Below are 113,912 nucleotides of genomic sequence, written 5' to 3' on the forward strand. Positions count from 1 at the left end.
ATCCTGAGTTCTACCCCTCAAGGCATGTTCGTCGCCAACTTGGATGGGGATATTACCTACATGAACCCGGCACTGCTCAAGATGTTGGGTATTGAAGCCGGTGCCCAGCCAAGCGATTGGCTCAAGCAGGTTCACCCTGATGACCGCCCGGGTGCCGTGGACATGTGGCGGCATAGTTTGAGAAGCGGGAGTGAATTTCTGCGTCAGCTACGCTTTCATCGCAGTGATAATGAAATGTTGTGGTTGGAAGTGCATGCCCGAGCTGTGTTGTTGACCCAGGGAGGGCATTCATTGGGGTTGGTGGGAATGGTCAAGGATATTACCGAGCGCCGTCAGCAAGAAGCCATTCAGCGCTGGGAAGCCGAGCATGACCCCCTGACTGGTCTGTTGAACCGGCGTGGCTTTGAGCGCCGCCTGGAAGAAGCGTTCGCCGATTTCCAGAAAACCAACACCCCTTCGGCGTTGATCTTGTTCGATCTCGACCACTTCAAGCCGATCAATGATGAAGGTGGCCATGCCTTGGGGGATGAAATGTTACGGCGAATTGCACAGGTTGTCGCCTGGGAAGTGCGTCGCAGTGATCATGTGGCCCGCCAGGGCGGGGACGAGTTTGGTGTGTTGCTGCCTAGCTGTACGCTGCACCAAGCGAAGATCATTGCCGATTCCTTGCGCAAGGCGGTGGCTGAAATTTCCGTTATCCAAGAAAGTAAGGACGGTACGGCAAGTAAAGAATATAAAGTCACTCTAAGCCTGGGGGTGACGACTTTTTCAGAAGATGACACCGCCATTGACGTTGCCATGGAGCGCGCCGATTCCGCCAGTTATGAAGCCAAGAACCTTGGGCGTAACAGTGTGGTGGTCAAGGTGGCAAATGCCACTGGCAACCATGAAGATCTGATCACTCTATTTGATTGAGCGCTTTGTTTGAATAAGTCACCCAGCTTCAGGTCCGACGGGAAAATAATGGCGTGTCTTGTTGGCGATACGCACCAGAGCCAACATCAGCGGCACTTCGACTAATACCCCCACTACGGTAGCCAGTGCCGCACCGGATTGTAGCCCGAACAGGGCAATGGCAGCGGCAACGGCCAACTCGAAGAAGTTGCTGGCGCCGATCATCGCCCCGGGAGCCGCCACGTTATGAGGTACTTTCCAGGCTTTGGCCCAGCCGTAGGCGATAAAAAAAGATCAGAAACGTCTGAATAATCAGCGGTATTGCGATCAGGACAATATGCAGGGGATTATTGAGGATGACATCTCCCTGGAAAGCGAATAGCAGAACCAAGGTGATGATCAGGCCGGTAGGGGTGATGGGCCCAATGCGCTTCATGAAAATATTGTCGTACCACTGCGTGCCATGCCGAGCGATCAATGTGCGCCGGGTCAGGTAGCCGGCAACCAACGGAATCACGATATACAGCACCACCGATAAGGCCACGGTGTCCCAAGGCACCTGAATATTCGATACCCCCAGCAGGAATACCACGATAGGCGCGAAAGCAAATAACATAATAAGATCATTGAGGGCCACCTGTACCAAGGTATAGGCGGCATCGCCGCGCGTCAGGTAACTCCATACAAATACCATGGCGGTGCAGGGCGCGGCGCCCAGTAAGATGGCGCCGGCCAGGTATTGGCTGGCTAATTCTTCTGGAATGAACGGTCGAAACACCACCATCAGGAAAAACCAGGCGATGATGAACATGCTGAATGGCTTAATCAGCCAGTTCACTGTGGTGGTAACGATCAACCCCTTGGGCTGACGACGCACACCGAGCACCGCGGTAAAGTCAATTTGTGCCATCATTGGAAAGATCATCGCCCAGATCAAGATCGCCACTGGAATCGATACCTGAGCAACCTCGAAGCGTGATAGTGCCTCGGGTATGGCGGGCGCCAGCTGACCGAGCAAAATACCAACAACGATAGCCAGTGCCACCCAGACGGAAAGAAAACGTTCGAACCTGCCCATTCCTTGGGTAGCGTTGGGAGCATCCTGTTGGGTCATAAGGCAATATCCTTGTTAGCGGGGTCGGTGTGCCATGAATATATGGATTTTCATATATTAATAAGGTGATGCCAAGGGCTTTCTCAAGGGCGTCTCAAGCGCTAGCCATCAGGTAAAAAAATACCGGGCATAAGCCCGGCATGAAAAAAGATGATTTGCTCGGTCTTATTGTCGCCGAGCAATCTGCTGGGCTTCGACCAGTTGAGCGTAATCCAGCAGGACTTGTGCTGCTTCGAGTACTTGGGCGCGATCTACCGGGGTATTTTCTTCTTCCTCGATGTCTTCATCGCGGGCATCGATCCATTCTTCCAGCGGATCCATGCCTAGAGCGCGACGCCGTTGATTTTCCAGTGCGAGCTGTTCGGCCTCTTGCGCCTGCATTTCACGCTGGCGTTGCTCGCGATTCAAGCTGACACTGGTGTGTTGTTCTCGCAGCTTACGTGCCAGTTCCGACTGGCGCTCCAGGTAATGGAAGTTAGGCTCTTCCTGGGCGCGTGTCTGATGGCGGCTGAGCAAGGATTCCATGAAATTCTCAGGCTCGCCATAGCGACGGTACTGCACATTCTGGACCGTATCCCAAGGCAGGGCGTTATCCAGGCTGCTTTCTCCGATTCGCTCCGGGTCGAACAGGCTGGGGAAGATAATGTCCGGTTCGACACCACGGTTCTGAGTGCTTTCACCGGAGATCCGGTAGAACTTGGCGCGGGTCAGTTTGATTTGGCCATGGCTGAGTTCGCTCATGGTTTGTACCGTGCCTTTGCCGAAGGTCGAGCTGCCCAAGACCACCCCACGACCGTAATCCTGGATAGCACCGGCAAATATCTCCGAGGCTGAAGCGGACAGGCGATTGACCAATACGCCGATTGGACCGTCGTACAGGGCACCGCTCTCGCTGTCGCCATAGAGGTTGATGCGTCCGCGAGCATCCCGCACCTGAACGGTGGGGCCTCGGTCAATAAATAGTCCGATCAAGGCGTTGGCTTCCTGCAGCGCGCCACCACCATTGTTGCGCAGGTCGAGTACGATACCTTCCACTCCCTCCTGCTTGAGGCGTTCTACTTCCTGGGCCACATCGCGGGTGGTGCTGCGATATTCCTCTTCGCCGGCCTGCCAAGCGTCGAAATCCACATAAAATGTGGGAATCTTGATGACCCCGAGGCGATGGGCGCGGCCCTCACGTTCGATCTCGATGACTTCACCCTGAGCGGCCTGGTCTTCCAGATCGACAGTGTCCCGGGTGATATTGATGACCTGCGAGCGAGTCATGTCCACGGCCTGGGCGGGGACCACATCCAGGCGCACGACCGATCCTTTGGGGCCGCGAATCAAATCAACCACGTTATCCAGGCGCATGCCCACTACATTGACCATTTCGCCGTCTTCCTGACCCACGGCCACGATACGGTCAGCGGGCTCGAGAGCACCGGCGCGCTCGGCGGGACCGCCCGGGACCAAGCTGGATACCTTGACGTACTCTCCATCGGATTGAAGCAGGGCGCCGATGCCTTCCAGTGAAAGGCTCATCTGGATATCGAAGGATTCACCTTGGCGCGGAGAAAGGTAGCCGGTATGAGGGTCGATGGTGCCAGTGATGGCGGCCATGAAGAGCCCAAAGACATCTTCCGGCTCGGTCTGGCGTACGCGGGAAAGCTGGCCTTCATAGCGCTGGCGTAGAGTGGTCTCGACCTGCTCATCGTCCTGGTCCGAGAGTGACATGGTCAGGGCGGCATTCTTCAAGCGCTTGTGCCAAAGTTCGTCAAGTTCCCTTTCACGGATGGCAAAGGGCACGTCTTCACGCTCCAGTTCCAGGCGCATGTCGCTGTCAAAGCTGAAATCAAGCCCGTCGCCGAGCTCGGCCAGCAGCCACTCCAGGCGATTTTCCATACGTTCGTTCAAGCGCTGGTGAAGGGCGAAGATTCGATCGAGATCGCCATCGAAAATGACTTGATCCAGGCGGGTTTCCAGATCACGGAATTCATCGATATCGCTGCGTAGCAGGTAGGCATGCTGACCATCCAGAATATCCAGATAACGCTCAAATGCTGCTTTCGACCATTCTTCGTCGAATTCTACCTCGGCGTAATGGCCGTAGCGGAGTGAATCCGCGATCTCTGTCGCTACATGACGCTGGGCGTCCGTCGGCTGTAACTGGGCCGATGCCACTGGGCTGGCCATCACCAGTACCAAGGCAAGCGCAGTCGCGCGCGAAAGCGTTGCAAACAGGCTCATCAATCAAGCTCTCCCGGATTTGTGTACACTCTGGTTCCTAGACCCGCATCTTTCTAGACCTGCAAGCGGCCCATGAGTTGCATGATGACGCAACTTATGCCGAGGAAAGGCCATTGTAGCAGTTCATCTGCCGGGCCGAGACGCATTCATTACAGTTATGAGGAATTTCATGTCCAAGTCTGCTAGCGCCGACGGGCTGGCGCGGTTATGTGATTTTTTAGGGCAATCCCCCACCCCCTGGCATGCCACGCAATGCATGGCTCAGCGCCTGGAAGCGGCAGGGTTTCGTCGTTTGGAAGAAACCGCCGCCTGGCAGCTATCGCCTGGCGAGCGCTTTTATGTCACCCGTAACGACTCCTCGATCATCGCCGTTCAGCTTCCTCAAGGGGAGCTTCAATCGTTGCGTATGCTGGGTGCCCATACCGACAGTCCGGGGTTGCGGCTCAAGCCCAACGCCGTCCAGCATGCCGCTGGTTGGCTGCAGCTGGGGGTGGAAGTGTACGGCGGCGTGTTGTTCAACCCCTGGTTTGATCGTGATTTGGGGCTTGCCGGCCGGGTGCATGTGCGCCACACCGACGGGCACCTGGAAAGCGTATTGCTGAATGTCGACAAGCCCATCGCGATTATTCCCAGCCTGGCGATTCATCTGGATCGTGATGTCAACAACGGCCGAGCAGTCAATCCTCAGACGCAAATGGCGCCGGTGGTCATGCAAAGTGAGCAAACCGAGCTTGCACCGCTGCTCGAGGGCTGGCTGTACGAGCAGCATGGCTTGGAAAACATCCAGGTAATGGATTTCGAGTTGGCCTTCTACGATTTGCAACCGGCGGCCCTGGTGGGCTTGAAACAGGAATTGCTCGCCAGTGCGCGGCTGGATAACCTGCTTTCGTGTTTCATCGGCCTGGAAGCGTTGCTGGAAAGTGACGGCAGCCAAGCGGCGCTGTTGGTCGCCAATGACCATGAAGAAGTCGGCAGCGCCAGTGCTTGCGGTGCACAAGGGCCATTTCTCGGCGATGTGCTCAAACGTATCAATGGCCAGGTCGGTGAAGGGAGCGAAGAGGCGTTGATTCGCTTGATACAGTCGTCGTGCATGATCTCCTGCGACAACGCCCATGCCTTGCATCCCAATTTTTCCGACAAGCATGATGCGGCGCATGGCCCGCGGATCAACGCTGGGCCGGTGATCAAGGTCAATGCCAATCAGCGCTACGCCACAAACAGCGCGACGAGCGCCTTGTTTCGTGATTTGTGCCAAGAGGTAAAGGTGCCGGTGCAGACATTCGTTACCCGGGCCGACATGGGATGCGGCAGCACGATAGGGCCGATCACGGCCACGGAAATCGGTGTGCCGACGCTGGATGTGGGCGTTGCGCAATGGGCAATGCACTCGATTCGCGAAACCGCCGGCACCCAGGATGTCGGCTACTTGATCCGGGTGCTCACCGCCTTTCTCAATCGCAAGCAGCTGAGTTGATCGAACTCTTGCATGCGAGTCCATACAAACCTTGCATACAAAAAGCCCGCTGACGGAATCAGCGGGCTTTTGGCAATCTTGGTGGCTACGCCCTGATTTGAACAGGGGACCCCATCATTATGAGTGATGTGCTCTAACCAGCTGAGCTACGTAGCCTTTCAACGGGGGCGGATACTACTCAGCAACGCACCGCCCGTCAAGCGTTCATTGCGCAAGGGCACAGGCCATCAGCCATCCTCTAATGGTAACCACTCGATCGCAGCACTTATCACGTCCTGGTAGTTGCGGATTCGCTGTACATAGTGCACCGGTTCGTAGCCTCGCGCGTAGCCATAGCGGGTCTGGGGGTAGTAGCGCTTGTCAGCCTTGAGCGGTAGCACCTCTTTCATGTCATCCCAGGAGTGCGGGTCCTTGCCCAGCTCGCGGGCCAGCTTTTGAGCGTCTAGCACGTGACCACGGCCAATGTTGTAGCTTGCCAGAGCCAGGTAGGTTCGATCCGGTTCAGGGAGGGTGTCGGGTAGGCGCTGATGGCGGTCGGCGAGGTAGCGAGCGCCACCGTCGATAGCCGCTGCTGGGTTCAAGCGATTATCGACGCCGAGGGATTCAGCGGTGTTCTGAGTTAGCATCATGATGCCACGTACGCCGGTGGGAGAAACGGCCTGGGGATCCCAGTGCGACTCTTGGTAGGCCAAGGCCGCGAGAAGATCGGCGGGCATCCCGGTTTCTTCTTCGGCTTTTATAAAGAGGTCGAGGAAGTGAGGTAGACGCTCGCCGATACGTTGGTTGAGTGCGCGCAAGTCGACGAAGTCGAACTCGCCGATATAGGCGTAGTAGCGGTCCTCCATCGCCGCGATGCGCTTTTGACCCTCGGTGCTCTCTCTCCATTGATCGGCCATCTCGGCCAGTGCCTGGTGTTCCGGGGGAAGGTACCAGCCCAGCCAATCGCCGCTGGTGAGGTTCATGGCAATCTCCAGGTGCGGGAAGTGGCGGCGCACTATTTGCACGATATTGGAGTCGGCCAAGGTGCAGTCAATGCGCTTTTCGGCCACCTCGGCCAGCAGCATCTCGGTGGTGCGAGGATCCTCCTCGAAGACGATGCCGGTGTGCTGGTTGACCAGACTCTGGAGCTTTTCCGCGTAGCTGGAATCCGCCGTGACGCGGATATCGATCTCGGCCATTTCCTCTATTTGGCGTGGCAAGGGCCGCATATCGCGATGGCAAACTAGCTGCTCAACGATGTCGGTATGGGTGGGTCCGCGGTGGAAGTGTTCATCACGCGAGGGAAGGTGGGTTAGACCGGCCGCGGCCAGCTGTACTTTGCCCTCTTTTAGGGCCTGAAGCACCGCCGAGGTAGACTCGAACAGCATCCATTCAACCTGCCAGTCGTGGGCATCGGCGAATGACTCGACCAGGTCGTGCTCCGGTCCGGCCGGTGTCTCGTCACGATCAAGGTAGTAGGTGGTGGCGCTGTTCCGAGTGGCCACCTTGAGTATCCCGCCCGGTTCGGGCGGGTCAAGCTGCGTGACGGGTGGTGATTCGCTCGGGGGTTCGCCCTGTTCGCAGCCCGGGAGCACGAGCAGCGACAGTAGCAAGATGACGATTAACTGGCGGGGACACATTTCCCGATCATGGGGTGGGCGAAATAAAGACATTTATCAAGACTAGCAGGCTTTCGCGCTGCCAGAAAGGCAGCGCTAACCGGCCCTAGGCACGCCTAATGCTCGTCAAGGCCCATCGCTGACCTCATGAAGTGAATGTCCTGCTGGCTACACATTGAACCGGAAGTGAATCACGTCGCCATCCTGGACGATGTACTCCTTGCCTTCCAGGCGCCATTTGCCTGCATCCTTGGCGCCTTGTTCGCCGCCTAGCGAAACGAAGTCGTCATAGGCGATCACTTCGGCGCGAATGAAGCCTTTCTGGAAGTCGGAGTGGATAACGCCTGCGGCTTCCGGGGCGGTTGCTCCTTGCTTGACGGTCCAGGCGCGCACTTCCTTCACTCCGGCGGTGAAGTAAGTCTGTAGACCAAGCAGGGCGTAACCGGCACGAATCACGCGGTCCAGACCCGGCTCGGACATGCCCATTTCATCCAGGAACATGGAGCGTTCCTCGTCGTCAAGTTCCGCGATTTCGGCTTCGATCTGGTTGCACACCGGTACCACCACGGCACCTTCCTCGGCGGCAATTTCATTAACCACATCAAGGTAAGCGTTATTTTCAAAGCCATCTTCATTGACGTTGGCGATGTACATGGTGGGTTTTAGTGTCAAGAAACCGAAGCTCTTGAGTTGGCGCTGATCCTCTTCATCCAGGCCGAAACTTCTCAAAGGATAGCCTTCAGCCAGATGGGGCTGAATGCGCTCGAGAATCGCCTTGGTGGCGATGGCCTCCTTGTCGCCGCCCTTGGCGACGCGTACCAGGCGTTGAATGGCACGCTCTACGGTATCCAGGTCGGCCAGCGCCAGCTCCATGTTGATAATTTCGATATCCGCACGAGGGTCGATCTGATTGGCCACATGGATAACGTTATCGTTGTCGAAACAACGCACCACATGCGCGATGGCCTCGGTCTCGCGAATGTTGGCCAGAAACTTGTTGCCCAGCCCTTCGCCTTTTGAAGCACCCGCCACCAGGCCTGCGATATCCACGAATTCCATGGTGGTAGGCAGCACTTTTTGCGGTTTGACGATCTCGGCGAGCTTGTCAAGGCGGGGGTCGGGCATGGGAACGATGCCCACGTTGGGTTCTATGGTGCAAAATGGGAAGTTTTCTGCATCGATCCCGGATTTGGTCAAGGCATTGAAAAGGGTGGATTTGCCGACGTTTGGCAAGCCAACGATGCCGCAATTGAAGCCCATGATGTATTCCTGAAAGTCTGTACTTGAAAAAATGCAGCTGCGCGAACTTAAAAACTGAATGCTTAAAATAATACCGCCGCGCAACGCCAGGGCGCGTCACTCTAAGGCTTGACGCTGTGTAGCCTGTTCATGGCTTTGGCCCAATCTCCCACCACGACATACGGCAAGGTGGCAAGGCACTCAGATAGGGCATCCTCAATGGCGGCCTGTTCCGATTTTCCGGGTCGGCCAAGCACGTAATTGGTGACTTGGCGTGCATCCCCGGGATGACCGATGCCGATGCGAGCGCGATGAAACTGCTTCTGATTACCCAGCGCATTGATGATGTCGCGTAGCCCATTGTGTCCGCCATGTCCGCCGCCGGTCTTGTAGCGAGCCTGGCCGGGGGGGAGGTCGAGCTCATCATGGGCCACCAGCAAGTTTTCCGGAGCCAGCTTGAAAAACTGGCACAGGGCGGCCACGGCAGCTCCGCTGCGATTCATGAAGGTGGTCGGGTTGAGCAGGTGCAGTTCATGATCGTCGAGCCGTACCTTGGCGTATAGCCCCAGAAACTTCTTTTCCGGACGCAGTTCGCTATGCGCTTGTCTGGCCAGGGCATCGACCAACCAGGCGCCGGCATTGTGGCGTGTGGCGGCATATTCGGCCCCAGGATTACCCAGTCCGATGATGGCTGTCACCTGACTCATACTCTCACCTCCAAAAAAAAGATCAAGCGCCGGAGCGCTTGATCAATATCACGAGGGCCATGCGAAGATGGCCCTGGCAAGCGCTTACTCTGCGCTGGTGCCGCTTTCTTCACCGCCTTCTTCGTCTTCCTCGGTACCGCGTACCTTGGGCTTGACGATGCTGAGCACGGCGTTGTCATGATCTTCGCCATGGGTCAAGGCGACGATGGTGACACCGGCAGGCACCGTCAGGTCGGACAAGTGCAGGGTGGTACCCAGAGCAAGCTCGGAAATGTCGACTTCTAGGAAGTCTGGCAGGTCCTTGGGCAAGCAGCTGATTTCGACTTCGTTGGCCAGGACGTGCAATTCACCGCCATCGTCCTTGATGCCTGTGCTGTTTTCTTCACCCACAACATGCAGCGGCACGCGCAGGGTGATTTCGTGAGTGGCATCGACACGCAGGAAGTCGGCATGAATCAGCAGCGGCTTGAACGGGTGACGCTGCAGGTCACGCACCACCACTTGCTCTTTCTTACCGTCAACTACCAAGGTAAGCACGGAAGAGAAGAAAGTCTCGTCTTCAATGGCCTTGTAGAAAGCGGTTTTTTCCACGGAAATGGATTGTGGAACAGCTTCACCACCGTAGATCACGGCGGGAACCTGTTGGTTCGCACGACGCAGGCGGCGGCTCGCACCTTTCCCCAGGTCGTTACGAACGCTGGCGTTAAGGATAAAATCAGACATGTAATGTGCCTCTTGGTTTAAGTAAGGAAACGTCGCCGCCCGCGACCAGACAACGACATTTCCGGGAGCTCCTGGTGGAGCTGAGTTGTCAGTGCCGCTTAGTGGAACATGGCACTGACAGATTCTTCGTTGCTGACTCGGCGAATCGCCTCGGCAATCAGGCCGGCTACGCTGAGCTGGCGGATCTTGCCACTGCGACGCGCGATATCGGACAACGGGATGGTGTCGGTCACCACCACTTCATCCAGCACCGACTCGGTAATATTGTCTACCGCCGGGCCGGAGAGAATTGGGTGAGTTGCATAGGCCACCACACGTTTGGCGCCATGTGCCTTGAGCGCCTCGCCTGCTTTGCACAGCGTGCCGGCGGTGTCGATCATGTCATCCACCACCACGCAGGTACGGCCTTCGATGTCACCGATGATATGCATCACCTGAGCCTGGTTGGCCTGGGGGCGGCGCTTGTCGATGATCGCCAGGTCCGCATGAAGTTGCTTGGCAATCGCACGAGCACGTACCACGCCGCCCACATCGGGAGAAACCACGACCAGATCATCGTAATTCTGACGTTCGATGTCGTCGAGAAGAATCGGCGAGCCGTAGACGTTGTCTACCGGCACATCGAAAAAACCCTGAATCTGGTCGGCATGAAGATCCATGGTCATGACGCGATCAACGCCGGCCTTGACCATCATGTCGGCGACTACCTTGGCGGAAATCGGTACGCGGGCGGAGCGCACGCGGCGATCCTGGCGGGCGTAACCGAAGTAAGGCAGTACCGCGGTGATTCGAGCCGCCGAAGCGCGACGCAACGCATCCACCATCAGGATCAGTTCCATCAGGTTGTCGTTGGTCGGTGAACAGGTGGACTGAAGGATAAAGACATCCTTGCCGCGCACGTTCTCGTTGATTTCGACCGCGATTTCACCATCGCTGAATTGGCCTACCGTGGCGTTACCCATGCGGCTATCCAGGCTCTCGGCAATCTTATGAGCGAGTTCGGGGTTGGCATTCCCGGCGAAAACCATCAATTTTGACACGCGCAACCACCTTTGCAGTGTTGGGGATCGTGGGAGGAACAGGCCTTTTGGCCATCGCTCAGAGCGGCGGGATCAATTTTTCGATATCCAGCTCGGCAACCGAAGCGATGGCTCTGGGTGTTCAGCACCCCAGAGCATCGTGAAGAGGAGAGATGTTGAGACCGCGTGCCACGAAGGCATGCCAGCGTTGATTGGCAGCTGCTGCTAGTGCCTGTGCCGCCTGCTCGGAATCCAGGCGAGCAAACAGACAGGCACCGGTGCCGGTCAACATGCTGGGTGCGTACTGAGACAACCAGTCAAGTGCTTGTGCTACTTGCGGATAACGCAACTTGACGGTGGGCTCGCAGTCGTTACGCCACTCAGGCGCTCCCCCCTGCAGTGCGCGCGCCATGGTAATGGGGCGGCTGTCGCGTGTCAATTGCGGGTCATTGAACACCCGCGGGGTGGCGATGCTGATCCCGGGGTGCACCACCACGAACCAGGGCGTATCGAGGGTCACCGGGGTCAAGCGTTCCCCGATGCCTTCCGCCCAAGCTGCACGGCCATGGATAAACACCGGGACATCAGCCCCCAGCTGGGCCCCTAGGGCGGCAAGGCGTTCAAGGCTCAGGCTGAGTTGCCACAGCTGGTTGAGTCCCAAAAGCGTCGTGGCGGCATTGGAACTGCCGCCGCCCAAGCCGCCGCCCAGGGGTAAGCGCTTTTCCAGATGAATGTCCGCTCCCGAAGAGACATGGCTGGTTTGTTGCAGTAGCCGTGCGGCGCGCACCACCAGGTTGTCCTCGTGGGTAACAGCTTCAAGCGCAGGGGAAAGGTGAATCTCCCCATCCCGTCTGGGGGTCAATGTCAGGGTGTCGCCGTGGTCGAGAAACTGAAACAGGGTCTGCAGCTCATGGTAGCCATCGTGACGGCGACCAACGATATGCAGCATTCGGTTGAGTTTGGCGGGTGCCGGTAGAGTCAGCCCTGCGGTCATGCGATTTCCTCAGGGTTCAGAACGCCATTGATTGATCACCAGGGTAATTCTGAGGTCGTCGTAGTTGAGTACCATGCGGCGTGGCAACCAGAGATCATCGAAGCGTTCCCAGTCGCGATAATCGATTTCCCAGCCGTCCTGTTGAAGATGGCTGGGAAAGCCGAGCTCATCGGTTTCCAGGCGGTAGCTTGCATGGTCACCGGGAAGGCCGCGTACCCAATCAGGCATGGCGTCTACCGGAAGCGACCAGCCGAGCTGCGCTTCCATCAAGGCTTCAGGCGTCTCGGCTTCAAAGCGGCCCTCACTGGTGGTCAAGGAGTAACGCCCTTCACGGCCTTCCAGTACGCTACGTCCGCCCCCGAAGGGACCGCTGATCAACATGCGAAAATAGTGCGGATATTGATTCCAGTCGAGATTGGCGCTGGTCGACTCTTCTGGCGTACGCAACCCGACCTTGCCTATCAGGCCCCAGGTATCGAGTCGTTCGAGCGCGGGTTGCTGGGCTTCCCATTGGCCGCGTTGACGCTCGCCTTCGAGAGGTGCACCGGGGGCGGCGCAACCGGCGAGAAGCATGACGGCAAGTGCCGGGAGTAAAAGGCGTGAAAATGTGGGTGACGCTAATAAAGAGGGCATGGAAACTCCGGGAAAGTGTAAAAGGTGACGAGAAATGGTTGCATCATGAACTACTCGCGGAAGGAGCAAGCTGGGGATGGCGTTCAAGCAATTTGTCTATCTGCGGATAATCGCTGAAACGCTGCATGACCTCCAGAATCACTTGGCGAGCTTCAGAGGTGCGTCCCAAGGCATGCAGTACTTCCGCCAGATGGGCAGCAATTTCCTGGTCGGGCATCAGGGCATAAGCCCGTTCAAGCCAGGGCAGCGCCTGTTGCGGGTCGCCTTGGCGGTAATGGACCCAGCCCAGGCTATCCAGTACCGCAGGATTGTCGGGTTCTTGCTGGTAAGCACGCTCGATCAATTCGCGCGCTTCCTCCAGGCGATTGGTAAGGCCAAGGTCGGCCAGGGTGTAGCCCAGGGCGTTGAGCACCATGGCATTATCGGGTTCGTTTTTTAGAATGCGCCGTAAATCCCGCTCCATGGCTGCGAGGTCGCCGTCTTCCCAAGCGCGCATCGCCCGCATGTAGAGCAGCTGGGTATCATCCGGGGTGCGACCAAGTTCGCGATCAAGCAGAGCGCCTGCGGAGGCCTTCATGCCGAGTTCATCGAGCAGGCTGGCTTCAAGCATGACCAATTCACTGAAATATTCTTCAAAGCGCATGCGTTCGATCCGTAAAAAAGCCCGGGCATCAAGCAGGCGATCATTCCCGATCAGCATGCGTACGGCGGCAATGCGCGCCGGCATGAATTCCTCTCCCGGTTCGACCTGACGGTAATACAGCAGGGCATTATCGACATCATCCTCATGCTGGGTAATGGCGCCCAGTAGGTAGTAGGCCAGAGGCGGCGTGTCCTCCTCGGCAATAAGTGGCTGCAGTAAACGTCCGGCCGGTTCGGGATGACCTTCTTCCAGATAAAGCTGAGCCAGGGCCATGCGTAGCGCTTGGCTACCCGTATGTCGTTCAAGCAGGGCATCGGTATATGCTTCGGCGGCGGCAATGTTGCCAAGCCGGGCTTCCGCTTGGGTCAGCAGTAGGATGAAACGTGCGTCATCCGGCGAGAGCTCAAGACCGCGTTTCGCCGCACGACGTGCCGTGGCAGGGTCCTGATTTTGCAATGCCAGGTTGGCGCGGGTTAGCCACAGGCTGGGCTCTTCCGGCGCGAGCGTTGCTGCTTGGTCAAGCCGGCGCATGGCACTTTGCGTATCGCCGATAGCGGCTTCGAGCAGGGCGGTTCCCAAAAGGACATCGCTATGAATCTCTGGCGCTTCGACATCGGGGCGAGCCAGGTAAGCATGTAACTGGGCAACCAGTGGCACCAGCGGCGCGTTTTCCGCGACAGCCGTTTCGGCAAAGCTTGCCACGTCACCAAAGCCGCCGCTGCGTGCGACATTCAGTCGCTGCCTGAGGCTTTCCTGCCAATTGCCACGCTGTAATGACAGATCGGCCAATAGACGGGCGGGAGCATCCGACTGAGGAGAAAGCTCGCGCCAGCGTCTTGCCGCTTCTTCCAGCAATGTCGGGTCGTTGGCGAAGCGTGCCGCCAATGTGGCGCGCTCGGCTAGCTCCGAGGTGGGATAACGTTGAGCGGCATCCAGGTAGCCGCGGCCCGCCGCGCTGTAATCGCCACGCTGCCCGGCCAGTTCGGCGCCCAGCAGCGTGCTCAGACCGGCGGCATCGAGCCCTTGGGTAATCGGCGGTGCCGAACGCATGGGGTCCGAGGGAAAGGTCTCAAGTATCCCTTTCTGCGATTCTTCTTGAGAGGTGAACGTTTGGCAACCGCTGAAGAAAACGGCCACAGCGATCAAGGAAAATAGGGTCCAACGTGAAGGCATGCATTTCTCGCTCAGGTTGCCTGAAGTGTCAGCATAGCGGCTTGCCGCGGCGGGGCAAAGTCGTGTGCGCCTGTTGGTTCATGGCTGTGGTAGGATATATCGCCTTGAAGGGGCGATGAACAGCCCCGGCGCGTTCAAATAACCGAGCAAATCTGCCTTACGCGGGCATTCAATGACCATGCAGAGACTGACACTAGCGAAGACGCATAACGCATGACGCTTCTTGCCCTGGGAATCAATCATCGCACCGCCACGGTGGCCGTACGCGAACAGGTGGCCTTTACAGCGACTCAGCTGGAAATGGCGCTTGCCGAACTGCGCAGCCTACCGCAAATAAGCGAAGCGGCGGTACTTTCCACCTGCAATCGCACGGAATTGTATTGCGTGACCGATGCTGAAGGTGAGCAAGTCGTGCTCGACTGGCTGGGGCGTTTCCATGGCTTGCGGGTCGAGGAGCTGGCGCGCTGTGCTTACCATTACCTGGATAACGATGCTGCCCGCCATCTGATGCGCGTGGCAGTAGGGCTGGACTCCATGGTATTGGGTGAGCCGCAGATACTCGGCCAGCTCAAGGACGCCTATCAGCAGGCACGCGATGCCGACGGCTTGGGTGGCGAACTCGAGCGCCTGTTTCAGCACACCTTTGCGGTGGCCAAACAAGTGCGCACGGAAACCGGGATCGGCAAGAATCCGGTATCCGTGGCGTACGCGGCTGTCAGCTTGGCCAGCCGTATCTTCGATGACTTTTCCCGGGCGCGAGCGTTGTTGATCGGCGCCGGCGAAACCATCGAGCTAGTGGCGCGCCATTTACATGAAGCCGGGGTGCGCCATCTGACCGTTGCCAACCGGACGCGCGAGCGCGCTGAACGCGTCTCGGCCGAGCTGGGCGGCGAAGCGATTACTCTGGAAGAAATCCCTCAGGCCCTGGAACGTGCGGATATTGTGATTTCTTCCACCGGGTCGCCGCTGCCGATATTAGGCAAGGGGATGGTCGAGCGCGCATTGAAGAAACGCCGCCACAGGCCGGTATTCATGGTCGATATCGCCGTGCCCCGGGATATCGAGCCGGAAGTGGGTGAGCTTGCGGATGTATTTCTGTATACGGTGGATGACCTGGAAGAGGTCATCCAGGAAAATCGCAAGCATCGCCAAGTGGCCGCCGACCAGGCGGAAACCTTGATTTATCACGGTGTGGCCAGCTGGCAACATGATCGGCGTATTCGTAATGGTGGGGAATTGATTCGCGATTATCGACGCCAAGGTGAAACTCTGCGCGACATCTCGCGCCAACAGGCACTTGAGCGTCTGGCGCGTGGCGAAGACCCGGCTGAGGTGATCGAACGTCTCGCCCATCAGTTGGCCAATCGCTTGATGCATCAGCCGACCCAGGCGATTCGTGACGCCGCCTCCCGTGAGCAACACGACCTGCTCGATGCCGCCTCAAGCCTGTTACTCCCCGCCGAAATGCCCGCTCTTGCCCATCGTCAGAAGGATAATACGCCTGCATGAAAGCTACGTTGCGTCAACGCCTTGAAGCCTTTAGTGAACGGTTCGAAGAACTCTCCATGCTGCTGTCCGAACCGGAGGTAATCAACGATCAGCGTCGTTTTCGGGATTACTCACGGGAATATGCCGAACTCGAACCACTGGTTGACACCTGGGCCCGGTTTCGCGAGACCGAAGGCGACATGGAAGCGGCCGAGCAGTTAAGCCACGATAGCGACGCGGAAATGCGTGAGCTGGCCCAGATGGAGCTGGCGGAAGGGCGTGAGCGCCTGGAAGCGCTTGAAGCCGACCTCAAGCGATTGCTGGTGCCGAAGGACCCGGATGATGGGCGCGGGGTGTTTCTGGAAGTGCGCGCCGGAACCGGGGGTGATGAAGCCGCCCTGTTTGCCGGGGACCTGTTTCGCATGTATGCCCGTTATGCCGAAAAACGCGGTTGGAAAGTGGAAATCGTCAGCGCCAATCATGGCGAGCAGGGCGGTTACAAGGAAGTGATTTCCCGGGTAAAGGGCGATTACGTTTACGCCCATTTGAAATTCGAGTCCGGCGCCCATCGGGTTCAGCGGGTGCCGGCCACCGAGTCTCAAGGCCGCATTCACACCTCGGCCTGCACCGTGGCGGTGATGCCTGAGGTCGACGATATCGGCGACATCGACATCAACCCTTCCGACTTGCGTGTCGACACCTTTCGTTCCAGCGGGGCGGGTGGCCAGCACGTCAATACCACCGACTCCGCGATACGCCTGACCCACTTGCCCAGCGGCGTCGTGGTGGAGTGCCAGGAAGAACGCAGCCAGCACAAGAACCGTGCCAAGGCGATGTCGCTTCTGGCCGCCAAGCTCAAGCAGTCGGCCCAGAACAGCCAGCGTCAGGCACAGGCGGACACCCGCCGCTCCCTGGTGGGCTCGGGGGATCGCAGCGAGCGCATTCGCACCTACAACTTTCCCCAGGGGCGCATCACCGATCACCGCATCAACCTGACGCTCTACAAGCTGAACGAAGTGATCAGCGGTGAACAGTTGGATGATGTGATCGAACCCTTGATCAACGAATATCAAGCCGAACAGCTGGCAGCGTTGCAGGATGCCGGATGACATTGGACACCTTGGTCATGCAGGCCGCCAAGCGCTTGAAGCAGGCCGGCTCATCCAGCCCGCGCCTGGATGCCGACGTGCTGCTTTGCCATGTGCTGGGGCGTGAGCGTGCCTGGCTGTACACCTGGGGCGACAAACCCTGCCCCACCTGGCAGCACGCACGTTTCGATGCGCTGATTGCCGCTCGCGTTCAGGGCATGCCGGTGGCCTACCTGACCGGTGAACGTGAGTTTTGGGGGTTGCGCCTTGCAACGTCGCCGGAGACCTTGATCCCCCGTCCGGATACCGAAACCCTGGTCGAAGCCGCGCTGGCGCAGGGCTCTCAGCCTGGCGGGCGCCTACTCGACCTGGGGTCCGGTACCGGCGCCATCGCGCTGGCCTTTGCCAGTGAGCGGCCCGGTTGGCAAGTGGTGGGGGTGGATATCCGTGAGCAAGCCGTGGCACTTGCGCGGGACAATGCCCGGCGCCTGGCCCTGGCTAACGTAACCTTCCAGCTCAGCGATTGGTTCGCCGCTCTGGATGACGCTACCCGGTTCGATGTTATTCTCAGTAATCCACCTTACATTGCGGCCGATGATCCGCACTTGACGCAAGGGGATGTTCGCTTTGAACCGGCTTCTGCCTTGGTGGCGGAGCAGTCCGGCTTGGCGGATCTGTATCATTTGATCGCCTCGGCAAGCGCCTACCTGGAAAGCGGTGGCTGGTTGCTGCTGGAGCACGGTTACACTCAGGCTCTGGCGGTGCAGCAGGCCTTGCGTGAAGCCGGTTATGTCGAGGTGCAAAGTCGCCGGGATCTGGGTGGGCACGAACGTGTGACCCTGGGACGCTGGTTGCCAACCCCTGCTTGAGCCTAAGACAATACAGCCCGATAGGAACTCAACAACACAATGAAAATCAAAAACCGAACACTGGACCGTATTGACCTCAAAATCTTGCGCGCCTTGCAGGAAAACGCGCGTATCTCCTATGTCGACCTTGCCGCCGATGTCGGCCTTTCCACCACGCCCTGTCTCGAGCGTGTCAAACGGCTGGAGCGCGCGGGCATCATCCGCGGTTATCAGGCGATTCTCGATCCTAGAGCGCTCAAGGCCAATCTATTGGTTTTCGTTGAAATCAGTCTGGAAACGCAATCCCCGGCGGTGTTCGATGAATTCCGGCGGGCTGTCAAGGAGTTGCCCCAGATCCAGGAGTGTCATCTGGTGTCGGGTCAGTTCGACTACATTCTCAAATGCCGCATTCCCGAGATGTCCGCCTACCGCCAGCTACTCGGCGATGTGGTGTTGACGCTACCGGGGGTCAAGGAATCCAAGAGCTATGTGGTCATGGAGGAAGTGAAAGAGAGCTTCGCCTTGCCGGTACCCGATATCGAGGAATTCGACGATAAATGAAACAGCCAATGCAGGATCAAGCGTTGCTGCGTTATAGCCGCCAGATAATGCTGCCGGAAGTGGATATTGACGGCCAGGAGCGCCTGCTGGCCGCCCGGGCGCTGATTATCGGTGGGGGCGGGCTAGGCTCGCCGGTGGCCCTGTACTTGGCTGCAGCAGGCGTCGGGCAAGTGACGATTGCCGATGCCGATGAAGTGGAACTTTCCAACTTGCAGCGCCAGATCGCCCATCGTGAAGACGATATCGGGCGTAACAAGGCAGAGTCTGCTGTCGCTGCCGCTGCGGCACTCAACCCGCATTGTGAACTCAGCGCCTTGCCCGTCGAGTTGCAGGGCGACGCCTTGCTTGAAGCGGTGACCAACGCGGACCTGGTGCTGGACTGCACCGATCGCTTTTCCAGCCGTTACGCAATCAACGCGGCCTGCAGAAAAGCCGGCAAACCGCTGGTGTCGGGGGCGGCGATTCGCTTTTCAGGGCAATTGGCAGTATTTGACTCCCGTGATGCTCAGAGCCCTTGCTATGCCTGCCTGTATCCGCCGGATGGCTCAGGGGATGAAGCCTTGAGCTGTGCCGAAAGCGGCGTTATCGCACCGCTGGTGGGGTTGATCGGGAGCTTTCAAGCGCTGGAAGCCATCAAGTTGCTTAGCGGTGCAGGTAAGGTGCATCAGGGGCTTTCCACTTTCGATGGATTGAGCGGCCAGTGGCGCCATTTTCGTGTCATGCGTGACCCCGCCTGCTTGGTATGTGGCGTAGCCTGAAACGAGTGACTCGGGACTGATGATAGAGCTTTGAAAGAACGGCATAAAAAACGCCCGCTACTCTTAGGAGAGTAGCGGGCGTTCGGGTTTTACAGCGGTTTTTCGATCAATTGCGGATGCGATCAGTTACGGATGATGAAGTCGAAGGCACCGAGAGACGCTTTAGCCCCTTCGCCTACAGCAATCACGATCTGCTTGTAGGGGACGGTGGTCACATCGCCGGCGGCAAACACACCGGGCACGGAAGTCATGCCGTGGGAATCGATGATGATCTCGCCACGCGGGGTCATTTCGATAGGCGAACCCTTGAGCCACTCGGTATTGGGCACCAGACCGATCTGGACGAAAATCCCCTCCAGGTCGACTTGTTTCAACTCATCGGTGTGACGGTCCTTGTAACTCAGGCCGGTGACACGGTTGCCGTCGCCATTGACTTCGGTGGTCTGGGCGCTGGCGATGACCGTGACGTTGGGCAGGCTTTTGAGCTTGGTCTGCAGCACGGCGTCGGCGCGCAGCTCGCCCATGAATTCGATCAAGGTGACATGGGCGACGATACCCGCCAAGTCGATTGCGGCTTCGACACCGGAATTGCCACCGCCGATCACCGCCACGCGCTTGCCTTTGTATAGCGGACCGTCGCAGTGTGGGCAGTAGGCCACGCCCTTGTTACGGTACTCTTGCTCGCCGGGGACGTTCATTTCCCGCCAGCGGGCACCGGTGGCCAGAATGACGGTCTTGCTTTTCAGCGTAGCGCCCGAATCGAAGCTCAGCTGATGCAGACCGCCCTGAACGTCCGCAGGGGTGAATTTCACCGCGCGCTGCAGGTTCATCACGTCAACCTCATAATCCTTGACGTGCTCTTCCAGGGCTCTGACCAGTTTGGGGCCTTCCGTGTGCGAAACGGAGATGAAATTTTCGATCCCCATGGTATCGGCCACCTGGCCACCAAAGGCTTCAGCGGCAAGACCGGTATTGATGCCCTTGCGTGCAGAGTAGATCGCCGCGGAGGCACCGGCAGGGCCGCCGCCAATAATCAGGGTGTCAAAGGCGGCTTTTTCATTGAGTTTCTTGGCATCGCGCTCGGCGGCACCGGTATCGACCTTGGCCAGAATCTGCTCGAGGGTCATGCGACCTTGATCGAACGGCTTGCCGTTCAGGTAGATGCTGGGTACCGACATGACTTCCCGCGCTTCGACTTCGTCCTGGAACAGGGCGCCATCGATTGCCACGTGACGAATGCCGGGGTTGAAGATAGCCAGCAGGTTCAGTGCCTGGACGACATCCGGGCAATTCTGGCAGGAAAGCGAATAATAGGTCTCGAACAGGAAATCGCCTTCGATCGACTTGATCTGCTCGATGACCTCATCGGAGACCTTGGGCGGATGCCCACCGGTCTGGAGAAGCGCCAGTACCAGGGAGGTGAACTCATGGCCCATGGGAATCCCGGCGAATACCACCCCGGTCTCTTCGCCGGGGCGATTCAAGGCAAACGACGGCCTGCGGCTATCCTGACCGTCGGTTTTCAGGGAAATCTTGTCGCTCAGGCTGTCGATGTCTTCGAGCAAGCCGAGCAACTCCTGTGACTTGACGCCGTCATCGAGGGACGCAACGATCTCGAACGGCTGAGTCACCTTTTCCAGATAAGTTTTCAACTGATTTTTCAGATTGGCGTCCAACATGACAGCGGTTTCCTCGCAATAAAAAGATAACTTCAAGTAGCGTGCCCACACAAGAACACAATGACCTGGGTGGGCCGATGAAACGATGTGCGGGAAAAACAAACGCCCGAGCGGGTGCCCGGGCGTTGGGCAACGTCGCAGTCAAACCATGGGTACGTTAAGTAGTGGCTTGGGCTGCTTCAGAGCCGGTATGGCAGGCGGTTTAGATCTTGCCGACCAAGTCTAGTGACGGCGCCAGTGTCTCTTCGCCTTCTTTCCATTTGGCCGGGCACACTTCGTTGGGGTGAGCCGCGACGTACTGGGCCGCCTTGACCTTGCGCAGCAGTTCTTCGGCGTTACGGCCGATGTTGCCGGCATTGATTTCGACAATCTGGATCTTGCCCTGGGGGTCAACCACGAAGGTACCGCGCTCTGCCACACCGTCGGCTTCGATCAGGACTTCGAAGTTGCGCGATACAGCGTGAGTCGGGTCCGCTAGCATCGGGTAGTTAAGCTTGCTGATGGTTTCGGAGCTGTCGTGCCATGCTTTGTGCGTGAAGTGGGTATCGGTGGAAACGCCGTAGATTTCCACGCCCAGCTTCTGGAATTCTTCATAGTTGTCGGCCAGGTCACCCAGTTCGGTGGGGCAGACAAAGGTGAAGTCAGCCGGGTAAAAGAAGAAAATGTTCCACTTACCCTTCAGGCTTTCTTCGTTGACGTCGATGAATTCGCCGTTGTGATAGGCCTTGGCGGAAAATGGTTTTACTTCGGTGTTGATAAGGGACATTAGTGATGTGTCTCCGTTGAGTGGGGTGGATGGCTAAGTCGATGGGCACAGGATAGCGCCGGGCGCGCCATAGTGAAAATTGAATGTTCTGATTGATTTGATAGTTTTTTACTATCTATCAGTTGGGCTATCCTTCTTTCACTGGGCAATTTAGCTGAGTGCCCTCAACTACTGCCTTTCGAACGCTGCTGCGAATGTTGGGCCGTTTCAAGCGGATTGCAAGGCTTGCCCGGTGGATTCAGGCTTAAAGCACGTCATCGTCACGGCCGGTGGTTACCGTCAGTTCATCGGTTATCGGGGAAACCTCTACCTGCAGTTGAATGGGCGCACAACATTGATGGCAGTCTTCCCAGGTGGTGTGGCTGCCTTGGGAGGCATCGATAAGGAACTCCAGGGCGCTATCGCAGTAAGGGCAGTGGAAATGGTAGGGAACAAGAGCGTCTTCCGGCATGGTGCCTCCATCGAGTGTGGCTAAAGATGAACGAGTTGACGCGCATTCTGTATTTCGATCCACTAGGATGCATAATGCACTGGGTAGATTCCACGTTAAAATAAGCGAGAGTAAACAATGAAGATGCGTTCAATCGTGTTGGCCGCCGCTTTGACGTTGCCAGTGGCAGCCATGGCGGAAACCCCCAATATCGAGCCTGGGGAATGGGAATTCGTCAGCGTGACTCAGATCAAGGGCGACATGCAGATCCCGGATCGGACCGAAACCGATCGTCAGTGTATCACCCAGGAAGAACTTGAGAATGACGCCTTCACGTTCATCGAAGAGGAAGAAGGTTGCGAGGTGTTGAGCCAGCAAGCCGACGCTGACGGCCTCTCCTACAGCATGGTATGCCGAGCGGAAGGTGGTGAAGCGAACATCGACGGCAACATGAACTTCATGGGTGACCGTGTGGAAGGCAGCGTGGATATTCTTACCCAGTCGCCGATGGGTGAAATCAGCATGAATACCACCATCGAAGGCGAACGCATCGGGGAATGCTAAGCAGTCAATGCCTAAGCTATTAGGCACACGCCGATGCAAAACACAGGGTCGCCCGAGGGCGGCCCTGTGTTATTAGGGGATCTTGGCTATTTCCTCGTCCAGCTGACGTTTGACCGCTCCGGGAGATCCGGTATGTCGCGCCAGCAGGTCGTATGCCACAGGTACCACAAACAGCGTGAACAGCGTGGCGGCGCCTACTCCGGCGATGATGACGGTACCAATCACCAGACGCGTTTCAGCACCCGCACCGCTGGAAATGATCAGCGGTACCGCGCCGGCCATGGTGGTCACCGCGGTCATCACGATCGGCCTCAGGCGTGTCACTGCGGCTTGCATCAATGCTTCCTGAAAAGCCAATCCTTCATCACGAAGCTGGTTGGCAAACTCGACGATCAATATGCCGTTCTTGGCCGCAAGGCCGACCAACATGACCAGCCCCACCTGACTATAGATATTCAGCGATTGTCCGGTGACATACAGCCCTAGCAAGGCGCCGAAGATCGCCAGCGGGACGGTGAACATGATGACCAGCGGATGGATAAAGCTTTCAAACTGAGCGGCCAGCACCAGAAATACCACCAGAATGCCAAGTCCCAGCAAAAAGCCCGTCGCCCCGCTGGCTTCAAGGTAATCGCGGGAGGCGCCCTTGACGTCGGTCTGGACTTCCGCCGGCAGTACCTGGGCAACGCTGGCATCCAGGTAGGCCATTGCTTCTCCCAGAGGATAGCCGTCGGCCAGATCGGCTTCGATGGTGATTGCGCGCAGGCGATTGAAGCGGTTGAGGGTGCTCGGTCCGGCGAAGTCGGTCAGGGTGACCAGGCTTGCCAGCGGAATCAGCTCGCCGCTGCGTTGGGAGCGCACCTGCAAACTGTCCAGTGAGCGCGGGCTGGGGCGAGCGTTAGGCTCGCCCTCCAGGATGACATCGTATTCTTCGCCGTCATCCACATAGCGCGTGACGGTGCGTCCCCCTAGCAAGGTTTCCAGGGTGCGGCCGATCTCGCTGACGGTGACCCCCAGCGAGGCGGCTCGGTTATAGTCGATGTCCACGCGCAGCTGGGGCTGGTTTTCTTCGTAATCGCTGTCCAGCCCGGTCAGGCGAGGATTGTCTTCGCGGATATGTTCAAGCAGGGTATCGCGCCATTCGGCGAGCTGGGCATAAGTGCCGCCTCCGAGTACGTACTGCACGGGTTTTTCCACTCGCTGGCCGAAGCCTTGGCGCATTACCGGAAAGGCGCGAATCCCCGGAAGATCGCTGAGCAAGGTGCGGATATCGGCCATGATCGCCCAGGCCGAGCGTCGTTCTCCCCAGTCGGCCAGGCCGATAATCACGAAACCGCTATTGAAGTTCTCGATATTGCCCCAGCCGCGCGGGGCGCGTACCACGGCGCGCTCGATTTCGCCGGAATCCACCATGGGCAGTAGCCGAGCCTCGATCTCGTCCATGTAGTCGAGCATGTAGTCATAGGTGGCGCCGGGGGGGCCGTTGACGATCACGAAGAAATTGCCGCGATCTTCTTGAGGGGTATATTCGTTGGGTAGTTGGCCATTGAGCCATAGCATGCCGCCGATCAACCCGACGAAGACCGCAATCACCAGCAGCCGCGCCTTGAGTACCCGCAACAGCATGGCACGATAGATAGCGCGTGAGCGCTCCAGCCCCCGCTGAACGGCATGGGCGATACGACCTTCATGCATGTTCGGCTTGAGAATCTTGGAAGCCATCATCGGAGTAAGCGACAACGCCAGCACACTGGAAATGGCCACCGCCGCCGCCAGGGTCAAGGCGAATTCGGAGAACAGCCGGCCGATATCCCCCTGGAGCATGCTCAAGGGAATGAACACGGCGATCAGTACCAGGGTGGTGGCGATGACGGCGAAGGCGATCTGGCGAGTACCGCGAAAGGCGGCGACCAGGGGTGTTTCGCCATAGTCGTGCATGCGCCGGTGAATGTTCTCCAGCACCACAATCGCGTCGTCGACGATCAGGCCGATGGCCAGCACCAGTGCCAGCAAGGTCAAAAGATTGATCGAAAAATTCATCACACCCAGGGCGGCGAAGGTGCCGATCAAGGCGATAGGCACGGTCACGGCGGGAATCAGGGTGGTGCGCAGGTTGCCCAGAAAGACAAAGATCGCCACCACGACGAGCCCCATGGCAATGAACAGCGTCTGCACCACCTGGGAAATTGCCCCGGAAACGAACACCGAGGCATCGAAATTCAACCCCAGGGTCATGCCTTGGGGCAGGGTGGGCTGCAGGCGTTCCATTTCGGCCTTCACGCCTTGTGAAAGCTCGAGCACGTTGGCGGTGGACTGTTTCATCATGCCCAGCCCCACCATGGGCAGGCCGTTGCCGCGAAAGATGGTGCGTTCTTCCACGGCGCCTATCTCGACCCTTGCCACTTCGCCGAGCCGAACCAGATAACCGTCTTCACTCTGGACGATGGCCAGGCGGCGAAAGTCTTCCGGGGTGGAAAAACTGCGCGGCAGGCGCACGATGAACTGGCGGTCCTGCGACTCGATGGCGCCTCCGGGTAGCTCGACGTTTTCACTGCGCAGGGCGGCTTCCACGTCACTTGCCGAGAGGTTGCGAGCGGCCAAGGCATTGGCATCTAGCCAGATGCGCATCGCATAGTCACGCCCGCCACCCACTCTTACCTGGGCCACACCGGGCTGTACCGAAAAACGATCCACCAGGTAGCGGTTGGCGTAATCGGTGAGTTCGGCCATGCCGTAGCCTTCCCCCGACAGGCTCAGCCATACCACCACTTCCGAGCTGGAGTCGGCCTTCTGTACCTCGGGCGGTTCCGCTTCCACGGGCAGGTTATCCAGGGAGCCGGAGATGCGGTCACGGATATCGTTGGCGGCGGCGTCGATGTCCATTTCCAGGGAGAACTCGACATTGATACTTGAACGACCATCCTGGCTGGAGGAGGAAATCACCTCGATGCCTGCCACACCGGCAATCCGGTCTTCGAGCAGTTGCGTGATGCGGGTTTCCACGACACTGGCGGAGGCACCCGGATAGCGCGTGTCGATGCTGACGACGGGTGGGTCGATGGAAGGGTATTCCTGCAATGGCAGCCGATTCAAAGCCAGCAGACCGAAGGCGACAATCAGGGCCGCCAATACCATGGCGAGTACCGGGCGTTGAACGGAGATATCCGACAAGCGCATCAGCTGTCTCCCTGTTCGCGACGCGATTCGAGAAGCTCACGCACCGAGGTTTCGTCGTTGGCGATGCCTAGCAGTTGGACATTATCGCCTTCGCGGCTGTGCTGTACGCCGTGGCTGACGACAAGTTCACCCTCGTTGATCCCTTCAAGCACCTCGACATCGCCCGGGCGGCGTTGGCCAATCTGGACCTGACGCCTTTCGATGCGATTCTCTTCCTCTTCGTGAATCACCAGAACGAAGTGGCGCTCCCCTTCGGGAATCAGGGCGGCTTCGGGAATGACGATCGCTTGGCGTGGGCGGCGTCGCACCACGACTTCCATCAGCATGCCGGGGCGCAGGCGCATCTCAGGGTTCTGCAATTCGGCGCGCACGTTCATGCTGCGCGAGATGGGGTCCACTCGGCTCCCGATGGTGGCGATTTCCCCTTGAAAGGTATAGCCGGGAAAAGCGGCACTGTTGGCAGTGAGGATCAAACCGGGTTCGAGAACGTCCAGAAAGACTTCCGGCACCGCGAAATCCAGTTTCATGATGTCGAGCTTGTCCAGGGTGACAAGCGCCATGCCCGGGGTGACCAGAGCGCCGGTACTGATATTACGAAACCCGACGCGCCCGCTGAACGGTGCTAGCAGCCGGTAGTTGGCAAGGCGTGCCTGCAACGCCTGGATTTCCGCCTCGGCTTGGCGTAGCCGCGCCTGGGTATCTTCCACCTCCGCACGCGGCGCCAGGTTGCGCTCCAACAGTTGTGACGCCCGGTTCAAGGCATTGCGCCGTTCATCGCGAATTGCCTGAGCGACGCGCAGTTGCGCCTGTTCTTCGTTGTCTTCCAGCTTGATCAAAAGCTGTCCGGCTTCCACCTGTTCACCGTCGCTAAAATTGATCTGAGCGATGATTTCGGTAAGCGTGGCGGAAAGGGTAATGCTCTCGTCAGCGCGCAGGGTGCCTAGTGCCTCGATCGGGTCCGACCAGGGTTCGGGTGTCGCGCGGGCGCCTATGACCGTCGGTACGGACTGGGCTTGCACGGAAGAGATGAGCAGCAGTGTCAGTAGCCCGGCAAGAAAAAAACCACGAAAGGGGAAGGGCATGGAGGTATCTCTTAAAGCAAGTGAGTCTGAAAAGTGTGCCGGTGACGCATTACAAAATAGGCGACATGCTATTCTGGTTCATGCTGTGTATAGCTTCTGTATACCATAGGAATGCCCTTCAAGCACGTAAGGGTTGCCGTCTCGATTGCTGGAAGACCAAGGTTAGCTGTTAGAATAACTGTCTTCTATCTTGCCCTCTGGAGCCGTTTTGATAATGGATGATCGCTTTAATGAGCTGACATTTTATGAGCCAGCATTTCATGACCTATGACGTGGTGGTGGTCGGCGCCGGTGCCGCAGGGCTGATGTGTGCACTGACAGCCGGCTATGCCGGGCGCCGAGTGCTGGTAGTCGACCATGCCAATAGAGCCGGCAAGAAGATTTTGATGTCGGGGGGTGGGCGCTGTAATTTTACCAATCTCGCCACGACGCCAAAACACTTCACCTCGGCCAATCCGTCTTTCTGTATCTCCGCTCTGAAACGCTACCGCCCGGAACACTTCGTCGAGCTGGTGGAGCGACACGGCGTCGAGTACGTAGAAAAGGCCCCGGGCCAGTTGTTCTGCGCAACCTCGGCAAAGGAAATCGTTGCCTTGCTGCTTACCGAATGCGAATGGGCGGGCGTTACGGTTCAGTTGAAAACCCGGATTGATCGCGTCGAGCGCCAAGGCGAGGGCATGCGCCTGGTAACGTCGTCCGGCAAGGTGGATGCAGGTGCGGTGGTGGTGGCCAGCGGTGGGCTATCGATTCCGAGCATGGGCGCCAGCGGCTTCGGCTATGATATCGCCCGCCAGTTCGGCATCGAGGTGACGCCCACGCGCCCCGGCCTGGTGCCATTTACCTTGAGCGACCCTTGGAAAGCGCGCGCCGCCGCGCTTTCGGGGCTCAGCCTGCCGGTAGCCGTCAGTTGCCAAGGTAAGCGTTTCGAAGAACCGCTGCTGTTCACGCACCGAGGGCTTTCAGGACCTGCCATGTTACAGATTTCCAGCGTCTGGCAACCGGGTGAGTCACTCGAAATAGACCTATTGCCCGGCGAAAGCGTTTTCGAACAGTTATGTTTGGCACGCAGAGAGGCACCCAAGCAGCAATTGGCTACCTGGCTGGGGGAACGCTTTCCAAAACGTTTGGCTCAAGCGTTGCTTGACTGGTATCCCGAACCCAACCTGGCGGGTGGCACCTTGGCGGAATGCTCCAACGCCACTCTACAGGCGTGGGCCGAACGGCTTAATCATTGGCAGATAAAACCCTCCGGCACGGAAGGCTGGCGCACGGCGGAGGTAACATTGGGCGGCGTGGATACGGATGCAATTTCTTCGCGAACATTCGAAGTCAAGGTCTTGCCCCAGCTGCGCTTTATCGGTGAAGTGCTGGATGTTACCGGCGAACTGGGTGGATACAACTTTCAGTGGGCCTGGGCAAGTGGGGTGGCCTGCGGCAACTCTATTTAAGTACTATTTAAGGTATTGCCGAAACTTGCGCACCACGACATACCCCGCCAAGAGGCGCTTGGCGTTGTGCAACATTCGATAGGGGTGGCGCAGGCTGTGCCAAGCCACTAGGCCACCCGCCATGTAGAGCGGCGTTTTCAAGCGCTTGAGACCGTTGTCGAAAGATTGGCCAGCACGCAGAAAACGCTCACTTTCTACTAGAAGGTCGATACGCTGCTGCTCGAGCAGCGTCAGCAGCGCCTCTTTACGCTCCTGGCGAGTCGGAGAAGAAGGGTTAGCGTCTCGATTTGTCATCATGAGCATCCGCTTCCAGCAGGTTTCGGTCAGCCGCCAATTGGTTCAAGGTTTCCTTGAGCAGGGTATGGGTGCGAGCTTGTTTGCCGGCAAGAAGTGCGAGAATGCCGCTCAATGCAAGTAGCACGCCAGCACTACCGGCAATCGCGATGAGACGGTAGCTATCCCAGAAGATAACCACGACCAGCGTCGTTAAGGTGGCGATACCCAGCAAGAGAAGCACCAAGCTGGCGCCTGCCAATAGCAGTAGAGACAGCAGGCGGGAACGCTCTTCCTCAAGCTCAAGAACCGCCAGGCGTAACCGTGTTTCTCCTCCGGAGAGAAGCGTTTTCAGTAAGCGCTTGGCGGCTTCGAATACCCGTTGGGTAGGGCCCAGTGCCATCAGCGCCGCCCGAGCAACATACCAATGATCATACCGGCGGCAGCACCGATACCAATACTGGTCCAAGGGTGGTCGCGCACATAACGGTCGCAGGCATCTGCCTGATAGTTAATGTTCTGACGCGCGTTGTCATAGATATGTTCGCCACGCGACTCAAGCCGCGAACGTGTTTCCTTCAAGCGCTTCTCGGCACGATCACGCATTTCACGCATTTCGCCGGAGGCATCCTTGGCAGTGGCGTTAACCAGTTCTTCCACTGTCTCACTCAGGTAACGCAAATCCTGTTTTAGCTGATCCGTGCTTGTTGGTGTTTCCGTGGAATGTTTAGCCATTCAGATTTTCCTCTAACGGTTAGGTGACATAACCAGCATAGCAGCCGTAGGCCGGGACACAAGTTACCTATCAATTATTAACGATTGAAGCCGCTGGCACTGAAAACGGGATTTAGACTGACTCCCAAGCTTAGGCGGTGTACGCGATGATCATAATCGACCAGGCTTTCTCCATAACCGTAATAGTACTGTATATGGGCGCGCAGACTATTGAATGCCGGCCAGCTGTAATCCAGCTGAGTGCCGATATTGCCAGCGCTGGGATTGCCGCGCAATTGAGTACTGACTTCATGGTTATCGTTAAGGCGTTTACTCAGCCGGATATCACCATAGCCTAGGTAGCGGTCGATATCGGGGTTGTCATCCTCACTTTCAGATTCCGGTATGCGCCAATGAGGCGCCAAGGTCAACGCCCAATCGCCACGCTGCAAGGTAGTCTCCAAATACAGCCGATTCCAACTGCGTGAAAGCTCTTGTGAACGGCCATTGGACTGGTGGTTCAGGGCGATCCGATTGCGAGTGTTGACCCAGCCGAAAGCATTCCAGGCATTGTCGAAATCGATGAAGATTTCCGGCTCGTAATTGGTTTCGCGAAACGGCGAGGAGGCATCGGTATTGTAGGCTTGCCACCAGCTGCGTTGGGTGTATGCGAAGTAAAGATCACCATGGTCACCGAAAAGTCCTTCGATCAAGTTGACTTTAGTGCTGAACTGAAACTTTATTTCCGCCTTGTCCGGGCTCGCCTCTGACGATAATTGGCGAAATGCCTCGCGATTGGGGTTCACGTTGTAGCTAACCGGGAAGAGGTAGTTTGCCCGATGGGTGGTGATCGAAAACGGATTACGGCTTGATTCTTGCTCAAGGTGGCGACGTTCATTGAGGTCCTGGAAAGCGGCCGCCTCGGGGAGCGTTTCGGGGGCTTCTTGCTGATTTGTCGAGTCGGTAATCTCTCGCCGTTGTTGTTGAAGCTCGAATAGCTCAGCACTGAGGGCCCTGATGCGCGCATCGATGTCCTGTGTATCGTTTTCGGCTGATGCACTCAAAGGGAGCATGCCAGCAGCCATGAGGGCAACCGTGACCAAGCATTTTCTAGCACCTTCTTTTACATCCACCATTTTTCCAGAAGACAATTCATCACTACATGGGTTTTTAATACATGGGTTTTCGACGAGCATGGCAATAATCCATGAGAAAAAAGAGAAGGGTAAAAAAAGAAAAACGGAAGGCGGTTTCCATGATGCCATATGAGCAAGTCAACTTCCGTGTGATTGCCAAGCACAAGCCTTGGTTCGACAATACAACGCTTGTCCGGTTCCGGGCTATTGCACGAGTAAACAGCAGTGGCATATGGTGTAAATAATAGCTTGAAAATCGCGATTCTCTCAGTAATTCGGCGCTGGCGCTGAATTTCCGACCAGTGCCTCGGTTGGTGCGCCAGGCTGCGAGAACCCTCGGGCATCCGACCTGGAACTGCAGGTGTTCCGCTTGAGGACGGCATCGAGGTTGGACATCCTGAACGTGAAGGAAGTCGTCGACATTCTGGCGCAGATGGCGGACGCGCCGGACATGGCCGCAGGTGTTGATGAGCGACAGGCGCGCGCCCAGCATCGGATCGGGGTGCTACGGGACAAGGCCATGGTGAGATTGCGATCCCCGCCGGGCTGCGTCAATTTGAGGTCGATACGCGGGCGTCTGTCCAGAGCATCGTTTGCGGGATGTCGGAAATGGCGGGTGCCCTGAACGGTGGTGCTGTCTTTCGCTACACTTACCACACGCCTGATCATCGGCGATATGCAGAAATTGATTGTCAGCGAAGACTACAAAATGGACGGAGAAATTGGGTTTAAGGTTGCAGAACTGGCGCTTTTTGAGTTATGGCCTGTACAGCTTCAATTTCGAGTGACGCAACGTCGTCAATATGGGGAACTGGAAAGCATCCATTCAGCGTAAACAGGCATGCAGTAGAAATTCCCGGTTACCGTCGCTGCCGGTAATCGGGCTTTCCTGCCAATGCAGTACTTCGAAACCGCACATTTCGCAGGCGGTCTGGATGCGCTGCTGCACCTCGGGGTAACGGCTGGCATCGCGGACGAGACCCCGCGTATCGACGGCATCCGGCCCCAGTTCAAACTGGGGTTTCACCAGTGACACAAGCTGTCCACCGAATTCAAGTACGCTGGCGATTTCTGCAAGAATCAGGGTTTGTGAAATGAACGATACGTCCATCACCACGATACTGGGGGGCTGGGCTTGAAGTGCCGTGATGACTCTTTCGGACTGGCTCAAATAGCGTGCGTTGATGCCTTCCAGGCATTCCACGCGTGAATCGCCGCGCAAGCGCTCATCAAGCTGACCGTGGCCGACTTCAATGCCCACCACCCGTGCGGCGCCATAGTGTAGGGCACAGTCGGTAAAACCTCCGGTGGACTGACCGATATCCAGCACGCACTGGCCTTCCAGGCGCAGCGCCAATGCTTCCAGCACGGCTTCGAGTTTTAAACCCGCGCGCGAAACATAGCGTTCTTCGGGGTCGTCCTCGACACACAGCTCAGTGGTTTCAGCAAGCTTTTCACCAGGCTTGCACAGCACTCTGCCATCTTCCATCAACGACACCCGCCCATGACGAATCAAGCGCTGAGCGCGGGTGCGTGAGCGCGCCAGCCCTTGGCTGAGCAGCAGCTGGTCAAGTCGGAGCATGTAAAAATTCCGTGAGGAGTAAGCCGCCAGTATAGCGTTTCATTGTAAGGCGTAGCTATCGGGAGGGTCTGGTTGTCATGCCATCGCCGCCATCCAGTCGACGGCGTTGGCATGCTGGAACAATGGTGTTATTTGACCGGGGCTTGAGTGGCTTGAAGGTCCGTGGGCGGTATGCGTGACGCACCCCAACTGCGGAACAAGTAGCCTTTTACGTTTTCCAGTTCGGTATCCGACACTTTGGCAAGATCGCCTCGCTCCAAAGGGTCGTAATGGAAGATGTACAAGCGCGAGGCAAACTGCTCGATGGGCAGTGATGCCTCACCGAAGCGTTCGCCGCTGCCGGCGGTACCCACCTTGACCTCATCTCCCCAATCCTGGCCACTATCGTTGTTGGGATTGTAGAAATACACACGCATCACCTCGCGCGGGTCAAGAGTGATACGCAAGATGGTGATAGCGTGCCAGCCAATGAAGCGGGCGGCGCTATCGGTAAACGCAATGCCGGCGGGTTGGGGGTGAATCAGGGGCTGGTTGCCATTGTAGTAGGGATGGTAGCTGGCGTAGAAATGCCGCAAGAAATCGTCCACCTCGAAGAGGTTGCCGGTGGCGACATCCACATTGATGCGAAAGCCACGGCCCGACCACCAGCCGTGGAATTCCGGGTTGACCCAGCGGTGCGGGTCACCTTCACGTCCCACGCAACGTCTACCCATTTCGGCATAAATCCGATCTAGGTGCGGTACCACCAACAGTGACACCGGATCAAGGTCCATGGGCAGTTCGGTGGCTACCCCGGAAAGGCTGGCCATTGAGGAAATCGGCTGGCCTTCGAAGTGCATGATGATCTCGTCATCGCGTGCGGCCCAAGCCACCATCTGCAACAGGTAATCCGGGTCGTTGTAGGCCCACATGGAAAGTGCGCGCGCCGACTGACAGGTGGGGTTGTTGCCTTGCCCGACCCCCAGCGGCATGCCCAACATGCAAACCACGCCTTCCAGCAAACGTGCCCGTGGTGAAGCGCTGTCGCCGTAAGTCAGGGTCAAGCGGGCTTCGGACCATTCGGAAAGTACCAGCCCGAGTTGGCGCCACATGGCGGGGGCAACCGGCGGCTGATAAAGAATGCCGCGTTCCAACATTAAGGAAAGTCCATACAGTGCCTGGGACGTGGCCGGATAGACACCGCCTCGAATCAAGGCATGGACCAACTCCCGATAGCACATCAGGCAATCGCGCCCGGTGGAGGAGAGCCCTAGCGTTTCGGCCACCAGGTTGTCATTTTCTTCGAGCAAATGGCGCAACAGTACCGGATGGTAGGGCGAAACCAGGCCGGTATCGTGCATGGCGCGAGCAAAGCCGGTCGCCTCGGCCTGGAGTGAGGCTTGATCCATATGTTCCAGTCGTTCGCGATACACATCGAGTCCGGGGTCTTCACGGCATGCCTGGGTCGGGCCGAACAGGGAACTAACCAGGCGGTCGGCTCCCTGACCGCTGCTTCCCAGATCGATTTCCGGGTTGGCTTGGCACAGGGCTATCTGCATGATCATTTGCTTGATCGAATCGACCTGGATCGGACGTTGTTTGAGAATCCGCCAGATTTCCTCGATCAGTTGATCGATGACGTGTTCATAACCGATTCGCTCGGCGAGGTGCTGAAACAAATGGCGTGGAATAATTGCCAGGCGCCCCTGCGTTTCACGCTCGGCTTCGCTGGGAGTGCTGAACAGCAGCCACAGATTGATCGCCATGGTCTGGGTCAGGTAGTGGTGGGCATGCTCGGCGGAAATCTGGTCATGAATGTATTCCCCCTTGGCAACCGCCAGCAGGCGCAGCTCGCTCAGGGATTCGATGACCACCACATTGGGGTCAGCGCTTTTCAATGCATGAGGGGTGAGGCTGGGTACCAGATACTGGGGCGTTTCCCAGTCGGAGCCAGCGAACACACCGGCTGCCTCCAGTGCTTGGGCACGTTGCTCGATAGCGGCCGCTCCGCTCTCCTGAAGCAATACACGGCGAGCGGTATCCAGCACGCGAGGCAGTTTTCCGGGCTTGGAAAAGGCTGGCGCCTGCAAAAGCAGGCGCACGGCGTCATCAAGCTTGGCCAACAGGCCGGTCAGTTTCTCATTGCTTGGTGGCGATACACTATTATCAGTAGTCACAAAGACTCCTTATCCCGGCGATTGCCTGGGATTATACATAGAAGTCGAGCTCTTCCTGATGTTTCAGTAAGTCACGCAGGGTATGCGCATCGTCGCCCTTGAAGTAAATAAGCCCCCAGTGAGTGCCGAAAGCAGTACGCTTGGTCACCGTTTCTTCCATGGGCGCGGTCAGCTCATGCGACTCGAAGTAAGGGTGGTCTTCGGTCTCCTCGGGAATCTCCAGGCGGCTTACCACGCGGCGGCGAGGATACACCCCAAAGCAACCGGCGAAGCCATCAGCATCTACGACTTCCTTGGGGAAAAAGGCCGCGACTTCTTCTGAGGTGCTCTTGGGATCAAATACCAGCATGGAGGCCTGGTAGGCATTGAAGCCATAGACCTTTTCCAGTAGCTCGAATACCTTGAAGCCGGGCGGACGATAGGCCACTTCCCCGAAGTACATCTCACCATCGCTGGTGACAAAGTACTCGGGATGGATCAGGCCGAACTCGATGTCGAATGCCTTGATCAGCTTCTCGATCTGCTGGGTGATCTGTTCGCGGTATTTTTCCAGCTCCGGCGAGGCGGGAACGAACACTGAATATCCCAGCGTCACGTATTCGGAAATGTTCAGAAAGACGATCTTGCCCTTGTGGACCCAGGCTTCCACGGCGAATTCCCAACCATCCAGGTGCGACTCCATCAGCACCGGGAATTCCTCGTCGGGAATGGTATCGACTTCATCCGGGGTGCGGATAACGCGGTGACCAAGGCAGCCGGCCTTGTCAAACGCTTTAAGGTGAATCGGGTCGTTGGGATCGCCATCGAGCTTGAGCAGCGTCTGGTTGACGCGCTTTAGGAAACGCACCACATCTTCCTTGTCGTGGGCTTCTTCGAAAATGCCCACACGGATACCGCCCAGCTGCGCCCGACGTTTCATCAAGGCCTTGTCGCGCAACAGCAGCGACTGGCCGTAGATGCGGGGGTTATCCAGCAGCACGGAGTTGATCGCACCGGCCCATTCCACGGTTTCTTCATACAGCGGAATGGCCACGTCAACGCCTTTTTCCTTCAGCGTTTCGGCGATTTCGATCGAGCGGTCGTTCAAACGCTCGAAGTTCCAGGGCACGTAGGGGATATCATGTTTCTGGCAATAGTCTTCCGCCCAATCGGGGGCCACCACAATGTAACGCCGGTCAAAATTTTCCGCCGCTTCGATGGCGTTCAGGCTCCAGCCTAGCAGGGCGATATAACCCTTGTTTGGATCCTTTTGCATTAATGATGACTCCGTTATTGGTGAAGGGGTTGAGGCCGGTGCTCTATTTTACACACCGCACCGGCCCTATCTACCGTAGACGAGAGTTGCATGCGCTGGCTAGCGTTGTCATTGCTCGTACAGCTAACGCAATGCTGTCGAAAAGCACGGATGGACACCGTAACCCTCGAGGTTTCAGGAAGTGAATGTGATAATCTAGTCGCAGGTATTATCAATTTCCAGTGACATCATTCAGCGCAAGAGGAACGGGCCAAGATGGCGGCCAAGCCGATCTATCGTGTCGTAGTGCACCAACAGGGTGAAATTTGGGATTTATACGTCAGGGAGATCTTTCAAAGCGAACTCTGGGGCTTTATAGAGGTCGAGGAGTTTGTGTTTGAAGATCCCGGTCGCCTGGTAGTGGATACTGCCACAGAGAAACTCCAACGTACCTTCGAAGGCGTCAAGCGCAGTTACCTGCCGCTGAACGCTATCGTGCGTATTGACGAAGTGGAGCGTGAAGGGCCTCTCAGGGCGGTAAAAAGTGAATCAAGCATCGCTGAATTTCCCCGTCCGTTCCCCTTGCCTCCACGAGGTGAGTGAGCCTTTTTTGGGCGAATGGAGCGGGCAGAAGTCATGGGCAGGTAAGTGTTTACAATTCAGGACAGGGTCAAATGCGAGTAAATTTATCTCATCCCCCTTTTTCGCGTCTCGCGGTGGGTATGCTGCTGGGTGCCACCAGTCTGATGATGCTGGCTCAGCAAGCGGAGGGTAACGCTTGGGTTTCTGAAGAGCTGACCACTTATGTGCGCAGCGGCCCAACCGATGGCTATCGGATCATCGGGACACTCACCGCAGGTGAGCCGGTAGAAGTGCTGGAAACCAGTGGTGACTACACCCGAGTGGAAAATAGCGAGGGTGACACCGTTTGGGTACTGAGCAAGGAATTGCAGGAAACGCCCAGTGCTGGTGAGCAATTGCCGGTATTGGAGGCGCGGGTCGAAGCATTGAGTGCCGAGCTTGAAGGAATCAACGAGACGTGGGAGCAGCGAGTCGCCTCCATGACCCATACCCTGGAAGTTCGTGAACAGCGAATTGCCGAGCTTGAAGTGCGCAACAATGAGCTGGACAGCGAAACGGAACAGTCGCGCCAACAGATGCGAGCGCTTCAAGCGCGACTCGATACCCAGGAAGAAGATTTGTTGATGCGTTACTTCATGTACGGCGGCAGTGTCGCCGGGGCGGGGCTGTTAGTGGGCTTGATCGTGCCGCATTTGCCGCGTCGGCGTAAAAAACGTGACCGTTGGTTCTAGAGCATGAGCCTCGAATGGATGACGCGCTGGCGGGAAGGACGGATTGGATTTCATTTGAATGATGTCCATCCCGCTCTGGAGCGCTACTGGCCGCAACTGGAAGTGCCTCCCGAAACCAAGGTGCTGGTGCCGCTGTGTGGCAAAAGTCTGGATATGCGCTGGTTGGCTCAGCATGGCTATCCGGTCCTGGGCATCGAGTTGGTGCCGGAAGCCATTGAACAGTTTCTGGCCCAGCGTCAAGGCGAAGTGTCACGTTATCGCCAGGCTGGGTTTGATATATCGCGCCAAAGTAGCATTGAGTTGTGGTGCGGTGATTTCTTTCATCTGCATATTCAACAGGCCGCTGAAATCGGGGCGTTTTATGACCGCGCCTCCTTGATTGCCCTGCCACCGGCCGGACGCCAGCGTTATGCCTTTCATCTGGCTCAATTGGTTCCGCCCGGGGCGAAAGGGCTGCTGATAAGTCTGACCCACGAAAAGTCCAGCGCCGGCCCACCTTTCAGCGTGCCGGCGCAAGAAATTCAAGAGGTTTTTTCTCCCAACTTTCGCCTGACCCATCTGGAGGACAGTGCCTCGGATGCCATGGGCAGAGCCGAGTCGGTATGGGCGCTCGAGCGTCGCGGTCCGCGGGACTGACTAGCGCGCCAGAAGTCTGGCTAGCTCCGGGTCTCCGAAGACGCGGTCCAGCCCATCACTGAGCAAGTCATTGAGCATGCGGGTGTTGCTGTCACGATCGGGTTTGATCGCATAGCCCTGGGTGCGGCGTGAGGTGTAAGTGCCGATATAGGTAGTGCCCTGATGGCTGGCTTCGGCACGAAATACCGCTTCCAGGCGTGCTTCATCGATCAATGCCTGGCCGCTGTCACCGTGAACATAGGCCAGGTTATCAAGCACCAGCACAAGTCTCGGGCGGCCCTCGGCGGGCTCCTGCGTTGGCGTGAAACCCATGTCACGCACCGCACGTTCGGCCTCTTTCTGAAGGTGCGGAATCAGCTCATGGCTACTCACGGTGATATGCGCCGACGACATGCCACTACCGGTACGATTGCCGATGATGTCGCTGTCGCGCCCATCCTGAGCGATTACCGTGACTTTCTGGCCTTGGCCTACCTGGGGAACACTGGCGGAACGTTGGGGGCTAAGTTGCAAGTAATGAGGACTGGCACAGCCGGCCAGCCAAAGGCTGACCAGCAAGATAATAAATCCATGAAAGAAATGACGCTGCAGCATGGTGGCGCTCCCTGAGGCAAGGCAAAAGCAATATAAAAACCTCGGCGAGTATAGCGCGCGCCTTGCCCCAGGCAAATGCTCATGCCGTGCTGGGTGAAGGGGAAAAGCTGGGTGATTGCTGGGCAAAGCGATGCCAGCGACGCGGTTCGACATAAAGCCGTTGGCCTCGGGTTAACCCCAGGCGCTCGAAGTCAGCGTGCCTGATGGTGGCAAGCCAGGGGTTGGCCAGCCAATCGGCTTCCAACTCGACACGGACTTCAGCGCCCACCGGAACGGTAGCGGTAACCGTCACCGGTAAATGGGCATGCGCAGTGGGTGTTTCGATCAACCTGAGTTCATGGGGACGAAGCAGTAGCTCTTCGTGGCCATCGGGTAAATCCACGTCCAGGCGTGCATCGCCGCAGGTCAGAATGCCGTTCTGCACCTTGCCTTCCAAGTGATTGACATCCCCCAGGAACTCGAACACAAAGCGGTTAGCCGGATGCCGATAAAGCGTTTCCGGGGTATCGATCTGTTCGATCTTGCCGTTGCTCATCACTACCACCCGGTCGGAAAGCTCCAGTGCTTCTTCCTGATCATGGGTGACGAACACGCTGGTGAAGTTGAGCTCATCATGCAGACGACGCAACCAGCGGCGCAAGTCCTGGCGCACTTTGGCATCGAGGGCCCCGAACGGCTCATCCAGCAGGAGAACGTCCGGCTTGACTGCCAAGGCGCGGGCAAGCGAGACGCGCTGTTGCTGCCCACCAGAAAGCTGGGCGGGAAATCGGTTGGCGAAGTCTTCCAATTTGACCATTTCCAGCAAGCGAAACACTCTTGTGCGAATCTCGCCGGTACTGGGACGCCGGTTGCGCGGCATGACTTTCAAACCGAAGGCCACGTTTTCGTAGACGCTCATGTGCCTAAACAAGGCGTAATGCTGAAAGACGAATCCGATACGCCGGTCACGCACATGCACATGGGTTACATCCCGGTCGCCGAACAGGATCTTGCCCGAGCGGGGATGGGTGTCAGCACTTTCCAGCCCGGCAATGATACGCAGCAGGGTGGTTTTACCCGAGCCGGAGGGACCCAACAGACCGACCAGTTCACCTTCGTGAATGTCCAGGTTGACCGGCTCCAGCGCTCGGGTATTACCGAAATGCTTGGAAATCTGCTGAAGACGAATACTCATAAAAATGCCTCCCGGCGCGATGCGCGCCATTCAAGCCCTGCCTTGGCTGCCAGAGTCAACAAGGCGATCAAGGCCAGCAAAGCTGCGCAGGCAAAAGCCCCCACGGCATTATAATCCTGGTAAAGCTGTTCCAAGTGCAGCGGCAAGGTGTTCGTCTGGCCACGAATGGCGCCGGAAACCACCGATACCGCACCGAATTCGCCTACGGCGCGAGCGTTGGTGAGTATCACGCCATACAGCAGTGCCCAGCGAATGTTGGGCAGGGTGATACGCCGAAACGTGGTCCAGCCTGAAGCGCCGAGTACCACTGCCGCTTCTTCTTCCTTGGAACCTTGGGCCTGCATCAGGGGGATCAGTTCCCGGGCCACGAAAGGGCAGGTCACGAAGATAGTCACCATGACGATGCCTGGCCAGGCGAACATCAATTGAATGTCATAGTTATCTAGCCAGGCGCCCAGCCAGCCGGTACGCCCGTATAGCAGAAGATAAATCAAGCCTGCCACGACCGGCGATACAGCGAAGGGGATATCGATCAAGGTCTGCAGTATCCGTCGCCCCGGAAAGCTGAAGCGAGTGACCAGCCATGCCAGGGCCACACCGAATACCAGGCAGACAGGGATCGTCAGCACAGCAACGAACAAGGTCAGGCCGATGGCGGACAGGGTATATTCGTTGCTGACATTGTCCCAGAACACCTCCACGCCCTGGGCGAATGCTTGGGCGAAGATCGCCACCAACGGCAACAGCAGAAATAGCGCGGCAAGACACAGGGCGGCACCGATCAATAGGCGCCGGACAGTCGGAGCATCACCAATGCGTCTCATCAGCCTTTTCCTCCATGCAGGCGCCGTATGAAGCGCCCTTGCCAGATGTTGATGGCTAGCAGTAGCGCAAGTGACACGAACAACACCACCGAGGCGATCGCCGAAGCCCCGGCATAATCGTATTCCTGCAATTTGACGAAAATCATCAAGGCGGTGATCTCGGTTTCATAGGGCATGTTGCCGGCAATGAAGATGATCGCTCCGAACTCGCCCAAAGAGCGTACGAATGCCAGGCCGGTGCCGGTGACCAGTGCCGGCCAAAGATGCGGCAGGATGACTCGACGAAAGGCGACACCGTCGGTTGCGCCCAGCGACATGGCCGCCTCATCTACCTCTATCGGCATGTCTTCCAATACCGGCTGCACCGTACGCACTACAAACGGAATACTGGTAAAGGCCATGGCCAGGGCGATCCCCACCCAGGTATAGGCGACCTGGAACCCTAACGGTTCCAGCAAGCGGCCCATCCAGCCATTGCTGGCATAAAGGGTGGCCAGGGTAATGCCGGCAACTGCTGTGGGTAGGGCGAAGGGCAGATCCATCAGCGCATCGAGAAGCCGCTTGCCGGGAAAGCTGTAGCGTACCAGCACCCAGGCCAGCAACAAGCCGAACACAGCATTGATCAACGCCGCCACGGCAGCAGCGCCGATCGTCACCATATAGCTTGCCACCACTCGGCCTTCGGTGATGATGGCCCAGTATTGCGCCAGGCTGAGGCCAGCCAGCTGCCCGAACAGACCGGTCATGGGTAATAGCAGCACCAACGAAATGAAGGTGACGCTGATGCCCATGGAAAGGCCGAACCCCGGCAGCACACGGGTGCTGCCGGAGCGAAACAGGGCGTTGGGTTTTAGGGCGCTTGATTTTAAAGCATTAAGTTTCATGCGTTGAGGTTACCGACGCTGAAGCTGGTCAAGGAGAGCGCCCCCTGCGAAGTGAGTTTCCATGGCCTCATTCCAGCTGCCGAAGACATTTTCCACTTCCAGAAGTTTGGTTGCCGGAAATTGATCAGCGAATTCGGCGACGACGTCTTCATGGTGAATCCGATAGTTGAAACCGGCGAGCAAACGCTGGGTGTCTTCTCTATAGAGATATTCCAAGTAGCTTCGGGCAAGGTCCATATTACCGTTGCGTTCGGCGTGTTCTTCCACCACGGCGACCGGGAATTCGGCCAGAATGCTTACCGGCGGCACGATGACTTCATAATCTTCCGTGCCGTACTCGCCGCGAATGTTATTGACCTCGGACTCGAAACTGATCAGCACATCGCCGATACCACGCTCGATAAAGCTGGTGGTAGCCCCGCGACCGCCGGTATCGAACACTGAAACATTACCCAGGAAGGTGCGCATGAAATCATGGATCTGTTGTTCGTCGCCATCGAACTGATCCTCGGCAAAGCCCCATGCCGCCAAGTAGGTATAGCGGCCGTTGCCGGATGTCTTGGGATTGGGAAACACGATGTCGACGTCTTCACGCACCAGATCATCCCAGTTTTCGATACCCTTGGGATTGTCCTTGCGCACCAGAAAGGCGGTGGTGGAATAATACGGTGAGGCATTGTTGTCGAATTGGCTCTGCCAGTCCTCAGCGACCAGGCCGGCGTCGGCCAGCACCTGAACGTCGGTTACCTGATTGAAAGTGACGACGTCGGCACGCAGGCCCTGCATGATGGCGCGTGCTTGCGCGGAAGAGCCGCCGTGAGACTGCTGGATGAGAACGTCCTCTCCTTCGTTTTCCTGCCACCAAGCCTCGAATTCAGGGTTGATGGCGGAAAACAGTTCACGCGCAATGTCGTAAGAGGAGTTCAGCATCTCGCGGTCTTGAGCAAGCGCCGGGGTGGAAACGCCGACACCCAGAGCAAGAGCAAGAACGCTGCGCCGCAAATAGAGAGGAAATGTCATGGGGTACTCCTTGTTCGGTAAACCTGACTAATTGTTGGGCGGTCAGGATTTAATTGAGAAAAAGGGTAGCCCTGTTATTATGGAATTACAATCCTGTTTGTTATTCTTTTTTGAAATATAGGTGTGCCTTGGGAGTGTGCAGAACGCCTGTGCAGTGTCGCTTGCTCTGGTAAAATGCCGGCCTGTTGTGCTTCGCTACTTCATTTTTCCGCTGCTTTATTCTGGATGACACCATGACCGCAACGTCACGCGATTTCCTGATAGCTCCCTCGATTCTCTCCGCCGATTTTGCCCGGCTGGGGGAGGAAGTGGATAACGTCCTGGCCTCAGGGGCTGATATCGTGCATTTCGATGTCATGGACAACCACTACGTCCCCAACCTGACCATCGGCCCGATGGTATGTGAGGCGTTGCGCAAACATGGCGTGACGGCGCCTGTCGATGTGCATCTGATGGTCAAACCGGTGGATCGTCTGATCGGCGATTTTATCGATGCCGGAGCCACCTATATTACCTTTCATCCGGAAGGCTCCGAACATATCGACCGCTCGCTACAATTGATTCGCGAAGGCGGCTGCAAATCCGGCCTGGTATTCAACCCGGCGACGCCGCTTTCGTACCTGGATTACGTCATGGACAAGGTCGACATGATTCTACTGATGAGTGTCAATCCGGGTTTCGGCGGCCAGAGTTTCATTCCAGCCACCTTGGACAAGGTGCGCGAGGCGCGGGCGCGTATCGACGCCTCGGGGCGGGACATCCGTCTGGAAGTGGATGGCGGCGTCAAAGCGGATAACATCGTGGAAATCGCTCGTGCGGGCGCTGATACCTTTGTTGCCGGTTCAGCAATTTTCAAGGCGCACCAATCCAGTGACCCCCATGGCTACGACAGCGTCATCCGGCAGATGCGTGAGCAATTGGCGCAAGGCTAAAGAGAGCAGGTATAAAGAGACCGTAATAAAGAGGTCGTGATAAAGAGAGAAGATATGCATCCAATACTGGACGAAAAGCGCCTGTTGGCATTCGATCTCGATGGCACCCTGGTCGATTCCGTGCCCGACCTGGCGGTGGCAGTGAGCAAGGCGCTGCGCGAGCAAGCACTGCCCGAGCCGCAGGAGGAAGAAGTGCGCGACTGGGTGGGCAATGGTTCCTGGGTATTGATGGAGCGCGCCTTGAACTGGGCACTGGGCAAAACGCCGACGCCTGGCCAGTGCGAGCAGGGCCACCGCGATTTTCTTTACCATTATGGCTTCGCGCCTTTTGCCCGGACGCTTTTGTACCCCGGGGTCAAGACGACGCTGGACGCCCTGGCTAGGCTTCCCTTGCACTTGGTGCTGGTGACCAACAAGCCCGAGCGTTTCATCGAGCCGATCCTCACTCATTTCGATTTGGCCGAGCATTTCTCGCTGTGCCTGGGTGGCGACTCCCTGTCGCGCAAGAAGCCCGACCCGCTGCCGCTTACCCATTGCGCCGAGCATTTTGGTATTTTGCCCGCGCAATCTTTGATGATAGGCGACTCGCGTCATGACATCGCTGCCGGCAAGGCGGCGGGCTTTGCAACATTGGCCGTGCCTTACGGCTACAATCATGGACAGCCTATCCGCCTCAGTGAGCCTGATGTGGTGCTTGACTCCCTGGAGCAGCTGCTTTCGCCTGTTCCCCATGCAACAAGGACCGCTTGATGATGACCCCGGAACGCTTCCAAGAACTCAGCCTCGCCGGCTATAACCGTATTCCGGTTTCGCGAGAGGTGCTGGCGGATCTGGATACGCCGCTTTCCACTTACCTGAAGCTGGCCAACACGCCTTGGACTTTCCTGCTGGAGTCGGTTCAAGGTGGCGAAAAATGGGGGCGTTACTCGATCATTGGCCTGCCCAGTCATGAGCGTATCGAGGTTCGCGGTTTCACGGTTCACCATATTCGTGACGGCGAAACACAGGGCGTGACCGAAGTGGAAGATCCGTTGGACTGGATCGAGAAGTTCCAGGCGCGTTTCAAGGTGCCCAAGCTGGATGATCAGCCACGCTTTGATGGTGGCTTGGTGGGCTACTTCGGCTACGAGACCATTCGTTATATCGAACCGCGCCTGCGGGGAGTGGAAAAACCCGACCCCCTGGGTGTGCCGGATATCTTGTTGATGGTGTGCAATGACCTGGTGGTGTTCGATAACCTTTCCGGGCGTTTGACGCTGTGGACCCACGCCGACCCTGCCGATTCCCAAGCCTTGGCACAGGCGCAGACCCATTTGCAGCAACTTGAAACGCGCCTACGTGAAGCACGCGTCGACCCGCAAAGCAGTGGCAGTGGCCGTAGTGCAGTTCAGGAAAGCGATTTCAACTCTGGGTTTACCGAAAGCGGCTTCAAGGCGGCAGTGGAAAAGATCAAGGAATACGTCTTGGCAGGCGACATCATGCAATGCGTGCCGTCTCAGCGCATGTCGATTCCCTATCAGGCCTCGCCGCTGGATTTGTATCGGGCATTGCGCAGCTTGAACCCTTCGCCGTACATGTTCTATTTCAACCTTGATGATCATCAGGTAGTGGGTTCCTCGCCGGAGATTCTTACCCGCCTGGAGGGTGATGAAGTGACCGTGCGGCCCATCGCCGGTACCCGTAAACGCGGCAAAAACGAAGAAGAAGACAAGGCGCTGGAGGCGGACTTGCTTGCCGACCCCAAGGAAATCGCTGAGCACCTGATGTTGATCGACCTGGGGCGCAACGACGTGGGGCGTATCAGTGAGATCGGCAGTGTCGAAGTGACCGATCAAATGGTCGTCGAGCGATATTCGCATGTGATGCATATCGTTTCCAACGTCACCGGCAAGCTCAAGCTGGGCCTGACGGCAATGGATGCCCTGCGCGCCACTTTTCCGGCGGGCACGGTATCCGGTGCGCCCAAGATCCGGGCACTGGAAATTCTCGATGAGCTCGAGCCGGTCAAGCGTGGGGTTTATGCCGGTGCCGTGGGTTATCTTTCCTGGCACGGCAATATGGACACCGCCATTGCGATTCGTACTGCCGTGATCAAGGATGGCCAGCTGCATGTTCAGGCCGGCGCGGGTATCGTCGCCGATTCAGTACCCGAGATGGAGTGGCAGGAAACCCTGAACAAGGGGCGGGCGATTTTCCGTGCAGTAGCCATGGCCGAACGCGGCCTGGATAACCTCGACGAAAGCTGAGGCTAGGCCGGAAAGAAGGGAGTGCAACTGTCGTGGCGTCAGCCGTGCTTGTAGCGTTGGCGTCGCCATTGCCGGGCGATAAGCCCATGAGAAGGCGACAGCAGCAAGGCCAGCAGAAACAGGGTGGTGGCTACCAGTACGATTGTGCCGCCCGAGGCCACATCGAACGTCACCGAAAGCGATAATCCGATGACCGCCGACAACACACCGACGCCCACCGACAAGCCCAGCATGACGGCAAAACGATCGGTAAGCAGATGGGCCGTGGCTCCCGGTGTGATCAGCATGGCCACCACCAGGATAATGCCCACGGTTTCCAGGCTGGCGACGATGGTCAGGGTCAGAAGCAGGATCAGCCCGTAATGAATCAAGCCGGTATTGAACCCCAAGGCCTGAGCCTGTTGTGGGTCGAAGGTATAGAGCAACAGCGGGCGGTAGGCCAGCGCCACGACGACCACTGCCAGTACGCCGGAAAATAGCGTGAGTAACAAGGCGGAAGGCTGCACCCCGAGCACATTGCCGAACAGGATATGCATCAGGTGAGTGTTGGAGGCGATCTTGCTGATGATGACGATGCCTAGAGCAAAAGCGGCAGTGAACATCAAGCCCATGGCGGCATCGGACTTGATCCGGGTGTGACGTTCTATTGCACCAATTCCCAACGAGGTCAGGGCGCCGGTAATAAAGGCGCCGACGAAAAACGGCCAGCCCAGGAGATAGGCAATCGCCACCCCTGGAAGAACCGCATGGGAAATGGCATCCCCCAGCAACGACCAACGCTTGAGTACCACGAAGCAGGAAAGCATGCCGCATATCGCGCCGACCAGTATCGAGGTCAGTAGGGCGCGTTGCATGAAGGCATACTGAAAGGGCGCGGCCAGTGATTCGGGAAGCCAGCCAACGATTACCATCAGGGCATTGATCAGCAGCTCGACCAAGGAAAAGCCCAGCATCTCGAATGCTTGCATTATTGCCACTCCTCGGCTAAATCCAGCGGGGTGGCGACAGCCATACGTGCCAGCATATGTTCGCTCAACATCTGCTCTGGTATACCTTGATCGACCACGCCGCGATTGATCAAAACCACATGGTCGGCATGCTGGCGTGTTCCCACCAGGTCGTGGGTTACCATGAGAATGGTGCGTCCGGCGCTGCGTTGTTGCGCCAACACCTTCAGAATCAAGCGTTCACTGACTGGGTCGACCCCGGCCAGGGGTTCATCCAGCAGCAGTACCTTGGCGTTTTGCGCTAAAGCGCGCGCCAGCAACACGCGTTTTTTCTGTCCGCCGGAAAGTGCGCCGATGGGGCGCCTGGCAAGATCCGACATGTTCACTGCTTCCAGAGCCTCTTCAACGGCCTGGTGATGCGCCCGGTCAGACCAGCGAGGCGGCAATAGCCGACGCCAGACAGTATCCTGGCGCATGAGACCGTAGCGTGCGGTCATCACGGCTTCTTTTACCGAGATCGGAAAATCCCATTCAATGGCTTCGCGTTGTGCCATATAAGCAATGGTGCCGGCCCGGCGGTGCTCGGAAAGGGAACCGCCGAATACCTGAATGGAGCCGCGTAGAGGCTTCATGCTGCCGATCAGCAAATGAAACAAGGTCGATTTGCCGGCGCCGTTGGGGCCGATGATGGCCGTCCATTGATGGGCCTTCAGTCGCAGGTTGATATCCATCAGTACCGGCTGGCCGTCATAGGCGGCGTAGACCCCCTGAATGTCGACTGCAGACGAGTCAGGCTCTGAAATCACTCCTGGATTCCCCCAAGGGTGTCGCGCAAGAGTTTTGCATTGTGACGCATCAAGGCAAAGTAATCGGCTGCCGGCCCTTCATCGGAGCTTAGCGAATCGACGTAAAGCGGTCCTGCTATCTCAACCTGAGTATCGCGGGCTATGGCAGTGACATGGCGATCGGAGATGGTGCTCTCCCAGAAGAGTGCCTTGGGTTGACGGGTATTGACCAGGTCGATCACACGCATGACCTGGCTTGGGGTGCCTTCGGTTTCGCTATTGGTGCCCCAGATGCCGTTATGAGTAAAGCCATAGGCATCGGCAAAATAGGAAAATGCCGCTTCGCTGGTGATCAGCAAACGCTGGTTGTCGGAAATCGTACCGAGTAATTCAGTCAATTCCTGATGCAGGGCATAGAGGGCGTTGACGGTGTCTTCGGCACGCTGATGAAAGGCATCGGCGTGGGCGGGTTGCTTCTCGGCAAGTGATTCGGCAATCACGTTGACATAGGCAGCAGCCGCACGTGGGTCCATCCACATATGCGGGTCGGTTTCACCTTCGTAGTCGCCGGTGATAATCGGCAAGGTGGGATAATCGGCTTGTGCGGCCAGTTCCACCAAGGGAACGTCTTCGGATAAGGTGGCCCTGACCTGAGACATCCACTGTTCCAGATTGAAGCCATTATAGAAAACGATATCGGCATCTTCCAACGCCATGAAGTTGCTGGGGGTGAGTTCCCAGTCATGTGCTTCGGCGCCGCGAGGGGTGAGCGAGGTGACATTGCCGTGCTCACCCGCGACACGTTCAACCAAATCGGCGGGAACAGAGAAAGTGGCCACGATTTCCAAGGGAGTATGATTATCGGCCCAAGCCGTCGACACGCTTGTAATAAGCCCTATGTTTAGTGCAAAAAAACTTGAAAAAATAAGGCCTTTTGCATAACTGCGCACCTTGTGCATATCGCGCTCCCGGCAATCATGATAATGCTGACGATGATAGAGACTGCACGGAGCTCTTACCAGCATCAATAAACTATCGTGGCTAGACACATTTTCAATCGTTTGCACTGGGTGGTGCGCCCGCATCCCGCACATTGGTGCGACCCCGGAATAGCAGCGTAGCACCCAACCACACCAAACGGTACAATCGGCCTCAATACCAACGCCTGCCGCACCGCAACTCATGGCATCGTGAGTGAGATTATGAGTGAACATATGCGCGCAAGACAACAAAGCCTATAGGAATCAAAAGCTTATGCCTAAAAAGGTTTTGATGATCGACAATTACGACAGCTTCACCTTCAATATAGTGCAGTACTTGGGGGAGTTGGGCGCCGAGGTGCTGACCTATCGTAACGATGAAATCACTGTGGAAGAAATCGAGGCAATCGCGCCAAGCCATTTGGTGATTTCACCAGGGCCTTGCACCCCCAATGAAGCGGGTATCTCGATGGCGGCCATCAAGCATTTTGCCGGCAAGCTTCCGATTCTAGGCGTTTGCCTGGGTCATCAGGCGATTGGCCAGGTGTATGGCGGCGAGGTGGTTAGAGCGCCGCAGGTCATGCATGGTAAAACTTCCGCCGTCGAGCATGACGGTACAGGGGTGTTTGCCGGCTTGGATAACCCCTTGGAAGTCACGCGCTATCACTCCCTAGTGGTGGCAAGAGAAAGCTTGCCTGGCTGTCTGGAAGTGACTGCCTGGACAAGCAAGGAGGACGTGACGCCCGACTTGATCATGGGGTTGCGCCACCGCGAGCTGGATATAGAGGGGGTACAGTTTCATCCAGAATCGATCCTGACCCACCAGGGCCATGAGCTACTGGCCAATTTTCTCAAGCGTGGCTCGAGCGCGGCTTAACGCTTGGGCGCGGCTTATTGAAGCTTAGATAAGTGCCATGCTGCGCTACCCAATTCCCTGAACGCGAGGACGTCCTTTTCATGCAGATGCGAGATGCCATCAACGCGGTAATGCGCCGTGAACACTTATCCTTTGAAGCTACCCATAGCGTCATGCGGAAAATCATGACCGGCGAAGCCACTGATGCTCAGGTCGGTGGCTTCTTGATCGGGTTGGCCATGAAAGGGGAAACGGCGGAAGAGATCAGTGCCGCCGCTCAAGTCATGCGTGAACTGATGAATCGCGTCTCGATCCATGCCGAGAATGTGGTTGATATCGTGGGTACCGGGGGAGACGGCGCCAACCTTTTCAATGTGTCGACTGCGGCAAGTTTCGTGGCGGCTGCCGGCGGCGCCCATGTCGCCAAACACGGCAATCGCAGTGTGTCTTCGTCTTCAGGCAGTGCGGACCTGTTCGATGTGGCAGGAATCTACCTGGATCTCAAGCCGGAACAAGTCGGGCGCTGTATCGAGCAGGTCGGGGTAGGGTTCATGTTTGCGCCCAATCATCACCCGGCGATGCGTTATGCCATCGGCCCAAGGCGGGAAATGGGCGTGCGCACCCTGTTCAATATCCTGGGGCCGCTGACCAATCCAGCAGGTGCGCCGAATCAGGTATTAGGGGTCTATGCACCGGAACTGGTGCCGTTGATGGCGGAAGTGCTGCAGCATCTGGGCAGCCGCCACGTCATGGTGGTTCACTCCGAGGATGGCCTGGATGAAATTTCTCTGGCGACACCCACCCAAGTAGCGGAATTGAAAGATGGTGCGATTACCCAATACACCATCACCCCGGAAAGCCTGGGCATCGAACGCCAGAGCCTGGCTGCGTTGCAGGTGGCGAGTGCCGAAGACAGCCTGCGCCTGGTGCGTGCGTCCCTGGTGGGCGATGGCGCAGCCGCTGATATAGTGGCCTTGAATGCCGGCGCTGCCCTCTATTGCGCCGGGGTTGCCGATGATTTGAAAGAAGGCGTATTGCTGGCCCAGGATGCTCAGGCATCCAAGTTGCCGCTGGAAAAAATGAACGAGCTGGCGAATTTCACCCGGGTCTTCCGTTGAGCGCTGTTTCTGTCCTTTTTGCGAAGAGATTTTCATGAATCAAACTGTCACCCCTACCATCCTGACCCGTATCCTGGCGCAAAAAGATGCAGAGGTTGCCGAACGTCGTCAGGCGGTATCTGAAGCCGATCTTCTGGCATTGGCGGTAGAGCAAACGGCGCCACGCGGTTTTATCCAGGCGTTGACGCAACGCATCAAGGCGGGTGAGCCTGGTGTGATCGCCGAGATCAAGAAAGCCTCTCCCTCCAAGGGCGTTATCCGGGAAGTTTTCGATCCAGCTGAGATTGCCATAAGTTATGCTCAGGGTGGCGCGGCTTGTTTATCCGTGTTGACCGACGCGAACTTCTTTCAAGGCCATGAGGATTACCTGATTGCCGCTCGGGATGCCTGTGATCTGCCGGTAATCCGCAAGGATTTCATTACCCACGGCTATCAGGTATCCGAGGCGCGGGCCATTGGCGCCGATTGCATATTGTTGATTGTGGCGGCGCTGGATGACAGCCAGTTAGTGGACCTTAATCGACAAGCCATCGAACTTGGCATGGATGTGCTGGTCGAGGTTCACGATGCGCAGGAGCTTGAGCGAGCGCTCAAGCTGGGGCTTTCTCTGGTGGGTATCAACAACCGCAACCTCCACACCTTCGAGACGCGCCTGGAAACTACCCTGGAACTATTACCGCTGATTCCCGCTGAAATCCTGGTGATCACCGAGTCCGGCATTCACGAACAGGCGGATATCCAGCGCATGCGCAGCCACGACGTTCACGGCTTTCTGGTGGGTGAGGCCTTCATGCGCGAGGAAAATCCGGGAGAGGCCCTGCGCCGCCTGTTCTTTACGGCGTAGGGTCTTCACGGCATAGTGCGTCGTTACGCTTTATAAAGAGCAGAGCATTACTCAGCCGACTCCCTGAGGGAGCTGCGAGTGGCGGCCTGCTCTTTTTGCTGATCGTCGGGGATTTGCATCCCTCGAACAACCGCAGGACGGGCGCCGACTCGCTTGAGCCAATTCAGCAGGGGGTTCAGGCCGGCCACTGCCTCGGCTTCGGTCTCTTCCTCACTGAGCTCCTCAACGGCAGTTTTCGCCCAGGCATAGCAGGCGATATCTGCGATGCTGTAGTGAGCGCCTCCCAGGTAAGGCTCCTCCTCTAACCGGGCATTCATGACTTCCAGCAAACGCAAGGATTCCTCGCGATAGCGCTTGATGGCCATGTCGCTTTTTTCCGGGGCGGCATTCTTGAACCAGTGCCATTGGCCTACCATGGGTCCAAGGTGAGCCATCTGGAAAAATAGCCAGCCCAATGTCTCGCTACGCTCTTCACCTGATTCCGGCAGTAGAATGCCGGTCTTTTCCGCCAGGTAAATCAGGATATTTCCCGACTCGAACAGCCGTCTCGGCTGCCCCGAGGCATCCTTGGCCTCATGATCGAGTAGTGCCGGAATCTTGCCATTCGGGCTGATTTTGCGAAATTCGGCGTCGTGTTGCTGCTCTTTGGTGATGTCCACGGCAATCACCCGATAAGGCAAGCCGAGCTCCTCCAGCATGATGGAGGCTTTCCTGCCATTGGGTGTGCTCCAGGTATATAGCTCAATCATCACGGTGCTCCTTTTAACGGGGTCTGTTGATTCGAAACTAGCGATTCACTAACCACAGTAGTATCGATAGCAGCAGGCTTGCCAAGATCATCGTGGTGACAGGAAAGTAGAAAGAGAAATTCTCACGGCGAATGACGATATCCCCGGGCAACTGGCCCAGGGGAAGTTTGGAAAGCCAGGGCCAGAGCAGGCCGATAGCCACAATCACCAATCCCAGCACGATCAGGGTTTTCGACATTCTCCCTCCTGAGAATATTGTTTAATGGCGGCCGCTTTCCTTGAGGGTTTTCAATAACCCCTGCAGCGGATGCAACAGCGTTGTCTCGGAGAAGCGTTTGACCTGGCTGCGACAGGAATAGCCGGTCGCCAGTAACAGGTCTTGGCGTTGACTGTCTTCCACCACCGGTTGCCAGGATTGCGCATAAATGGTGGTTGAGGTGGCTAGGTTACGCGTCTCATGACCATAGGTGCCGGACATGCCGCAGCAGCCAGTCGCGACCAATTCCAGGTTCAGACCGAACGCTGCGAACACTTGCTGCCAGGCCTTGGGGCTGCCCGGGGCATTGGTTTTTTCCGTGCAATGCGAAAGCAACTGATAGCCGGGGTCGTGGAGCGTCAGGTCATGCGGCACGAAACGCGCGCCCAGCGACAACAGCCATTCCTGAAGCATTAGTACTTCGGGTACCGCCTTGGCGCCCAGCGATTTGACGTATTCTTGACGATAAGTGAGGGTCATGGCCGGGTCGATACCTACCAGGGGCACGCCGAAATCGGCAAGGGTGCGCAAACGTTTGGCCTGCTTTTCGGCGGTGCGTTCGAAGGCGCCCAGAAAACCTTGTACGTGCAAGGGTTTGCCATTGGCGGAATAAGGCGCCACGAATACACGGATATCCAGGCGCGATAAAAGCTCGACGATATCCATCACCAGTTTAGCTTCAAAGTAGCTGGTGAACGCATCCTGGACAATCACCACGCTACGGGCTTTCTGTTGTTCGGTAAGCAGCGCCAGAGAGGTGGGGGTGGCTTCGCTGATTCCCCAGGCCTGGCATTGTTTTTTCAGGTTGGCGCGGGAAAGTGGCGGGCTATCGCTGATGCCCAGGGGGCCTGCCATCAATTTTTCGACCCAGCGTTGGCCGATCAAGGTGTTATACACAGGCGCCATTCTGGCGAGCGCCGGCATGGTGAATTCCGTGGCGCCGATCACATAATCACGCAACGGACGCAGGTAGCGACCGTGGTAGACCTCGAGAAACTGCGAGCGAAACTGCGGTACGTTGACCTTTACCGGACACTGGCCGGCGCATGACTTGCAGGCCAGGCAGCCGGCCATGGCGTCATACACTTCATGGGAAAAATCGTTGTTATTGCGGCGGGCCAATGTATTGAAGGTGCGCACCGGGAAGCTCTTGATAAATCCCCAGCGGCCTTCGGCTTTCTTTTTACGCGATTCATCCACGACGTCGATGCCGGCTTGCCCTTGCAGCCGCAGCCATTCGCGAATCAGGCTGGCACGCCCCTTGGGCGAGTGAATACGGTCTCGGGTGGCTTTCCACGATGGACACATGGGGTCATCGACATCGTAGTTGTAGCAGGCGCCGTTGCCGTTGCAATACACCGCGGCGTCATAGGCTTGCCATGCCTGTTCGTCAATCTGACGATCGAGTTCCCCGCGTGTGGTCACCCCATCGATGGCCAGAAGATTGGGGTCGTTGGCTTTCACCGGCGTGTCGCCCAGTGGGGTGGCGATCTTGCCCGGGTTCAACTGGTTGTGGGGGTCGAAAGCGGCTTTCACACGTTGCAGGCTGGGGTAAAGGTCACCGAAAAATTTAGGCGCGTATTCCGAGCGTATGCCCTTGCCATGTTCACCCCATAGCAGGCCGTGATATTTTTGGGTCAGGGCGGCGACTTCATCCGACACCTCTCGAATCAGGCGTGCCTGCCGAGGGTCTTTCATGTCGATGGCGGGGCGTACATGCAATACCCCGGCATCCACATGGCCGAACATGCCGTATTCCAGCCCCCGGGCGTCCAGGGCGGCGCGAAACTCGCCGATGAAATCCGCCAGGTTCTCCGGTGGCACGGCGGTATCTTCGACAAACGGAATCGGGCGCTTTTCGCCCTTGGCATTGCCCAGTAGCCCCACCGCACGCTTACGCATGGCATAGATGCGCTGAATTTTCGACCTGCCTTCCGCCAAGGTGTAGCCCAGCCGAGGCACGCTTTCATCATGGGTAAGGTGCTGGGTAAACGCTGCGACGCGTTCAGCCAAACGCTCGGGATCATCGTCGTTGAATTCGATCAGGTTGATGCCGCGAATCGCCACGACCTGGGTGGTTTCGCCATCTTCCTGGGGAAAGAACTCGGCGACGCTGTCCCAGACGAAATCATCCATCGCCAGCAGCAATACCTTGTCATCGACGGTTTCGATGGAAGTGGGACGTGACGGCTGCGGCTGAGCAGATGAGGAGCCGCTTTCCATCAGGGCCTTGGCGTCACGCAGCGCCTCCATGAAGCTTGCATAGCGCACGTTGACCAGGGTGGAGTGCTTGGGAATCGGCAGCACATTGAGCACGGCTTCATTGAGAAACCCCAATGAACCTTCCGAACCGCACATCAGACTGTTGATATCCAGGCGGCCTTCTGCATCGCGCAGGTGGGCCAGGTCATAACCGGTCAGGCAGCGGTTCAGTGGGGGAAAGGTCGCCTTGATCAGCTCAGCTTGGGTGTCGATGATGTCTTGCGCGGTCTTGTGGACGCGACCGCGAATACCGCTTTGCTCGCATTCGGCCTGTTCTTCCGCCTTGTTGAGTGGGCGGCTCTTCAGGTGACTCCCCCCCAGCAGGATGCTATCCAGTTCCAGGACATGATTGCGCGTCTTGCCGTATTCGCAGCTGCCTTGGCCACTGGCATCGGTGGAAATCATTCCGCCGATGGTGGCGCGGTTGGAGGTGGAAAGGTCCGGGGCAAAGAACAGCCCATGCGGCTTGAGAGCCGCATTGAGCTGGTCCTTGACCACGCCGGCCTGCACGCGCACCTGCCGGTTTTTCGGGTCGATATCCAGAATCCGGTTCATGTAGCGCGTGACATCCACCACCAGCCCATCGGTGAGCGACTGGCCGTTGGTGCCGGTGCCGCCGCCTCGTGGGGTGAGGACGATATTGCGATGCGGCATTTCCGATGCCAGCTTGGTGATGCGTTGGATATCTTCGGCATGCCTGGGGTAGAGCGCCGCCTGGGGCAAGCGCTGATAGATCGAGTTATCGGTCGCAAGCACCGTGCGATTAGCGTAATCAGGCGCAATATCGCCTTCAAAACCGGCGGTTTTCAGCGCTGCCAGAAAACGTACGTAATGCTTGTCGAGACGCTCGATAAGAGCGGTTTGAGTATCCAGAGGTGCAATCATCAGATTTTGCGCGAGATACCCGGTACTTCTAGTGCCGGGAGGGATAGCGCGTCGCCCGCAGGGCGACCAGGATTACGCCACCGTCTGTCCCGCTCCTCCTTTTTGTCGGTTAGTGGATGTCAGGTGATAGCCGTAGCCATCGCTGCGCTGGGTCACCGCGCAGTATTTGTGCGAGATGCCTTGCACCGCTCCGTGTTCGGTCTGGATGTTAAAGCTGCCGGTTTTGCGCACCGCGACACGCCCGGTATGCGTTCCGGCTTTCTTGCCGGTTGGCACGATAGCCTTGACCATATCGCCGGTCTGAAACCCCTGAACTTGCTTTTGCCGCATCAAGAAACCGCGAGGGAAGCCGTGCTTGGTTAAGCGGGTACGCTTGTAGCTGCCGCGCCCGGTGGCTTTGATGGTCAGCGTCGGAACCGCCCAATCGTGCAGAGTGTCGAAAGCACCGACACAGGCCGCATCCAGGGCGTGGGTTTTGGGAATAGTAAGGCGCTGGCGGTTGTATTTGGTGCGCCCGCCAGTGCCGACGGCCATCGGCAGGCCGGTCGTCTTGAGTGCGCTGAACAGCGACCAGCGGATCGCGTTGACCGCACTGGCGTCGCGTAGTGGCTGTTTAAGCTGGCGCTCTACCCGCTCAAGCTGTGTTTCAGCCGTGTGTCCGTTGGCTTTCAGGCGCTTTCTTAGCCCTCTGTCGGTGGCAAAGAAGTCAGCCAGCGGCAGGGCATCCTTGGCTTGGTTACAGTCGTGGCAACTCAACGTCAAATTGCTGACGCGGTTAGAGCCTTGGCGCGTGCGCGGCACGACATGCTCGATTTCCAGTGGCGTATCCTTGGTGCCGCAGTAGGCACACTCACGGCCCCACTTTTCCAGCAGGTACTCGCGTACCTCGTAGCCAAGCAGCGTGCCTTGCTGATATTCCACGCCGCTAATTTCAGGGTTTTCCAGCTTTTGGGTGTCGAAACGCACCAACTCCTGGCTGATCGCAGTGATCGGTGTCAACCGAGAAAACCGATTGACCCACGCCATCACCGTATCCACCTGATGTTGCAAGCTGGGGGCCAGCCAGCCCTTGGGCTTGGTGCGGTTGTCAAAACGCGGCGCGCGGTAACGCAGGTTTTTTGAACGGCGACGCCGCCGAAACGCAGCCCGCTGTTCCATCGCCTTCCTGATCGAGTAGCCGCGATGAACGAGATCAAACAGACATAGCACATGCCGCTGGCCATCGTTCGTTTCACGCATCAGCGCCAGCCCGGTCGTCTTGCTGCCGGGGTCGATGCCCAGGCGTAACGGCTGGGTGTCGCCACCCATCCTATCCTTCAGCCGGATCGTGAACGGATAGCGCTTATGCACCACGGCGCGGCCACGTTCCAGCAGCAACCGAGCGCGCTTCTCGCTACACGGCATTAACGGCTGCTTGTGTTTATCCAATACGAAAACCGCCATGGCGATTTCCTCCGTGTTAATGCCCTTACGGGCCTGGTGTCGCGGGGCTTGCGCCCCGTCTCCCCTCGGGAATGTCGATAACCGGCTCCTGCGTTTCCGCAGCGGTCAGAACCTTCGGCGTTTTACCTTGCGCCCATGGCGGCGTACCGCAGCATGATCCTGACCTTCCAGAGCCCGCCGCTGAGGAAGTACGGCGGGGTGGGTCTTGGCGACCTGTTACCAACGTAGCGGGTTGGCTACCGCCCTCCCTGGTCAACCGGGCTTGTTGTTACAAGCCTCCGGCTTCAGCCGGAGGTAGTTGACGTTCAAGCCATATTCAAGCCATCGCTGCCGGCGTTGCCGGAGGGGAAGTAAGTAGGGCTTACTTTACCGCAGCGAAAGGTCAGGCGCACTCAGCGCCATGCATTGCATTACCCGGCCAACGCTTCTTCCACCAGGCGGCGAGCTTCTGTCGACATGGGCAGCGCCAAGGCCAATTCATGCGCTTGAGGTGACATCTTTCCCCAAGTCTTTTGCACGATGCGCAGCATGTGGTCGTGTTCCAAGGTGCGCGAAAAATCGCCGAAATAATTTTCCAGAAAGACCAGACAGGCGCAATCTTCCAATGCCTGAACGCAGGCGTCACGACCCAACCCTTGCTTGCGGATCATCCAGGCGACACGCGCGGCGTCTTCGGGACTGTAACCGGCGTTCTCCATCAGGCCTGCGGTGGTCTCGCCGGCGCGCTTTCCCTGGTCGCGACGCCAGGTCAGATAGCCCACCCGACCTGCGGGGTAGTCTTCGCGCGGCACCTGCCAGCGTTGCAGGTGCTGAGCGCGCACTGCCAGCCGCAGCAACTCATCCGGGGCTTCATGAACTCTTTCCAGCCATTCGCTCATGCGTTGCGCGTACCATAATTCTCGGGGAACCGGCTCGCCACCCACCTCGACATGGCGGGGGTCTTGGTCATGCAGCGCATCGAGTGCGGTCAGGGTCAGCTCGAAAGGTGACGAAGTGCTCATGCGGGGCTCCAAGGGTTGGGGGGTTCTATAGGCATATTTTGGTGCCGAATACGTCTCATCATGCAATGCCTCCTGGCTGGTTACCAATCGCCAGCCTTGTAATCTACATGTACGGCCAATACATGCTGTAGCATTCACTGAATCACGTGCGCCGGTTTTTCCGGAACCACCTATTCCATCAATGGTCAGTTGCTACCTGTTTCCGGAAATCATTTTTATGCAGTCAATCAGTTTTTTTGATTCAGTCGGTGAAAAAATAGGCGAGATCATTCGCGCCTTCGTCGATTTTCTAGTGGCAATGTTCAGCAATTTCTTTGGTGCCATGGATGCCTTCGTGGATGGGTTGACCCGGTCGCTAGGCATCAACGCCTCGTTCTTCAGCATCGCCGTACTGGTGATCGGTCTCTTGATCGTTTTCGGCGGCATCCGCGCTCTGCTGCGTGGTTCGGTCGTTGGCGGGGTGCTCCGAACCTTGGTCGGGCTGGTGATTCTTTCTTGGCTGATTCCCTGAGGCCTCTCCATTAGCTCCCCCTTACCTATTAAAAACGAGGATTTTTGGTAACGTTCCGGTGAGGCCATGGCTCCTGGGTCGGCTTTTGCCTACAATAGGCACCTTTTCGCGCAGCTTGCGTTGCGCATAGTTGATTGATTTCAGGCCAAGGGACAGGATTTCATGCTCGATCCGAAACTGCTGCGCGGTGATCTTGAAGAGGTTGCCCGACAACTGGCCCGGCGGGGCTTTGTGCTCGATATCGAGCAGCTGCAAAGGCTGGAAACCCAGCGCCGCGAGCTGCAAACCGAAACCGAAAAATTGCAGAATGAGCGCAATCAGCGTTCCAAGGCAATTGGCAAGGCCAAGGCCAATGGCGAAGATATTGTCCCCTTGTTGGCGGAAGTCAGCGATCTTGGGGACCGTCTGGATAGCGCCAAGATCAAGCTGGCCGATGCTCAGGAACAATGGGAGACGCTGGTGAGCGGCATGCCCAACCTGCCGCATGAAAGCGTGCCGGAAGGCAAGACTGAAGACGACAACGTGGAACTTCATCGCTGGGGCACGCCGCGCGAGTTCGATTTCGAAGTGTTGGATCATGTCGATCTGGGCAAGAAATCCGGTTATCTCGATTTTGACCTGGCAGCCAAGCTGACCGGTGCCCGCTTTGCGGTGATGCGGGGTCCGATTGCGCGCCTGCATCGTGCGCTGACCCAGTTCATGCTGGACATACAGACCGAGCAACATGGCTACGAAGAGTGCTATGTGCCGTATATGGTCAATCGTGACTCCCTGTTTGGCACCGGCCAGTTGCCCAAATTCGGCGAGGACCTGTTCAAGCTGGATGACGAGCGCGGCTATCACCTGATTCCCACCGCCGAGGTGCCGCTGACCAATTTTGCCCGTGACGAGATACTCGACCAGGCAGTGCTACCCATGAAGCTGACCGCGCATACGCCCTGTTTTCGTAGTGAAGCGGGGTCGCATGGGCGTGATACGCGGGGCATGATTCGCCAGCATCAGTTCGACAAGGTCGAAATGGTACAGCTGGTGGAGCCGGAGACCAGCTATACGGCGCTAGAGGAAATGCGCGGCCATGCGGAAGCGATTCTGCAAGCGCTGGCGTTGCCGTATCGCGTGGTGACCCTGTGTACCGGGGACATGGGGTTCGGCGCGGCCAAGACCTACGATCTGGAAGTGTGGCTGCCTAGCCAGGAAACGTACCGTGAGATTTCGTCGGTTTCCAACTGTGAGGATTTTCAGGCGCGGCGCATGCGAGCGCGTTTTCGTCATCCCGAAGAAAAGAAGCCTCGGTTACTGCATACCTTGAACGGCTCGGGCTTGGCGGTGGGACGTTGCCTGCTGGCGGTAATGGAGAATCACCAGCAGGCCGACGGCTCGGTGACTATTCCTGAGCCGCTGCGTCCTTACCTGGGTGGGGTCGAGCGGCTTTCTCTGTAATGGCCCATTGAACGTTGACTCCGGCATCGATGCGAATGATGCCGGGGTGATATTCGGCTTGGGTGCCACTGCTTTCCATGCTGTCGGCACGTATCGACATCATGCGCGGGGCGAAGACCGGCGATTGCGTTTCCTGGACCTGAGTGATCTCGCCAAGCGTAATGTTCAGCGTGTCGGCCATCAGTTGCGCTTTATGGCGAGCTTTTTCTAACGCTTTTACCAAGGCTTCATCGGTGGCGGCTTCACGGTCTTTCAAGTCGAATTGAACGCCGTCAAGCGAGTTCACTCCCGCATCGACCAAGGCATCAAGTATATCTTCCAGTCGCTCCAGGTCGTTCAGTGCTACCTCGATAGGGCGTTCCAGGCGGGTACGTACAAGCGTTTCTCGCTCATTGCTCTGCGAAGGACCGTTGACATGTTCTGGTCGTATATTGAGTGACCCTGCATTGATGGCGTCACGCGCCAGACCTATTTCTTCCATGTGACCAATCAGCTCGCTGGCACGCTGCTCCAGGCGTTGGCGTGCCTCGGCCAAGGCGTCGCTATCCTGCGTCTGGCTGTCACGTTGCGCCACAGCGGGGGTGTGTTCCCACAGCCTGGCCTTCAAGGTGGCCTTATCTGGTTCGACGTCCATCGAGGCTTGGGCTTGAATGTTGATTGAAGGCGGTGGATGAGAGGCCGAAGCGGAGGCGGAAGGCGCGCTCATGAGTACGACAAGAGTGCCGAGGAGTGTGGCCAAAAATGGGTGGCGCAGCGTTTTGGCGTGATCAAGCGGCAACATATTAAGCCTCCTTGCAGAAAACCGACGTATTGGTTGATATCTGAGCGGGTTGAATGAGCGGGTTGGAAGCATGAGACGTTGGAAAGTTCACTCGCGTCCGCACGAAGCGGCTCAAGAAAATGCCATTGGGTTTGTGCTCTTGGCGAGCCGCAACCATGATGGAAAAGATGGCAGGCAAGAGTAATGGATATGACGAAATTAACGGATGAGTATTACCGCAATGTGCCTCTGAACGCTACCTTGGCGATGGCGGCATTGGTGGTGATTGTGGCTGGAATGAAAGCCGGAGCCGAGTTGCTCGTGCCGTTGCTGCTGGCAATTTTCATTGCTGTTGTGTGTACGGCGCCGGTGCAGTGGTTGAATCGGCGGGGATTGAGCTTACGCGCTGCTGTGTGGCTGACGCTGTTGGTGTTGCTGGTATTTGTCTCCTTGCTCGGTTTATTGGTGGTGAATAGTTTTACTACGTTTATTGAAGCATTGCCCGACATTGAATCACGTTTGTATGAACATTACTGGAATATACTCAATGTCTTGGCCTCGAAGGGGTTGGCGATCAACCCGGACCAGCTAAGTAATATATTCAATATGGATGAAGAGACTTCCTGGGTTCCCCAGTTTCTGGGGGAAATAGGCAACCTTTTCATGCAAAGCATTATTGTGTCATTGCTGGTCATTTTCATGCTGTTTGAAACGCTGAATTTTCGCGAGAAGGTATCGCGCGCACTGGTCAATCCAGCACCGAGCTTGAAGCGTTTCAGAGAGTTCAGTTCAACGCTTAAACGTTATCTAGCGGTCAAGACCATGATCAGCCTGGTCACCGGCATATTGGTTTGGCTGGCCTGTCTGGCTGTAGGTGTCGACTTTCCTTTGCTGTGGGCGGTGTTCGCCTTCGCGTTGAATTTCATTCCCAATATCGGCTCGGCGATTGCGGCGATACCACCGGTGCTGCTGCTGTTGGTAGCCCAGGATGGGGGCTTGCTGCAGGCAATGATATTGGCCTCGGCTTACTTGGTAATCAATTTCGTACTGGGAAATTTGGTAGAACCTAGAGTGATGGGGCAGGCGTTAGGATTGTCGACGTTCGTCGCCTTCCTTTCGCTGGTGGTATGGGGATGGATCTTCGGTGCGGCCGGGATGCTGTTATCGGTGCTTTTGACGATGACGCTGAAGATTGCTCTAGATAGTCATCCGCAAACACGTTGGATGTCGTACCTGCTTGGCCCGGGGGCAGGCGGGCCGAAGGCGCCTCCCAGTATCGAGGAAGCCGACCTGCCGCCCTCCAAGCGTCGCCAGTAGCCAACGAATGACGCCGCCGACTCAAGGTCGGCGGCGAAGCTACACAGGGGGCAGGACAGGGGTCAGGCGTTTTGATCGATAAACTGTGCCAGCTGTGATTTTGACTGAGCGCCTACCAAGGAAGCTACCTTGGTACCGGACTTGAACAACATCACGGTGGGCACGCCTCGCACGCCTTGTTCCGCTGCAATTTCCGGCGCGTCGTCGACGTTGATGCTGACCACCTTGAGATTCGTTTCACGCTCAGCGGCCACTTCGTCCACTACCGGCGCCATCACCTTGCACGGGCCGCACCAAGGTGCCCAGAACTTCAGCAGTACCGGCTGTTCAGCGTTAAGTACTTCCTGTTCAAAATTGGCGTTGGTGACATCAACATTATTGGCCATATGCTTCTCCCGTTTGCGTTGCTCTTACTGTTACGTTGCCTCAAAAGTGAGCAACGATCATCATGCGGTGTAGTGGCGTTTTACCGCGCCAAGTCGGCAGATGTTAGCGGGCGTAGAAGGTGGTGGCAAATTTCCTGTGCTAATACGACAGCGGAAGACCTTGGAGCGCGTTGCGCTTAAAATGCTGGATGTATATGCTATAAGGTAATTATTCTTGGATTATTTATTCTATCGAGCGCTATACCGAGATGCTATATCAAGCCTGTTATCAGGATGGCAAACGTTCGTGAGAAAGGCTACGGGAGGGGAGCATGAAATTACAACAATTACGCTATATCTGGGAAGTGAGTCGTCACAATTTGAATGTGTCGGCCACTGCGCAAAGCCTCTTCACCTCTCAGCCGGGTATTTCCAAACAGATTCGATTGCTGGAAGATGAGCTTGGCGTGGAGATATTCGCCCGTAGCGGTAAGCACCTGACCCGGGTGACGCCTGCAGGGGAGGCTATTATCGAGCTGGCAGGAAGAGTGCTGCGTTTGTCCGAAAACATCAAGCAAGTGGCTCAAGAACACAGTGATGAGCACCGGGGTAGCTTGTCTATCGCTACCACTCATACTCAAGCCCGCTATGCCTTGCCGCCCGTGATCAGCGAGTTCACCCGTAAATATCCCGATGTGGCCCTGCATATGCAGCAAGGTACGCCTAAGCAGATTGCCCAGATGGTAAGTGAAGGGCAGGCGGATTTCGCCATTGCCACCGAATCGCTGGAGCTTTTCACGGACCTCATTCTATTGCCATGCTATCGTTGGAACCGTTGTGTGTTGGTACCCAAAGGTCATCCTCTGGAAACCCTTGAAGGCCCGCTTACCCTGGCAACTTTGGCAGATTATCCCTTGGTGACCTACGTTTTCGGTTTTACCGGTCGTTCTCAACTGGATGATGCCTTCAAGGCTCAGGAGCTTACGCCTAATGTGGTGCTGACAGCTTCTGATGCCGATGTGATCAAGACATATGTACGTCTGGGGATGGGGGTCGGTATCGTTGCGCACATGGCGGTGGACCCGGCGTTGGACGGCGACCTGACGGTGGTGGATGCAAGCCACTTGTTTGCCAGCTCCACCACCAAGATCGGCATCCGTCGGGGCACCTTCATGCGCGGTTATATGTACGATTTCCTTGAACGCTTTGCACCGCACCTTGACCGTAACCGAGTCGATGCGGCACTGACGGCGGGTCCGCGACATGAACAAGCGCTATTCGAAGGCCTGGAGCTGCCTGAATATTAAAAGTACTGCCTGAAAGCCAATCGGTCAGTGCTGAAGATGTAGGCCGCACTCGCGTTTGTCTTCCACCTTGGTGGGGTCGAAATAATCGAAGTTATTGGGCAAGTCGTGAGCCTGTAGATACTGGTACATCTCGCGTGCCGTCCAGTGAAGTACCGGGGCTACCTTCAACAGTCCATCAGCATTACGCGATACCGGCTGCATGCGTGAGCGCTCAGGAGTGTCTTCGGCGCGCAGGGCGGTAATCCAGACGTCCGGCTGCATTTCACGCAACGCCCGCTCGAAGGGTTCCAGTTTCACTTCCTGAGTGAATGCCGTGTGGCGCGGGTCCTCGATATCGGGTACCAAGCCCTCCACAGCTTCGCGGTGGGCGCGTGAGCGACGCGGCAAGTAGGTGATCAAATTGAGGTTCAGGCGCTTGGTGATGTCGTCGGCAAATTGATAGGTGGCCGGCGTGTTGTAGCCGTTATCCATCCATACCACCTGAATATCCGGCTGAACCTGGGTGACCAGATGCAGAATCACCGCTTCGAAAGGGCGAAAATTGGTGGTGCAGATAGCGTGCTTGCCGAGGCCCAGCGCCCATTCGGTCAAGGCTTTCGGGTCGTGACCCAAGTCACGATTGATAGTGTCCAGATCCAGGGTCATTGGGGTCTCCGGTGGCAATCAGAAAAACAGACATTGTCGATATGCCTAGCCTATCAAAGGGGCTTGGCCTCTCCCCAATACCGTTTGGTTAGGGTTTTATATTCCTTTTTGATTTATAGAAACCGATTTTTATGCCCTATTCAAGGGCGCCGATTAAATGTCGAATCTTGTCGAGTGTCTCGGTATATTCTTCGGCCTCCACTGAGTCCGCTACCAGCCCACCTCCGCCCCACACATGCAGCTCACCGGCATCGGCGATGACGCTACGAATGGCAATAGAGGTATCCATGTGGCCGCGCCTATCCACATAACCCAGGCTGCCGCAATACATACTGCGCTGGCTGGGCTCTAGTTCGTCGATGATCTGCATGGCACGCACCTTGGGGGCTCCGGTAATCGAACCGCCGGGGAATGCCGCTTCCAGTAAGGCAAACGGGGTGCTGTCAGCGCTTAATTGCCCCTGCACCACGCTGACCAGATGATGAACATTGGGATAGCTCTGGAGTTTGCACAGTTGAGGGACGCGGATGCTACCAGGCTGACAGACACGTCCCAGATCATTACGTAACAGATCCACGATCATCACATTTTCCGCACGATCCTTTTCGCTATTCAAAAGTTGGCTTGCCAGCGTTCGATCCTCTTGTGGGGTCTTGCCGCGCGGTCGAGTGCCCTTGATTGGATGGGTTTCCACCCAAGGATGGCGGCATTGAAGAAAACGCTCGGGAGAAAGGGAAAGTACCGCCTTGTCTGCCCACGCCATGTAGCCCGAGAAAGGGGTCGGGGTAGCATTGCGCAGGCGCAGGTAGGCTTGCCATACATCGCCTGTATAGGGGGCATGAAAGCGCTGAGCCAGGTTGATCTGATAGCAATCCCCGGCGCGAATATAACGTTGAACGGCTTGAAAGCGCTGGCCATACGCCTGACGGTCCAACTCTGCAGTAAACGCCTGCAGCAGGGTAAACTCGGAGGAGGCGGGGGGTGGCTGTGCAAGCCATCTTTGAACCTGCCGGCCACGTTCGACCGTTGCTACCAGCCAGGCTTGCTGGCAATGATGATCCTGGATGATCGCCCAGTCATACAGACCCAAACGGCAGGCCGGCAGCTGAGTCACGGCCTTGCCTGTGGCGTCAATGGCATGTAGCCGGCGACCCAGGTCATAGCTCCAATAGCCGAGTAAACCGCCTAGGAAAGGCAAGTCGCTTTCGAGCGTGATAGGGGGGAGCTGCTCCAGTAGTTGCTGCTGGGCCTGAAAAACATCAAGGTCGGCGCCGTATTCTTCCAATAAAGGCGGTGTGCAATGCAGCCGGCCTTGCTGCGTCACTTCCATCAACGCTAGGGGGTCGCTGCTCATGATGTCGTAACGCCCCGACGTGGCAACGGGACGGCCGCTATCCAGCAGGATCGCGCCGGGACGTTGACGCAACCGCGCAAACAACGCCAGGGGGCTGGAAGAATAAGGCAGGGCAGTGATCATTAATGGCGTTGTCATAAAGCAAAATGCCTGGCCGATTAGAGGCGACACATTCTAGGCGCGATGAATCGATGAGGCCAGCAAGTGAATATGATGACTTTTTCACGCAATGCTTAGAAGCTTAAAATCACACTGATTGTTGACAGTCAGGCGGTTAAGAGCTCGTTAAAATACAACGAAAGATGTATGACATCGCCCCCTATGGCTTATTGACGCCATCGTTACAGAAAGCTAAAGTCTTTTCATTACTCAATTGTCGACAATTTTCCATGACGCTATTTGATTCCGGCTTAGAAAACCAGGATACGACCAGCACCGAAACGCTCCATCCCGAAGTGCGTACCTTGGCTGAGCGCGTATTTCATCAATTGCAGGATGCCATTGTGCGCGGCGAGCTTGCGCCCGGCAGCAAGATCACCGAGCCGGGCCTTTCCAAGTCGTATGGTATTTCCCGGGGGCCGCTACGTGAAGCCATGCGGCGGCTCGAAGCTCATCGACTGATCCAGCGCGTGCCGCATGTCGGTGCGCGAGTGGTGCAATTGTCGATGAAAGAGCTGCTGGAATTGTTCGATGTTCGCGAAGCCCTGGAAAGCATGGCGGCGCGCTTGGCGGCCGAACATATGAGTGCCGAGGAAATCGCTGGTCTTCGAGAGGTGCTGGCGGTCCATGAGCGTCAAGCCGATCTGCGCCGGGGAGAAGCCTACTACCAGCGCGAAGGGGATCTGGACTTTCACTTTCGCATCGTTCAGGGCAGTCATAACCACATGTTGATGACATTGCTGTGCGATGACCTTTACTACCTGGTCAGGTTGTACCGCACCCAGTTCAGTGCCAGTGGCACCCGGCCTCAACTGGCGTTTGTCGAACATCACCGAATCGTGGATGCCATAGAAGCCGGTGATGCGGAATTGGCCGAATTTCTCATGCGGCGCCATGTCAGCGCCTCCAGAGCCAATGTAGTGGACCGTTACGCAGCAGCACTTGAACAACAGACTTGACTATCAGAATTGAACAATCGGCTTGAAAAGCCGACCCAGGCGTCGCGTTGACGTCGGACAATCATCAGGAGACTTGTATGACTCAACAGACGCCAGGTGCCCGTTTTCGCGCAGCCCTCGAAGCTAATCAGCCGTTACCGATCGTGGGAACCATTAATGCCTATACGGCGATGATGGCCGAGCGGGTAGGACATAAGGCGATTTACCTTTCCGGTGGCGGGGTGGCCAACGCCTCGTTCGGCTTGCCTGACCTGGGCATGACCACTATGAACGATGTGGTGCAAGATGCCCATCGCATCTGTGGCGCTACGGATTTGCCGTTGCTGGTGGACATCGACACCGGCTGGGGCGGCGCCTTCAATATCGCCCGTACCGTCAAGGAAATGCAGCGCGCCGGTGTAGCTGCCGTGCATATCGAAGACCAGGTTGCCCAGAAGCGTTGCGGTCATCGTCCTAACAAGGCAATTGTCTCTCAGGCCGAGATGGCCGACCGCGTCAAAGCCGCCGCTGATGCGCGCATGGATCCGGACTTCTATCTGATCGCGCGTACCGATGCCTTCCAGAAAGACGGACTGGATGCCGCTATCGATCGTGCCAATGCCTGTATCGAAGCTGGTGCCGATGCCATTTTCGCCGAAGCCGTGCATACCCTTGAAGACTATCGCGCCTTCTGCGAGCGAGTTGATGCCCCGATTCTGGCCAACATCACCGAATTCGGCGCCACACCGCTATTCAGTCAGCAGGAGTTGGGTGACGTGGGTTGCCGCATGGTGCTGTACCCGCTTTCCGCCTTCCGCGCCATGAACCAGGCCGCGCTCAAGGTTTACCAGAGTATCCACGAAAAGGGCCATCAGCGTGATGTGATCGAGCTGATGCAGACCCGCGACGAACTCTATGATTTTCTTAATTATCATGATTTTGAGCAAAAACTTGATGCGCTGTTCACTGACCAGAACGATGCCGAATAACTGTCGGTGCGCACAGCGACGACACAAGCAGCTTTTAAAACAGAAGGTTTTGAAACAATAGCGTTGTAACGAACGCTCTTACAACGATAAGTGCATTATCAAGGAGATACCAGAATGGCAGATAAACCGACTAGTGGCGCAGGCCTGCGTGGCCAGAGTGCAGGTACCACCGCCCTATGTACCGTTGGCCAGACAGGTTCCGGCCTGACCTATCGTGGCTTTGACATCAAGGTATTGGCGGAAAAAGCCCGTTTTGAAGAAGTCGCTTACCTACTGCTCAAGGGAAAGCTGCCGAATCAGGCCGAGCTGGACGCTTATATCACCAAGCTGAAAGGCCTGCGTAGCCTGCCACAGGCGCTGAAAACGGTATTGGAACAGATTCCGGCCTCCGCCCATCCGATGGATGTAATGCGCACCGGCGCCTCCATGCTGGGCAATTTGGAAACCGAAGAGAGCTTCGAGCAGCAGCAGGATGCCTCGGACCGCTTGCTGGCCGTGTTGCCTTCGATTATCTGCTACTGGTATCGCTACTCGCACGATGGCATTCGCATCGAGACCGAGACCGACGACGATTCCGTGGGCGGACACTTCCTGCATCTGCTACGCGATGAGCCGGCCTCCGAGCTGCACGCTCACGTAATGAATGTCTCGCTGATTCTGTATGCCGAGCATGAGTTCAACGCCTCGACCTTCACGGCGCGCGTCTGTGCCTCGACGCTTTCCGATATGCACTCCTGCGTGACTGGCGCCATCGGCTCGCTGCGCGGTCCCTTGCACGGCGGTGCCAATGAAGCCGCCATGGACATGATCGAAGACTGGACTTCTCCCGAGCAAGCCGAGCGCGAAATCATGGGCATGCTCGAGCGCAAGGACAAGATCATGGGCTTCGGTCACGCCATCTATCGCGAGTCCGACCCGCGCAACGAGATCATCAAACATTGGTCCAAGAAGCTCTCCGAGGATGTGGGTGACCAGGTGCTCTACCCGGTTTCCGAGCGTGTCGAGGAAGTGATGTGGCGCGAGAAGAAGTTGTTCTGCAACGCCGACTTCTTCCATGCCAGCGCTTACTACTTCATGGACATCCCCACCAAGCTGTTCACGCCGATCTTCGTCTGCTCGCGCGTCACCGGCTGGTGTGCTCATGTGTTCGAGCAGCGTGCCAACAACCGCATCATTCGTCCCAGCGCCGATTATGTCGGGCCGGAGAAAAGCGAATGGGTGCCGATCGAGCAGCGTGACTGATCCCACCCTGGCCGCTTGAGGCGATAAAGGCGGCCGTTTCCCGGTCGCCTTACTTTACTCAAGCACGACTCGAATCGAACACTACTCGGGATGACCTGACGCTATGAACACTGACTATCGCAAGCCTTTGCCTGGCACGGCGCTGGATTATTTCGACACCCGTGAGGCGGTCGAGGCAATCCAGCCGGGTGCTTATGCCAAATTGCCCTACACCTCACGGGTGCTGGCCGAAAATCTGGTGCGTCGCTGCGATCCGGCGATGCTGACCGATGCGCTCAAGCAGTTGATCGAGCGCAAGCGCGACCTGGACTTTCCCTGGTACCCGGCGCGGGTGGTATGCCACGACATCCTGGGGCAAACGGCCCTGGTAGACTTGGCAGGCCTGCGCGATGCCATCGCCGAGCAAGGCGGTGATCCCGCCCGGGTCAACCCGGTAGTGCCCACCCAACTGATCGTCGACCACTCCCTGGCCGTCGAACATGCCGGCTTCGAGGAAGGCGCTTTCGAGAAGAATCGTGCTATCGAAGATCGGCGCAACGACGACCGCTTCCACTTCATCAACTGGACCAAGACGGCGTTTGAGAACGTCGATGTCATTCCACCGGGCAACGGCATCATGCACCAGATCAATCTGGAGAAGATGTCGCCGGTGGTCCAGGCACGCGATGGCGTGGCCTTTCCCGACACCTGTGTGGGCACCGACAGCCACACACCAATGGTCGATGCGCTAGGCGTGATTTCAGTGGGCGTGGGTGGCCTCGAGGCCGAAAGTGTGATGCTGGGTCGCGCCTCCATGATGCGCCTGCCCGACATCATCGGTGTGGAACTCAGTGGCAAGCTCAAGCCGGGCATCACCAGTACCGACATGGTGCTGGCGATCACCGAGTTCCTGCGTCGCGAGCGTGTGGTAGGGGCTTATCTTGAGTTCTACGGTGAGGGCGCGGAGAGCCTGAGCGTGGGCGACCGGGCGACGATTTCCAACATGACGCCGGAATATGGCGCCACGGCGGCGATGTTCTACATCGACGGCCAGACGATCGATTATCTCAAGCTCACCGGCCGCGAAGACGACCAGGTCAAGCTGGTGGAAACCTATGCCAAGGAAACCGGGCTCTGGGCGGATAGCCTGAAAGATGCAGAGTACGAGCGCGTACTGACGTTCGACTTGTCTTCCGTGAGTCGTACCCTGGCCGGACCTTCCAACCCTCATGCGTTATTGCCCACTTCCGAGCTTGCTGCACGCGGCATCAGTGGCGTAGTGGAAAACGAAGAGGGAAAGATGCCGGATGGGGCCGTCATCATCGCCGCCATCACCAGCTGCACCAATACTTCCAACCCGCGCAACATGGTGGCGGCAGGGTTGATCGCACGCAACGCCAACAAGCTCGGCCTGACCCGCAAGCCTTGGGTGAAATCGTCGCTGGCGCCGGGCTCCAAGACGGTGAAGATGTACCTGGAAGAAGCCGAGCTCATGTCGGAGCTCGAGGATCTCGGTTTCGGTGTGGTGGCCTATGCCTGCACCACTTGCAACGGCATGTCCGGGGCGCTTGATCCGGCCATCCAGCAGGAGATCATCGACCGCGATCTTTATGCCACAGCGGTGCTTTCCGGCAACCGCAACTTCGATGGTCGTATTCATCCCCATGCCAAGCAGGCCTTTCTTGCCTCGCCGCCGCTGGTGGTGGCCTATGCGATTGCCGGCACCATCCGCTTCGACATCGAAAAGGATGTGCTGGGCCATGACCACAACGGCAATCCGGTGACGCTGAAGGACATCTGGCCCGCCGATGAAGAGATCGATGCCATCGTCAAGCAGGCTGTAAAACCGGAGCAATTCCGCAAGACCTACATCCCCATGTTCGATCTGGACAAAAGTGCCCGGGCCAAGATCAACCCGCTCTATGACTGGCGTGCTCAGAGCACCTACATCCGTCGTCCGCCCTACTGGGAAGGCAATATGGCCAGGCCCCGGGGCCTGACCGGAATGCGCCCGTTGGCGGTACTGCCGGACAACATCACCACAGACCATCTATCACCAAGCAACGCCATTCAGATGAACAGCGCCGCCGGTGAGTACCTGCACAAGATGGGCCTGCCGGAAGAGGACTTCAATTCCTATGCCACCCACCGCGGCGATCACCTGACCGCCCAGCGTGCAACCCTTGCCAACCCCAAACTGTTCAACGAGATGGTGCAGGAGAACGGTAAGGTCAAGCAGGGCTCTCTTGCTCGCGTCGAGCCGGAAGGGCAGGTAGTACGCATGTGGGAGGCCATCGAGACCTACATGTCGCGCAAGCAGCCCCTGATCGTGATCGCCGGTGCCGACTACGGCCAAGGCTCATCGCGGGACTGGGCGGCCAAGGGCGTGGCCCTGGCGGGCGTGGAAGCCATCGTCGCCGAAGGTTTCGAGCGTATCCACCGCACCAACCTGGTGGGCATGGGCGTACTGCCCTTGCAGTTCGAGGAAGGTACCACGCGCAAGACCCTGGCCATCGACGGTACCGAGACCTTCGACGTGCTCGGCGAGCCTGCACCCCGGGTCAACCTGACGCTGATCATCAATCGCGCCAACGGCGAACGCGAGGAAGTACCGGTGATCTGTCGCCTGGATACCGCCGAGGAACTGTCTATCTATGCCGCGGGCGGCGTGTTGCAGCGCTTTGCCAAGGACTTCCTCGAGTCTACGGAAGGCGCGACCGCCTGATTGCCGGGCCGCATGGCCGAGCACAGGCACTTTTTGTATAACGTCTAACCTCGACCCGGCGCCGGAAGGCCCGGGTCGAGCTCGATAAAAGGACATGATTCATGGTACATAAGCCTCAGATCAAGATTCCCGCTACCTACATGCGCGGCGGTACCAGCAAGGGTGTTTTCTTTCGTCTTCAGGACCTTCCCGAGGCCGTCCAGAAGCCGGGGCCCGCTCGGGACGCACTGCTTCTGCGCGTCATCGGCAGCCCCGACCCCTACCAAAAGCAGATCGACGGCATGGGTGGGGCGACCTCCAGCACCAGCAAGATGGTGATCCTGTCCAAAAGCACTCAGCCCGATCACGACGTGGATTACATGTTCGGCCAAGTCTCCATCGACAAGCCATTCGTCGACTGGAGCGGAAATTGCGGCAACCTCTCGGCGGCGGTGGGTCCCTTCGCCATCAGCAACGGTCTGGTGGACGCCGATCGCATTCCGCAGAACGGCGTGGCCGAAGTGCGCGTCTGGCAAGCCAACATCGAAAAGACCATTCTGGTTCGGGTGCCCATTACCGATGGCGCGGTGCAGGAAACCGGCGATTTCGAGCTTGACGGCGTGACCTTTCCCGCCGCCGAGGTGCCGGTCGCTTTCATGGAGCCGGCGGATGGCGAAGGCGCCATCTTCCCCACCGGCAACGTCGTGGATGAGCTGGAGGTGCCCGGCGTGGGTACGCTTACGGCGACGATGCTCAATGCCGGCATCCCGACCATCTTCGTCAATGCCTGGGATATCGGCTACACCGGTGCCGAGTTGCAGGAAGCGATCAACAGCGATCCCAAGGCACTTGCCATCTTCGAGACGATACGGGCCCACGGGGCGCTGCGCATGGGACTTGTCCCGGCTATTGCTGAGGCCGCCAACCGTCAGCACACCCCCAAGGTGGCTTTCGTCGCCCCGCCCCTCGACTATGTAACTTCGAGTGGCAAACAGTTGTCTACCAATGACATGGACCTGACGGTGCGGGCGCTGTCCATGGGCAAGCTTCATCACGCCATGATGGGCACGGCAGCCGTGGCCATCGGCACTGCTGCGGCCATCGAGGGCACTCTGGTCAACCTGGCGGCTGGCGGCGGAAAACGCAAGGCGGTCACTTTCGGTCATCCATCCGGCACCCTGCAGGTAGGCGCCGAAGCAAGCCTGGTCGACGGCCAGTGGCAGGTAGACAAGGCCATCATGAGCCGTAGCGCTCGAGTGCTGATGGAAGGCTGGGTTCGCGTGCCCGGTGATGCCTTTTAAGCTGTGCTACGCTGAACTTATACTCTCGATCAAAAGCGTATGCTCGATCGAAAACACCAACAGGAGCGAAGCGAATGAGCGCGACTGTCGAAGCCAATGTTCGTCCGGATTACGATGACGAACTGCAAAAAATTGCCGACTATGTTCTCAGTTATAAAATCGAAAGCAGCGAAGCCTGGGATACCGCCCGAAACTGTTTGATGGATACCTTGGGCTGTGGCTTGCTGGCGCTGCGTTTTCCGGAATGTACCAAGCACCTGGGGCCGCTTGTGGAAGGCACGATAGTGCCGCATGGCGCCCGCGTGCCGGGTACTTCCTTCCGCCTTGATCCGGTCAAGGCAGCCTGGGACATTGGCGCGATCATTCGCTGGCTGGATTATAATGACACCTGGCTGGCGGCGGAGTGGGGGCATCCTTCCGATAACTTGGGGGGAATACTGGCGGTGGCTGACCACCTTTCGCAAAAACGCCTGGCTGAAGGTGGTAATCCACTGACCGTGCGCGATGTGCTCGAAGCCATGATCATGGCCCATGAGATTCAGGGCGTGTTGGCGCTGGATAATTCCTTCAACCGTGTAGGTCTCGATCATGTGGTACTGGTGAAGGTAGCGACCACCGCCGTAACTGCCAGGATGATGGGTGCTAGCCGCGAGCAGCTGCTTTCCGCTCTTTCCCATGCCTTCGTCGATGGCCAGAGCCTGCGCACCTATCGCCATGCGCCAAACGCCGGCTCACGCAAGAGCTGGGCGGCCGGCGATGCCACTTCTCGAGGGGTACGCCTGGCGGATATTGCCATGCGTGGCGAAATGGGTGTTCCGGGCGCACTCACAGCACCGCAGTGGGGCTTCTACGACGTATTGTTCAGCCACACCAACAAGGATCTGGCGCTGAAACCCGAAAGCGAACGCAAGTTCAGTTTCCAGCGCGACTTTGGCAGTTATGTGATGGAGCACATTCTGTTCAAGATCTCCTTCCCTGCAGAGTTTCATTCCCAGACGGCTTGTGAAGCTGCCGTGACATTGCATCCACGGATCAAGGGTCGCCTGGACGAGATCCAGAAGATCGTGCTCACCACGCACGACTCGGCGATTCGCATCATTTCCAAGTCGGGTAAGTTGGCCAACCCGGCCGACCGTGATCACTGCTTGCAGTATATGACTGCGGTGCCGCTAGCTTTCGGCAACTTGGTGGCTGAGCATTACGAGGATGATTTTCACGCAGCTCACCCGATCATCGATCAGTTGCGCGAGAAGATGGAAGTGGTGGAGGATGAAGGTTATTCCAGGGATTATCATGACCCACAGAAGCGCTCCATTGCCAATGCGATTCAGGTCTTCTTCAAGGACGGTACTTCTACGGATAAGGTCGCCGTTGAATACCCCATCGGTCATCGGCGGCGACGTCCTGAAGGTATCACAGTGTTGGAGGACAAGTTCAGGCGTAACTTGGCGACGCGCTTTCCGCAGGGTCGCACTCATGAGATTTTCGAACTGTGTAAAGATCAATCGCGTCTTGAGAAAACGCCTGTCAACAAGTTTGTGGACTTATTTGTAATCTAAAGGCGTTAAGTATCGGTACAAGTGCCAAGCCCAACATCTTTGATGCTGGGCTTTTTCTAGGCTGTTAGAACGTTAGCTGCTCTTGCATGTTTTCAACCGTGGCCGGGCCAATGCCGCTAACTCTTGTCAGTGCTTGGGCGTCTGTGAAATCGCCATTGCTTGTGCGCTCTTCGATGATAGCGGCGGCACGGCTGGGACCGATGCCCGGTAGTTCGGCGAGAAGTTCTGCATCAGCAGTGTTGACGTTAATCGGAGCAACCTCTTGAGCAAACAACGATGTACCAATGCTCAAGCCCAATCCAAGCAAGAGCGCAGCAAAAAATCCCTTGAATGATCCTTTCATGATTATTCCTTCTTATGTAGAAAAGCTTATAAAAATAGCGATATAGAAACAGCTGCCGCTACCGCAATGCCCGACCGCTGTATTCTGAGTTGCGTTAGCTAGGCGAGATGACCACGCACTTTGTGTGGTCATTACCAACATACTCACCTGCGTAAAAATTACTGTCGGAAAAAGCCGCTTTTTCATGTAAGCCATTTACCTTTAATAAAGAAAGAAAATGCTTACATGCCAGGAAAACTCAATGGCTGGTGAGGTGCCGATAGACTGGTATACTTCAGAAAATTATTATTGGAGCTCTCATCGTGACGACTGAATCCCCTCTGATTATTGCGTTGGACTACCCTTCGCTGGATGCTGCACTGTGCATGGCCGATCAGCTGGATCCTCGGCATTGTCGAGTCAAGGTAGGCAAGGAGTTGTTCACGCGTAGCGGGCCGAGCGTGATCGAAGCGCTTCATGGGCGAGGCTTCGAGGTGTTTCTGGATCTCAAATTTCATGATATTCCTAATACCGTGGCGAGTGCCGTGCAGGCGGCCGCGGAGCAGGGCGTGTGGATGGTCAATTTGCATGCCGGGGGTGGGCGAAGGATGATGGAGGCGGCACGCGAGCGGTTGGCACAGCATGACCTGCATACGCATTTGATCGCGGTCACGGTGTTGACCAGTCTGCATGCCGAGGATTTGCGTGAAGTGGGCATTACGGCATCGCCTGCCGAGCATGTGGAGCGCTTGGCGTTACTTGCTCAGCAAAGCGGAATGCAGGGGGTAGTGTGTTCCGCCCAAGAAGCCGGTCGACTGAAAAACGTCTGTGGAGAAGACTTCTTGAAGGTAACGCCGGGCATCCGGCCAAGTTTTTCTGCAACCGATGATCAGCAACGTATCATGATGCCAAAACAGGCAATGGCGGCGGGGAGCACGCATCTAGTGATCGGCAGGCCAGTAACGCAGGCGAAAGATCCCATGGAGGCATTGGCTGCTATTCAAGCCGAGTTGTCGGTGTCTAGCTAGCTTATTCTCCTTCGACCCCGGTGATCGGTTTGGTGGTGCCCCAACGTCGGCAGGCAGGGCATTGCCAGTGTAAGACGTCACCAGCGAACCCGCAGCGCTGACAGCGGTGGCGAGGACGGTTTTCGAGCAGGGCGTGAGTGTGGCGTTTGAGCAGTACCAGGCGTGAGTCGGGAGCTGGCCTTCCATCCAGGCGTTGGCTTTCCATATATAAATCCATCAAGTAATCAATGCCTCCCAAGCTGGGGGCTCGACTCAATTGATTGCCGACCATCTCAATGGCTTTGTCTACTCCTTCATGTTGATGAATCACGTCGCCAAGCAAGATAATTACACTGGTGTATGGCGTCTCGCTAAGCAGCTGCTCCAAGTGTTGCCTCAGGCCGGTCTCATCGTTGTTGAGCTTGTAAGCGCGCTTGAGCAGGGGTAGTAGGGTGGGGATATGATCCTTGTCCTGAGCGGGGATACGAGCCAGTTGCTTGATGGCGTGAAAGTAATGCCCATTTTCCATGGCTAGTTCAGCCAATATCAGCGTGGCACGCACACAGGCTTCATCCAGTTGCAGGGCTTTGCGCAAATGGCGTTTGGCCAGAGCGCGGCTGGCTTGCTGAATGTCGTCCTGGGCGAGTTCGCATAACCAGTGTGCAGCAGGGCGACGCATTTCGGGGTGATGCTTCAGCGTCGGCAAAGTGACATCGAGCGCCGCTTGCCATTCCCCTTCACGCTCAAGCAGATTGACCAGTAACTGCTTGGCGGCTTCTTGGTGTGCATCGATGCGAGTGGTATCGAGCAGAGAACTGAGTAAACGCTCGGCGCGGTCATACAAGCCTAGTGCCATGAAGTCACGCGCCAGCTCAAGCTGCACTTCCTCGTTCTGATGTGAGCTGAGCGCCGGACGGGCGAGCAGGTTCTGATGAATGCTGACAGCCTTGTCTGCTTCGCCGCGTGAGCGAAACAGCTTGCCCAAGGCAATGTGGGTATCAATCGTATCGCTGTTGACTTCGAGTACGTTGATGAAAGTGGTAATAGCCTGGTCGGGTTGCTCATTGAGCAAGTGATTCAGCCCGACAAAATAATCACGTGAAGGCGTTCTGGAAGGGGGCTGGGTACGCGAAATGTTGCGATATGCACGATACCGGCCCAGCCCATAGCCAATGGCAATGGCTGCCAACAAAACGGCCAGCAGCACGATATCGAACATTTACGCCAGTTCCTTGAGCTCCTGAGTGCGCAGGCTATCCAATTCTTTGCGTTGTTGTTTATTTTGCCGTTCAGCTCGGGCGAGCAGCGCTCTCAAGCGCACATAGACGCCGAGCATAGCCATCATGCCTAGCACGACACCCACGGCAAGAGCAGCCAGCAGCCATACGGATAATGACACTGGCGGTAGCTCCACCCATATCAGGTTCAGGCCAATGGTTTGTTGGTTGTTAACGGCAAACAAGATGCCTGTCAATATTACCACTAGCAGAATAACGGCCAGAAACAGCCCTTTTATCCAACGCATGAGAGTTTCCTAGTCAGTGACTTGTTCAGTGCAGCTATTGTGAATGAGTCGACACGCGACGTCATCCGCATAAGGTCGGTTAATTTCGCGTAGGGCGGAGTAAGTAGGGCGGAGTAAGCAGTCATCTCAGTAACCCAGGGCGCGACTGGCATCCACTTGTTCTCGTAGCTCCTTGCCAGGCTTGAAGTGAGGCACGTATTTGCCCTCCAGTTCCACTGGGTCGCCTGTTTTGGGATTGCGCCCTGTACGCGGTTCTCGATAATGCAGAGAAAAACTGCCGAATCCGCGGATTTCCACGCGCCCGCCAGTGGCTAGGGCATCGGTGATGTCATCAAGTATCAGGCGCACCGCTGTTTCCACTTCCTTGACGGATAATTCGGGCTGATGCATTGCGATTTGTTCAATCAATTCTGACTTGGTCATCGGTTGGCTCCATGCGAACGTTGAAGGCCGTGGCGGACGTCCGACCTCATGGCACTCTTCTCAGCATACTGTGCAATCCTGGATAAAACAATTTAGATAAAACAAGGTACTAGGCTAGATTGTCTTCAGCGCCTGCAGTGAGGCTGGCGCGCCTATTCCTCTAAGGTATACTAGCGGTTCATTTCTCCTATTGCAGAGGCTGACATTGAGCGAAGACACGTCCTCGGACGCCATACTACGTAAGCGGCTCTATTGGCATTCTCGTCGTGGCATGTGGGAGCTGGATTTGCTGTTGATCCCCTTTCTTGAGCAACGTTTCGTCCAACTCGATAAAGAAGACCAGCTGGCCTATGAAGCGTTAATCGAAGAAGAAGATCAGGATCTGTTCATGTGGTTAATGCGCCGCGAATGGCCGCAGGAGCCGGAGCGGCGACGTATCGTACAAATGATCGTTGAACATGCCGAAACCACCGATAATTCTGCATATCGCACCCTCTAGGCTGGCGATAGCCCTTCAGCTCATACTGGCCCTGTGGCTTGTGGTCATGGTCGGCTGGATGGCGGGAGTGCTTGTTGGCGGGATAGCGGTGCTTCTCAGTGCGCTGGGTATTGTCATGGAGGCGCGCCATCAGGCACGGGGTACCTTGACGATATCCGGCGCCTTCCCGGCTTGCCGGGCTCAGTGGGATGCCAATCAAGAGGCGCTGGGGTCGGATTGCTCAGTGCAATGCGATTATTTGGGTCCTTGGCTGATAGGCTTGCGTGTGGCAGGGCGCCGAATATGGCTTTGGCCGGACAGCGCCTCTGCCGAGCAGAGCCGCGCTCTGCGCAGATGGTTGCGTTATCCCTGAGCGGCTAGTCGAGCTCATCGAGTGTGATGAAAGAGGGAGATGCCCTCTCAGCGAGATCAGGCCAATCAAGGTTGTAGTGGAGCCCGCGTGATTCGCGGCGCTCTCTTGCACATGTCACTGTCAACCGCGCTAATTGTATCGCTTGGCGCAGCTGTTGGTGAGCAGCTTTGTTCTCTGTGTTTGGGGCTATTTCCCCCAGTCTCTGTTGAAGCGCTTTCAGCTGGGCTGCAGCTGTGTCGAGCCCTTGATCATTGCGAACGATGGCAACATATTGACTCATGGTCTGGCGCATAAGCTGGCGAATCTGGGGAATCTCTTCGTTGCCGTTGCTATTTGAGTCTTGGGGTAGCGTAAACGGCGCTAAAGCGGCGCTAGGGCGTGATTTAGGCGCACGCAGTTCCTGGGCACAGCTCCGGGCAAATACCAGGCACTCAAGCAAAGAATTGCTGGCCATGCGATTGGCGCCGTGCAGGCCAGTGCAGGCGACTTCGCCGATGGCATATAGCCGCGGTACATTGCTTGCTCCCTGCAGGTCGGTGGCAATCCCGCCGCAGCTGTAATGTGCCGCCGGTACCACGGGTATCGGTTGTTGAGTAATATCGATCCTGCGCGATAAACAGTGGGCCAGAATAGTGGGGAAGTGGTGACGAATGGCCGTTTCACCGAGATGGCGAATATCCAGCCAGACGTGACCTTGCGTGCCGTGTTGGATCTCGGCATCGATGGTTCGTGCCACGATATCGCGAGGAGCCAGCTCACCCCTTGGGTCAATATCAAGCATGAATCGGTGCCCATGTTCATTGAGCAATCGACCCCCTTCACCTCTCACTGCTTCACTGATCAAGAAGGCCGGGCCTTCGGGGTCATAAAGGCAAGTGGGATGAAACTGCTGAAATTCCAGATTCATCAAGGTTGCACCGAGCTCGGCAGCCATGAACATGCCCTCGCCGCTGGCCGGTGCAGGCGTGGTGGTGTGCAGATAAAGCCCGCTGGCCCCCCCGGTGGCTAGCACGGTGTCATCGGCAACCAGGGTGTGAGGCTGCGCATTGTCATCCAGGCAGTAAGCACCACGACAGTGGCCGGCTGTATCGCGTAGCAGGCCGATAACCGCCAGGTCGCTGCGTTGGGTAATATGCGGATGCTGAGCCACCTTGTGCAACAAGGTATCGACCACGGCACGGCCAGTGGCATCATCCGCATGAATAATGCGCCTGGCACCATGCCCGCCTTCGCGCGTCAGATGATAGGGGTAGCGCGCCTTGGGGTCGGGGTCGGGAGTAAACGCCACCCCGGTATCAATCAGCCACTGGATAGCAGCGGGGCCGTTTTCCACCGTGAAGCGTACGGCCTGTGGGTCGCACAGACCATCACCTGCCACCAGGGTGTCATTGATGTGGGCGTCTAGATCGTCATCCGGCGAAAGTACTGCCGCAATGCCTCCCTGGGCCCAGCGGCTTGCACCTTGATCATCCTGAGCGGGGCGCACCAGGGTTACCGGACGGCTATCGGCAATTTCCAATGCCAAGGTTAAGCCGGCAACACCACCACCGATAATCAATACGTCGGGTTGAGGCGGGGTCATGGCCGAATCTCCTTTCAGACAGAGCCTGGCCTAGGCAATCTTGAACACGAGCGGCCGCTCCAACCCCAGTGGTTGGAGGGGTCGAATCATAACGTGAAAGTCAGTGTTTAGCGATGCTGCCCGTATGGGTGGCTTACCAGGCAATTGCCCAATCAACAACGGCATGAGCGTCGAGATTAGTAAAGGAGGGCGGTGCCGAAAGCTGAGGCAGCTAAAGAAAGAAAATCGAAAGGAGAGATTCTGACAGAGTATTTGGTGCCCGGAGCCGGACTTGAACCGGCACGGGGTTGCCCCCGAGAGATTTTAAGTCTCTTGCGTCTACCGATTTCGCCATCCGGGCGGTCTGGATACTGCCAAGCATTGCACAAGGATAGGCACTGCTTCGAAATGTGATGGAGGCTGGAGTCGGAATCGAACCGGCGTACACGGAGTTGCAGTCCGCTGCATAACCACTCTGCCATCCAGCCTTCAAGAGTCAATGGAGCGGGAAAGGAGATTCGAACTCCCGACCCTCGCCTTGGCAAGGCGATGCTCTACCACTGAGCTATTCCCGCTCGACTCGTGGGCGAATTATACGGATAAACCTGTGTCTGTCAACGGCTTGATGCGTTACATCGACCGACTTAGATGCGGCCACGCAGCTTTCAGATACTGAATCATCGACCATAGGGTCAGCATGGCCGCGGCATACAGAGTAATAACGCCTAACACGGCCAGGCTGTGGCCGGGGGGGAAGGCCAGTAATACCAGCAGGGCGATCATCTGCAGGCTGGTTTTTACCTTGCCGATCCACGAAACGGCCACTTGACCACGCTTGCCCATTTCCGCCATCCATTCCCGCAGAGCGGAAATGACGATTTCCCGACCGATGATGACTAGGGCGGGCAGCGTCAAAATCAATGTTTCATAACGTTCGATGAGCAGGGCCAGCGCTACCACTACCATGAGCTTGTCAGCCACAGGGTCGAGAAAGGCACCGAACGGCGTCGATTGGTTCCAGCGACGGGCCAAGTAGCCATCTAGCCAGTCAGTGAGGGCGGCGACTGCGAAGAGGGCGGCTGCTAGCGGCAAGCTCCAATCGAAGGGCAGGTAAAACAGCACCACCAGCAACGGAATGAATGCAATTCTAGCCAGTGTCAGGATGTTGGGTATATTCATCGCGAAGAGCGATCCTTGCCATAGATAAACGAGGAGGATGGGGAAATGATCTGTTCATTCTATCCGCCTTGGCTCACGGCATCCATGCCGTTATAGGGTTTATCTCACAACTAGCCGTGAAGTGAGCGGTGAATGGTTTCCGCTAAGGCACTGCTGATGCCGGGGGCACGGGCGAGTTCCTCGCGGTTGGCTTTTTGAACCCCCTGCAGGCCGCCGAAATAGCGCAGCAGTTCACGCCGACGTTTGGGGCCGATGCCGGGAATGTCCTGAAGGGTCGAGGTGCGGCGAGCCTTGTCGCGTTGCGCCCGGTGCCCGGCGATGGCGAAACGGTGAGATTCGTCACGAATGTGCTGGATCAGATGCAGGGCGGGAGATGCCGGGTCCAGGGAGAGGGTGTTGTCCGAGGTTTCGAGAAATAATGTCTCGAGCCCGGCCTTGCGGGTACTGCCTTTCGCCACCCCTAATAAACGAATCTCCGGTAACGCCAATTCATCGAGCACCGTGCGTGCCATGTTGAGTTGGCCTTTGCCGCCATCCACGATCAGTATGTCGGGCTTTTCCGCCTCTCCGCTCTTGACGCGCTTCAGGCGGCGAGTGAGCACTTGCTGCATGGCGGCGTAATCATCGCCCGCGGCCACCCCTTCAATGCGAAAGTGGCGGTAATCGCCTTTACGCGGCCCATTTTGGTCAAATACCACACAAGATGCCACCGTGGCCTCGCCTTGGCTGTGGCTGATATCGAAACATTCCAGACGTTGTGGCGGCTCATCCAGATGCAAGGCGTGCTGCAGGGCTGCAAAACGCTTGGAGAGCTGTGTCTGGTTTGCCAGTTGGGAGGCTAGCTGTTGCTCGGCATTAGTCATTGCCAAGTGCTGCCATTGGGCGCGATGCCCGCGTACCTGGTGGGCCAGGCGAATGCGTTTGCCCGCCTGCTGGCAAAGCGCCTCGGTCAATAGTTCGGCATCGGCTAGCGGGTGGCTGATAATGACCTCCCCGGGAATCTCTCGAGGTTGGCCGAGGTAGAATTGACTGACGAAGTCCGCCAGAAGCTGCTCGGGGGTCAAGTCGAGATCGTTGGCAGGCATGTGATGTCGAGCGCCTAGTAAGCGTCCATCGCGCACGCTTAGCACGGAAATTCCCAGGGCGCCGGGGCGTTGAGCGAGGGCGAATATGTCGGCGTCGCCACCTTCAGTATCAACAAATTGGCGTTGCTGCAGTTCACGTAGCTGTTTTACCTGATCGCGAAAGCGGGCCGCTTCTTCGAAGTTCAATGCTTCGCTTGCCACTTCCATGGCATGCGTCAGTGCCTGGGTGACAGCATCGCTCTTGCCTTCCAGGCACATGACGGCATGTTCGAGGTCACGCTGATAGTCTTCCTGGCTGATGTAGTCCACGCAGGGCGCGCTACATCGCTGAATCTGATACTGCAGACAAGGCCGTGAGCGGTGAGCAAAAACGCTATCTTCGCAATTGCGGATACGGAAGATTTTCTGCATCAACGACAAGCTTTCGCGCACCGCACCACTGCTCGGGTAGGGGCCGAGGTAACGCCCGTCATTGCTGCGCTTGCGCACGCGTTTATATTCCAGTGCCGGATAAGGGTGACGGTCGCTGACGAACACGAAAGGATAGGATTTATCGTCACGCAACAGGATATTGTAGGGCGGGCGGAGTTCCTTGATCAGCGTCTGTTCCAGCAGCAATGCTTCTATTTCGCTGCGTGTCACGGTGACCTGGATGTCGGCAATATGCGCGACCATGGCCTGGGTCTTGGTATTCAGCCGGCCACGAAAATAGCTCGATAAGCGGGCTTTCAAGCGTTTAGCTTTGCCCACGTAAAGCGTTTCACCTCGAGCATTGAGCATCCGGTAGATGCCCGGTGCCTGGCTTACGTTGTCGAGAAAGTGCTTGGCATCAAAAGAAGAGGTAGTCATGCAAGGCCTGGCGGTAGAAGTGGCACCCCGCTAGTTTAACAGAGGTGCACAGCCTTCACTCTATCGTATCGAAGCCTTCCACCAGACCATGGCGCAACGCCATATGGGTGAGTTCAACATCGGTGGTGACTTGAAGCTTTTCAAACAAACGATAGCGGTACGTATTAACGGTCTTGGGGCTCAGGTGAAGTCGGTCGGAAATTTCCTGTACGCGTTGACAGTTTACGATCATCATGGCGATTTGCAGCTCGCGATGAGAAAGTTGTATGAAGGGGTTGGCATTTTCGTTAAAAGGAGAGAGTGCCAGGCGTAAAGCGATTTCCTGGCTGATATAGCGTTGTCCATGAAACACTTGGCGTATGGCGGTAACCATTTCTTCGGCTTGTGTCCCCTTGCTTAAAAAGCCGGCTGCCCCGGCTTCCAGCAGCCGCCGTGCCACGCTGTCTTCCATGTGGGCGGTAAGTATCAATACCTTAATGTCTTGCATGCCGCGCTGAATACGGCGCGTGGCTTCCAGTCCGCCAATGCCGGGCATACGAATATCCATCAGCACAATGTCCGGCCGTAACTGGCGAGCTCTAGAGACGGCCGTTTCTCCATCCTGCGCCTCGCCCACAATCTTGATGTCGCTTTCGCTGTTCAGCAGATGGGCAATACTGGTTCTTACCAAATGATGATCATCAGCGATGAGAACGTTAATCAAGGTAAAAGCTCCTGCTTGAGCGTGGCAGTAACTGCCGTGGGAAGGTTGGGGTGGTTTATCTAAATTGTATTATTTAGCCACAGCCTGCCATAGCCGGAGGCAAAGTAGAATTAGCAAAGCGTGATGAGATACTATGTTTAGAAAAATCTTGACCCTACGCAAAGATATCATTAATATTCGCCTCGCTGTCGTTTTGCAAGGGCAGCAGCGTGGGGCCTTAGCTCAGCTGGGAGAGCGCAACACTGGCAGTGTTGAGGTCAGCGGTTCGATCCCGCTAGGCTCCACCAACCACCTATCAAAAAACCGCCTGAAGTTAAGCTTCAGGCGGTTTTTTTGTGTCAGGTTTTTCGTTTGATTAGTGAGAAACCTTTCCCAGCAACAGAAACTCAATCAAGGCTTTCTGGGCGTGCAGGCGATTGCCTGCTTCCTGCCACACGACGGCTCGGGAGTCGTCCAGCAGTGTCTCGCTGATCTCTTCGCCCCGGTGCGCAGGCAAACAGTGAAGAAACAGCACATCTTCCTTGGCGTGATCCAGCATCGCTTCTGTTACCTGAAAGCCAGTGAAATCGGCGACACGTTTGGCCTGTTCTTCTTCCTGTCCCATGGAGGCCCAGACGTCGGTAGTGACCAGGTCAACGCCTTGAACGGCTTGCACGGGGTCGTGAGACAGCGTGACGCGCTCACCAGCGGCGGCTAAGATATCTGAGCGGGGCTCATAACCCTTGGGACAGCAGATGCGCAGCTGGAAGTCGAACTGGCGTGCGGCATTGATCCATGAATGGCACATATTATTGCCATCTCCGATCCAGACGGCGGTGCGTCCTTTTATGCTGCCGTGCAGTTCCGTCCAGGTCATTACATCGGCCAGTAGCTGACAGGGGTGGTAATCGTCGCTCAATGCATTGATGACAGGCACCGTGCTGGCATCCGCGAAGGCTTCGATGCCGGCATGCGAAAAGGTGCGGATCATGACCGCATCGACCATTTCCGATAGTACCCGCGAGGTGTCAGCGATAGGCTCCCCGCGGCCTAGTTGCGTGTCGCGGGGCGAAAGAAACAAGGCATGGCCACCGAGCTGGGTCATGGCCGTTTCAAATGAAACACGCGTGCGTGTGGAGGATTTCTCGAAGATCATCGCCAGGGTGCGATTGGGCAACGGCGTGTAGCGTGGCCCTTGAGTCTTGAGATTGCTCTTGATGGCAATGGCGCGCTGAATCAGGTAGTGCAGCTCATCCGGGTTAAGATCCAGCAAAGTCAGAAAATGACGTGTCGCCATGGCAACTCTCCGCGCAAAAACCACCATCCTAGCCAGCCCGGGGGGGATGCGCAACGCGAAAGGCACGCGTAGAATGCTGGATACCAACAAGCTTGAGTGGCATGCTCGGGTATTATTTTCGACAGATAGCGATACTTCTGTTCGAATCGTACCTTCAGTAATGCCTATCAAGCGGTTAAAAGACGTAACCGAGCCATTGGAAAGGAGGTGTCATGAGCACCACAGTTGAGAATATCCAGCAGCAAATCAGCGAAAATACCGTTTTGGTCTACATGAAAGGAACCCCGCAGTTGCCGCAATGCGGTTTTTCCGCCCAGACAGTTCAGGCGCTGATGAGTTGTGGTGAGCGCTTTGCGTTCGTCAATGTGTTGGATAACCCCGACATTCGCGCTGAACTGCCCAAGGTGGCTAACTGGCCCACTTTTCCCCAGCTGTGGGTGGAAGGTGAGCTGGTGGGTGGCTGTGATATTGTCGTGGAAATGCATCAGAGTGGCGAGCTGGAAAAGCTGGTCAAAGCAGCTTCCGAACGTGCCAATGCCGCTGAAGGCGACAGCCAGGCCTAAGGCATTGGCCAAGGTTTAGCGTTGAGTTTGGCAAAGTGTGTTACTTGCCGGCCCGGTCTTCTTGCCGAGGCCGGCAGCCCAGTGCCCGCTTTATACCAGTTTCCGGTTTATAAAGTAGCGCCGGTTGGCGAGCGTGCCCGCAGCCGCTAGAATATCTGTTGTATAACGTCTTTTCTGTAATGGCTATTGCTGGTGGGGCCGCATCGTCGGGCGACACAGTGATGGTTTATTACGGCTATCTTCTCGCTGTCCATCAGCTTTGCTGCAAGGATGTCATGCTCGATGAGCTATCAGGTACTGGCACGTAAGTGGCGACCACGCACTTTTCATGAACTAGTGGGTCAGGCCCATGTACAGCGTGCTCTGGTCAATGCTTTGGATCAGGGGCGCCTGCATCACGCTTACCTGTTTACGGGTACTCGGGGCGTAGGCAAGACCACTCTGGCGCGTATTCTGGCTAAGTGCCTGAACTGTACGGCTAACGGTTACGGCGATGAAGGCGTGACCTCGACCCCCTGTGGGGAGTGCGATAGCTGTCAAGCGATCGATGAAGGGCGCTTTGTCGACCTGATCGAAGTCGATGCAGCCTCGCGTACCAAGGTAGAAGATACCCGGGAGCTGCTGGATAACGTCCAGTACGCCCCGACGCAGGGCCGCTACAAGGTGTATCTCATCGATGAGGTTCACATGCTTTCCACCAGCAGTTTCAATGCCTTGTTGAAAACGCTGGAAGAGCCGCCGCCTCACGTCAAGTTCCTGTTGGCCACCACGGATCCACAGAAGTTGCCGGCTACGGTGCTTTCGCGCTGCTTGCAGTTCACTCTCAAGCACATGCAGCCGGTACGTATTGTCGAGCATCTCGCCATGGTGCTTGCGGCCGAACAGGTCCACTTCGAGGAAAGCGCGCTATGGCTTATCGGGAAGGCTGCCGATGGTTCCATGCGCGATGCCATGAGCTTGACCGACCAGGCCATCGCCTTCGGCCAAGGAAGTGTCCAGCACCTGGATGTGGCGGCCATGCTGGGTACCCTCGACCATCGCCATGTCTTGGCGCTGGTCGAGGCGCTGGCCGATATCGATGCGCCGCGGCTGCTTCATGAAGTGGCCGAGCTGGCTGAACAAGGCCCTGACTTTGCTGCCGTTCTGGATGATGTAACCGCTGTGCTGCATCGTCTGGCCGTCGCTCAAATGGTGCCGGAGGCAGTGGACAACGGACACGGGGATCGCGAAACGATTCTCGCGCTGGCCGGGCGTTTCATCGCTGAAGATATCCAATTGTATTACCAGATCGGCATACAAGGCCGAGGCGACATGGTGCATGCCCCCGACTTGCGCAGTGCCTTGGAAATGACGCTGTTGCGCATGCTGGCGTTTCGTCCTCAGGGTGTGCCCAAACCGCCTCAAGCGTCCCTGCCCATGCGCGCCGAGCCGGCGGCTAAGTCCGAGTCTTTGCAGGCGGCGTCTTCACCACCTTCGGCGCCCGCGGCGGATGAAGCGTTGGCGCAATCACCCTCAGAGACAGCGCAGCCAGCCTCGTCGCCGCCCCCTTGGGAGAAGTCGGTTGACGCTACGCCGGATAGCCCTTCCGAGCCGCAGGCGCCACTTCCTCCTGAGCCGAAAATGGTTCCTCCTTGGGAAGGCCAACCCAGTATCGAGGCGGAGGCCGCCAACGAAAGGACGCCTTCCACCGAAATACAGATCGCTGTTTCGGATGAGCCCATCGCTGAAGCCGAGGCATCGCAAGCGACAGAGCCGGGACGGCTGGACCATCAGGCTTGGCTGGAGTTGTTCGATTCATTGGGGTTAGGGGGATTGACGCGCAACCTGGCGGCACATTGTATTATCGAAGAAGATAACGGTGCGGTACTGCGCTTGCGTCTCGACCCCAGCCAGGCGGCGATGCAAGCCGACGTCCATCAGCAGCGCTTGGAAAAATCGCTGGAAAGCCAAGGGTTTCCTCGCAAGGTAAGTTTCGAGGTAGCAGCGCTGCCCGAAGAACTGGAAACCCCCCGCCAGCGCGAAACACGCCATGGTCGTGAGCGTCATGCCCTGGCGGTGGCAGCCCTGAACAAGGATCCCCATGTACAGAAACTTCAACAGGTATTCGGGGCTAAGCTGATAGAATCCAGCGTCAAGCCGGCGGAAGAGCTGCGCTAGCTTATCCAGATACCAGATCAATTCTTGCTTTTTTGAAAGAGGATGCACAGATGTTTAAAGGTGGAATGGGTAACTTGATGAAGCAAGCCCAAGAAATGCAGGAAAAAATGCAGCACGTTCAGGAAGAAGTCGCCAAGGCGGAGGTGCTGGGTGAGGCGGGTGCCGGTATGGTCAAGGTCACCATGAACGGGCGTCATGATGTCAGCAAGGTGGATATCGATCCCAGTGTCATGGAAGAAGACAAGGAATTGCTGGAAGACTTGCTGGCCGCGGCGGTCAATGATGCCGTGCGCAAGGTCGAAGCCGATTCCAAGGCCAGGATGGAAGAGGCCACGGCCGGTTTGAACCTGCCGCCCGGCTTCAAGATGCCGTTCTGATCGATGCGATTTTCCCCGCTTGTCGAAAGACTCATGGAAGCCTTTCGCGTATTGCCCGGCGTTGGGCCGAAAACCGCTCAACGCATGGCAATGCACCTGCTCGAACGTGACCGTGAGGGTGGCCAGCGTCTCGCCGAAATAGTCAGCCTTGCCTTGAATGAAGTGGGCTATTGCCAGCGTTGCCGCACCTTGACCGAGCAACCGCTGTGCGCCTTATGTGAAAGCCCTCGCCGAGACGATGCCTTGCTGTGCGTGGTGGAATCGCCCGCCGATCAGCTGGCAATAGAAGAAGCCGGTGGTTTTCAAGGGCGCTACTTCGTCTTGCATGGGCATCTTTCCCCGCTGGACGGTATCGGCCCTGAGGATATCGGGCTGGATCAGCTGGAAGCACGCATGGCCGAGGGTGGCATCCGCGAGGTGGTGCTGGCCACCAATCCCACCGTGGAAGGTGAGGCCACAGCGCATTATATCGCGGCGCAACTGGCCGAACAGGGTGTCACGCTTTCACGCCTGGCCTATGGCGTGCCCATGGGGGGAGAACTTGAGTATGTGGATGGCGGCACCTTGAGTCGTGCCTTCAACGGCCGTTTGCCGTTTCGTAGTGAGTAGCCTTTTTTAGCCAACCCGGAATCAACCCATTGCCGAATTTGACCCCACCTTCATTTCACTGGATCGATAGCCCCGAAGCCTTGGATGCCGCTTGCCTGAGTGTTGCCGAGGCTGAGGTCATTGCCCTGGATACCGAATTCTTTCGCGAAAAAACCTTTTATCCGATTCCCGCCTTGATCCAATTTACCGCCGGTGAATTGGCTTATCTGGTCGACCCTCTCGCCACGCCCTGCACCGACGCCTTTCGCAAGCTTCTTACTCAAGGCCCCGTTAAGTTGCTGCATGCATGCAGTGAAGACCTGGAAGTCTTTGCCCATTGGGCGCAAGCGTTGCCCGAGCCATTGGTGGATACCCAAGTGGCCCAAGGATTTCTCGGGGAGAACCCGGGCATGGGGTATCAAAAACTGGTGGAGTTCTGGGTGGGTGAAACCTTGCCCAAGGAAGAGACGCGCTCCAATTGGCTGGAGCGTCCGTTAAGCCAGGCGCAATGTCATTATGCGGCACTCGATGTCATTTACCTGCTCAAGGTCTGGTACCTGCAGCGCGAACACCTTGAGCGCCTGGGTCGGCTGCGTTGGGTCGAACAGGAATGTGCCGAGCTTATTCAGCAAGCGGGGCGTAGCGTGGCTGCGGATGGGCAATGGTATGTGCGTCAACGCCAGTTATGGCGTTTGGCGCCGCGTCAGATCGAAGCGTACCGGCTATTGACTACCTGGCGTGAAGGCGAGGCGCGGCGACGCGACCTGCCGCGCAACTGGCTGGTCAGCGATAAACTTTTGTATGCCATCGCCGAGATGCTGCCCACCAATCGATATGAACTGGCCGAGGTCGAAGACATCAAGCCGACATTGGTGAAAAAAGAAGGCGATGCCTTGCTGACCTTGGTTAAAAAAGCCTGCACCACCACGGAAAATGACTTGCCGCCGGCACTTCCTGCACCTACCGCCCCGGCATTTAAATCGCGTTTCAAGGCATTGAAGGACGTCGTCAATGCGCAGGCCGAGGCGTTGGGCGTGGCACCTGAGATGTTGTTGCGGCGTCGGGATATGGAAGCGTTGGTGATTGCCGATATGGCACAAGTGGCACTTCCGCTGCCCAATGGCTGGCGAGGAGAATGCATGAACCCGGCGCTGGAAGGCGCCTTGCGAGAACTCTCATGACCGATGACAAATTACTGTGTGAAATCTTCAAGAGTTCACGCAAGGAAGAAATGTACCTTTACGTGGATAAGCGCAAGGGCTTGGGTGAGGTACCTGATGGGCTTCTGGAACAGTTTGGCAAACCGGTTCCTTACTTGACCATGATTCTGAGGCCGACAACCACATTGGCCCGTGCCAAGGCAGTGGACGTGATGGCAAAGATCGAGGAACAAGGGTTTTATTTTCAGATGCCTCCCGCCAAGGAAGAATATTTGATGGATCTTTACCGTACGCCGACGCAGGCGCGTTATTGATCACGTAGCCTTTAAAGGCGAGGAGACTCTATGCGTGAGCGTTTCTGGGAGCGTTTTTCTCTTGAAGAGCTGACCTCCCAAGAATGGGAAGCTCTATGCGATGGCTGCGGTCAGTGCTGTCTGCTTAAGCTGCATGATGACGAGACCCAGGAGCTGGCAGTGCTCAATGTGGCGTGCCGGCTACTGGATATCGGCAGTTGTCAGTGCAGCGATTATCCCAACCGTTTCGATAGCGTACCGGATTGCACCCAGCTGACCCCGGCAAGAGTCAAGGAATTCACTTGGTTGCCGAACTCCTGCGCCTACCGCCGGGTAGCGGAAGGCCGCAAGCTGGCGGGGTGGCATCCGTTGTTGAGCAACGATGCCGAACGGGTGCATCGTAAAGGCATCAGTGTACGCAACTTTGCAGTTTCCCAGGATGACGTCCCCGAGCGTAAGCTCGAGGAACACATCATTGCTGTGCTTCCGATTCCCTAGCGGTTGCACCATGCCTTGTTCACTTGGTTGCATCAGCTAGGCATTGCTCGTAACGTCCGCCAATCCCAGCGCCCACAGGATAAAGGCGTCCTGACGTGCGGCGTCGCGCCATGCCTTGAAGCGCCCGGAAGCCCCGCCGTGTCCTGCGCTCATGTCGGTACGCAGCAGGATAGGCGCATCACTGGTGTTGAGCTGGGTCATACGTGCATAGAGTTTTGCCGGCTCCCAATAGCCCACGCGAGTATCGTACCAGCTACCTTCGATCAGCATGGCCGGATAAGCTTGCTCGGTCAGGTTGTCCAGTGGCGAGTAGGCGCGAATGCGTTCGGCAACGTCAGGCGCTTCTGGGTTGCCCCACTCGCTGTATTCGGCGGTAGTCAAGGGCAGGTCGGGGTTTTGCATGGTGCGCAGTACATCCACGAAGGGGACGTCCAAGACCGCAGCACAAAAGGCTTGAGGAGCACGATTGACGCAGGTGGCTACCAGTAGCCCTCCGGCGCTGGCGCCATAAGCCACAACCTTTTTCGCTTTGCTCACTCCTTCCTTGACCAACACCTCTCGAGCCGCGAGAAAGTCGCCGAAACTATTGTCCTTGTGCGCCATCTTTCCGGTCAGGTACCAAGGTTCGCCGCATTCCCCGCCGCCTCTCACATGGGCAACGGCGAATGCCACACCACGCTCGAGCAGCTCCAGCCGGGCGATGGAAAACCAGGGGTCGAGCGGTTCGCCGTAAGCGCCATAGCCGTAAAGAAGCGTCGGCAAGGGGTGGTCGGCTAGATCGGCGCGCATGACGACCGAAACCGGAATCCGTTCGCCGTCGGCGGCTGTGGCCCAGAGTCGTTTACTGACCAGTTGCTCGGGCTGCAAGTTGCCATGTACCGGTAGACGTTTGAGCTCGGTGCGCTGTTGAGTATCCAGGTCCAGCGCTATCCAGCGGGGTGATTGAGTGAAGGACTCCTCGCGCAAGCGCAGGATGCGCGTATCAAAGTGCGGTGTATCTTCCAGGTCTTGGGAGCAAGGAATTTCCGGCAAGTCCAGCTGCTCATCGACAACTGTCTGGCCTTTATCATCCAGCTCGATACGGCGCAGATATACTTGCGCGCTGCGATGATCGCGTTCGGCAAGCACCAGCCCCCAGGAAAAAGCTTCGACGCCTTCCAGAGTGACATCCTCCCGATGAGCAATGAAAGGAATGCCGGCGACGGCGACCTCAACGCCCCCTTCTTCGGGCGGGTTGGGCGGCAGCGTGGTTTCCTCGAGACAATCCAGCTGGAAGTTAGCGCCGTTTCGGTTGTGCAATACATAGAAAGCACCCGGGCGGTGTTCCACGTTATATTCAACACCGGCTTTACGTGGCTGAAGACAGATCGGAGTGGCGTGTGGAGCCTGGGCAGGAACCAGATGCACTTCGCTGGTGTCCTTGGAGGCGCTTTCCACCATCAGCCAGCGGCGCGAGCGGCTTTTGCCTACGCCCAGCCAGAACTCGCTATCCGGTTCCTGCAAGAGCAATACCGGCGTCTCCGCCGTCACTTGCGGCGCCGCCAGCCGCAGTGGCAAGCGCCATACGCTGTCCGGGCGCTGGGTGGCATCGAAACGCGTGAAGAGCAGCGTGGCACTGGTGGCGGTTTGGTCTTCCGCCCAGCACAATGTCGCGCCGATGTCTTCCAGCAAGCGTTGCGGCTCCCCCGCGGGCAGCTGTTTTAGCCACAAGGAAAAGCGTTCGTCGCCCTGGGTGTCTTCGGTCCACGCCAGCCAGTCTTCATCGGGAGATAGCGCCATATCGCCCATGTCGTAGAACTCATGCCCGGCGGCGCGAGCGCCGACATCCAGTACGCACTGGCTGTTCTCGGGGGCGCCATTGGGGTGGCGCCACCAGCTGGGATGATCGGCGTCAGCGGCGGTCTCATTCCAGAAGGTGAAATAATCGAGCGGAGTTTTCAGGCTGGTGACAGCCAGCTCGCGCCTGGCAAGCTGGCCATCGAATAAAGCCTGCGTGAGGGCGTCGAGAGGAGAGAACCAGGCATCGCTTTGGGCATTGGCCGCTTCGAGAAACGCCGTGACTTCAGGAGCATCGCGCTGTTCCAGCCAGTGCCACTTGGGGTCGTCGGTACGGGCATGGGGGGCAACCGGGGAGTGAGGCGTCGCGCAGGGCTGTGCTTTCATAAACAGACAGGTACCATAATGGTGAAAGTCAACGTCGGGTGGAGTCACCCACATGAGGATTCAGTATGTTGTTTGCAGATTCGATGTCTTTGCTTTGGGTAAGCTATTACGCCTTGTCAGTGTTGGTGCTGGTAGCGGTTTATTTCGCCTTGGCGTTATTGCCGCGTCTGGCGCGCTTGGTGCTGACATGGAGTATCGCCGGGGCGATGTGGATGCCAACGCGTTTTCGCTTACCCTTGATGGAAGAAGGGGAATTCTACACCGGCCTGGCGCCTGCGGCGATGGTCAGTGCCGTAGGCTTCCTTGAAGGTGCGGGCGCTTCGTTACGTAACGGCCTGCTATGGTTGATTGTCGGCATGAGCATCGGGGCACTGCTGGGCGTGTTCTTGTGGTGGTGGCGCCTCCCGGTGACCTATGTCGACATACCCGACACCGCCGAAAAATCTCAAGGCCGCTCTGCTTCGAGCAGAGATTCGGATTCCTCGTCGCGCCGCGAACCGGTGATTGGCTAATGCAGCGTTTCACTGTGTTCACGGAGTCAGCGGCGAGATCGGTTTAATGTGCGAGCTACTGGGCATGAGTGCCAATGTTCCCACGGATATCTGTTTCAGTTTCGCAGGTTTTCTGCATCGTGGTGGCGGTACCGGGCCCCACCGCGATGGCTGGGGGATTGCGTTCTATGAAGAGGGCGGTTACCGCGAATTCCGTGACCCGCATCCGTCGGTAGACTCACCCATCGCTCGGCTGATCAGCGATTACCCGATCAAGTCGCATGTGGTGATTAGCCATATTCGTCAGGCCAATGTGGGCGGGGTACGTCTGGCCAACACCCACCCCTTCACCCGCGAAATGTGGGGACGGCCTTGGTGTTATGCCCACAACGGCCAGTTGGAAGGCTGGCAAACCTTGCCTCTGTCGTTTTATACCCCGGTGGGCGCTACCGATAGCGAACATGCCTTCTGCTGGCTGTTAGGCGAGTTGCGTCGTGATTTCCCCGAGCCCCCTGTGGCACCGGAGGCGTTATGGCAGTGTCTTCACCGTCTATGCGAAAGACTTCGCGGCCTGGGTGTCTTCAACTTACTGATGTCCGACGGGATTTATCTTTACAGCTACTGCTCCACGAAACTTGCCCATATTACTCGGCGAGCGCCGTTCGGTCAGGCTGAGCTCTCCGATGCGGAATTAACGGTCAATTTTGCTGAACATACCACCACCAATGACGTGGTCTCGGTGATCGCAACCGAACCCTTGACTCACAATGAAGCCTGGGAGCGCATGGTGCCGGGCGAGCTTCTGGTATGGAGCGATGGTGAGGTCAAGGCACGCTATCAGGCGGTAATACCTTGAAAAGTTAGTCAGTCCCAGCCGTTAGAGCTTGCTTGATACAAGAATAAAACGAAAGTTTCAATCGGTCGTTTTACACGCCGTGGCGGGTCGTTTATCGTGTAGGCCTGAACTTGGCAAGGCGTTACAGCTTGTCGAGTCGTCGAACGAGTAAAATAACAAGGTCGGTGATAGTACATCGACATGCATAGCGGAGATCGCCCATGAACGACCATGCCAATGCCCCGATTCTGCGCGGCCCAGCGCTTGAAGGGCTGGATCAGTATGATTCCGTCACGGATGTGTTTCATGCGGCAGTCAGCCGCTTCAAGGAAAAACCGGCATTTTCCTGCATGGGGCAGACATTGACGTTTGCTGAACTGGATCGCCTGTCGGGTGCTTTTGCCGCCTGGATTCAACACGAAACCGACCTTGAGCCCGGCGATCGGGTAGCCATTCAACTGCCTAACGTCTTGCAGTTTCCAGTGGCTGTATTCGGCGCCCTGAGGGCGGGGATGGTGGTGGTCAATACCAATCCGCTTTACACCGAGCGGGAAATGGCTCATCAGTTCAAAGACTCGGGAGCCAAAGCCATCCTGATCCTGGCCAACATGGCCGATAAGCTGGAAAAGATCCTGGACAAGACCGAGATCAAGCATGTGCTGGTGACTCAATTGGGCGACATGCACGGCTTTCCCAAGCGTTTGTTAATCAATTCAGTGGTCAAGCACGTCAAGAAAATGGTGCCTGCCTATTCATTGCCGGGAGCGATAGATTTTCGCGTAGCGCTGAAAAAAGGCGCTTCGTTAACCTCCGAAGACGTTCATCGCTTCCCGGACGACCTGGCGGCACTGCAATACACCGGTGGTACCACGGGCATGCCCAAGGGTGCCATGCTAAGCCACCGTAATCTGGTGGCGAACATGCTTCAGGCGCGTGCGGCCATCGGCACGCACCTGACCGATGGTGAAGAGCTGATCATTGCGCCGTTGCCGGTCTATCATATCTACACCTTCACAGTGAATTGCCTGTTTCTCATGGAGACCGGTAACCACTCGGTGCTGATTCCCAACCCCAGAGATCTGGATAATTTCGTCAAGGAGCTTAAAGGTGTTCCGTTCACCGGCTTTATCGGATTGAATACCTTGTTCAATGCGTTATGCCGCAGGGATGATTTCAGGCAGCTGGATTTCTCTAAACTCCATTTGACCATTTCAGGTGGGATGGCGTTGACCAAGGCCGCGGCCAAACGCTGGGAAGAAGTGACGGGTTGCCCGATAGCCGAAGGCTACGGGCTGACCGAAACCTCGCCGATCGTCAGTTTCAATCCTACCAATGCGATTCAGCTGGGAACGATTGGTAAACCGGTCGCGGGAACGGCGGTGAAAATAGTGGATGCCGATGATAACGATGCACCCTTCGGCGAGTCCGGCGAGCTTTGTGTTCAAGGCCCGCAAGTCATGAAAGGCTATTGGAAGTGTGAAGACCAGACGGCCGCCTCCATTGATGAAAATGGCTGGTTCCGTACCGGTGATATCGCCACGATTCAGGATGATGGCTACATTCGTATCGTCGACCGCAAGAAAGACATGATTCTGGTCTCAGGCTTCAATGTGTATCCCAATGAAATAGAGGATGTGGTCGCGGGACATCCGGATGTCCTGGAATTGGCGGCCGTCGGTGTATCGGATGACGATAGTGGCGAGGCCATCAAGCTGTTTGTGGTCACCCGTAATGAAAACCTGGATGCCGAGACCCTGCGGCGTTGGTGCAAGAAGGAACTTGCCGGTTATAAAGTACCCAAGTACGTCGAGTTTCGTGATGAGTTGCCCAAAACCAATGTGGGCAAGGTTCAACGTCGTCAGTTGCGTGATGAACAAGGCAAAAAAGACGCAGAAAAGGTGTGTTGAGCCTGATGTCGAATGCCTGACGCTATCTCTCGATGGTTCCGTTGCCAGGTAGGTTTTTTGTTGGGGCGTTAGGCGCAGCTCAAGCTGTGACGTTACAATGGTACGCCCGCTTCCGTTATTGGAGCGGGCATGTTTTTTATGGGAGATTTTCTGTTTTTACGTGTCGAATAGGTTTCTTGAGTATTCGTTTTGAGCATTCGTTTGAACGACTGTTTGGAGCCTATGTTTCAAGCTATGTTGCAAATACTGCGGAGCTAGCCAACCCATCGTGACTACCCAATCCCGTCAAACCCCAGCCATGACTGATACCGATGCCCTTCATGCGCTCAAGCAAGGCTTGTCGAGCGTGATGCTGCGCGATGTCCAGCCACTCGAGCAGCGGCTGGCAGGGTTGACCCGCCGCGCTCGGGAAGGCAAGCCGGTGGATCGTGGTATTCAGGAAGTTTCGCGCGACCTGCAGCGCTCCCAGACCGCCTTGGCCAAGCGTCAGGCACAGCCTGTCGCATTGAACTACCCACAAACATTGCCCGTCGTTGAGCGGCGCGAAGATATTCTAGAGGCGCTGCGCAACCATCAAGTGGTGGTGGTGGCCGGTGAAACCGGTTCCGGGAAAACCACCCAATTACCCAAGATATGCTTGGAACTGGGGCGCGGACGACGCGGCATGATTGGCCATACCCAGCCCCGCCGGCTGGCCGCTCGCAGCGTGGCCACGCGTCTGGCGGAGGAACTGGAAGTCTCCTTGGGCGAACAGGTCGGCTATCAGGTGCGCTTTCACGACCAGAGTAGCGATACCACCCTGATCAAGCTGATGACCGACGGTATCTTGTTGGCCGAAACCCAGCATGATCCACTGCTCCAGCGTTATGACACCATCATCATCGATGAGGCCCATGAACGTAGCCTGAACATCGATTTTCTGCTCGGTTACCTCAAGCGGCTGCTGCCCAAGCGCCCCGAACTGAAAGTCATTATCACCTCGGCAACCATCGATGTGGATCGTTTCTCAGCGCATTTCGGCACGCCCTCGTCGCCGGCACCGGTGGTCGAAGTCACCGGTCGCACCTATCCGGTCGATGTGCATTATCGGCCTCTGGTACGCGAAGCTGATGACGAAGAGGACCGCACGCTTCAGGAAGGCATCCTGCATGCGGTGGAAGAGATCGAGACCATCGAGCGCGCCAAGGGCTGGTTGTATGGCCCGCGAGATGTATTGATATTTCTCCCCGGCGAGCGTGAAATCCGTGAAACCGCCGACACTTTGCGGCGAGCCGATCTCGGAGGCACGGAAATACTGCCGCTGTACGCCCGGCTTTCCAATGCAGAGCAGAACCGAGTGTTTGCCCCCCACTCGGGTCGGCGTATCGTCCTGGCCACCAATGTGGCGGAAACATCGCTGACGGTGCCCGGGATACGCTACGTGATCGACCCGGGACTGGTGCGTATCAGTCGTTACAGCTACCGCGCCAAGATCCAGCGGTTGCCGGTGGAGCCGGTCAGCCAGGCCAGTGCCAACCAGCGGAAAGGGCGCTGCGGGCGTATCGCGGAAGGGGTGTGCATTCGTCTTTACGATGAAGACGATTTTCTCGCACGTCCGGCGTTTACCGATCCGGAAATTCAGCGTACCAACCTGGCGTCGGTGATACTTTCCATGCTCGCCCTCAAACTGGGCGACATTGAAGACTTTCCGTTCGTCGATCCGCCCGATTCACGCTTTATCAAGGATGGCTTTCGCCTGCTGTTCGAGCTGGGGGCGGTGAATGACCAGCAGAAACTGATGCCGCTGGGGCGCAAACTGGCGCGCTTGCCCATCGACCCGCGCCTGGCCCGCATGGTGTTGGCCGGTGCGGAGCGTGGCGGCCTGCGCGATGTGCTGGTGGTGGTGTCGGCCCTGGCGGTGCAAGACCCGCGTGACCGACCGGCGGATAAACGCCAGGCGGCGGATCAGGCGCATCAGCGCTGGCATGATCCGGAATCCGATTTCGTGGCGCTACTCAACCTCTGGCATGGTTTCGAGAACGCGCGTAACGAGCTTTCGGGCAACCAGCTGCGCCGCTGGTGTCGCGAGCATTATCTTAATTATCTGCGGTTGCGTGAGTGGCACGACACTTTCCGCCAGTTGCGCCAGTTGCTGCGCGATATGCAAATCGAAGTGCCCCCACCGGCACCGCGCAATGATGACGAAAGTGAAGAGCAGGCGCGCCAGGTACGGCGCAAGACCTCCGGCAACCTGCATCAGGCACTGCTTTCAGGCTTGCTTTCCAACCTTGGGTTGTTCCTGGAAAATCGGGAATATCAGGGTGCTCGCAATCGCAAGTTCATGATCCATCCTGGCTCGGGACTGTCCAAAAAGACCCCCAAATGGATCATGGCCTTCGAGTTGGTGGAAACCTCGAAGCTATTCGCTCGTACCGTGGCCAAGATTGATCCCCAGTGGATCGAGCCTCAGGCCGAGCATCTGGTCAAGCGCTCTTGGAGCGAGCCGCACTGGGAAATGAAGCGCGCCCAGGTTGTGGCCTTTGAGCAGGTGACCCTATTCGGCTTGCCGATCGTCGCGCGGCGCAAGGTGCATTACGGCCCGATAGCCCCGGTTGAAGCCCGTGAAATTTTCATCCGCCGGGCCTTGGTGGAAGGTGAGTTTCACACGCAGGGGGAATTCTTTGCTCATAACCGCGACCTGATCGGGGAAGTGGAGGCGCTGGAAGACCGTGCCCGCCGACGCGACATTCTGGTCGATGAAGAGACTCTGTTCGCTTTTTACGACGAGCGGATTCCTGAGGGCGTCTATAACGGCAAGAGTTTCGAGCATTGGCGCAAACAAGCGGAAAAGGATGCCCCGGGCCTACTCAAATTCGATCGCGAGGCACTACTGGCTCGTGAAGCTCAGGACGTTACTCAGGTCCAATATCCGGATCAGATTACCCTGGCGGGAGTCACTTATCCGCTGAGGTACCATTTTGCCCCTGGCTCGGAAGACGACGGCATCACCTTGACTGTACCTGCCGCCATGCTGCCCCAACTGCCCAAGGCACAGCTGGAGTGGCTGGTGCCGGGGCTATTGCGGGAAAAATGTATTGCGCTGCTCAAGTCTCTTCCCAAGGCGGTGCGTCGCCAGGTGGTACCGATTCCTGACTGGGTGGATGCTGCTCTGGAGTCCTTGTCACCGGAAAACCGACCGCTGACCGAAGCGTTGAGCGAGTTTATCCGCAAGCGCACGGGAACCCGGGTGCACCCGGATGATTGGCGCCTGGATCAATTGGAGCCGCACCTGGTCATGAATCTGCAGGTGGTCGATCATGAAGGCAGGGTGCTGGGTCAAGGGCGTGATGTGCGTGCCTTGGAGCAACGTTTTGAAGCAGCCGCAGGCGTGGGCGCTCGTGCGCTGGCGCAACAGGCCGCCGATGAACCGGCGGTGGAAGGCTTGCCGGTGGCGCCGTTACCCGAGTCGCGCGTGACCACCCAGGCGGGGATTCGTGTGGAAGCGTATCCGGCGCTGGTGCCAGAGAAAGGCAGCTTTCGAGTGGAGCTTTTCGATCATCCCGACAAGGCGCACCAGGCGCATCGTGAAGGCATCGCCCGACTGGCCATGGCCCGTTTGCCGGAAGAGGTCAAGCGAATTCGTCAGCTCAAGGGCATGGATACCTGCGCCTTGCTGTTTGCCAAGGTGGGCAGCAAGCAGGCGTTAGTGGAAGACATTACCTTGGCGGTGTTCAATGACGTCATGGCGAAAGCGCCATTGCCACGTTCGGAAAGTGAGTTTGTCACTCGGTTGGAGGGCGGCGCTAGTGAATTGGTCGAACAGGCTGAGGCTAAGGTGGTCCAGGTCAAGCCCGCCCTGGAAGGCCACCTGGCGGTTACCAAGGCGCTGAAGGGAAACCTCAATTTCGCTTTGGCACTGGTTTATAATGACCTGAAAGCTCAGATGCAGCGCCTGGTGTATCCAGGCTTCATCAGCGATGCTGGTGATTGGCTCAAGGAATACCCACGTTATATGGAGGGTGCCTTGATTCGCCTGGAAAAAGCGCCCCGTGAACGAGGCCGCGACCAGCTGATGATGCACGAGGTTCAAGCCTTGGAAGCACGCTGGGACGCTCGACGTGAAAGCGAACGGCGTGGAAAGGTGGAGGATCCGGCGCTGGTGGAATTCGGCTGGTGGCTGCAGGAGTTACGAGTTTCGCTGTTCGCCCAGCAACTGGGTACCTTGATGCCGGTATCGGTCAAGCGGTTGGAAAAACGTTGGCAGGAAATTACCGGTCTCCCTGCCGCTACTTAGGCAGCACTGGCAAAACATGTCGCAAAAGCACACAGTAAGCAATACCCGCTTACCGGATGACCGACACTGACGTCCATAGGCGTTCGGGTTAGACATGCGAGCGGCTAAAAGGAGAAGCGCATGACAAACGTGGTGATTACCGGGACGGGACTTTATACGCCGGAACACGCCATTGGTAACGATGCCTTGGTCGCAGCGTTCAATGCTTGGATAGACCTCGAGAATGCTCGACACGCTCAGGCGATCGCCAGCGGTGAACGTCAATCATTGGCGTATTCAAGCAGTGAATTTATCGAAAAAGCCTCCGGTATCAAGAGCCGCTACGTGCTGGATGCCGAGGGTATTCTCGACCCCAGGCGTATGCGCCCACGCTTACCTCAACGCGCTAATGACGAGCCTTCCATTCAATGCGACATGGCACTCGAGGCAGCTCATGAAGCATTGCTTGATGCTTCGGTCAAGGCCGCGGATATCGAGCTGGTAATTGTGGCTTGCTCCAATCTTGAGCGTGCTTATCCAGCGGTTGCCGTGGAGTTGCAGCAGGCATTGGGCGCTGCGGGGTACGGGTTCGATATGAATGTCGCCTGCAGTTCGGCCACGTTTGCTATGGAAACGGCGGCCAATGCGATTGCCTCGGGCAGTATCAAGCGGGCGTTAGTGGTTAATCCGGAAATCTGTTCCGCCCATCTCAACTTTTGTGACCGTGACAGCCATTTCATTTTCGGCGATGCTTGTACAGCCATGGTATTGGAAGCCGATAGTGTCGCGGTGGCTGAGACGCGTTTCAGCATCTTGGGAACGCGCCTGGTGACGCGCTTTTCCAATGCCATCCGTAATAATGCCGGTTTTCTGAACCGGGTGACCGATAGCGACCCTTTGGCTGAAGACAAGTTATTCGTGCAAGAGGGCCGGCGTGTTTTCAAGGAAGTATGTCCCATGGTAGCCACGCTGATCACTCAGCATCTGGCATCGCTGGAACTTGCCGGTAGCGACCTGGCACGCCTGTGGCTTCACCAGGCCAATCGTCACATGAATGATTTGATTGCGCGCAAGGTGCTTGGTTATGAGCCTGACGAAACTCAAGCACCGGTGATCCTGGATCGTTATGCCAATACCAGTTCGGCGGGGTCGATTATCGCTTTCCATCTGCACCGTGCTGACTTGAAACCCGGCGATCTCGGGGTCATCTGTTCGTTCGGGGCAGGGTATAGTGCCGGCAGCATCGTGGTACAACGCCAATAATGGCGGCTCAAAGAGGTGGCTTCATCATGTTTAATAAAGTACGCGGCCCATTGTTGCTGATGACGAGCCTCGCATTGCTTTCAGGATGTGCAGGCGCTCAGGTGGCGGAAGAAAAGCATCCTGATGACCCCTGGGAAGGCTTTAATCGTCGGGTATTCGCTTTCAATGACGTGGTGGATCGTTATGCCCTGCGCCCGGTGGCTTCGGGCTATGCCAAGATAACCCCGCAGCCGGTTCAGACCGGTGTGGGTAACTTCTTTTCCAACCTGGGAGAGGTGCGCACGGCACTCAATAGTGTGCTGCAAGGCAAGCCAGGCAACGCTGGTATTGCCACTTCTCGATTTTTGATCAACTCAACGGCCGGGATCGGTGGGCTGTGGGATGTCGCCACGCCCATGGAGATTACCGGTCGGGAAGAAGACTTCGGCCAAACGCTTGCTGTGTGGGGATGGGGGGACTCGCGCTACTTGGTGTTGCCGTTTTTAGGCCCGAGTACCTTGCGTGATACCTCCGGTATGCCGGCTGATATGGCTACCTATCCGCTCACCTACGTTGAAGACGATGCCCTGCGCATCGGCTTGACTGCGTTGCGCGTGATCGATGCGCGAGCAGGGTTTCTGGAGCAGGAGGAACTTATTTTCGGAGAGCGTTATAGTTTTGTCCGCGATACTTACCTTCAGAGCCGCCGATACCAGATCAACGACGGGGAAACGGGCGCCGATCCTTTTGCTGCCGATGATTTCGAGTTCGATGACGCGGACTTTGATGAGTGAGGTGTTCGCGAGCAAGGATGTCAATGCTGAGGATTTCGCCGACTGAGGCCTTTTCATGGTTAATACCAAGCATTTGATTGCCGTGATCGATGAGCCCGGCCATGAGCGTGATGCCCTGGCTGAAGCGATTACCTGTGATGGGATGTCGGTTTTCGCCACGGACAATATCGCTATGCTGCCGCGTAGAACAGCGCTGATCGTAGCGCATGCGCGTGCTGTGCCGCGGCAGAACTGGTCACAGCTTACGCGACGCTTGCCTACTCTGGTCGTCAGCGATGCGCGACAGGATGCCGATCTGATCAAGGCGGTGGATGTGGGGTTGGTGGACTATATCGTGCACCCGCTGCGTCATACAGAGTTATTGCGTCGCATGATTCGCAAAGCCATCGAACTGCATCAATTATCGGAAGAGCGCGAGCGCGATCGTGAACGTCTGGCCGAGCTCAACGAAAGTCTGGAAACCCACTTGGCGCTGTTACGGATGGATCAGCAAAGTGGTAGCCACATCCAACGGCGTCTGTTACCGTCGCGACCGAAAATACTCAATGACGTGAGTTTTGATTATTGGTTTGCTCCCTCGCTGTATCTGTCCGGGGACTTTCTCGACTATCAAGCATACAACGAGCGTTATAGCGCCTTTTATTTTGCCGATGTTTCAGGGCATGGCGCTTCTTCGGCCTTTGTAACGGTATTGCTGAAATATCTATGCAATCGCTGGTTAAGTGAGTGGGACGGTGAGCATCCTGAAACATTGGCACCCAACTGGTTGGCGGCACTGAATCGCGAATTACAGGGTACCGATATCGGTAAGCATGCCACCTTGTTTGTGGGTATCATTGATCATGAAGCGCATTATTTACACTATTCGCTTGGAGCACAGCTCCCCATGCCACTGCTGGTAACTGAAGACACCTTGCAACGGTTGCCTGGCGAGGGGATGCCGGTGGGGTTGTTTCCTGATGTGGAATATCCTGCCTTGGGGTGGCCATTACCGCCTGATTTTCGGTTATGGCTGTGTTCCGATGGAGTGTTGGAATGCTTGCCGGGTGCCACACTCGACACGCGGCTCAAGGAGCTTGAGCAATTGGCAAGTAAGAGTGTCTCGCTTGAGCAGTTGCGGGAGCGCTTGGCGCTGGGCCACGTCGCCTGTTCGGAAGAAGAGGAGGCACAAGCCGAGGCCAATGGTGACCGTGATGCCTTGCCAGACGACCTGACAATCATGATGGTAAGCGGATTTGGTCATGCTGAGTGAAGAAGGCCGCGTGAAGGCGGCATTCGATTCCGGAGTTTTTGTCCTGAAACTGTGTGGCGACGTGCGTCTGACGCTGTGTGCCACCCTGGATACTCAGGCTCAGCGATTGGCTGAAACACCGGGGTTGCATGCCGTGATGATTGACCTGCGAGAAGCCACCAATGTGGATTCCACCGCCTTGGGCTTTCTTGCCAAGGTGGCCATGGCTGTGAAAGACCGTCTGGAGCAACCGCCGACGATTATTGCGGATAATCCTGATGTTCGCCAAATGCTCGATGTCATGGGTTTCGCCCGCTTTTTTACCTTGGTGGAAGCACCCTTTCAAAAAACGGCCACGCTCAATAGTGTGCTGGAAGAGCTGCCCGAAGTTCCTGCGGATGAAGAAGGGTTGCGCGAGCGCATATTGGAAGCACATCGTATCTTGATGCATATGAACGAGCATAACCGTGAGCAATTTCAGCCTCTCGTCCAGATGCTTGAAGAGCGGGATGCCAGTTCGCATTCCTGAATTATCTTGTTTGCATCGTTTTTCCGTAGTTGCGCTCTACTTCCAACCCGGTTTCCCGGGTCGGGGTTTAGCCAGCAGAGCACTATGGCTCGATTACGGCTGGCGCAAGGTAGCCAGTAGGCCTTCCAGCTTGCGTTGATCCGCCATAAACTTGCGAATTCCTTCACTGAGTTTGTCGCTAGCCATTTCGTCTTCGTTCATCTGCCAGCGGAATGTGGCTTGATCCAATGGCTCGCTGTGCGGTGCGTCAGCATCGGTTGGAACTAATTGGCGCTCAAGTGTGCCTTGCTGGCTTTCCAGTTCATCGAGCAATGCCGGTGAAATGGTCAGACGGTCGCAACCTGCCAAGGCAGTAATTTCCCCTAAATTGCGAAAACTCGCCCCCATCACAATGGTCTTGTAGCCGTGTCCCTTGTAGTGATCAAAGATACGTTTGACCGACTGGACGCCGGGATCGCGTGAACCGCTGAAGTCCGCATCCGGGTTGCGTTGCTTGTGCCAATCGAGGATGCGACCCACGAATGGTGAGACTAGTGTGGCGCCGGCATCTGCGCACGCCTGAGCTTGCGTAAAGCTGAACAGTAGCGTGAGATTGGTGCGAATACCTTCTCGTTCAAGCAGTCGGGCGGCCTGAATGCCCTCCCAAGTAGCGGCGACCTTGATCAAGATGCGGTCGGCCTCCACACCTTGACGGGCGTAGCGCTCGATCAGTGACAGGGCTCGGTTGACGGTAGCATCCCGGTCGAAAGACAACCTGGCACTCACTTCAGTGGAAACGTAACCTGGCACGAGAGCGCTTATTTCACTGCCTACTTCCACTGCGACACTATCCACCGCATTATCGATATCCGTGCTTTCTCGTGCGATTTCCGCCAGCCGTGCGCGGCGCGTTTCCTGCTGAGCTGCCTGTAGAATCAAAGAGGGATTAGTGGTGGCATCCTGGGGTGAGAAACGACGAATAGCGTCAAGATCACCGGTATCCGCGACCACTGTGGTCATTTGTTTGAGTTGCGAAAGCAGGCTATCTGCCATGGTGTCAGCTCCTTTGAGACGTTGCACTTACTGTAGCAAGGCATGGATAGCGCGAACAGTCACCGACAAACCAATAGGAAACGATTATAATTAGCTGGCTATCTAATTATACGTAAAGGAGTATCTTTTGTTATTGAGTCCACGTCGGGTTGCGTTGTTGGTGGCGGCCAATACCGCACTGGCACCTTTCGCCATCGATGCTTATCTGCCTGCCATGGCGGCGTTGGCTGAAAGCATCGGTGCCAGTATTCACCGTACCGAACTTTCCATCAGTGTTTTCTTGTTCGGGTTCGCTCTAGGCCAGCTGATTTTCGGTCCGCTATCCGATCGTCTAGGCAGAAAACCGGTTCTTTTGGGCGGGCTTTTGGTCTTCTTCGTTGCCAGCTTGGCGATAATCAGTGTGGACAGTCTCTCCACCTTGCTTATATGGCGGTTTATTCAGGCACTGGGTGGTGGGGCCTGTGTGGTCAATTCCGCCGCTATCGTGCGCGATTGTTTCAGTGGGAGAGAAGCCGCCAAAGTCATGTCGACCATGGCGCTGATCATGATGTTGGCACCGTTGGTGGCTCCAACCGTAGGTAGCCTGTTGTTGTACGTGGCGGGTTGGTGGCTGATTTTCGGGTTTCTTGCAGTCTACGCCGCTTTTCTATTCTGGCTATTGGGAACGCGCCTGCCGGAAACCCGTGACATGAGCCAGCCAGTGGCCTCTCCACGCCAAGTGTTAGGTAACTATGCCAGCATACTGTCTCACCGCGAAGGGATGGGTTATGTCTGCGCGGTGGCAGCTTCTTTTGCTGGCTTATTTGCCTTCATTACCGCGTCCCCCTTTCTTTACCTGGAACATTTCGGACTTTCACCGGCCATGTATCCCGTGGTTTTCGGCGTTAACGTCCTGGTCATTGCATTATCCAACCGGGTGAACATTCAACTGCTGAGCCGAAGAACACCGCAGCAGAACCTACGGTTGGGCCTTACCGTGCAATGGGTGGCGGCGGCAGCTCTGGTAATCGCCACAGCAACAGGCATGGCATCCTTGTACGTGGTGGTGCCATTAGTGATGTTGTTTACCGGGATGATAGGCATGATTTCCCCGAATGCGATTTCTTCTCTGCTGGACCACTTTGGTCACATCAGTGCGACTGCCACGGCATTATTGGGATCTGTGCAGTTCAGCTGTGGAGCTTTGGCGGGCTTCATGGTGGGAGCATTCGAGGTGGAGAGCCTATGGCCGATGGTAGTGACCATGTTGGCGGCAGCAACGATCGGCAATATCGGGTTGCGTCTTCTGACCCCACCGGTGAATACATTAGCAAAAGTATAATTAAGCTGAAAAAGGGAGCTATCAGACAGAAATGCCGAAAAATTAAAAGTAAGCCCACCTGTCATGAAGATGTCATCGAACCGAGGCAAGGTATGCCTTGTGAAGGCCAGATTTCTTTGATGACAGGAGAAAGTTGCATGAACTGCATTCTCAAGACTACCGTGATCGCTGCTGCTGCAATGAGCGTTGCCGGTGTTGCTCAGGCGCGCGATCAGATCCGTATTGTTGGTTCCAGCACCGTTTACCCCTTTGCCAGTTACGTGACCGAAGAGTTTGGCGCTCTTACGAATTATCCGACACCGGTAATTGAATCTACCGGTTCAGGTGGGGGTATTCGCCTGTTCTGTAACGGTGTTGGCGACGGTACACCGGATATCACCAACGCATCACGCCGCATGAAGGTTTCCGAATTCGAGCGCTGTGAAAAGAATGGTGTAACCGATATCACCGAAGCCAAGATCGGCTCCGACGGTATCGTTTTGGGACAATCCACTGAAAACGATGCGGCAGATTTCACCCTTGAGCATATCTTCCTGGCGGTAGCGGCTCAGGTGCCGGTTGATGGTGAGCTTGTCGACAACCCCTATACCAACTGGAGCGAGATTGATTCTTCGCTGCCGGATCGTGAAATTTCCATTTACGGCCCGCCCACCACATCGGGTACCCGTGACGCTTTCGAAGAGCTGGTCATGGAAGCTGCCTCCGAAGAGTTTGACCTCTACGGCGATGAAGGGTACACCGAAATTCGCTCTGATGGCGTTTACATCGACGCGGGTGAAAACGACAACCTGATCGTTCAGCGTTTGTCTGAAGACACCGAAGCCTTCGGCATTTTCGGTTATTCTTTCCTGGCTGAAAATCAGCGCACTATTCAAGGTGCCAGCATTGGTGGGGTTGAGCCGGAAGTTGAGGCCATCAGCTCTGGTGATTACCCAGTAGCTCGCTCACTGTGGTTCTACATCAAGAACCAGCACGCTGACGAAGTACCGCCGCTGTACGAATACGCCAATATGTTCATGGAAGAGCAGATGATTGGTGACGACGGCTACCTTGTCGATCTTGGCCTGATTCCGTTGCCGGAAACTGAGCGTGAGCAGGCGCGTCAACGCGTTGCTAATCAAGCCGAACTGGCACTTGAAGACCTGAAGTAAGCCAGCTCTACTTTAGCGAAAGAGAGGCCGGCAGCTTGTGCTGCCGGCCTCTTGCTTTGCGACAGATGTTGTCATGGCACTTGTCACATTGCTGTCATGTTTTTGCCTCAAAGTAGCCTGGCAAACGGATTCATTGGTTAACCTGAGATATCAACGATGCAGACCAACCAGCTACTCTTAATTTTTTGCACTGTGCTCTTGCTGCTTGGGCTAGTGGCCTTTTTTGTCGGCCGAAAAAAAGCTTCACGCGTTCGCGCGTCAGGTGCCGCCATGTATGCACAGCCGGATCAGTATGCGTGGTTTGCGGTGCTTTCAACCGCAGGGCCTGCGGTGTTGGTCGGTGCTGTGGGCTCTTTCGCTTTATTGCTGCTAGGGGCGGATATTCCCCCGCTGTATTTGCTGGCAGCAAGTCTTGTGGTAGCGGCGGCCGGTTTAGCCGTAGGCGTAACTCAGGTAAAGCCACAGTTTCATGCCCGCCAAGCCATTGAGCGGGTCATCCGCTGGATATTGGCAGGGGCGGCACTAATCTCGATCTTCACGACGTTTGGGATTCTGTTTTCGATTATTTCAGAGGCGCTGCGCTTTTTTCAGATGCACAGCTTCTGGGATTTCATCACCGGCACGACCTGGAACCCTGGTGCGAGCTTTTTAGCCTCAGCGGGCCGCGGTGACGGCGGCGGCGCCGAGTTTGGTTCGGTACCGCTTTTTGCCGGTACCTTCATGATCACGTTGATCGCCATGCTGGTGGCCGTGCCGGTCGGGCTTATGTCAGCGATCTACATGTCTGAATACGCTCCGAGACGTGTCAGGACCATTGCCAAGCCGGTGCTTGAGGTGTTGGCAGGCATACCGACGGTGGTATATGGCTTCTTCGCTGCGATTACGGTGGCGCCGATTATTGTCAATATCGCCGGTTTCTTTGGCCTTGATGCCTCCTATAACAACGCCGTTGCCCCAGGTGTCGTGATGGGCATCATGATCATCCCGTTTATCTCCTCGCTGTCTGATGACGTGATTAACGCCGTACCCGACAGCATGCGCCAAGGATCGCTGGCACTGGGCATGACCAAAGGCGAAACCATTCGGGATGTGGTAATTCCTGCTGCGCTACCCGGGATTATTTCCGCCTCACTGTTAGGTATGTCGCGTGCGCTAGGTGAGACCATGATCGTGGTAATGGCAGCCGGTATGCGGCCCAACCTTACCGCCAATCCTCTGGAGGACATGACCACCGTCACCGTGCGCATTGTCGCGGCGCTAACCGGTGACCAGGAGTTTGCAAGTGCCGAAACACTGTCCGCGTTCGCCCTTGGACTGGTGCTGTTTGCCGTAACGCTCACGCTTAATCTGGTGTCGGTACTGATGATCCGCCGCTTCCGCGAAAAGTATCGCGTCAATAACCTGTAATGCCTGGGAACCGTTCCGATGAGCCAAACTTTTGACGATATCAGCCATCAGCTCAAGCGACGCCACCGCAAGTCAGCCCGTTTGAAGTGGATGTCCATGGGTGCCCTGGGGCTGGCGGGTCTTTTCTTGCTGTGGTTTTTCAGCGATATGCTGAACAAGGGCCTGCCCGCATTTCAGCAAGCCTATGTGCAAGCGGAAATGCACTACTCCGAAGAAGCCTCAAAGGATGGGCGTAAAGCTATCGACAAGGCGCTGGTGCCTGTTGTTAGCCGCACGGAGGTGCGGGGCATTCCGCTTATGTTGCGTAATAACCCTGACATGATAGGGGACCGTGAGACGCGCTGGTTACTCGCCAATAGTCAAGTCGATCAGTACTTGAAAGACCATCGTCATAAATTGAGTGGCAATGAGGTGGCAACCGTCGATAACTTGGTCGAATCAGGTCAAGTGGCACTTAAATTTAACCGCGCCTTTTTTACGCAAGGCGACTCCAAGATAGCGGAAAGTGCCGGGATTCTCTCGGCCGTAGTGGGTACGGTCATGACCATGATCGTTACCCTTGCAATCGCATTTCCCATCGGCGTGATGACGGCAATTTACCTTGAAGAGTTCGCACCGGATAACCGCTTTACCCAGGCTATCGAAATTAACATCAATAACCTGGCCGCCATTCCTTCGATTCTGTTTGGTCTGCTTGGATTGGCGATCTTTATTAACTTCTTCGGGGTGCCGCGTTCGTCACCATTAGCGGGTGGTATGACCTTGGCACTGATGACGCTGCCGGTGATCATTATTTCAACGCGTACTGCACTGCGAAGCGTGCCGGATTCGATTCGCCATGCCGCTTTCGGTGTGGGTTGCTCACGTTGGCAAGTGGTGCGGGATCATGTGCTGCCGCTGGCCATGCCGGGCATCATGACCGGTTCCATCATTGGCTTGGCACAAGCCATGGGGGAAACCGCGCCACTGATTATTGTGGGCATGGTGGCATTTATCCCTGACGTTGGCGCTTCCTTCACCAACGCGGCAACAGTGTTGCCAGCACAGATTTTCACTTGGGCGAGCGAGCCCGATCAAGCCTTTGTCGAAAAAACCGCTGGTGGCATTCTGGTGCTGCTCTCGATACTGATCTTCCTTAATGCAAGCGCTGTTGTGCTCCGCAAGAAATTTGAGCGTCGTTGGTAACCCAGGACGTCACAAAGGATACCGTTTATGAACAGTCAAGCACCTCAATTCAGTCAACAGATGGCGCCGACAGCAGGGCAGCCTTACACACGCAATGAGCAGGCATGCCATGACCTGAGTATTCGGGTGCGAGACCTGAACCTGTGGTATGGCAAGAATCAAGCATTGAAAAACTTGAATATTGATTTGTTTCAAAAAAATGTGACGGCATTGATCGGCCCCTCGGGTTGCGGTAAATCGACCTTTTTGCGTTGCTTGAACCGGATGAATGACCTGATTCCTAGCGTTCATACTGAAGGGCTGGTGGAAATGGATGGCCGGGACGTCAACGCCGCCAAGATGGATGAAGTAGCGTTGCGCCGCCGTGTCGGGATGGTGTTTCAAAAACCCAATCCCTTCCCTAAATCCATTTACGAGAATGTGGCCTATGCCCCGCGTATGCACGACCTGGTCAGCCGCAAAGTGGAACAAGATGAGTTGGTCGAAAAAGCCTTACGTGACGCAGGGCTTTGGCAGGAGGTAAAAGATAAACTACAAGAACCGGGCACATCTTTGTCCGGGGGACAACAGCAGCGCCTGTGCATCGCACGTGCGATTGCGGTGCAGCCCGATGTAATTCTGATGGATGAGCCAACCTCGGCCCTGGACCCAATCTCCACCGCGACGATCGAAGACTTGATGGACAAGCTGAAAGAGCAGTTCACCATCATCACCGTGACGCATAACATGCAGCAGGCAGCGCGAGTGGCTGATTACACAGCGTTTTTCCACCTGGGCGAGATTATTGAGTACAACGACACAAAGGTGATGTTCTCAACCCCAGCCAAGAAAAAAACTGAAGACTACATTTCTGGACGCTACGGTTAAGTCATCATTTTAAAGCGCCACCCACGCTGCCATGGGCAGCGTGGGTGAACAGCGTTCAGATGGTGCTTAGTCGATCAGTTCAACGGCAACGGCGGTGGCTTCGCCACCTCCGATACATAGACTCGCGATACCGCGTTTGCCGCCCTTGGTGCGCAGTGCATGTATCAAGGTGGCTATAATCCGTGAACCGGTTGAACCAATAGGGTGACCTTGAGCGCAGGCTCCGCCGAAAACGTTGACCTTGTCGTGAGGTAGACCGAGATCGTCCATGGCCATGAGCGTGACGACGGCAAAGGCTTCATTGATTTCGAACAGGTCTACGTCATTGACACCCCAGTCGAGTTTCTTCATCAGTGACTCAATGGCGCCCACTGGGGCGATGGTGAACTCACTTGGATGACGAGAAAATGTGCTATGCCCCAGCATGCGAGCAATGGGTTTGGCACCATGTTTCTCGGCTGCCGCTCGGCTGGCCAGGATCAGTGCCGAGGCCCCATCGGAAATCGAGCTGGCATTGGCGGCGGTGATGGTGCCGTCCTTGGCGAATGCCGGACGCAGCGTTCTGATCTTGTCGAGCTTGGCCTGGAATGGCTGTTCGTCATGCTTGACCAGTGTTTCCCCTTTGCGATCTTTCACCAGCACAGGTGCCATCTCGGCGTCGAGATGACCGGCATTGGTGGCTTCCATGGCACGTTCCAGCGAGGCAATGGCAAAGTCGTCCAGGCGCTCCCTGCCGTAATCGCGCTCAGTAGCAATATCCTGAGCAAAAACTCCCATCAGTTTGCCGGTTTCAGCATCTTCCAGGCCGTCCAGGAACATATGGTCCTTCAATTCGCCATGGCCGAGCCGGTAACCACTGCGTGCCTTGGTCAATATATGCGGGGCATTGCTCATGGATTCCATACCGCCGGCAAGTAGCACGTCACCGCTGCCTGCCTTGATCAGGTCATGGGCAAGCATGGTGGCTTTCATGCCGGAGCCACACAGCTTGTTGATGGTAGTGGCACCGCTGGCATCGGGAATGCCGGCCTGGCGCATGGCTTGGCGGGCCGGGCCTTGTTTGACGCCAGCGGGCAGTACACAGCCCATGATGCCTTCATTGATGCTGGCGGCATCGATGCCGGCTCGTTCAATGGCGGCCTTGATGGCGACCGCGCCGAGTTCCGGGGCACTCATGCTTGAAAGGCTTCCCATCATGCCTCCCATTGGAGTGCGGGTAGCGGCAATGAATACGATATCGTTGGGGTTGCTCATGGCAGACTCCTGCAAGTTTTTGTGTTTGTCACGCTAAGTGAAAGTGGATGCGTTGACCCGTCGACAGTGCTGTGGTCTTCTCTGTATAACCAAGCAAGCGCTAGTGTGAACGCCTATGAATGTAATAAATGCATCTCCTCGCCGCAAGGAATTGACTCGCCTTGCTGCCCAACTCTTCGTTCAAGAAGGTTTCGATCGTACCACTGTGCGCATGCTGGCCCAGGAAATGGGCATCAAATCCGGGAGTTTGTTTCATCATTTTAGAGACAAGCAGGAAATTCTGGCGGCTGTGATCGAAGAGGGCACCCAGAACGCCCTGCGTATCGCTCATCGTGCCTTGGAGCTGGCCGGCGATGACCCAGAGTCGCGGCTGCGCGCCATGGCGCGTGCTCACTTGGAAACCTTGTTTACCGATCGCAATGCGCATGTGGTGGCCCTGTTTGAATGGCGCCGCCTGGACACTAGCGCCCGGGCGCATTTAAGCCATTTACGTGATGCTTATGAAGCCTTATGGGTCGAAGTGATTGATGAGGCGCTGGAAGCAGGGCTTATCCATGGAGACCGTTTTCTCGTATCACGCTTTGTATTGGGCGCCTTGAATTGGACGGTACGCTGGTACGACCCCGGCGGCTCGCGTAGTCCCGATGATTTGGCTGACGAATTGGTTTTCATGATCATGCCAAAAACTCCTTGAGCGACGGCGAGTCAAGAATGGTTGCGACCATGGTCTAAGCGCTCAGCCCCTTAGATAGCTTGCTCTCAGGCGTGAATGCTTTTAGCGTTGCTCTAACCAGCTGGGTTCCGTTAACGTAAACGGATAATAAATAATAAGTGCCCGGCGCATCAGATACCACTTCAGCGCATTAAACGCTCTGCCGTATGCTCATAAACACAACACAAGAGAGCCATCATGACAGCGAAACATGATCAATTGCCGGATTATCACGACTATTTAGCGCATTTCTCCATCAATGACGTCATTGCACGCCTGGATGACCATAACGATGGCAAGTTCAATGCATACGAATCTTGTTGCGGTACTCATCTGCGTGCGGGTCGCGGTGATGTGCTTGCCTTGGTGCATGAGGATACCCAGGGCAACATCAACAAGTTGACCTATGCGGAACTTGATGCGCAAAGCGCCAAGCTGGCGGGCTGGTTCATGGCGCAAGGCCTGGGCGAAGGTGATCGTATTGCCTGCATGTTGCCGCGTTCACCGCAGCTATTGATTACAGTATTGGCTGTCTGGCGGATCGGTGGTGTTTATCAGCCCTTGTTCACGGCTTTTGGGCCGGATGCGGTCGATTATCGCTTGGAGCGGGCCGATACCAAACTGGTCGTCACCGATCATGCCAATCGTTTTAAATTTGTCGGCTTGACCCAATGCCCACCGGTATTGGCGGTGGGTGGTGCACTGCCTGAGCACGCGGATGACCTGGATTGGGCTGATGCACTTGCTCATGCGCCGATGACCGAACAGCCGCCTCGGCTGGCCTCGGAAAAGCCTTTCCTGCAGATGTTTACCTCGGGCACGGTGGGTAAATCCAAAGGGGTGGCGGTGCCATTAGCAGGTATGCCGGCGTTTGCCCTCTACATGGAGCTGGCTATCGGGCTGCGCGAGGAAGATCATTTCTGGAATATGGCGGATCCGGGCTGGGCCTATGGTTTGTACTACGCGATTGCCGGGCCATTGCTGTTGGGCGTAACCACGCATTTCTGTGAAGCCGGCTTCAGTGCTGAAGGCGCCATGGCATTCATGAAGCGTCATCATATTACCAACTTTGCCGCAGCCCCCACCGCTTATCGCCTGATGAAGGCCTCGGGACTTTTCGATACGGCCCATGAGACGCTCGAGTTGCGCGTGGCAAGTTCCGCCGGTGAGCCGCTCAACACTGAAGTGGTGACTTGGGTGGAACATGCCTTGGGTTGCCCGGTCATGGATCATTATGGTCAGACGGAAACCGGCATGACGTGCTGTAATCATCATGCGCTGGCGCATCCCAAGCATGTGGGCGCAATGGGCGTACCGATGCCCGGCTATCGTTTGGCGATTCTGGATGCCGAATACAACGAATTGCCCCCTGGCGAGCC

General features: G+C 56.8%; 105 protein-coding genes, 5 tRNA genes and 1 pseudogene (2 of these 111 cut by a window edge). 56 read left to right on the plus strand and 55 right to left on the minus strand.

What is annotated here, in order from left to right; translation table 11 throughout:
• Nucleotides 1–915: the 3' portion of a sensor domain-containing diguanylate cyclase gene (locus GPM19_RS05635; protein WP_371829349.1), read on the plus strand. It extends 1,131 nt beyond the left edge of the window; 915 of the gene's 2,046 nt are visible here — the last part of the coding sequence; the start codon falls outside the window, past its left edge; the stop codon is at nt 913–915.
• A gap of 18 nt (nt 916–933) precedes the next feature.
• Here the strand turns inward: GPM19_RS05635 and arsB are convergent.
• Nucleotides 934–1,972: pseudogene (gene arsB, locus GPM19_RS05640) on the minus strand (ACR3 family arsenite efflux transporter).
• A 201-nt stretch (nt 1,973–2,173) separates the two neighbouring features.
• A complete protein-coding gene (locus GPM19_RS05645; RefSeq protein WP_160417899.1) occupies nt 2,174–4,237 on the minus strand; it encodes a carboxy terminal-processing peptidase in 2,064 nt (687 codons plus the stop codon).
• A gap of 169 nt (nt 4,238–4,406) precedes the next feature.
• On the opposite strand from GPM19_RS05645, the gene GPM19_RS05650 reads away from it, so the two are divergent.
• Entirely contained in the window at nt 4,407–5,711 is a 1,305-nt protein-coding gene (locus GPM19_RS05650) for a M18 family aminopeptidase (RefSeq protein ID WP_160417900.1), read from the plus strand.
• A gap of 79 nt (nt 5,712–5,790) precedes the next feature.
• Here GPM19_RS05650 and GPM19_RS05655 read toward each other — a convergent pair.
• The 9 genes from GPM19_RS05655 to GPM19_RS05695 all read right to left on the minus strand — a co-directional run bounded on the left by GPM19_RS05655 (nt 5,791) and on the right by GPM19_RS05695 (nt 14,440).
• Nucleotides 5,791–5,867: transfer RNA gene (locus tag GPM19_RS05655), tRNA-Met, on the minus strand.
• A 71-nt stretch (nt 5,868–5,938) separates the two neighbouring features.
• A complete protein-coding gene (mltF, locus tag GPM19_RS05660) occupies nt 5,939–7,330 on the minus strand; it encodes a membrane-bound lytic murein transglycosylase MltF (protein WP_160417901.1) in 1,392 nt (463 codons plus the stop codon).
• A 147-nt stretch (nt 7,331–7,477) separates the two neighbouring features.
• A complete protein-coding gene (gene ychF, locus GPM19_RS05665) occupies nt 7,478–8,569 on the minus strand; it encodes a redox-regulated ATPase YchF (RefSeq protein WP_160417902.1) in 1,092 nt (363 codons plus the stop codon).
• Nucleotides 8,570–8,670: 101 nt separating this feature from the next.
• The gene (pth, locus tag GPM19_RS05670; protein ID WP_160417903.1) at nt 8,671–9,255 is read right to left on the minus strand and encodes an aminoacyl-tRNA hydrolase; all 585 of its coding nucleotides are present in this window, start codon (nt 9,253–9,255) and stop codon (nt 8,671–8,673) included.
• Nucleotides 9,256–9,339: 84 nt separating this feature from the next.
• On the minus strand, nt 9,340–9,978 hold the full coding sequence (locus GPM19_RS05675; protein WP_160417904.1) for a 50S ribosomal protein L25/general stress protein Ctc: 639 nt from the start codon (nt 9,976–9,978) through the stop codon (nt 9,340–9,342).
• Between the two features lie 98 nt (nt 9,979–10,076).
• A complete protein-coding gene (locus GPM19_RS05680) occupies nt 10,077–11,018 on the minus strand; it encodes a ribose-phosphate pyrophosphokinase (protein WP_319928094.1) in 942 nt (313 codons plus the stop codon).
• Nucleotides 11,019–11,139: 121 nt separating this feature from the next.
• Entirely contained in the window at nt 11,140–11,991 is an 852-nt protein-coding gene (ispE, locus tag GPM19_RS05685; RefSeq protein ID WP_160417905.1) for a 4-(cytidine 5'-diphospho)-2-C-methyl-D-erythritol kinase, read from the minus strand.
• A 9-nt stretch (nt 11,992–12,000) separates the two neighbouring features.
• A complete protein-coding gene (gene lolB / locus GPM19_RS05690) occupies nt 12,001–12,624 on the minus strand; it encodes a lipoprotein insertase outer membrane protein LolB (RefSeq protein WP_160417906.1) in 624 nt (207 codons plus the stop codon).
• Between the two features lie 43 nt (nt 12,625–12,667).
• Nucleotides 12,668–14,440: a tetratricopeptide repeat protein gene (locus tag GPM19_RS05695; RefSeq protein WP_227842175.1), complete on the minus strand. Its 1,773-nt coding sequence runs from the start codon at nt 14,438–14,440 to the stop codon at nt 12,668–12,670.
• Nucleotides 14,441–14,653: 213 nt separating this feature from the next.
• On the opposite strand from GPM19_RS05695, the gene hemA reads away from it, so the two are divergent.
• From hemA to GPM19_RS05720, 5 genes are read left to right on the plus strand one after another with little or no spacing between them, the layout of a single operon-like run.
• The gene (gene hemA / locus GPM19_RS05700) at nt 14,654–15,949 is read left to right on the plus strand and encodes a glutamyl-tRNA reductase (RefSeq protein WP_160417907.1); all 1,296 of its coding nucleotides are present in this window, start codon (nt 14,654–14,656) and stop codon (nt 15,947–15,949) included.
• On the plus strand, nt 15,946–17,037 hold the full coding sequence (gene prfA / locus GPM19_RS05705; protein WP_160417908.1) for a peptide chain release factor 1: 1,092 nt from the start codon (nt 15,946–15,948) through the stop codon (nt 17,035–17,037). The genes hemA and prfA overlap by 4 nt, the downstream gene beginning before the upstream one ends.
• Nucleotides 17,034–17,885 (plus strand): peptide chain release factor N(5)-glutamine methyltransferase, encoded by an 852-nt coding sequence (gene prmC, locus GPM19_RS05710; RefSeq protein ID WP_160417909.1) that lies wholly within the window; start codon nt 17,034–17,036, stop codon nt 17,883–17,885. The genes prfA and prmC overlap by 4 nt, the downstream gene beginning before the upstream one ends.
• A gap of 39 nt (nt 17,886–17,924) precedes the next feature.
• Nucleotides 17,925–18,425 (plus strand): Lrp/AsnC ligand binding domain-containing protein, encoded by a 501-nt coding sequence (locus tag GPM19_RS05715; protein WP_160417910.1) that lies wholly within the window; start codon nt 17,925–17,927, stop codon nt 18,423–18,425.
• On the plus strand, nt 18,422–19,183 hold the full coding sequence (locus tag GPM19_RS05720) for a HesA/MoeB/ThiF family protein (RefSeq protein ID WP_227842177.1): 762 nt from the start codon (nt 18,422–18,424) through the stop codon (nt 19,181–19,183). The genes GPM19_RS05715 and GPM19_RS05720 overlap by 4 nt, the downstream gene beginning before the upstream one ends.
• Nucleotides 19,184–19,305: 122 nt before the next feature.
• Here GPM19_RS05720 and ahpF read toward each other — a convergent pair whose 3' ends face one another.
• From ahpF to GPM19_RS05735, 3 genes are all read right to left on the minus strand, one after another.
• A complete protein-coding gene (gene ahpF / locus GPM19_RS05725; RefSeq protein WP_160417911.1) occupies nt 19,306–20,862 on the minus strand; it encodes an alkyl hydroperoxide reductase subunit F in 1,557 nt (518 codons plus the stop codon).
• A 202-nt stretch (nt 20,863–21,064) separates the two neighbouring features.
• Nucleotides 21,065–21,628: an alkyl hydroperoxide reductase subunit C gene (gene ahpC, locus GPM19_RS05730; protein ID WP_160417912.1), complete on the minus strand. Its 564-nt coding sequence runs from the start codon at nt 21,626–21,628 to the stop codon at nt 21,065–21,067.
• Between the two features lie 244 nt (nt 21,629–21,872).
• Complete coding sequence (locus GPM19_RS05735; protein WP_160417913.1) at nt 21,873–22,079, minus strand: zinc ribbon domain-containing protein; 207 nt, start codon at nt 22,077–22,079, stop codon at nt 21,873–21,875.
• A gap of 117 nt (nt 22,080–22,196) precedes the next feature.
• On the opposite strand from GPM19_RS05735, the gene GPM19_RS05740 reads away from it, so the two are divergent.
• Complete coding sequence (locus GPM19_RS05740; protein WP_160417914.1) at nt 22,197–22,622, plus strand: DUF3617 domain-containing protein; 426 nt, start codon at nt 22,197–22,199, stop codon at nt 22,620–22,622.
• A gap of 72 nt (nt 22,623–22,694) precedes the next feature.
• Here the strand turns inward: GPM19_RS05740 and GPM19_RS05745 are convergent, their stop codons facing one another.
• Nucleotides 22,695–25,799 (minus strand): efflux RND transporter permease subunit, encoded by a 3,105-nt coding sequence (locus tag GPM19_RS05745; RefSeq protein WP_160417915.1) that lies wholly within the window; start codon nt 25,797–25,799, stop codon nt 22,695–22,697.
• The gene (locus GPM19_RS05750; RefSeq protein ID WP_160417916.1) at nt 25,799–26,881 is read right to left on the minus strand and encodes an efflux RND transporter periplasmic adaptor subunit; all 1,083 of its coding nucleotides are present in this window, start codon (nt 26,879–26,881) and stop codon (nt 25,799–25,801) included. Before GPM19_RS05750 ends, GPM19_RS05745 begins: the two co-directional genes overlap by 1 nt.
• Nucleotides 26,882–27,141: 260 nt before the next feature.
• Here GPM19_RS05750 and GPM19_RS05755 point away from each other — a divergent pair, with 260 nt between their 5' ends.
• Nucleotides 27,142–28,329: a BaiN/RdsA family NAD(P)/FAD-dependent oxidoreductase gene (locus GPM19_RS05755; protein WP_160418012.1), complete on the plus strand. Its 1,188-nt coding sequence runs from the start codon at nt 27,142–27,144 to the stop codon at nt 28,327–28,329.
• A 3-nt stretch (nt 28,330–28,332) separates the two neighbouring features.
• On the opposite strand, the gene GPM19_RS05760 is transcribed toward GPM19_RS05755, so the two are convergent.
• From GPM19_RS05760 to GPM19_RS05775, 4 genes are all read right to left on the minus strand, one after another.
• Nucleotides 28,333–28,626 (minus strand): YqjK family protein, encoded by a 294-nt coding sequence (locus tag GPM19_RS05760; protein WP_227842179.1) that lies wholly within the window; start codon nt 28,624–28,626, stop codon nt 28,333–28,335.
• Nucleotides 28,604–29,005 (minus strand): phage holin family protein, encoded by a 402-nt coding sequence (locus GPM19_RS05765; protein WP_160417917.1) that lies wholly within the window; start codon nt 29,003–29,005, stop codon nt 28,604–28,606. The genes GPM19_RS05760 and GPM19_RS05765 overlap by 23 nt, the downstream gene beginning before the upstream one ends.
• Nucleotides 29,005–29,337: an ElaB/YgaM/YqjD family protein gene (locus tag GPM19_RS05770; RefSeq protein ID WP_160417918.1), complete on the minus strand. Its 333-nt coding sequence runs from the start codon at nt 29,335–29,337 to the stop codon at nt 29,005–29,007. Before GPM19_RS05770 ends, GPM19_RS05765 begins: the two co-directional genes overlap by 1 nt.
• 77 nt (nt 29,338–29,414) lie before the next feature.
• Complete coding sequence (locus GPM19_RS05775) at nt 29,415–30,389, minus strand: phospholipase A (protein WP_227842181.1); 975 nt, start codon at nt 30,387–30,389, stop codon at nt 29,415–29,417.
• Between the two features lie 22 nt (nt 30,390–30,411).
• On the opposite strand from GPM19_RS05775, the gene GPM19_RS15210 reads away from it, so the two are divergent.
• Nucleotides 30,412–30,585 (plus strand): hypothetical protein, encoded by a 174-nt coding sequence (locus GPM19_RS15210; RefSeq protein ID WP_202114728.1) that lies wholly within the window; start codon nt 30,412–30,414, stop codon nt 30,583–30,585.
• Nucleotides 30,586–31,080: 495 nt separating this feature from the next.
• Complete coding sequence (locus GPM19_RS05780) at nt 31,081–31,287, plus strand: hypothetical protein (RefSeq protein ID WP_160417920.1); 207 nt, start codon at nt 31,081–31,083, stop codon at nt 31,285–31,287.
• On the opposite strand, the gene GPM19_RS05785 is transcribed toward GPM19_RS05780, so the two are convergent.
• The 3 genes from GPM19_RS05785 to GPM19_RS05795 all read right to left on the minus strand — a co-directional run bounded on the left by GPM19_RS05785 (nt 31,279) and on the right by GPM19_RS05795 (nt 35,445).
• On the minus strand, nt 31,279–32,034 hold the full coding sequence (locus tag GPM19_RS05785; protein WP_160417921.1) for a TlyA family RNA methyltransferase: 756 nt from the start codon (nt 32,032–32,034) through the stop codon (nt 31,279–31,281). The genes GPM19_RS05780 and GPM19_RS05785 overlap by 9 nt on opposite strands.
• A 128-nt stretch (nt 32,035–32,162) precedes the next feature.
• On the minus strand, nt 32,163–34,190 hold the full coding sequence (locus GPM19_RS05790) for a hypothetical protein (protein WP_160417922.1): 2,028 nt from the start codon (nt 34,188–34,190) through the stop codon (nt 32,163–32,165).
• A gap of 31 nt (nt 34,191–34,221) precedes the next feature.
• Nucleotides 34,222–35,445, minus strand: a complete 1,224-nt coding sequence (locus tag GPM19_RS05795; RefSeq protein WP_160417923.1) for an ATP-grasp domain-containing protein — start codon at nt 35,443–35,445, stop codon at nt 34,222–34,224.
• A 255-nt stretch (nt 35,446–35,700) separates the two neighbouring features.
• On the opposite strand from GPM19_RS05795, the gene GPM19_RS05800 reads away from it, so the two are divergent.
• The 3 genes from GPM19_RS05800 to tmpT all read left to right on the plus strand — a co-directional run bounded on the left by GPM19_RS05800 (nt 35,701) and on the right by tmpT (nt 37,373).
• Nucleotides 35,701–36,027, plus strand: a complete 327-nt coding sequence (locus GPM19_RS05800) for a DUF1820 family protein (RefSeq protein WP_160417924.1) — start codon at nt 35,701–35,703, stop codon at nt 36,025–36,027.
• A 71-nt stretch (nt 36,028–36,098) separates the two neighbouring features.
• On the plus strand, nt 36,099–36,737 hold the full coding sequence (locus GPM19_RS05805) for a TIGR04211 family SH3 domain-containing protein (RefSeq protein WP_202114709.1): 639 nt from the start codon (nt 36,099–36,101) through the stop codon (nt 36,735–36,737).
• A gap of 3 nt (nt 36,738–36,740) precedes the next feature.
• Nucleotides 36,741–37,373: a thiopurine S-methyltransferase gene (gene tmpT, locus GPM19_RS05810; RefSeq protein ID WP_160417925.1), complete on the plus strand. Its 633-nt coding sequence runs from the start codon at nt 36,741–36,743 to the stop codon at nt 37,371–37,373.
• Here tmpT and GPM19_RS05815 read toward each other — a convergent pair whose 3' ends face one another.
• From GPM19_RS05815 to cysP, 5 genes are all read right to left on the minus strand, one after another.
• On the minus strand, nt 37,374–37,967 hold the full coding sequence (locus GPM19_RS05815) for a YajG family lipoprotein (RefSeq protein WP_160417926.1): 594 nt from the start codon (nt 37,965–37,967) through the stop codon (nt 37,374–37,376). It lies immediately after the preceding gene.
• A 79-nt stretch (nt 37,968–38,046) separates the two neighbouring features.
• Nucleotides 38,047–39,141 carry a sulfate/molybdate ABC transporter ATP-binding protein gene (locus GPM19_RS05820; RefSeq protein WP_160417927.1) on the minus strand — a complete coding sequence of 365 codons (1,095 nt, stop codon included), beginning with the start codon at nt 39,139–39,141 and terminating at the stop codon, nt 38,047–38,049.
• Nucleotides 39,138–39,965, minus strand: a complete 828-nt coding sequence (cysW, locus tag GPM19_RS05825) for a sulfate ABC transporter permease subunit CysW (RefSeq protein ID WP_160417928.1) — start codon at nt 39,963–39,965, stop codon at nt 39,138–39,140. Before cysW ends, GPM19_RS05820 begins: the two co-directional genes overlap by 4 nt.
• Nucleotides 39,965–40,849, minus strand: a complete 885-nt coding sequence (gene cysT / locus GPM19_RS05830) for a sulfate ABC transporter permease subunit CysT (protein WP_160417929.1) — start codon at nt 40,847–40,849, stop codon at nt 39,965–39,967. The genes cysW and cysT overlap by 1 nt, the downstream gene beginning before the upstream one ends.
• 9 nt (nt 40,850–40,858) lie before the next feature.
• Nucleotides 40,859–41,869, minus strand: coding sequence for a thiosulfate ABC transporter substrate-binding protein CysP (cysP, locus tag GPM19_RS05835; RefSeq protein WP_160417930.1), 1,011 nt, complete (start codon nt 41,867–41,869; stop codon nt 40,859–40,861).
• 233 nt (nt 41,870–42,102) lie between these two features.
• Between cysP and rpe the strand changes: the two genes are divergently transcribed.
• From rpe to trpE, 3 genes are read left to right on the plus strand one after another with little or no spacing between them, the layout of a single operon-like run.
• Nucleotides 42,103–42,801 (plus strand): ribulose-phosphate 3-epimerase, encoded by a 699-nt coding sequence (rpe, locus tag GPM19_RS05840; RefSeq protein ID WP_160417931.1) that lies wholly within the window; start codon nt 42,103–42,105, stop codon nt 42,799–42,801.
• Between the two features lie 54 nt (nt 42,802–42,855).
• Nucleotides 42,856–43,551 carry a phosphoglycolate phosphatase gene (locus tag GPM19_RS05845; protein ID WP_160417932.1) on the plus strand — a complete coding sequence of 232 codons (696 nt, stop codon included), beginning with the start codon at nt 42,856–42,858 and terminating at the stop codon, nt 43,549–43,551.
• Nucleotides 43,552–43,553: 2 nt separating this feature from the next.
• Nucleotides 43,554–45,047: an anthranilate synthase component I gene (gene trpE, locus GPM19_RS05850; RefSeq protein WP_160418015.1), complete on the plus strand. Its 1,494-nt coding sequence runs from the start codon at nt 43,554–43,556 to the stop codon at nt 45,045–45,047.
• Between the two features lie 38 nt (nt 45,048–45,085).
• Here trpE and GPM19_RS05855 read toward each other — a convergent pair whose 3' ends face one another.
• The 3 genes from GPM19_RS05855 to GPM19_RS05865 are packed head-to-tail and all read right to left on the minus strand — an operon-like array spanning nt 45,086 to nt 47,660.
• Nucleotides 45,086–46,015 carry a metal ABC transporter permease gene (locus tag GPM19_RS05855; RefSeq protein WP_160417933.1) on the minus strand — a complete coding sequence of 310 codons (930 nt, stop codon included), beginning with the start codon at nt 46,013–46,015 and terminating at the stop codon, nt 45,086–45,088.
• Complete coding sequence (locus GPM19_RS05860; protein WP_319928095.1) at nt 46,015–46,800, minus strand: metal ABC transporter ATP-binding protein; 786 nt, start codon at nt 46,798–46,800, stop codon at nt 46,015–46,017. Before GPM19_RS05860 ends, GPM19_RS05855 begins: the two co-directional genes overlap by 1 nt.
• Entirely contained in the window at nt 46,797–47,660 is an 864-nt protein-coding gene (locus GPM19_RS05865; protein WP_319928096.1) for a metal ABC transporter solute-binding protein, Zn/Mn family, read from the minus strand. The genes GPM19_RS05860 and GPM19_RS05865 overlap by 4 nt, the downstream gene beginning before the upstream one ends.
• A gap of 373 nt (nt 47,661–48,033) precedes the next feature.
• Here GPM19_RS05865 and GPM19_RS05870 point away from each other — a divergent pair, with 373 nt between their 5' ends.
• The 3 genes from GPM19_RS05870 (at nt 48,034) to trpC (ending at nt 50,577) form a co-directional block, all read left to right on the plus strand.
• Nucleotides 48,034–48,636, plus strand: a complete 603-nt coding sequence (locus GPM19_RS05870) for an anthranilate synthase component II (protein WP_160417935.1) — start codon at nt 48,034–48,036, stop codon at nt 48,634–48,636.
• An 80-nt stretch (nt 48,637–48,716) separates the two neighbouring features.
• Complete coding sequence (gene trpD, locus GPM19_RS05875) at nt 48,717–49,733, plus strand: anthranilate phosphoribosyltransferase (RefSeq protein ID WP_160417936.1); 1,017 nt, start codon at nt 48,717–48,719, stop codon at nt 49,731–49,733.
• 34 nt (nt 49,734–49,767) lie between these two features.
• Nucleotides 49,768–50,577, plus strand: coding sequence for an indole-3-glycerol phosphate synthase TrpC (gene trpC / locus GPM19_RS05880; protein WP_160417937.1), 810 nt, complete (start codon nt 49,768–49,770; stop codon nt 50,575–50,577).
• Nucleotides 50,578–50,624: 47 nt separating this feature from the next.
• On the opposite strand, the gene GPM19_RS05885 is transcribed toward trpC, so the two are convergent.
• The 5 genes from GPM19_RS05885 to GPM19_RS05905 form a co-directional block, all read right to left on the minus strand.
• Nucleotides 50,625–51,326 (minus strand): glutathione S-transferase N-terminal domain-containing protein, encoded by a 702-nt coding sequence (locus GPM19_RS05885; protein WP_160417938.1) that lies wholly within the window; start codon nt 51,324–51,326, stop codon nt 50,625–50,627.
• Nucleotides 51,327–51,363: 37 nt separating this feature from the next.
• Nucleotides 51,364–51,564: a DUF2905 domain-containing protein gene (locus GPM19_RS05890; protein WP_160417939.1), complete on the minus strand. Its 201-nt coding sequence runs from the start codon at nt 51,562–51,564 to the stop codon at nt 51,364–51,366.
• A gap of 21 nt (nt 51,565–51,585) precedes the next feature.
• Nucleotides 51,586–54,729 carry a D-2-hydroxyglutarate dehydrogenase YdiJ gene (gene ydiJ, locus GPM19_RS05895; RefSeq protein ID WP_160417940.1) on the minus strand — a complete coding sequence of 1,048 codons (3,144 nt, stop codon included), beginning with the start codon at nt 54,727–54,729 and terminating at the stop codon, nt 51,586–51,588.
• Between the two features lie 72 nt (nt 54,730–54,801).
• Entirely contained in the window at nt 54,802–56,172 is a 1,371-nt protein-coding gene (gene iscB / locus GPM19_RS05900; protein ID WP_160417941.1) for an RNA-guided endonuclease IscB, read from the minus strand.
• A gap of 410 nt (nt 56,173–56,582) precedes the next feature.
• Nucleotides 56,583–57,173, minus strand: coding sequence for a DUF4202 domain-containing protein (locus GPM19_RS05905; protein ID WP_160417942.1), 591 nt, complete (start codon nt 57,171–57,173; stop codon nt 56,583–56,585).
• 217 nt (nt 57,174–57,390) lie between these two features.
• On the opposite strand from GPM19_RS05905, the gene GPM19_RS05910 reads away from it, so the two are divergent.
• Nucleotides 57,391–57,684 (plus strand): hypothetical protein, encoded by a 294-nt coding sequence (locus GPM19_RS05910; protein WP_160417943.1) that lies wholly within the window; start codon nt 57,391–57,393, stop codon nt 57,682–57,684.
• Nucleotides 57,685–57,846: 162 nt separating this feature from the next.
• Nucleotides 57,847–59,124 carry a serine--tRNA ligase gene (gene serS / locus GPM19_RS05915; protein ID WP_160417944.1) on the plus strand — a complete coding sequence of 426 codons (1,278 nt, stop codon included), beginning with the start codon at nt 57,847–57,849 and terminating at the stop codon, nt 59,122–59,124.
• Here the strand turns inward: serS and GPM19_RS05920 are convergent.
• A complete protein-coding gene (locus GPM19_RS05920) occupies nt 59,069–59,905 on the minus strand; it encodes an SIMPL domain-containing protein (RefSeq protein WP_160417945.1) in 837 nt (278 codons plus the stop codon). The genes serS and GPM19_RS05920 overlap by 56 nt on opposite strands.
• Nucleotides 59,906–60,094: 189 nt before the next feature.
• Between GPM19_RS05920 and GPM19_RS05925 the strand changes: the two genes are divergently transcribed.
• A complete protein-coding gene (locus tag GPM19_RS05925) occupies nt 60,095–61,201 on the plus strand; it encodes an AI-2E family transporter (RefSeq protein ID WP_160417946.1) in 1,107 nt (368 codons plus the stop codon).
• A 62-nt stretch (nt 61,202–61,263) separates the two neighbouring features.
• Here GPM19_RS05925 and trxA read toward each other — a convergent pair whose 3' ends face one another.
• Complete coding sequence (trxA, locus tag GPM19_RS05930; RefSeq protein ID WP_114487999.1) at nt 61,264–61,587, minus strand: thioredoxin; 324 nt, start codon at nt 61,585–61,587, stop codon at nt 61,264–61,266.
• A gap of 311 nt (nt 61,588–61,898) precedes the next feature.
• Here trxA and cysB point away from each other — a divergent pair, with 311 nt between their 5' ends.
• Nucleotides 61,899–62,873: an HTH-type transcriptional regulator CysB gene (gene cysB / locus GPM19_RS05935; RefSeq protein WP_160417947.1), complete on the plus strand. Its 975-nt coding sequence runs from the start codon at nt 61,899–61,901 to the stop codon at nt 62,871–62,873.
• A gap of 24 nt (nt 62,874–62,897) precedes the next feature.
• Here the strand turns inward: cysB and GPM19_RS05940 are convergent, their stop codons facing one another.
• Together GPM19_RS05940 and pabB are read right to left on the minus strand one after the other, a co-directional pair.
• Nucleotides 62,898–63,518 (minus strand): phosphoadenosine phosphosulfate reductase domain-containing protein, encoded by a 621-nt coding sequence (locus GPM19_RS05940; RefSeq protein ID WP_160417948.1) that lies wholly within the window; start codon nt 63,516–63,518, stop codon nt 62,898–62,900.
• 136 nt (nt 63,519–63,654) lie between these two features.
• Complete coding sequence (pabB, locus tag GPM19_RS05945) at nt 63,655–65,010, minus strand: aminodeoxychorismate synthase component I (protein ID WP_160417949.1); 1,356 nt, start codon at nt 65,008–65,010, stop codon at nt 63,655–63,657.
• 251 nt (nt 65,011–65,261) lie between these two features.
• Here pabB and GPM19_RS05950 point away from each other — a divergent pair, with 251 nt between their 5' ends.
• The 6 genes from GPM19_RS05950 to GPM19_RS05975 all read left to right on the plus strand — a co-directional run bounded on the left by GPM19_RS05950 (nt 65,262) and on the right by GPM19_RS05975 (nt 73,743).
• Nucleotides 65,262–65,990 (plus strand): GntR family transcriptional regulator, encoded by a 729-nt coding sequence (locus tag GPM19_RS05950; protein WP_160417950.1) that lies wholly within the window; start codon nt 65,262–65,264, stop codon nt 65,988–65,990.
• A gap of 77 nt (nt 65,991–66,067) precedes the next feature.
• The gene (gene prpB, locus GPM19_RS05955; RefSeq protein WP_160417951.1) at nt 66,068–66,958 is read left to right on the plus strand and encodes a methylisocitrate lyase; all 891 of its coding nucleotides are present in this window, start codon (nt 66,068–66,070) and stop codon (nt 66,956–66,958) included.
• 114 nt (nt 66,959–67,072) lie between these two features.
• Nucleotides 67,073–68,200 carry a bifunctional 2-methylcitrate synthase/citrate synthase gene (gene prpC, locus GPM19_RS05960; protein ID WP_160417952.1) on the plus strand — a complete coding sequence of 376 codons (1,128 nt, stop codon included), beginning with the start codon at nt 67,073–67,075 and terminating at the stop codon, nt 68,198–68,200.
• Between the two features lie 103 nt (nt 68,201–68,303).
• On the plus strand, nt 68,304–70,904 hold the full coding sequence (acnD, locus tag GPM19_RS05965; RefSeq protein WP_160417953.1) for a Fe/S-dependent 2-methylisocitrate dehydratase AcnD: 2,601 nt from the start codon (nt 68,304–68,306) through the stop codon (nt 70,902–70,904).
• Between the two features lie 101 nt (nt 70,905–71,005).
• Nucleotides 71,006–72,184: a 2-methylaconitate cis-trans isomerase PrpF gene (prpF, locus tag GPM19_RS05970; protein WP_160417954.1), complete on the plus strand. Its 1,179-nt coding sequence runs from the start codon at nt 71,006–71,008 to the stop codon at nt 72,182–72,184.
• 74 nt (nt 72,185–72,258) lie between these two features.
• Nucleotides 72,259–73,743, plus strand: a complete 1,485-nt coding sequence (locus GPM19_RS05975; protein WP_160417955.1) for a bifunctional 2-methylcitrate dehydratase/aconitate hydratase — start codon at nt 72,259–72,261, stop codon at nt 73,741–73,743.
• Nucleotides 73,744–73,807: 64 nt separating this feature from the next.
• On the opposite strand, the gene GPM19_RS05980 is transcribed toward GPM19_RS05975, so the two are convergent.
• A complete protein-coding gene (locus GPM19_RS05980) occupies nt 73,808–74,086 on the minus strand; it encodes a ComEA family DNA-binding protein (protein ID WP_160417956.1) in 279 nt (92 codons plus the stop codon).
• A 302-nt stretch (nt 74,087–74,388) separates the two neighbouring features.
• On the opposite strand from GPM19_RS05980, the gene pyrF reads away from it, so the two are divergent.
• A complete protein-coding gene (gene pyrF, locus GPM19_RS05985) occupies nt 74,389–75,093 on the plus strand; it encodes an orotidine-5'-phosphate decarboxylase (RefSeq protein WP_160417957.1) in 705 nt (234 codons plus the stop codon).
• Nucleotide 75,094: 1 nt separating this feature from the next.
• On the opposite strand, the gene lapB is transcribed toward pyrF, so the two are convergent.
• The 3 genes from lapB to GPM19_RS06000 form a co-directional block, all read right to left on the minus strand.
• Nucleotides 75,095–76,291: a lipopolysaccharide assembly protein LapB gene (lapB, locus tag GPM19_RS05990; RefSeq protein ID WP_160417958.1), complete on the minus strand. Its 1,197-nt coding sequence runs from the start codon at nt 76,289–76,291 to the stop codon at nt 75,095–75,097.
• The gene (locus GPM19_RS05995; RefSeq protein ID WP_160417959.1) at nt 76,292–76,597 is read right to left on the minus strand and encodes a LapA family protein; all 306 of its coding nucleotides are present in this window, start codon (nt 76,595–76,597) and stop codon (nt 76,292–76,294) included.
• Between the two features lie 126 nt (nt 76,598–76,723).
• Entirely contained in the window at nt 76,724–77,020 is a 297-nt protein-coding gene (locus tag GPM19_RS06000; protein WP_114487332.1) for an integration host factor subunit beta, read from the minus strand.
• 205 nt (nt 77,021–77,225) lie between these two features.
• On the opposite strand from GPM19_RS06000, the gene GPM19_RS06005 reads away from it, so the two are divergent.
• Both GPM19_RS06005 and GPM19_RS06010 read left to right on the plus strand, forming a co-directional pair.
• Nucleotides 77,226–77,519, plus strand: coding sequence for an FAD assembly factor SdhE (locus GPM19_RS06005; RefSeq protein WP_160417960.1), 294 nt, complete (start codon nt 77,226–77,228; stop codon nt 77,517–77,519).
• Nucleotides 77,479–77,871, plus strand: coding sequence for a protein YgfX (locus GPM19_RS06010; protein ID WP_160417961.1), 393 nt, complete (start codon nt 77,479–77,481; stop codon nt 77,869–77,871). The genes GPM19_RS06005 and GPM19_RS06010 overlap by 41 nt, the downstream gene beginning before the upstream one ends.
• Before the next feature lie 4 nt (nt 77,872–77,875).
• Here the strand turns inward: GPM19_RS06010 and nadB are convergent, their stop codons facing one another.
• From nadB to uvrY, 7 genes are all read right to left on the minus strand, one after another.
• Nucleotides 77,876–79,453, minus strand: a complete 1,578-nt coding sequence (gene nadB, locus GPM19_RS06015) for an L-aspartate oxidase (protein ID WP_160417962.1) — start codon at nt 79,451–79,453, stop codon at nt 77,876–77,878.
• 253 nt (nt 79,454–79,706) lie between these two features.
• Nucleotides 79,707–79,793: transfer RNA gene (locus GPM19_RS06020), tRNA-Leu, on the minus strand.
• Between the two features lie 53 nt (nt 79,794–79,846).
• Nucleotides 79,847–79,920: transfer RNA gene (locus GPM19_RS06025), tRNA-Cys, on the minus strand.
• Nucleotides 79,921–79,932: 12 nt separating this feature from the next.
• Nucleotides 79,933–80,007 (minus strand) — tRNA-Gly (locus GPM19_RS06030).
• A gap of 55 nt (nt 80,008–80,062) precedes the next feature.
• On the minus strand, nt 80,063–80,611 hold the full coding sequence (pgsA, locus tag GPM19_RS06035; RefSeq protein ID WP_160417963.1) for a CDP-diacylglycerol--glycerol-3-phosphate 3-phosphatidyltransferase: 549 nt from the start codon (nt 80,609–80,611) through the stop codon (nt 80,063–80,065).
• 110 nt (nt 80,612–80,721) lie between these two features.
• The gene (gene uvrC / locus GPM19_RS06040) at nt 80,722–82,545 is read right to left on the minus strand and encodes an excinuclease ABC subunit UvrC (protein ID WP_160417964.1); all 1,824 of its coding nucleotides are present in this window, start codon (nt 82,543–82,545) and stop codon (nt 80,722–80,724) included.
• Nucleotides 82,546–82,600: 55 nt separating this feature from the next.
• Nucleotides 82,601–83,248 (minus strand): UvrY/SirA/GacA family response regulator transcription factor, encoded by a 648-nt coding sequence (uvrY, locus tag GPM19_RS06045; RefSeq protein WP_160417965.1) that lies wholly within the window; start codon nt 83,246–83,248, stop codon nt 82,601–82,603.
• A 211-nt stretch (nt 83,249–83,459) separates the two neighbouring features.
• Here uvrY and GPM19_RS06050 point away from each other — a divergent pair.
• Nucleotides 83,460–83,535, plus strand: a tRNA-Ala gene (locus GPM19_RS06050).
• Between the two features lie 68 nt (nt 83,536–83,603).
• Here GPM19_RS06050 and argF read toward each other — a convergent pair.
• Nucleotides 83,604–84,524, minus strand: coding sequence for an ornithine carbamoyltransferase (gene argF, locus GPM19_RS06055; protein ID WP_160417966.1), 921 nt, complete (start codon nt 84,522–84,524; stop codon nt 83,604–83,606).
• Nucleotides 84,525–84,736: 212 nt separating this feature from the next.
• Between argF and grxD the strand changes: the two genes are divergently transcribed.
• From grxD to GPM19_RS06090, 7 genes are all read left to right on the plus strand, one after another.
• Entirely contained in the window at nt 84,737–85,087 is a 351-nt protein-coding gene (grxD, locus tag GPM19_RS06060) for a Grx4 family monothiol glutaredoxin (protein WP_160417967.1), read from the plus strand.
• A gap of 282 nt (nt 85,088–85,369) precedes the next feature.
• Complete coding sequence (gene dnaX, locus GPM19_RS06065) at nt 85,370–87,244, plus strand: DNA polymerase III subunit gamma/tau (protein WP_160417968.1); 1,875 nt, start codon at nt 85,370–85,372, stop codon at nt 87,242–87,244.
• A gap of 50 nt (nt 87,245–87,294) precedes the next feature.
• Nucleotides 87,295–87,621: a YbaB/EbfC family nucleoid-associated protein gene (locus GPM19_RS06070; RefSeq protein WP_114487322.1), complete on the plus strand. Its 327-nt coding sequence runs from the start codon at nt 87,295–87,297 to the stop codon at nt 87,619–87,621.
• Nucleotides 87,622–87,624: 3 nt separating this feature from the next.
• Nucleotides 87,625–88,230 (plus strand): recombination mediator RecR, encoded by a 606-nt coding sequence (gene recR, locus GPM19_RS06075; RefSeq protein WP_160417969.1) that lies wholly within the window; start codon nt 87,625–87,627, stop codon nt 88,228–88,230.
• Nucleotides 88,231–88,259: 29 nt separating this feature from the next.
• Nucleotides 88,260–89,390: a ribonuclease D gene (gene rnd / locus GPM19_RS06080; protein ID WP_160417970.1), complete on the plus strand. Its 1,131-nt coding sequence runs from the start codon at nt 88,260–88,262 to the stop codon at nt 89,388–89,390.
• Entirely contained in the window at nt 89,387–89,683 is a 297-nt protein-coding gene (locus tag GPM19_RS06085) for a YcgL domain-containing protein (protein WP_160417971.1), read from the plus strand. Before rnd ends, GPM19_RS06085 begins: the two co-directional genes overlap by 4 nt.
• 30 nt (nt 89,684–89,713) lie before the next feature.
• Nucleotides 89,714–90,160 carry a YcgN family cysteine cluster protein gene (locus GPM19_RS06090; RefSeq protein WP_160417972.1) on the plus strand — a complete coding sequence of 149 codons (447 nt, stop codon included), beginning with the start codon at nt 89,714–89,716 and terminating at the stop codon, nt 90,158–90,160.
• A gap of 36 nt (nt 90,161–90,196) precedes the next feature.
• Here GPM19_RS06090 and GPM19_RS06095 read toward each other — a convergent pair whose 3' ends face one another.
• Complete coding sequence (locus GPM19_RS06095; protein ID WP_160417973.1) at nt 90,197–92,323, minus strand: S9 family peptidase; 2,127 nt, start codon at nt 92,321–92,323, stop codon at nt 90,197–90,199.
• A gap of 65 nt (nt 92,324–92,388) precedes the next feature.
• Between GPM19_RS06095 and GPM19_RS06100 the strand changes: the two genes are divergently transcribed.
• The 8 genes from GPM19_RS06100 (at nt 92,389) to GPM19_RS06135 (ending at nt 103,604) form a co-directional block, all read left to right on the plus strand.
• On the plus strand, nt 92,389–92,835 hold the full coding sequence (locus tag GPM19_RS06100) for a hypothetical protein (RefSeq protein ID WP_227842183.1): 447 nt from the start codon (nt 92,389–92,391) through the stop codon (nt 92,833–92,835).
• Nucleotides 92,836–92,881: 46 nt separating this feature from the next.
• Nucleotides 92,882–93,670, plus strand: a complete 789-nt coding sequence (locus tag GPM19_RS06105) for a class II glutamine amidotransferase (protein WP_160417974.1) — start codon at nt 92,882–92,884, stop codon at nt 93,668–93,670.
• A gap of 200 nt (nt 93,671–93,870) precedes the next feature.
• Nucleotides 93,871–95,556: an AMP-binding protein gene (locus GPM19_RS06110; protein ID WP_160417975.1), complete on the plus strand. Its 1,686-nt coding sequence runs from the start codon at nt 93,871–93,873 to the stop codon at nt 95,554–95,556.
• A gap of 298 nt (nt 95,557–95,854) precedes the next feature.
• A complete protein-coding gene (gene hrpA, locus GPM19_RS06115) occupies nt 95,855–99,829 on the plus strand; it encodes an ATP-dependent RNA helicase HrpA (RefSeq protein ID WP_160418017.1) in 3,975 nt (1,324 codons plus the stop codon).
• A gap of 120 nt (nt 99,830–99,949) precedes the next feature.
• Nucleotides 99,950–101,071, plus strand: a complete 1,122-nt coding sequence (locus tag GPM19_RS06120; protein WP_160417976.1) for a beta-ketoacyl-ACP synthase III — start codon at nt 99,950–99,952, stop codon at nt 101,069–101,071.
• Between the two features lie 26 nt (nt 101,072–101,097).
• Nucleotides 101,098–101,844: an MlaA family lipoprotein gene (locus GPM19_RS06125; RefSeq protein ID WP_227842185.1), complete on the plus strand. Its 747-nt coding sequence runs from the start codon at nt 101,098–101,100 to the stop codon at nt 101,842–101,844.
• 55 nt (nt 101,845–101,899) lie between these two features.
• On the plus strand, nt 101,900–103,096 hold the full coding sequence (locus tag GPM19_RS06130) for a PP2C family protein-serine/threonine phosphatase (protein WP_160417978.1): 1,197 nt from the start codon (nt 101,900–101,902) through the stop codon (nt 103,094–103,096).
• Nucleotides 103,086–103,604: an STAS domain-containing protein gene (locus tag GPM19_RS06135; protein WP_160417979.1), complete on the plus strand. Its 519-nt coding sequence runs from the start codon at nt 103,086–103,088 to the stop codon at nt 103,602–103,604. The genes GPM19_RS06130 and GPM19_RS06135 overlap by 11 nt, the downstream gene beginning before the upstream one ends.
• A gap of 93 nt (nt 103,605–103,697) precedes the next feature.
• On the opposite strand, the gene tal is transcribed toward GPM19_RS06135, so the two are convergent.
• A complete protein-coding gene (gene tal / locus GPM19_RS06140) occupies nt 103,698–104,636 on the minus strand; it encodes a transaldolase (RefSeq protein ID WP_160417980.1) in 939 nt (312 codons plus the stop codon).
• Nucleotides 104,637–104,763: 127 nt separating this feature from the next.
• Between tal and GPM19_RS06145 the strand changes: the two genes are divergently transcribed.
• The 5 genes from GPM19_RS06145 (at nt 104,764) to pstB (ending at nt 110,567) form a co-directional block, all read left to right on the plus strand.
• Entirely contained in the window at nt 104,764–105,957 is a 1,194-nt protein-coding gene (locus tag GPM19_RS06145; protein ID WP_160417981.1) for a multidrug effflux MFS transporter, read from the plus strand.
• 137 nt (nt 105,958–106,094) lie between these two features.
• On the plus strand, nt 106,095–107,108 hold the full coding sequence (locus GPM19_RS06150; protein WP_160418018.1) for a substrate-binding domain-containing protein: 1,014 nt from the start codon (nt 106,095–106,097) through the stop codon (nt 107,106–107,108).
• Nucleotides 107,109–107,264: 156 nt separating this feature from the next.
• Nucleotides 107,265–108,515: a phosphate ABC transporter permease subunit PstC gene (gene pstC / locus GPM19_RS06155; protein WP_160417982.1), complete on the plus strand. Its 1,251-nt coding sequence runs from the start codon at nt 107,265–107,267 to the stop codon at nt 108,513–108,515.
• 18 nt (nt 108,516–108,533) lie between these two features.
• Nucleotides 108,534–109,700 (plus strand): phosphate ABC transporter permease PstA, encoded by a 1,167-nt coding sequence (pstA, locus tag GPM19_RS06160; RefSeq protein WP_160417983.1) that lies wholly within the window; start codon nt 108,534–108,536, stop codon nt 109,698–109,700.
• Nucleotides 109,701–109,760: 60 nt separating this feature from the next.
• Nucleotides 109,761–110,567 carry a phosphate ABC transporter ATP-binding protein PstB gene (gene pstB, locus GPM19_RS06165; protein WP_160418019.1) on the plus strand — a complete coding sequence of 269 codons (807 nt, stop codon included), beginning with the start codon at nt 109,761–109,763 and terminating at the stop codon, nt 110,565–110,567.
• A gap of 66 nt (nt 110,568–110,633) precedes the next feature.
• On the opposite strand, the gene GPM19_RS06170 is transcribed toward pstB, so the two are convergent.
• Complete coding sequence (locus GPM19_RS06170) at nt 110,634–111,821, minus strand: acetyl-CoA C-acyltransferase (protein ID WP_160417984.1); 1,188 nt, start codon at nt 111,819–111,821, stop codon at nt 110,634–110,636.
• A gap of 115 nt (nt 111,822–111,936) precedes the next feature.
• On the opposite strand from GPM19_RS06170, the gene GPM19_RS06175 reads away from it, so the two are divergent.
• Both GPM19_RS06175 and GPM19_RS06180 read left to right on the plus strand, forming a co-directional pair.
• Complete coding sequence (locus GPM19_RS06175) at nt 111,937–112,515, plus strand: TetR/AcrR family transcriptional regulator (RefSeq protein ID WP_160417985.1); 579 nt, start codon at nt 111,937–111,939, stop codon at nt 112,513–112,515.
• Between the two features lie 216 nt (nt 112,516–112,731).
• Nucleotides 112,732–113,912: the 5' portion of an AMP-binding protein gene (locus GPM19_RS06180; RefSeq protein ID WP_160417986.1), read on the plus strand. It continues 490 nt past the right edge of the window; only the first 1,181 of its 1,671 coding nucleotides appear in the window; its start codon is at nt 112,732–112,734; its stop codon lies beyond the right edge, outside the window.

The sequence above is a fragment of the Vreelandella zhuhanensis genome, from assembly GCF_009793355.1.
GTDB lineage: Bacteria > Pseudomonadota > Gammaproteobacteria > Pseudomonadales > Halomonadaceae > Vreelandella > Vreelandella zhuhanensis.

What these genes read in the sequence shown, in the direction of transcription:
- GPM19_RS05645 (WP_160417899.1), bottom strand. Translation starts at nt 4,237, where the DNA reads ATGAGCCTGTTTGCAACGCTTTCGCGCGCGACTGCGCTTGCCTTGGTA.
- GPM19_RS05650 (WP_160417900.1), top strand. Translation starts at nt 4,407, where the DNA reads ATGTCCAAGTCTGCTAGCGCCGACGGGCTGGCGCGGTTATGTGATTTT.
- mltF (WP_160417901.1), bottom strand. Translation starts at nt 7,330, where the DNA reads ATGTGTCCCCGCCAGTTAATCGTCATCTTGCTACTGTCGCTGCTCGTG.
- ychF (WP_160417902.1), bottom strand. Translation starts at nt 8,569, where the DNA reads ATGGGCTTCAATTGCGGCATCGTTGGCTTGCCAAACGTCGGCAAATCC.
- pth (WP_160417903.1), bottom strand. Translation starts at nt 9,255, where the DNA reads ATGAGTCAGGTGACAGCCATCATCGGACTGGGTAATCCTGGGGCCGAA.
- GPM19_RS05675 (WP_160417904.1), bottom strand. Translation starts at nt 9,978, where the DNA reads ATGTCTGATTTTATCCTTAACGCCAGCGTTCGTAACGACCTGGGGAAA.
- ispE (WP_160417905.1), bottom strand. Translation starts at nt 11,991, where the DNA reads ATGACCGCAGGGCTGACTCTACCGGCACCCGCCAAACTCAACCGAATG.
- lolB (WP_160417906.1), bottom strand. Translation starts at nt 12,624, where the DNA reads ATGCCCTCTTTATTAGCGTCACCCACATTTTCACGCCTTTTACTCCCG.
- GPM19_RS05695 (WP_227842175.1), bottom strand. Translation starts at nt 14,440, where the DNA reads ATGCCTTCACGTTGGACCCTATTTTCCTTGATCGCTGTGGCCGTTTTC.
- hemA (WP_160417907.1), top strand. Translation starts at nt 14,654, where the DNA reads ATGACGCTTCTTGCCCTGGGAATCAATCATCGCACCGCCACGGTGGCC.
- prfA (WP_160417908.1), top strand. Translation starts at nt 15,946, where the DNA reads ATGAAAGCTACGTTGCGTCAACGCCTTGAAGCCTTTAGTGAACGGTTC.
- prmC (WP_160417909.1), top strand. Translation starts at nt 17,034, where the DNA reads ATGACATTGGACACCTTGGTCATGCAGGCCGCCAAGCGCTTGAAGCAG.
- GPM19_RS05715 (WP_160417910.1), top strand. Translation starts at nt 17,925, where the DNA reads ATGAAAATCAAAAACCGAACACTGGACCGTATTGACCTCAAAATCTTG.
- GPM19_RS05720 (WP_227842177.1), top strand. Translation starts at nt 18,422, where the DNA reads ATGAAACAGCCAATGCAGGATCAAGCGTTGCTGCGTTATAGCCGCCAG.
- ahpF (WP_160417911.1), bottom strand. Translation starts at nt 20,862, where the DNA reads ATGTTGGACGCCAATCTGAAAAATCAGTTGAAAACTTATCTGGAAAAG.
- ahpC (WP_160417912.1), bottom strand. Translation starts at nt 21,628, where the DNA reads ATGTCCCTTATCAACACCGAAGTAAAACCATTTTCCGCCAAGGCCTAT.
- GPM19_RS05735 (WP_160417913.1), bottom strand. Translation starts at nt 22,079, where the DNA reads ATGCCGGAAGACGCTCTTGTTCCCTACCATTTCCACTGCCCTTACTGC.
- GPM19_RS05740 (WP_160417914.1), top strand. Translation starts at nt 22,197, where the DNA reads ATGAAGATGCGTTCAATCGTGTTGGCCGCCGCTTTGACGTTGCCAGTG.
- GPM19_RS05745 (WP_160417915.1), bottom strand. Translation starts at nt 25,799, where the DNA reads ATGCGCTTGTCGGATATCTCCGTTCAACGCCCGGTACTCGCCATGGTA.
- GPM19_RS05750 (WP_160417916.1), bottom strand. Translation starts at nt 26,881, where the DNA reads ATGCCCTTCCCCTTTCGTGGTTTTTTTCTTGCCGGGCTACTGACACTG.
- GPM19_RS05755 (WP_160418012.1), top strand. Translation starts at nt 27,142, where the DNA reads ATGACCTATGACGTGGTGGTGGTCGGCGCCGGTGCCGCAGGGCTGATG.
- GPM19_RS05760 (WP_227842179.1), bottom strand. Translation starts at nt 28,626, where the DNA reads ATGATGACAAATCGAGACGCTAACCCTTCTTCTCCGACTCGCCAGGAG.
- GPM19_RS05765 (WP_160417917.1), bottom strand. Translation starts at nt 29,005, where the DNA reads ATGGCACTGGGCCCTACCCAACGGGTATTCGAAGCCGCCAAGCGCTTA.
- GPM19_RS05770 (WP_160417918.1), bottom strand. Translation starts at nt 29,337, where the DNA reads ATGGCTAAACATTCCACGGAAACACCAACAAGCACGGATCAGCTAAAA.
- GPM19_RS05775 (WP_227842181.1), bottom strand. Translation starts at nt 30,389, where the DNA reads ATGCTCCCTTTGAGTGCATCAGCCGAAAACGATACACAGGACATCGAT.
- GPM19_RS05785 (WP_160417921.1), bottom strand. Translation starts at nt 32,034, where the DNA reads ATGCTCCGACTTGACCAGCTGCTGCTCAGCCAAGGGCTGGCGCGCTCA.
- GPM19_RS05795 (WP_160417923.1), bottom strand. Translation starts at nt 35,445, where the DNA reads ATGCAAAAGGATCCAAACAAGGGTTATATCGCCCTGCTAGGCTGGAGC.
- GPM19_RS05800 (WP_160417924.1), top strand. Translation starts at nt 35,701, where the DNA reads ATGGCGGCCAAGCCGATCTATCGTGTCGTAGTGCACCAACAGGGTGAA.
- GPM19_RS05805 (WP_202114709.1), top strand. Translation starts at nt 36,099, where the DNA reads ATGCGAGTAAATTTATCTCATCCCCCTTTTTCGCGTCTCGCGGTGGGT.
- tmpT (WP_160417925.1), top strand. Translation starts at nt 36,741, where the DNA reads ATGAGCCTCGAATGGATGACGCGCTGGCGGGAAGGACGGATTGGATTT.
- GPM19_RS05815 (WP_160417926.1), bottom strand. Translation starts at nt 37,967, where the DNA reads ATGCTGCAGCGTCATTTCTTTCATGGATTTATTATCTTGCTGGTCAGC.
- GPM19_RS05820 (WP_160417927.1), bottom strand. Translation starts at nt 39,141, where the DNA reads ATGAGTATTCGTCTTCAGCAGATTTCCAAGCATTTCGGTAATACCCGA.
- cysW (WP_160417928.1), bottom strand. Translation starts at nt 39,965, where the DNA reads ATGAGACGCATTGGTGATGCTCCGACTGTCCGGCGCCTATTGATCGGT.
- cysT (WP_160417929.1), bottom strand. Translation starts at nt 40,849, where the DNA reads ATGAAACTTAATGCTTTAAAATCAAGCGCCCTAAAACCCAACGCCCTG.
- cysP (WP_160417930.1), bottom strand. Translation starts at nt 41,869, where the DNA reads ATGACATTTCCTCTCTATTTGCGGCGCAGCGTTCTTGCTCTTGCTCTG.
- rpe (WP_160417931.1), top strand. Translation starts at nt 42,103, where the DNA reads ATGACCGCAACGTCACGCGATTTCCTGATAGCTCCCTCGATTCTCTCC.
- GPM19_RS05845 (WP_160417932.1), top strand. Translation starts at nt 42,856, where the DNA reads ATGCATCCAATACTGGACGAAAAGCGCCTGTTGGCATTCGATCTCGAT.
- trpE (WP_160418015.1), top strand. Translation starts at nt 43,554, where the DNA reads ATGACCCCGGAACGCTTCCAAGAACTCAGCCTCGCCGGCTATAACCGT.
- GPM19_RS05855 (WP_160417933.1), bottom strand. Translation starts at nt 46,015, where the DNA reads ATGCAAGCATTCGAGATGCTGGGCTTTTCCTTGGTCGAGCTGCTGATC.
- GPM19_RS05870 (WP_160417935.1), top strand. Translation starts at nt 48,034, where the DNA reads ATGCCTAAAAAGGTTTTGATGATCGACAATTACGACAGCTTCACCTTC.
- trpD (WP_160417936.1), top strand. Translation starts at nt 48,717, where the DNA reads ATGCAGATGCGAGATGCCATCAACGCGGTAATGCGCCGTGAACACTTA.
- trpC (WP_160417937.1), top strand. Translation starts at nt 49,768, where the DNA reads ATGAATCAAACTGTCACCCCTACCATCCTGACCCGTATCCTGGCGCAA.
- GPM19_RS05885 (WP_160417938.1), bottom strand. Translation starts at nt 51,326, where the DNA reads ATGATTGAGCTATATACCTGGAGCACACCCAATGGCAGGAAAGCCTCC.
- GPM19_RS05890 (WP_160417939.1), bottom strand. Translation starts at nt 51,564, where the DNA reads ATGTCGAAAACCCTGATCGTGCTGGGATTGGTGATTGTGGCTATCGGC.
- ydiJ (WP_160417940.1), bottom strand. Translation starts at nt 54,729, where the DNA reads ATGATTGCACCTCTGGATACTCAAACCGCTCTTATCGAGCGTCTCGAC.
- iscB (WP_160417941.1), bottom strand. Translation starts at nt 56,172, where the DNA reads ATGGCGGTTTTCGTATTGGATAAACACAAGCAGCCGTTAATGCCGTGT.
- GPM19_RS05905 (WP_160417942.1), bottom strand. Translation starts at nt 57,173, where the DNA reads ATGAGCACTTCGTCACCTTTCGAGCTGACCCTGACCGCACTCGATGCG.
- GPM19_RS05910 (WP_160417943.1), top strand. Translation starts at nt 57,391, where the DNA reads ATGCAGTCAATCAGTTTTTTTGATTCAGTCGGTGAAAAAATAGGCGAG.
- serS (WP_160417944.1), top strand. Translation starts at nt 57,847, where the DNA reads ATGCTCGATCCGAAACTGCTGCGCGGTGATCTTGAAGAGGTTGCCCGA.
- GPM19_RS05920 (WP_160417945.1), bottom strand. Translation starts at nt 59,905, where the DNA reads ATGTTGCCGCTTGATCACGCCAAAACGCTGCGCCACCCATTTTTGGCC.
- GPM19_RS05925 (WP_160417946.1), top strand. Translation starts at nt 60,095, where the DNA reads ATGACGAAATTAACGGATGAGTATTACCGCAATGTGCCTCTGAACGCT.
- trxA (WP_114487999.1), bottom strand. Translation starts at nt 61,587, where the DNA reads ATGGCCAATAATGTTGATGTCACCAACGCCAATTTTGAACAGGAAGTA.
- cysB (WP_160417947.1), top strand. Translation starts at nt 61,899, where the DNA reads ATGAAATTACAACAATTACGCTATATCTGGGAAGTGAGTCGTCACAAT.
- GPM19_RS05940 (WP_160417948.1), bottom strand. Translation starts at nt 63,518, where the DNA reads ATGACCCTGGATCTGGACACTATCAATCGTGACTTGGGTCACGACCCG.
- pabB (WP_160417949.1), bottom strand. Translation starts at nt 65,010, where the DNA reads ATGACAACGCCATTAATGATCACTGCCCTGCCTTATTCTTCCAGCCCC.
- GPM19_RS05950 (WP_160417950.1), top strand. Translation starts at nt 65,262, where the DNA reads ATGACGCTATTTGATTCCGGCTTAGAAAACCAGGATACGACCAGCACC.
- prpB (WP_160417951.1), top strand. Translation starts at nt 66,068, where the DNA reads ATGACTCAACAGACGCCAGGTGCCCGTTTTCGCGCAGCCCTCGAAGCT.
- prpC (WP_160417952.1), top strand. Translation starts at nt 67,073, where the DNA reads ATGGCAGATAAACCGACTAGTGGCGCAGGCCTGCGTGGCCAGAGTGCA.
- acnD (WP_160417953.1), top strand. Translation starts at nt 68,304, where the DNA reads ATGAACACTGACTATCGCAAGCCTTTGCCTGGCACGGCGCTGGATTAT.
- prpF (WP_160417954.1), top strand. Translation starts at nt 71,006, where the DNA reads ATGGTACATAAGCCTCAGATCAAGATTCCCGCTACCTACATGCGCGGC.
- GPM19_RS05975 (WP_160417955.1), top strand. Translation starts at nt 72,259, where the DNA reads ATGAGCGCGACTGTCGAAGCCAATGTTCGTCCGGATTACGATGACGAA.
- GPM19_RS05980 (WP_160417956.1), bottom strand. Translation starts at nt 74,086, where the DNA reads ATGAAAGGATCATTCAAGGGATTTTTTGCTGCGCTCTTGCTTGGATTG.
- lapB (WP_160417958.1), bottom strand. Translation starts at nt 76,291, where the DNA reads ATGTTCGATATCGTGCTGCTGGCCGTTTTGTTGGCAGCCATTGCCATT.
- GPM19_RS05995 (WP_160417959.1), bottom strand. Translation starts at nt 76,597, where the DNA reads ATGCGTTGGATAAAAGGGCTGTTTCTGGCCGTTATTCTGCTAGTGGTA.
- GPM19_RS06000 (WP_114487332.1), bottom strand. Translation starts at nt 77,020, where the DNA reads ATGACCAAGTCAGAATTGATTGAACAAATCGCAATGCATCAGCCCGAA.
- GPM19_RS06010 (WP_160417961.1), top strand. Translation starts at nt 77,479, where the DNA reads ATGCCGAAACCACCGATAATTCTGCATATCGCACCCTCTAGGCTGGCG.
- nadB (WP_160417962.1), bottom strand. Translation starts at nt 79,453, where the DNA reads ATGACCCCGCCTCAACCCGACGTATTGATTATCGGTGGTGGTGTTGCC.
- pgsA (WP_160417963.1), bottom strand. Translation starts at nt 80,611, where the DNA reads ATGAATATACCCAACATCCTGACACTGGCTAGAATTGCATTCATTCCG.
- uvrC (WP_160417964.1), bottom strand. Translation starts at nt 82,545, where the DNA reads ATGACTACCTCTTCTTTTGATGCCAAGCACTTTCTCGACAACGTAAGC.
- argF (WP_160417966.1), bottom strand. Translation starts at nt 84,524, where the DNA reads ATGGCGACACGTCATTTTCTGACTTTGCTGGATCTTAACCCGGATGAG.
- grxD (WP_160417967.1), top strand. Translation starts at nt 84,737, where the DNA reads ATGAGCACCACAGTTGAGAATATCCAGCAGCAAATCAGCGAAAATACC.
- dnaX (WP_160417968.1), top strand. Translation starts at nt 85,370, where the DNA reads ATGAGCTATCAGGTACTGGCACGTAAGTGGCGACCACGCACTTTTCAT.
- GPM19_RS06070 (WP_114487322.1), top strand. Translation starts at nt 87,295, where the DNA reads ATGTTTAAAGGTGGAATGGGTAACTTGATGAAGCAAGCCCAAGAAATG.
- recR (WP_160417969.1), top strand. Translation starts at nt 87,625, where the DNA reads ATGCGATTTTCCCCGCTTGTCGAAAGACTCATGGAAGCCTTTCGCGTA.
- GPM19_RS06085 (WP_160417971.1), top strand. Translation starts at nt 89,387, where the DNA reads ATGACCGATGACAAATTACTGTGTGAAATCTTCAAGAGTTCACGCAAG.
- GPM19_RS06090 (WP_160417972.1), top strand. Translation starts at nt 89,714, where the DNA reads ATGCGTGAGCGTTTCTGGGAGCGTTTTTCTCTTGAAGAGCTGACCTCC.
- GPM19_RS06095 (WP_160417973.1), bottom strand. Translation starts at nt 92,323, where the DNA reads ATGAAAGCACAGCCCTGCGCGACGCCTCACTCCCCGGTTGCCCCCCAT.
- GPM19_RS06100 (WP_227842183.1), top strand. Translation starts at nt 92,389, where the DNA reads ATGTTGTTTGCAGATTCGATGTCTTTGCTTTGGGTAAGCTATTACGCC.
- GPM19_RS06105 (WP_160417974.1), top strand. Translation starts at nt 92,882, where the DNA reads ATGTGCGAGCTACTGGGCATGAGTGCCAATGTTCCCACGGATATCTGT.
- GPM19_RS06110 (WP_160417975.1), top strand. Translation starts at nt 93,871, where the DNA reads ATGAACGACCATGCCAATGCCCCGATTCTGCGCGGCCCAGCGCTTGAA.
- hrpA (WP_160418017.1), top strand. Translation starts at nt 95,855, where the DNA reads ATGACTGATACCGATGCCCTTCATGCGCTCAAGCAAGGCTTGTCGAGC.
- GPM19_RS06120 (WP_160417976.1), top strand. Translation starts at nt 99,950, where the DNA reads ATGACAAACGTGGTGATTACCGGGACGGGACTTTATACGCCGGAACAC.
- GPM19_RS06125 (WP_227842185.1), top strand. Translation starts at nt 101,098, where the DNA reads ATGTTTAATAAAGTACGCGGCCCATTGTTGCTGATGACGAGCCTCGCA.
- GPM19_RS06130 (WP_160417978.1), top strand. Translation starts at nt 101,900, where the DNA reads ATGGTTAATACCAAGCATTTGATTGCCGTGATCGATGAGCCCGGCCAT.
- GPM19_RS06135 (WP_160417979.1), top strand. Translation starts at nt 103,086, where the DNA reads ATGCTGAGTGAAGAAGGCCGCGTGAAGGCGGCATTCGATTCCGGAGTT.
- tal (WP_160417980.1), bottom strand. Translation starts at nt 104,636, where the DNA reads ATGGCAGATAGCCTGCTTTCGCAACTCAAACAAATGACCACAGTGGTC.
- GPM19_RS06150 (WP_160418018.1), top strand. Translation starts at nt 106,095, where the DNA reads ATGAACTGCATTCTCAAGACTACCGTGATCGCTGCTGCTGCAATGAGC.
- pstC (WP_160417982.1), top strand. Translation starts at nt 107,265, where the DNA reads ATGCAGACCAACCAGCTACTCTTAATTTTTTGCACTGTGCTCTTGCTG.
- pstA (WP_160417983.1), top strand. Translation starts at nt 108,534, where the DNA reads ATGAGCCAAACTTTTGACGATATCAGCCATCAGCTCAAGCGACGCCAC.
- pstB (WP_160418019.1), top strand. Translation starts at nt 109,761, where the DNA reads ATGGCGCCGACAGCAGGGCAGCCTTACACACGCAATGAGCAGGCATGC.
- GPM19_RS06170 (WP_160417984.1), bottom strand. Translation starts at nt 111,821, where the DNA reads ATGAGCAACCCCAACGATATCGTATTCATTGCCGCTACCCGCACTCCA.
- GPM19_RS06175 (WP_160417985.1), top strand. Translation starts at nt 111,937, where the DNA reads ATGAATGTAATAAATGCATCTCCTCGCCGCAAGGAATTGACTCGCCTT.